Below are 115,343 nucleotides of genomic sequence, written 5' to 3' on the forward strand. Positions count from 1 at the left end.
CCGAAGGCCAGGCCTGGTTTGGGGAAACCCTGGACCTGCGGCAAATGAGCGAAGTGCAGATTGCCCAGGCCGGGATTGGCCGCAAGTTCCAAAAGCCCACGGTGTTTGAAGCCTTGAGCGTGTTCGAAAACCTCGAACTGGCGCAGAAAACCGACAAATCGGTGTGGGCCAGCCTGCGCGCCACCCTCAGCGGCGAGCAGAAAGACCGCATTGCCGAGGTGCTCGAGACCATTCGCTTGAGCAGCTCGGCGCAGCGTCAGGCCGGGTTGCTGTCCCACGGCCAGAAGCAGTTCCTGGAGATCGGCATGCTGCTGATGCAAGACCCGCAGTTGTTGCTGCTGGACGAGCCAGTGGCGGGCATGACCGACGCCGAAACCGAGTTCACCGCCGAACTGTTCAAAAGCCTCGCGGGCAAACACTCGCTGATGGTGGTAGAGCACGACATGGGCTTTGTCGGCGCCATTGCCGACCACGTCACCGTTTTGCACCAGGGCAGCGTACTGGCCGAAGGCTCGCTGGAGCAGGTGCAGGCGGATGAACGGGTGATTGAGGTGTATCTGGGTCGTTAGATCAAATCCCCCTGTAGGAGCGAGCTTGTCTCGCGATCTTTTAGAAGATCAAAAGATCGCGAGACAAGCTCGCTCCTACAAAGGAATGAAGGAATCTGAACATGCTTCAAGTCGAAAAGCTGCACCAGTACTACGGCGGCAGCCACATCCTGCGCGGCCTGTCGTTTGAGGTCAAAGTGGGCGAAGTCACCTGCCTGCTGGGGCGCAATGGCGTGGGCAAAACCACGCTGCTCAAGTGCCTGATGGGCTTGCTACCGGTCAAAGAAGGCAGCGTGCAATGGGAAGGCAAGACCATTACCACGCTCAAACCCCACCAGCGGGTGCACGCCGGTATTGCCTACGTGCCCCAGGGGCGCGAGATTTTCGGGCGCCTCACCGTTGAAGAAAACCTGCTGATGGGCCTGTCGCGCTTTCCCGGCTCAGAAGCCCGCGAAGTGCCTGCGTTTATCTACGAACTGTTCCCGGTGTTGCTGCAAATGAAGCACCGGCGTGGCGGGGATTTGTCCGGTGGCCAACAGCAACAACTGGCGATTGGCCGGGCGTTGGCCAGCCGCCCACGGCTACTGATCCTCGACGAGCCCACCGAAGGCATTCAGCCCTCGGTGATCAAGGAGATCGGCGCAGTGATCAAAATGCTCGCGGCACGCGGCGACATGGCGATTTTGCTGGTGGAGCAGTTCTACGACTTTGCCGAAGAACTGGCCGACCAGTACCTGGTGATGTCGCGGGGCGAAATCGTTCAGCAAGGCCGAGGTGAAAATATGCAAACAGAAGGTGTGCGCGGGCTGGTGACGATTTAATCTGTCACTCTTTCCGGGTAAAAAGTCCTACATATGAACGTGCCTGCCAACACCGCGCTGTTCACCCCCAGCTGGCACGCCGAGCTGGCGCTGGGCTATGGGCGTTTTGGCGACAGTACGCGCCCGACCCTGCGCCGCCACCTCGGCCCGCTGCGGGTGCAAAAGCACCTGTACGCCGAAGGCCCCGAAGTGTGCCAGCACATCATCGTCCACCCGCCCGGCGGGATTGCGGGCGGTGACCGGCTGGACATCCGCGCCAGCGTCGGGCCCGATGCCTGGACGCAACTCACCAGCCCCGGCGCAGCCAAGTGGTACCGCGCGGCGGGCCCGGCCTTCCAGAGCGTCGAACTCAACGTGGCCGCAGGCGCGACCCTCGAATGGCTGCCACAAGAAACCATCGTGTTCAGCGCGGCCCAAGCCGAAATCAGCACACGCATTGAGCTTGAGGGCGATGCCCGGCTGTTTTACTGGGACATGGTGGCGTTGGGCCGCATGGCCAGTGGCGAACGGTTTGAGCGCGGGCATTTTCAATCGCACCTGGATATCCGTCGCGACGGCCAATTGCTCTGGCATGAGCGCCAGCGCATCGTCGGCGATGACGGGCTGCTGGACTCCCCCATCGGCCTGGACGGCAACCCGGTATTTGCCACGTTATTGGTGACGGGTGAAATCAGCGCTGAACTGCTGGAAACCTGCCGCAGCCTGCCGAACCCGGTACGCGGGGATTTGACCCAGTTGCCGGGGTTGCTGGTTGCCCGCTGCCTGGCCACCGAAGCCTTGCAGGCGCGGGGCTGGCTAATTGAATTATGGCGCTTGCTGCGCCCGGCACTGCTGGGCCGCGAGGCGCTTGCACCCCGAATTTGGAGCACTTGATGCACTCTCTGTAGGAGCGAGCTTGCCTCGCGATGTTTTGAGCGTTTAAAAGATCGCGAGGCAAGCTCGCTCCTACAGTCCCTATTTTTCTGATTTAAACACGGACTCCACCATGGACCTGACCCCACGCGAAAAAGACAAGATGCTGATCTTCACCGCCGGCCTGTTGGCTGAGCGTCGACTGGCCCGGGGGGTGAAACTCAATTACCCGGAAACCATCGCCTATATCTCTGCCGCCCTGCTCGAAGGCGCCCGCGATGGCCGGACCGTGGCCGAACTGATGCACTACGGCACCACCCTGCTGTCGCGTGAGCAGGTGATGGAAGGCATCCCGGAAATGATCCCCGACATTCAGGTTGAAGCCACCTTCCCTGACGGCACCAAGCTGGTCACCGTCCACCAACCCATCGCCTGAGGCTGCGCCATGTCTTACGTTATTCGTGATGCCGTCGCGGGCGACTTGCCTGCCATTCTCGACATTTACAACGATGCCGTGCTCAACACCCTGGCGATCTGGAACGAGCAAACCGTCGACCTCGACAACCGCCAGCAGTGGTTCGACGCCCGCCAGGCCCAGGGGTATCCGATTTTGGTGATCGTTGACGATGCCGATGTTGCCTTGGGCTACGCCTCGTTTGGTGACTGGCGGCCCTTTGAAGGCTTTCGCCACACCGTCGAGCATTCGGTGTACGTGCACCCCGACCAGCGCGGCAAAAAACTGGGACCCAAGCTGCTTGCTGCACTGATTGAACGCGCCCGAGGCTGCGGCAAGCACGTGATGGTGGCGGCCATCGAAGGCGGCAATGCGGCCTCGATTCATGTGCATAAACAACTGGGTTTCGTCACCAGCGGGCGCATGCCGCAGGTCGGGATCAAATTCGGCAACTGGCTCGACCTGACCTTTATGCAACTGATGCTCTACCCCGGCGCACTACCACCACAGGAGCGTGGGCAATGACCACTGAACAACCGACTCAAGTCACCGCGTCCACGTTCGCGCAGTACCGCGAAGGCTTGATCGAGCTGCTGGTCGACGCCGTAAAGCACGGGGCCTCGGTCGGCTTTATGGGCGACTTTGACCTGGCCCAGGCCAATCGCTACTTCGACGATGTGCACACGCAACTGGCACAGGGCAACCTGCTGCTATGGGTGCTGGTCGAGGATCAGCGCGTGCTGGCCAGCGTTCAATTGGCGCTGTGCCAACGGGCCAACGGCCTCAACCGCGCCGAAGTGCAAAAGCTGCTGGTGCTCAACGAAGCCCGCCGCCGTGGTCTGGGCCAAGTGCTGATCCATGCGCTGGAGCAAGGCGCACGCGAGCAAAAACGCGGCCTGCTGCACCTGGATACCGAGGCCGGTTCACCCGCCGAAAACTTCTACAGCGCGCTGGGCTACACCCGTGTCGGCGAACTGCCCAACTATTGCCAAAACCCTAACGGCACCTACGCGCCGACAGCCATCTACTACAAAACCTTGAGTGAACCGCAATGATTCCAGGCGAATACCGGATTGAAGCGGGCGAGATCGAACTCAACGTCGGTCGCCGCACCCACACCCTCAGCGTGTCCAACCGTGGCGACCGGCCGATTCAGGTGGGCTCGCACTATCACTTTTTCGAGACCAACGACGCGCTGATGTTTGATCGCGGCGACAGCCGTGGCATGCGCCTCAACATTCCGGCGGGCACAGCGGTGCGCTTTGAGCCCGGGCAAACCCGCGAAGTGGAACTGGTGGAACTGGCCGGGCTGCGTCGCGTGTTCGGCTTTGCCGGGCGTGTGATGGGAAATCTGGATTAACCGCTCTTCCCCTGTGTAGGAGCGAGCTTGCCTCGCGATCTTTTGATCTTCCAAAAGATCGCGAGGCAAGCTCGCTCCTACAGGTCCGGTCTAACTGTCTTAGGAACGTGCAATGAAAATATCCCGCCAGGCTTATGCCGACATGTTCGGTCCTACTGTGGGTGACAAGGTTCGCTTGGCCGACACCGAGTTGTGGATCGAGGTCGAGCAGGATTTCACCACCTACGGTGAAGAAGTAAAGTTCGGCGGCGGCAAGGTGATTCGCGACGGCATGGGCCAGAGCCAGTTGCTCGCCGCCGAGGTAGTCGACACGCTGATCACCAACGCGCTGATCATCGATCACTGGGGCATCGTCAAAGCCGATGTGGGCCTTAAAGACGGCCGTATCCACAGCATCGGCAAAGCCGGTAACCCGGACATCCAGCCCAACGTGACCATCGCCATCGGCGCCAGCACCGAAGTGATTGCCGGTGAAGGCATGATCCTCACCGCAGGCGGCATCGACACGCATATTCACTTCATCTGCCCCCAGCAAATCGATGAAGCGCTCAACAGCGGCGTGACCACCATGATCGGCGGTGGCACCGGCCCCGCTACGGGCTCCAATGCCACCACCTGCACCTCCGGGCCGTGGCACATGGCGCGCATGCTGCAAGCCGCCGATTCGTTCCCGATGAACATGGGCTTCACCGGCAAGGGCAACGCCAGCCTGCCGCAGCCGTTGATCGAGCAGGTCGAAGCCGGTGCCATCGGCCTCAAGCTGCATGAAGACTGGGGCACCACGCCCGCGTCCATCGATAATTGCCTGAGCGTGGCCGACCTGTACGACGTGCAGGTGGCGATTCACAGCGACACGCTGAACGAGTCCGGCTTTGTTGAAACCACTCTGGCCGCGTTCAAGGGCCGCACCATTCACACTTACCACACCGAAGGTGCAGGCGGCGGCCACGCCCCGGACATCATCAAGGCCTGCGGTTTCACCAACGTGCTGCCCAGTTCGACCAACCCGACCCGGCCGTTTACCCGCAACACCATCGACGAACACCTCGACATGCTCATGGTCTGCCATCACCTGGACCCGAGCATTGCCGAAGACGTGGCCTTCGCTGAAAGCCGTATCCGCCGCGAAACCATTGCCGCCGAAGACATCCTCCACGACCTTGGCGCGTTCTCGATGATCAGCTCCGACAGCCAGGCCATGGGCCGGGTGGGCGAGGTGATTACGCGCACCTGGCAAACCGCCGACAAAATGAAGAAACAACGCGGCCCGTTGCCGGAAGACACGCCCGGCAACGACAACTTCCGCGCCAAACGCTACATCGCCAAATACACCATCAACCCGGCCATCACCCACGGCATCAGCCATGAGGTGGGTTCGATTGAAGTGGGCAAATGGGCCGATCTGGTGCTGTGGCGCCCGGCGTTTTTCGGGGTCAAACCGACCTTGATTCTTAAAGGCGGAGCCATTGCCTCAAGCCTGATGGGCGACGCCAACGGCTCGATCCCAACGCCGCAGCCGGTTCACTACCGCCCCATGTTCGCCAGCTACGGCGGCTCGCGACATGCCACCAGCCTGACCTTTATCAGTCAGGCGGCGGCCGACGCCGGGGTCCCGGAAAAGCTCGGGCTGAAAAAGCAGATTGGCGTGGTCAAAGGCTGTCGCGATGTGCAAAAAACCGACCTGATCCACAACGGCTACCTACCACACATCGACGTTGACCCGCAGACCTATCAGGTCAAGGCTGACGGCGTGTTGTTGTGGTGCGAGCCCGCCGACGTGCTACCGATGGCGCAGCGGTACTTTTTGTTCTGACAACCAGCTGCACTGAACAAAGCTGCCCGCGACGGGATCATCGCGGGCAGCTCTCAGTGATGCCGTCGGGGGCTTGATTTTTTGCCGCTCGGGACCAAGCTGGATGAAGGACGTTGTATGAAGGCGTACTATGCGTCACCTTTTTATGACTACCGCTCTTGCAGCAAGGTGTACGGCCATGCGCCTATCCCAGTTCATCGTGGAAAATGTTGATCGTATCGTCGATGAATGGGAGCAGTTCGCCGCCACCATCACCCCGGCCGCCGAAACGATGGACAGCGCAGCCCTGCGCGACCACGCCAAAGCCATTTTGCTGGCGGCCTCACGCGACATGGTCACGGCACAAACCGCCAGCGAACAACAGGCCAAGGCTGAGGGCGAAGGCCCGGAAAAAACCCCAAGCCTGGACCGCGCGTCTGCCAGCCACGGTGAATTGCGCCACGCCGTAGGGTTTGACCTGGTGCAGATGACCTCAGAGTTTCGCCACCTGCGTGCTTGTGTCATTCGTCTGTGGGTAAAAAACGTCGAAAGCCCCGACCAGAATCACCTTCACGACATGATTCGCTTTAACGAGGCGATTGATGAAGCGTTGGCTGAATCCACGGCGGCCTATGCAGAACAAGTCAATCGCTCGCGGGACATCTTCCTGGCCATTTTGGGCCACGATCTGCGCGCCCCCTTGCAGGCAGTCAGCTTTTCCGCCGAAATGCTCCAACGCAAAGCCAAACTGGATGACCAGGCGCTGACTTACGTGGCTGCGATCAAAAATGGCACCCACTACATGGGGGCGATGATCAGTGATTTGTTGCAGTTTGTGCGCAGCCGGCTGGGCAGCGGAATGCCCATTGAAAGGCGCTTGATGAATTTGGCTGACGCTTGCCAGAGAGCCCTTGAAGAAGCCTGCGCAGGGCAGCCCAATTGCACACCGACCCTGCACATAGAGGGCGACGTTGAAGGCTTGTGGGACCCGAGCCGCATCGGGCAGCTGTTACAAAATCTGATTGGTAACGCCCTGCAACATGGTGCCAGGCAGGGCGAAATCAACTTGAGTGTCGTGGGGAGCAGTGACGCCGTCAGGCTGTGCGTACACAACCTGGGCATTCCGATTGCTAAAGATGCACTGGTCTCTTTATTTGACCCGCTGGTGCGCAGCCCAAGCGAAGACGCCACATTGCCCGGCGCGACCACCAGCCTGGGGCTGGGTTTGTTTATCGTCAAAGAAGTGGTCGACGCGCACCACGGCGAAATTACCGTGACCTCGACGCTAGACCAGGGCACGACATTTACCGTGGTGCTGCCGAAGGCCTGAACGCCCCCGGCTGCAAGGCTCAGGTGGCTTTACGGCCTGCGACCTGATCGGTCAGTGACTTCATTAAGGCGTCTTTCTGGTCCAGAAATGACTGGGGCATGGCGTCGTATTCAAGGTCGGTCATGGCACGACCATAAACAACATCAGCGGGTGGAATGCCCAAATGACGGGCCGCAGCATCGATGGATTTTCGCAACGCACGTTGTGCCAGCGCCGGCAATGGATCAGTGAGCCCCAGGGTCTTTTGATCACTTTGGTATTCAAACAGAGCCAAAGCCTTTTCATCCAGCGCCGCGAATCGGGCGCTGTTGGTACGCTCGATAAACTCGCGCCAGAACGGGATTTTAATTATCTGATTACGCAGCCCCTCCCCCTCTTCCAGCGCCAGCACTTGGCTGTACGCAGCGTCAAGCATGGCGGGGGTCACGTCGGGCTCGGCGAAGAACATTTCCAACTGCCAAGGCAGGTCCAGACGCTTGGCCAGCAAGGTGGTGTAGGCGAGATGGATCTCCACCTCGTCGATCGTTTTCAACCGATTGCCTTGAGCATCAAACTGGGGAATAACAAGGTCCTGCGCATCGTATTTTGGAAATGGGCGACCTTGCGCCACTAACTCACGCACTCGCGCCCGGGCAATCCGGCTCAGTTGATCCAGACGAGCCCGACCACGCGCCAGATTAAACAGTTCGAGCTTGCTCAGGGCCAGATCGATGGGTTCCAGGCGCAATGCCTCATACAGCAACACTTCGACCCCCATGGCGTTAAACACCTGCAGCCCGGCGTCCGTACAGGTAATAGGCGCATTGGCCATAGTGAACAGCTTTTCGCGCACGGCCACGCTTTCATCCATGACTTCGAGCATTTGCCAGACCCGGGTTTGCATGTTGAGCTTAAAGTCATCAGGCCTGTTGCGCAGGTCATCCCCTTGCCGGGCCAGCTCATTGAAAAACGGTTCCGAGCCGTGAGCCTGTTCTAAACGGTCCCAAAGCGCCTGCTTCTCAGCCTTGTCTTTGACACCCGGCCCGCGGGTCCATTGGCGTCGCCCCTGCACGCCTGAAGGTGGGTTGATGCGTTCGGGGTCTATGCCGACAGAGGTTTTGTAGGCGTTGTATTTCTCCAGCACGGCATCTGAAACTCGATGGCGGCTCAACCGGGTTCTGGCCAATGTTCTGGCCTGATCAGAACCCGGCTCAACATCGGGAATATCAGTCAGCTCGTTGGCGGTAAGGTTCAAGCTGAATGTCTCGGGCCGTGGCTGATCAAACAACCCGGTCGGCCAGTTGCGCTGCTCGCATTGAGAAAGCTCGAGAACCTCCAGGGCAGGCATGCGGCTGATGTCCGGAGCTAACCCTAACGGATTAAGCGAAAGCCCCAAACGTTCCAGCAGGGTCAATTCCCTCAAGGCGGCGATGCCGCTCTCTGTCAGGTGTACAGTGCCTTCAGTCAGGACCAGAAACGCCAGGTTGCGCATGGAGCCCAACGCCTCAGGTAGACGCGTCAGTCGATTTTTATCAGCTTGCAACGAGCGTATGCGCTCAAAATTTGACAGAAAACCATCGATCGAATCGGTCACACCGGTCCCATTGAGATTGATATCCCGGACATGATCAAAGTTGGCCTCCAGCGGTGGCAGCGTGCCGAGTACCTCACCCAGCCCTGGCACGTCTTCAAAATTGATGCTGAACCCCAACTCGCGGCCCGCTTCACGTACCGCCAGATGAGTGGCCTTCTGCCAAACAGCAGTGAGTGTCTTGTGGATGTGCTGACGGAGACGAATTACCTGACCCTGTTCCCGTGTCAACCGTGGCGGCAGTGGCTGATCGTTGATCGGTGAACGGATCCATTGATTCAGGCTGGCATCCATCTGCCGGAACTCCTGCTCAAGCAGGCTGATTTTCTCTTCGGTGGCCTCCCCGTGCACACGCTGGAACTCCAGGAAGTCGGTGTAAATGTCAGGGCTGGCCGGGTCCCAGCGGTGCTGCACGGTCTTCTCCGGGTACAGCGCCCTGAAGCGCTCTTTAAGCGCCTGAAGCTTGAGGTGGGCCGCTGCCTCGCCAACACCCCGACCACTCAACGGGTAGCCTGAACGCTTGGGCGACAGACGAACCGGCGACTTGAAAAACGGTAACTCGTCGGGCGGTATTTTCAGCAATTGGCGCAAGCGCGATCGTGTAATGGCATGTTCGCGCAATAACACTTTTAGCGCTTCGCCCTGACCGGTATGCGGCAAACCAATTGAGGTGCGGTGCGCATCCGGCAACGCGTACTGCAAGCTGGCAATAAAATCATCCTGCCCGTGCAAAGACTGCCCCTGTGAGTCGAATGTCTCGTAACGGCCATCGGCATCCCTGACCAACACTTTTCGCTGGCTGGCGTTTTCGGCGCCGTACTGGCTTCGCAACGTGCCGTCGCGGTTGCCATCACGCACCTCAAGGCGCAAGTCATCTTTCCAGCCGGGCAGTGCCTCCAAAGAGTTCATCACCAAAATCTCAGTATCGGCGCTGACCATCTCATCCAGGTAAAGCCCCAGATACGCCTGCTCAATGCGCATCGCGCGCTGAACATGCAAGGCATTGAGTCCGAGCTTCATCGGGATTTTGCCTTGCTGTAACACCGCTTTTTCAGCCGGTGACGCGTCAGCCAGCAAGCCGCGAATGCGCGTCGTGGTCAACCGCGGGTAAGCCCTCTGAATCAACCCCAGCGCTGCGGCATCGGGGTCATTCACAGGGATAACATCATTGAAGATGCTCTCAAACAAACGCCCGGCGTTATCTGAGGCGTGCGTGGCCAGTTTTTCCCTGAGCATCTGAACACGCTCCTGCTCCTCAAAAGGCACCGATTCGCCCAGCAACTGCTCAAGTTCGGAGCGCGAGAAGCGGTCGACCACGCGTTCGGGCAACTTTCCGCTCATCAGCTCAACGTCGCTGATTTTTATGACGTCTGCCCCGGTGGCCTGAGCATTGCCAAACCGTTTGGCGGTCGTGAGCGGGCTCGCGGCCTCATACACCTCAAACGCGACGTTCTGTGGCCAGCGTGGTAATTCGAGGGTAAAGGTCACGGCAAAGGTGCACGTCTCGCGCGGCATTCGCCCGGCCAGGATGTGCGGGCCGACACCGCGAGCCTTGGAGTTGGCGGCATAGCGTTTGAGCGTGTCTTTGAGCGCGGCGGGAATGGGCTCGTTGTCGACGTACATACGCCGCAGATCATCAAAGGACACATCGCTAATGCGCAGCGCCTGCCTGAATTCAGCGTCGCTGAACCCCTCTGTCACAGTGCCCAGGCGCTGCCTGAGGGTCTCGTCACTCCAGGTCAGGGGCTGCTCGGTTTCATGTACCCAGACACCCTCGCCGTTGTGCCGGAACACCGGTTGATACGCGTCGCTGCGCGTGGGGTGCTGAGTCCGGTACTCACCGGTGACGGGGTCCGTGTTGAGTTCATAGTGTTTGCCTTCGTGGGGCAGGACCTCTTGCTCCCCGACCACGTGCAGACCTGCTTCATTGGCCCGCGAACTCGACGGGACACCTTGTGAGCGCTCATAGGGTGCAAGCTCGGGTTTCCACAGGCGCGTCTTGCCGTTGAGCAACGTGATGGTTTTGAGTTTCTGAATGACCGGGCTCACCGTGAAATGGGCAACCACAGCTCCCGCAGCAGCAATAGCGAGATTTTCAATGACATCCGAGAAGTGCGCCCAGGCGGACCGTACATCCCCCGCAGACCAATCAACGATGCCCTCTATGGTTTCGTGCAACAGTTGAACGGCCATGGCCGACAGCATGACCAGCCCCAGCTCCGGCACGACGAATGACACCGTATTGAGCACCAGCGTAAACAAGTTGAAGTAGTGCGACGTGCGCCGAATCAGGTAGGCGGTATCCGCATCTTCAGTGGAAATCGCCAGGCATCGCCCATCCGCGAGGCTTTTCTTGATCATGACCTCCAATAAGTGTTGCCACAGATCCGGCTGGTACCACTCATCGCGAGGGTTCAGCGGTACCACGCCGACGTAAACCGGGGGCACAGCCAACAGTACCCGTGCCGTGTAGTCAGGCAGATCCACTGGCGACTTGTCCCTGATACTCGACCCCGTCCCCGCGCCGCCTGGCGGCATGTGCGACGTGTATGTATGCAGGTCCACTGGCGAGTTGGCCCAATGGGGCCAGCGACCGTCCTCCGTCACCCTGCCGCCAGGCAGCGCCAAGGGCTGCACGGGTGCGTGGGTCAACGGCCCGGTCAGGCGGTTGTAATACTCCGGATGCTTGTTCTGGTCGATGAACTGGCTCAGAAACCGCTGATAAGCCGTGAGTTCAGAGCTTCTGGGTACTGTCAGGCGTTCGGGCGTCAGTTTTTTCGTCAAGTCGGCCTGAAAGGCATCATGTGAGGAGTAGTACTTGAGCGGATGATACGGGTCACCAGGGATCCAGACGATGATCCACGACGCGGGAAAGAATTTGATCCGCGGCTCAAACACCACACAGCCCCTGAGGGTCATATCCCACAAACGGACAGATCGGTACCAGACCTGCTTCCCTTCGATCCTCGCCGGCTGAGGTCCCGATATGACCACCAACAGCATCTTGAAATGCTCAACGGTGATATCGCCCTTGAGCATGGCCACATAGGCATCGGCCATCAGCGCCGATTTATGGTGATCCATAAAGTGCGATTGCAGCAGGGACTGATAAATCTCGCTTTTTGAATCAAGAAAAGTCTTCAAGTAGGTCTGGTACAACGTGCCCAGATCCAGGGATCGGCACAGCTGAACAAACGCCTGAATCGAGAGGAGCGTGACATACGGTTTGAAATGCCCTTGCTCATCGGGTCGCGAGATGAAGCCGGAGTCATCGGTGAAATGCCCGTCGCCGGTTTCGATCTCTTCGAAGTTGTGCAGCGCGGCCTGCAGCAATGACATCGTGCGAACGCCAAAGGCCTCGGAAACGCCGAAATCGTCATTCTCAACAGTGCTGTAAAGCCGTAGATACACCTCGTTAACGTCCATCGTATGACCGATGTCTTTCAACGCGGCCTCAAGCAGCGGCCTGGCAAAATCTGTGAGGGGCAGGATCTTGCCCATGGTTTTGTCGAGCTTGCCCTGCGCCTTGATCCGGGCCACGACCAATTTTTGCAGCTCGACTCGCTGTTCGGCAGTCACCGTCGAGTACCACTGCACCGCTTCGGGATTGGCACCTTTGAGCGCCTTGCGTCGAGCGGGTGAGAGGGTAATCAGGTGGTCTGGGATAGATTTTTTGATGAACTCATCGTGCTTGCCTTTGACAGCGACAGGCGGATTACCAGAAGGCTGGGGTATTGGAGAATCGGGCATCGGGATTACCTGGATGAATGGAATGAGTCATCAGGTTATCCAGTGGCAGCGGCGTTCAAGGGCTATCTATATATGGACTGGCGAGTAAAAAACCAAAAGCGCGGGTCAGTGCGCGCCTTGGGTTCGAGACACGTGTTACGCGTTAAAACGGATGGTCTGCCATTTCCTGGCGGGTCAGTTCTTTGAGCAACTCTCTTTGTGCCGCGTTATGGGCTGACCTGATCACTTCCTGGCTGCTTTGGAAGAGCTCATCGGAGAGTGCGCGCTCGCCAAATTCCAATTGATCGCACTGGCTGATGTACGTATTGCGCACTTGGGTAAACCGGTCGCGGTATTTGCTTTTCAAGAACGTCACCCAGAAGTCCCGACTGGCGATGAAGTCCAGTAATTGGCTACCCGAGGCTTCGTCGCGCAACACTGCCCGGCGTATGCTCTCCAGCCCCGATGCCGGGACAGAAGGCAAGCTCTCAAACGCCTCGGCACTGGGTTGCGCCGGTAATTGCAGGAGCTTGGCCAGCGCGATGCGCAATACCAGACGCAGGTCTTGCAATTGCACGACATCTTGGGCCCCCATGCCGTCCAAAAAGCGGTAAGCCAACCGTTCATTTTGCAAATGCTGGGCCCAGCCTTCCACCTGATCCAGGCGAAATACACTGCGCGCCAAGCGCAACAGCGCATGCTCATTGCCCGACTGATCGGCCGCAGCCTTCGCCTGCGCAACCGATGTCAATAGCTCAAAGTCACTGAAGGTCAACGCACTCGACTCCGCACTGGTTGACCCTATGCGGATACGCGCGATCAGCGTCTCTCGCAACTCGTTGCTCTCCCCCAGTGCTTGCAAGACAGCACAGGCGCGTTTGGCAAATGCCGCGCGCGTACGCTCATTGACGTATTCGGAACTGTCGCGCAGCCCGCCCAAAAACCCGCGCAAGTCTTCAGCGAACGGGTCCTGCTCAAGGTTCTTCCAGATCGCTGTACGCCTGGCAGCGCTGTCATCAACACCGCTTAATAACCAGGCATGCTGGGGTTGATCGGTCACGCTGTGGGGGACGCGCGCCGAGGTGTCGCCCATGCTGATACCGGTGCGTCTGACATACAGATCCAGTCGCTCTTGCGATGCGGGGACCAGCGGGTTGCCATGCAGGTAGGTCACCTCGCCCAGGTGTGACGGGCTGCTGAGCGCCGCATCGGGGATCACGCCGATAGCGTTATCGCGCAAATCCAGGCTCCTGAGGGTGAGCACTGTCTCAACCCCCACCGGCCACTCTGTCGCGTGTGTACGGCGTAGGTTGAGGTATCGCAACTGCTCAAGGCCGCTGACATCCAACGGCAAGCCCAATGGGTTGTCGGACAGGTCCAGCTCCTTGATGTTCACCCGCTCAGCCAATGTCTTGACCCCCTCGGCGGTCAACTCGATGGCGTTATGGCTCAGGTCGAGCTTTTGCAGGCGTTTCATTTCAGTGAGCGCCAACGGCACGCTTTTAAGCTGGTTGTGTTGCATCGACAGCCAGCGCACCTGAGGGAAACTCTGCAAAAATTGCTCAGGCACGCGGGTCAAGGCCATGTCATCCATGACCAGCACCGAGATATGGCTGAAGTCACCGACAAGCTTGGGCAAGTCACCGGCAGGCATACCGCTCAGGTCAAGCATGTAGCCGCGCATGTCAGGTAAATCTGCAGGCGACAGTCGCCCGGCCTCAAGGTAGCCCGGCATGCCGCCCGAACCTTCCTGCACGTAGCTTTCCCGGCGCCAGGCACGTCGAATTGCATGGCTGACGGCGCGCTTGATGGTGCCCGGCAAGACATCCCGGCGCGCGGCAACAGAATGCTCGGGCAGCGGCACGCTGCACCATGTGCGCAAAGCATCATCCAGGGCTTCCTGCTCCAGTTGAAGCCGCGCCAGTTCGGCCTCTGGCCACACCTTGCGGGTTTCCAGGGCGCTGACCAGTTCCAGGCATTGCTCACGGGTGTATGTCGGATAAAGGTCTTGTACGCGACGAACCAGTAGCCCCGTGCGCGCTGTGCCGCGCTCCCCGCTCAACGGATAACCCAGCCGCCCATTGGCAAGGCGCATGGGTGACTTGAACCAGGGTTTGATTGGCTGTAAGCCCAACGCAGTGCGCGTTTGCTCAGGGTGGTTGTGTACATGCTGCGCGAAATCATTGCGCAAGCCCCGGTCCCCCTTCATCAAGCCCAAGGCATGCTGTGCCTGCAAAGCAGTCAACGTCGGGTCGGTTCGCCGCCGATACAGTACGGGGTCTTTGTCCAGATAGTGTCTGCCCCGCTCCGTCTGCGCAAAAAACGCCGTGATCAGCTTAAGACTGAGTGTCGGGTCTGCTACGTCCAGAAAACAGCCTTCCAGCGCCCGGGCGGTTTTCACCTCATGGGCATACAAACGCAGCTCTTCGGCCAGGCGCAGGGGCACTTTTCGCAGAGCGTCAAAGCTCTTGATTTCGCTAACGCTCGCCCGCTCAATCACTTCACTGACCACACGGGTGGGCAAGCTCGGGTATTGCTGGTGAATAGTCGCCATCAAGCCATCAGAAAAATGTTCGCTGCGCGCATAACGCAGGTTGAACAAGGCCTGTTTCTGCGTTTTCGCGAAGGATGCGACGCGCTCGGTCAACGCAGTGGTGCGCTGTTCGGGCGTGACCGCTGCGGCCCCGAGCAACGCCGTGGCATCGGCCTGGGGGATCAGGGAGGCGATGGTTTTGAACAGGCCGTCACGCGCAAGGTCTGCGCTGACGATGCGCAAGTCCTGGGCACTACGCCCGTTCAGCGATACATAGGACAGCACCTTGCCCTCGGCGTCCAGTAATTGAACGCCGCGCCCTGCTGGCCAGCCGGGCAGTTTAAGCATCAGGTGCAGAATGTCCGGGCTGTCTTCCCAGCGCACTGTTTGCGGGGCTTGCAGCCGGGCGATCAATTGCTCGGTTTCCTCTGCCATCTTGAAGCGCTTGAGGGTATCGAGTACCAGACCTGGCGGGCGTTCTCGCTGGACGTGGCTCCAGCGAAGCGCACGCTCATGGGGACTAACGATGCGGCTGACCTGCTCGATTTTTGCTTCGCTTAGCGGGTATTTATAAGGCCATGCCCTGTGCAACGCCTGCGCAGTGTTCCACTCGGCCGGTCGCTCCAGCGCCAACTGCCAGGCTCCGTGTTCGTTATGTTCGAGGGTCGGGGTGTAAGTGTCGGCGCGAAAGGGGTGCTGCACCTGCCAGCGCTGCTTGCCAACGTCGAAACGAACTTCATACGCATGCCCCTGGATGTACACGTACTGACGCTCATCAACGCGGTAAATGCCTCGGGCATCAGGCTCCAGATGCGGGTCAATCATGACCTTGCTGCGGTAGGGCGTGAGGTCGACCTTGAACAGCTTTTTATCTCCGTTCGCCTCGAGAACTGGCGCCATCTTGTTCAACAGCGCGGGATGGTTCAGTGGCGGCTTGAGCGAAGCCCATGCCGAACTGGCACGTGCCCCAACGCCCATCACCAACAGGTTTTGCGCCACGGAACCAAAGTGCGCAATCGCCTCTTTGATCTCACCATGGCTCCAGTCCTCCACCCCGGTATAGAGCTCGGACAGTAATTGCACCGCCGTGGCCAGCATCAGCATTTCACCCAGCCCCGGCACAAAAAAAGCCGCCAGGTTGAACACGGGTTGACCGCTTTCAAACAAAGAGGCGACGCGCTGGGCAAAGGACTCTGCAGCTTCATGATCGGTGGGCACAACCAGAGCGCGGGCGTTGTTCAGGGTCAAGGTCGAATACTGGCGGTACAAGGCAAACCAGGGCGGCTCACCGGTATCGCGCAGGGCAATGTTCAATTGAGGCGCACGATGCCATTCATTAACCGGCACGCCGGATGTCGTGAGCCCTTTGAAACGCAACGCACGCTGCAACTGCGTCATCAATGCCGACTGATAACGCAACTCCACCGTCTTTTTAAGCGCCATGCGCGGGCCTGTTTCACGCAGGCGAAGGGCCAACTGCTTATTGAAGTGCTCCAGTGAAGGGTATTCAAACAGTGGCCGCTCTTTGTCGTGAGGCATGTACACCATGCAGGGCAGCGCAGTTTCGCCCGCCCTGGCCTTGCCGATAAACAGCAAGGCACCGTACAACGGGCACGGGCCGTAGCTGCCACTGGCGAGTTTGATCGACAACAGGCTGAGGCTGCACACCCGCACCTCCCTCACGCCCCAACGCAGTTGGGCCTCGCCCCCCAGCCACTGCTGCAACAGGGTGTGACCCGCCCGACTGATAGCGTTGCCCAGGAACGCCTTGTAGCTCAGCCATGCGAGGCGGCTTTTTTCATGGGCAATAAACTCGGGGGCAATACTGCCGGGGAGCAAATCAGCCCCCGTGGTTTCCACAGCAGGGAACACGGTTTTCAGATAACGCTGGTACTGCTCGCCCAGGTTCAGGGACCGGCACAGGTTGGCAAATTGCAACGGGTTCAATGGCGAGCGCGCCTGGCTGTCGCTGCGCTCCAGAATAAACGCCTCACCGCCCGGCTCAGCACTCAGTTCGGCACTCGACACGTTCTGCAACGCCGCTTCAAGCAACGTCATATGCGTTGTGTTGACGATCGGAATCAATGACCTGGGCAACAAGAACTGCACAGGGTCTTTAATCGCATCGCCCAAGGGGTTAAGCGACAGGCGCTTGATGCGCACCAAAACGTTGCGATCGACATCAAACCCGGTAAGCCGCAAAGCTGTGAGTGCCTTGATCAGCAGAGGCCGGGCAAACGCCACAGGGGACGTGATGGCCTTGATCCGCGTGGCCAGCGCTGCTTCATCACGGTGATGATTGAGCAGGGCCTGAATGACCTTGGGCTTGAGTTCGTTGTCGGCTGACAACAACCAGCCCGGCATGCGCTCTTTGGCCAGCGCCGAAAACTCATCAACAGCCGTCAGCGCCTGATCGTGGTCGGGCAGCGTGCCGCCGGCAGGCGGCGTGGAGGGAACTATCATCGTGATGACCTGAAAGAGGGGACAGGTCATCACGTTAACGAGCCGCTTGCCGGTGCTAGCGGTACTTATCTATTCCCGGCGACAGAGCGTGGAGCCCGGTGCGATCAATCCACCGCAAAACGCGCCAGCCGATGCTTGAGCCGCTGGTTCTCGACGCGCAACTGCTGCACTTCATCAATGAGTTCCAGCGCCAGCGCCACCCCTTCCCACTCAATCTCCAGGTCCTGGTGCAGCTTGGCCGCACGCCTTGCAATAGACAGCTCATAGTCGGCAAAACGCCACACGTCCGGCGTGCGGCCCTGAGGTTCGATAATTCCGTGTTCGACAATCTCTATCACGTAAGTGGCCGGGATATTGGCCTCTTCGCAGAACCTTTCCATGTCCAGCTGAACGATCAGGGTGCTGCTCATGATCAATTACTCCATTGGGCTCTCGGGTCGAATGCTGCTTTTTCAGCGAGTTCTTGCCACAGGGCTTTGGCCGCCTCATCACTTTCTTTAGGCATGACCACTTTCAATTGGGCGTACAAATCGCCGCGCAGGCCTTTTTTGTCTGCCAGGCCGTGGCCCTTGATGCGCAAACGTTGACCGCACTGGCTGTCCGGACGAACGGTCAGGTTCAGCTTGCTGGTCAAGGTCGGCACTTGCACCTTGGTGCCCAACGCGGCTTCCCACGGTGCCACCGGCACGGTGATGACCAGGTCGTGGCCTTCTACGTCGAACTTGGGGTGCGGCGCAAAACGAATGATCAGGTATAGATCACCATTGGCCCCGCCGCCCACACCCGGGCCGCCCTGGCCTTTAAGGCGAATGCGCTCGCCGTCGGTCACACCGGCCGGGATTTTAACGTTGAGGGTCTTGCTCACGCCGCCGATCTGGAAGCTGATGGGCTTCGATTCGCCGGACAGGGTTTCTTCAAGGAAAATCGGCAATTCCATTTCAACATCCTGCCCACGACGGCCCGCACTGCGGCCAGATTGCCCACCAAAGCCGCCGCCGCGCGATCCGAAGATCGAGCTGAAGAAGTCTGAAAAATCGCCTTGATCCTCGAAGCCACCGCCCGCGTGGCCTTGCCAGCCCGGCGGCCCCTGGAACGGTTGGCCATGCTGGCCGTATTTACGCATTTCATCGTATTCGGCGCGTTTATCGGCGCTTTTCAGCGCTTCATACGCCTCATTGACGTCCTTGAATTTCTCCTCGGCGTCTTTTTCCTTGCTCACATCCGGGTGATATTTGCGCGCCAGCTTGCGATAGGCGGTCTTGATCGCCTTGTCGTCAGCCGTGGGCTCGACACCCAGGATCTTGTAATAGTCTTTGAAGTCCATGTAAGGCTCACCATCCGTTATCAAAATCGCGCCGCACAATGCCCCAGAATGCTCTGGTCGACCGGTCTGTCTATTGACCGGTCTCAATCTTGTGACTGGACAGCGCAGCAAAAGTTTATCGGCAGCCCAATGGCTACCACGCCAATGTCTGAGAGTTTGGGGGTGAAGGATAGTCTTTCAAGTGGATTAAAACCTGCGAATTAACGATTCGTCGCGCTTCGATTCTTTGAGCGACTGGCATACACTGCGCGGCCGTTTTTTAACCGGAACTTGAAAGACATGAAAAGCGCCTCTCCAGCCCGTGCCTGCGGCATCGACTTCGGCACCTCCAACTCCACTGTCGGCTGGCTGCGCCCCGGCGTGGAAACCCTCATTGCGCTGGAGGACGACAAGATCACCCTGCCCTCAGTGGTGTTCTTCAATATTGAAGAACGCCGCCCGGTGTATGGCCGTCTGGCGCTGCATGAGTACCTGGAAGGCTACGAAGGCCGCCTGATGCGCTCGCTCAAAAGCCTGCTGGGTTCCAAGCTGATCAAGCACGACACCAGCGTGCTGGGCACGGCCATGCCGTTCAAGGACCTGCTGGGGCTGTTTATCGGCCAGCTTAAAAAGCGCGCCGAAACTGCCGCCGGTCGGGAGTTTGAAGAGGTGGTGCTGGGTCGCCCGGTGTACTTCGTCGATGAAGACCCGCTGGCCGACCAGGAAGCCGAAAACACCCTGGCCGACGTCGCCCGGGCCATCGGTTTCAAGGAAGTCTCGTTCCAGTACGAACCGATTGCGGCCGCTTTCGACTACGAGTCGACCATCGAGCGCGAAGAGCTGGTGCTCATCGTCGACATCGGCGGCGGTACTTCTGACTTCTCGCTGGTGCGCCTGTCACCCGAGCGTCGCGGCCTGGACAACCGCCACGACGACATTCTGGCCACCGGCGGTGTGCACGTGGGCGGTACCGACTTTGATAAACAGCTGAGCCTGCAAGGCGTGATGCCGTTGTTCGGCTACGGCAGCCGCATGAAAAGCGGCGCCTACATGCCCACCAGCCACCACATGAACCTGGCGACCTGGCACACCATCAACACGGTGTACTCGCAAAAATCCCAGCTGGCGCTGGGCAGCATGCGTTACGACATCGAAGACACCGGCGGCATCGACCGCCTGTTCAAGTTGATCGAACAGCGCGCGGGCCACTGGTTGGCGATGGAAATCGAAGAAACCAAAATCGAACTGACCCACAGCGACAGCCGCCATGTGCCGCTGGACCGCGTCGAAGCCGGTCTGAGCGTAGACCTGAGCCGGGCGCTGTTCGAAGCCGCCATCGACAACCAGCTCGAACGCATCCGCAACAGCGTGACGCAATTGCTGAGCAATGCCGGTGTGGGAGTTGAGCAAGTGAACACCGTGTTCTTCACCGGTGGTTCGAGCGGCATTCCGGCCTTGCGCCAGAGCGTCTCGGCCATGCTGCCCAATGCACGCCATGTAGAAGGCAACATCTTCGGCAGCATCGGCAGCGGTTTGGCGATTGAGGCTAAAAAGCGTTACGGCTAATTGAGCCTTCAAAACTGTAGGAGCGAGCTTGCCTCGCGATCTGTTCAAAGATCAAAAGATCGCGAGACAAGCTCGCTCCTACACAGATTCAGACAAGCTCCATCTGCTTGAGCTCGCTCTTCAAATACGCGTAGTAGATCGGCCCGGCCACCACGCCGGGCAGGCCGAAGGCGGCTTCAAACACCAGCATCGCCAGCAACAGCTCCCACGATTTGGCACTGATCTGCCCGCCGACGATTTTGGCGTTCAAAAAGTATTCCAGCTTGTGGATAACAATCAGGTACGCCAACGCGCCCACCGCCACCCAGATCGACAGCGACAAGCCGACGATGGTGATCAGGGTATTGGAGATCAGGTTGCCGATCACAGGCAACAAGCCCAGCAAAAAGGTCAGCACGATCAGGGTTTTGGTCAGCGGCAGGTGGACGCCAAACATCGGCAATACCAGCGCCAAGAAAATCCCGGTAAACACCGTGTTGAGCAAGGCGATTTTGATCTGTGCAAAAACGATATTGCGAAACGCTTGCACCAGCAGGTGCAGACGGTCGAACAGTGCGGCTGCCAGTGGCTTGCGGCGGCTGACATCGGGGATGCGCTGCAACGCCATGATCGCCCCCAGCACCATACCGATCAGCAAGGTCACAAACATGTGCGCCGCGTCTTTGCCCACCAGTTGCAGTTCGCTCAGGTGTTTGTTCATCCAGTCGCCAATGGCGACCCGAAATTCTGCCGCGCTGGCAGGTAGATAACCGTCCAGAAACGGCGGCAATTGCCCGCGTGCCCGGTCGACCACCACCATGAATTTGTTCAGCGAGGCGCCGGGGTTTTCCGCTTCATGCAGCAAAAAGCTGATGGCACCGGCAAAGATCAACGCCAAAAAGCTGACCACCAGCGTGCCCAGCAAGGCCACCGCCAGCCAGCGCGCACGGCGCCCGGCGATCAGGCGTTGCAGTTGCGGGGTGAGCATGTTGACCAACTCGAACACCAGCAAACCCGCGAGCAGGCTGGGCAACAGGCGCAACGGAAAGACCAGTAACAGACTGCCAGCGATGATGATGTAACTGGCGAACAAAATGTGACGCTGAGAAAACGATGGCATACAGCCTCAAAACAAGCAGCGCAAAAAGGATGGGCAGTCTGCCAGCCTTCAGCGGGGATCACTACAAAATGTGACTGACGGAAACTTGCTGTTGTTCCCTGTGGGAGCGGGCTTGCTCGCGATACAAACGCTACGTTCTTTCAGTAACACTGCGCCGTCCCAATCGCGAGCAAGCCCGCTCCCACAAGATGCCAATTATTTTTTCTTCAGACAGTCACTCATAAAGGCTTTGCGCGCATCGCCCTTGAGGGCTTGGGTGGTGGCGGTGGCGTTGCAGTTTTTCATGCGCTCTTGCGGGGTAGTGGCCGCCGGAGTGGCCTTGAGGCAGTTGCTCATAAACGCTTTGCGCTCATCGCCCTTGAGGGCTTTGGCGCTGGCGTCAGCGTTGCAGGTGGTCATTTTGTTTTGTTGAGCGGTGTCAGCAAAACTGTGCGAACACAGCAGTAAACCCATCAGCAGCAGAGGAACACGCAGCATCTTCATGGAGTTTTCTCCTTATGGCCGCACCGGGTGGCAGCGACGTTCATCACAGTGTAGACAAACTCTGTTACAGCTACCGACGACGTGTTTAACGCGGTCGTAACTGCCGTCGATACTGCTCTGGCGAGCACCCGGCCTGGCGCTGAAACATCGCGATAAACGCCGAAGACGTGCTGTAACCCAGGTCAAATCCGACGTCTTGCACGCTGCGGGTAGATTCCAGCGCCTCAATCGCGGCCAGAAAACGCAGGCGCTGGCGCCACTCCCCAAAGCTCATGGCCAGTTCACGCACAAACAAGCGCGCCAGGGTGCGTTCGCTAACATGCGCCTGCTCTGCCCATTCGCCCAGCGGCCGATTATCGCCGGGCTGGGCCTGCAAGGCTTCGAGCACCCGTTGTAACCCCGGATGGCTGGCATAGGGCAGATAACACTGGTGCACCGGGGCTTGTTGCAGTTGGTCGACCAACACCTGGGCCAGGCGGATATCCGCTTCGGTCTGCGGGATGTGAATGTCGCGGCGGGCAAAGTCGCTAAGGATGCTTTTGAGGATATCGCTGATGGCCAGCGTCACCGGCTCGCGCGGCAATTGTTCGCACAGCACGGCATCCAGATACACCGAGCGGTAAACAATCGCATGGGAGTTGTAGGAACTATGCTCGGTATTGGGCGGCACCCACAGTGCGTATTGGGGCGGCGACATAAAGCGTCGCCCGCCGACCTCATAGCGCATGACGCCGTTGGACACATAACCCAGCGACCCCCAACTGTGCAGGTGGGGTGTGGAATGGCTGTCGGCATCAAACTCGGCATACCGAAAGTACACCGGCGCGGGCAGTTGCTCGAACTCGGGAACACAAATCAATTTTTTGCGCATGCTGTCTGGATTCAAGCGGAGGTTGGCTGAATCGCAGTATAGGCGTGCAGACAGACAAGCGGATAATTGCCGCTTACTCACCCTGTGGTTGTTTCTGATGCAATACGCTTTCCCGCTGCTGGCCATTTTGATCTGGGCTGGCAATACCGTCGTCAACAAATTGGCCGTCGGGGCGATCTTCCCGTCCGAGATCGGCTTTTACCGCTGGTTGCTGGCCGGGCTGCTCTTTACCCCGTTCATGCTCAAGCCGGTAATCGCCAACTGGTCGGTGATCCGCCCCAACCTGGGCAAGATTTTTATCCTCGGCGTGCTCGGCATGGCGGTTTACCAGAGCCTGGCGTACTTCGCCGCCGCACTCACCTCGGCCACCAACATGGGCATCATCCTCTCGTTGATGCCGCTGATGGTGCTGACCATGTCGATCATCAGCCTGGGCCAGCGCCTGACCCGTGGCGCGCTGGTGGGTGCCGTCCTGTCGTTTGTCGGGGTGTTGGTGGTGGTGTCGAGCGGCAGTTTGAGCGTGTTGCTCGCCCACGGCCTGAACCTGGGCGACGCGATGATGCTGGTCGCCACCCTGGCGTATGCGATTTACAGCACCCTGCTGAAAAAGTGGCAGTTGCGCCTGCCGCCGTTGCAGATGCTCTACCTGCAAGTGCTGGTGGCCATTGTGGTGTTGTTTCCGATGTACCTGCTGTCGCCCAAAATGGGCCCCAGCGTGCACAACATCGGCCTGGTGATGTACGCCTGCATCCTCGCCTCGATGCTCGCGCCGTTGGCCTGGATGAAGGCCGTGGCTACCCTCGGCCCGAGCCGCACGTCGCTGTTTTTCAACTTGCTGCCTCTGATTACGGCGCTGATTGCGGCGGTCGTGCTCAAGGAGCAACTGCATATCTTCCACCTGATCGGCGGCGCGTTGACCCTGGGCGGGGTGATTTTGTCTGAGCGCTGGACGACACCGCTGGGTAAATCCAGACCGGTCGAAAATAGATAAAACTTTCTCGGCGCGCTGAACTCACAACTAACGAACCGACCTCGCCAACAGAGCGAAGCGGCCACCGGATTAGTGAGGAGATAGAAATGACCGAGATCCATCTGACCGATAAAAACACCCTGCGCGACCGCGCTCGCAAAAATGTCGAAGACGGTGCCGTCACCGAGGGCTACCACGCCAACCGCGAAGAAATCCTGCGGCTGCTCAACGAATCCCTGGCCACTGAACTGGTGTGCGTGCTGCGTTACAAACGCCACTACTTCATGGCCAACGGGCTCAAGGCCAGCGTGGCTGCCGACGAGTTTCTGGAGCACGCCAACCAGGAAATGGAACACGCCGACAAACTGGCCGAGCGCATTGTGCAACTGGGCGGCGAGCCGGAGTTCAACCCGGACCTGCTATCCAAAAACGCACATGCGCAGTACGTGGCGGGCAAGACCCTGAAAGAAATGGTCTACGAGGACTTGGTCGCTGAACGGATTGCGGTCGACAGCTACCGTGAAATCATCCAGTACATCGGCGACAAAGACCCGACCACACGCCGGATCTTTGAAGACATCCTGGCGCAAGAGGAAGAACACGCCGACGACATGGCGGATATTCTGCAAGACCTGTAAGCATCACCCAACTGGTGGGAGCGGGCTTGCTCGCGATGGCATCGACACGGTGATTAAGTGACACCGCATCGACCCCATCGCGAGCAAGCCCGCTCCCACAGTGCTGTCTGAGGGTCGCTTACTTCACCGTTTTCGGCACTTTGCCCTGCTGCATTTGTTGCAGCAGCGGCGCGCATTGGTTAGGGACGTCACCGCTCGGGGCGACCAGCGCCAGCAGCCCCGCCGCCGGGCCGGCAATCACGCCCAACGCCACCATCCCCGCACCGCGCAACAGCAAAGGCACTGCCTCTACCCCGGCATCCGGGTGTGCAAAGGTGCCGCGCACGTACAACGGTGAGCGCAACGAGAACACCCGGAAGCCCTTGGATTCCGGGGTGATCTTGAGGTCCAGCCGTTCGGTGGCGAAGTTGGCCGTGCCGTCGATGTAGATGATTGCGTTCTGGGTGTCGAACACGAACAACCGGGACGTGGCCAGGCCATCCTTGATCCCGAAATCAGCCGCCGCGCAATTGATCTTCACGTCCTTGTCGCCAAAGATTTTGCCCACCACGTAATTGCCGACGTTCAATCCGGCGATTTCCATGAGGCTGCGACTGATGGCGCCGTCATTGATCAGCATTTTCAAATTGCCATTGGCCGTACCCAGCAAGCGAGCGACCGAGTTGCCGGTGCCGGAAATCGAGGCATCGCCGTTCAGTTCACCAAAACTGGTTTTCATCGGCTCAAAGGTCGGGAACAGCTGTTTGAGCTTGAAGTTGCGCGCCGTCAGCTTGGCCCGGCCTTGCAACGGGGTGTCGCGGCCGTTGAGGTTGATTTGCGCATCCAGCTTGCCGCCGGCCACGCCGAAACGCAGCGGCTCCAGCTTCAGCACACCGTCAGTGAGCACCACGTGGGTGTACAGGTCGGTGAACGGCAGGTCGGCACTCTGGACAATCCGCTTGCCGGTGAATTCGACATCGGCGTCCATGTCGCGCCAGCGCTCGGTGCGGAACTCTTCGACCGGCAGCACTTTGTCCGCAGGCTGCTTGCTCTCGCCGCCGCGGGCCTTTTGTTTGTCGTTGGAGTCCGCACCGATCAGCGGCGCCAGGTCGACCATCAGCAGTTGGTTGGAGACCAGTTTGCCGGTGAGTTTGGGCCGTGGCTTGCTCGCCACAAAGCTCAGGTCACCATGAATGTCGCTGCTGCCGATCTTGCCGTTGAAGTTGTCGTACGCGAACGTCGCGCCATTGGCCTCACGCAGCTTGGCGGTGAGATGGCCGTCGGTGGAGTACGGCGGCGAGTCGGGCAAGGTCACGCCGGTAAGCGGGTACAAGTTGCTCAGGCTGCTGCCTGCCAGCTTCAGGCGCAGGTCCAGCGCCCCCAGATCCAGCGGGTCGGTCAGGGTGCCTGCCAGGGCAACTTTGGTGTCGGCAATGCTCACTTGCGCTTGCAGCGGGAACGGCTGGTTGGTGTCACGCAACGCCAACAGGCCACCGATTTTGCCGGTGCCGTGGAGTTTCTGGCCGTGGTACTCGCCGTTGACCTTCAGGGCAAAGGCGTAGTCTTGCGGCACGGCGCCCTTGTCTTGACTCTTTTTCGCTTCTTTTTCGCCGACGATCTCGCTAAACGGGATCGGTTTGCCCAGCGAGTCGATCAGCACGTCGAGCCGGGTTTTCAGGGTTTGGTCGTTCAGCGACACCTGGCCTTTATCAAAGCCGATTGCGCCAATGTCCACTTTCCAGTTGGAGGGCTCGGCGTCGGGGTCGGCGGCGTCGAACGTGAAGGTCCAGTTTGCCCGGCCATCGGCCAGGCGTTCGAGTTTGGCTTTGGGCTCCTTCAGGTCAATACGCGGGATGGCCACGGTCTGGCTCAACAGTGCCAGCGGTGACAGGCGCAGTTCAACCCGCTTGAGGCTGGCCATTTCGGGGGTTTTTGACCAGTCGGGGTTGCCCAGGGTCAGGTCTTCGGCAATCACATGCGGCCACGGCACCCAGGCACGCCAGCCGCCCTGGCCGTCTTCGCGCAGCCAGCGCACGGCCAGGTTGCCGTTAATGGCAAACGGGCGATGCAGCACCTCGGACACTTTGGCGTTAATGGTCGGCTTGAGGCGGTTCCAGTCGAAGGTAGAAATGATCACCACCAATACGACCACCAGCAGGACAACAATACCGCCTATCCAGGCAAGGGTTTTACGGGTGCGCGTCATGGTGCGGCTCCTTTATGACGACTCAACGTCCTGGTGACTATGAAGGTACGACTGGCAAAGACGGCCCAAGGTTTAATCCAAGGGGTATTTTCGCGGAAAAAAACCCCGACATCGCCTGCACAGGCAGTGTGAGCGTGCATCTGTGTGCCCTCAACTGCGCAGGCTAGAGGCCTTCTCGCGGGAATATCAATTGTGTCGATTATCACCATTGGCCGTATGAACTTTGATATCGAGCCTGCAAGCGTAGCATTGCCTCCATCAACCCTGAGTTGCACTGCTACGGAGCACACACCATGAAACGCCCTGTCTTGTTTAGCCTTTCTCTTTCACTGCTGGCCTTTAATGCGTTCGCCATGCCCGCTGACGAAGAGCCAACCCCAATGGCCCAACCGGCCTCCAGCAGCGTCAGCCAGCCGCTCAATCAGCTTGCTGAAGATGGCGCACAACGCACCCTGGACCAACAAAAACGCGTGGCCGAAGATGGCTACGATCGCACCAAAGGCAGCACCTTTGTCGCTGAAGGCGGCGCGGACCGTCTGGCCGAGCGCAATCAGCGTGCGAGCTGAGCATGACCGTGTGGGAGCGGGCTTGCTCGCGATAGCGTCAACGTCGATGCCCCGATAAACCGCAACGCCGCCCTCGCGAGCAAGCCCGCTCCCACTGGGTTTGTGCATGTCATCACTACTGCCTTCAAAGCCGATTTGCTAGAGTGCCCGGCTGTACTTGTCTGGAACATCCGCCCCAATGCTGCCTCGCGCCGAACAGAAGCAACAAACCCGCCTCGCGCTGATGGATGCTGCCCGCCACTTGATGGAATCGGGTCGCGGCTTTGGTAGCTTGAGCCTGCGCGAAGTCGCTAAAACTGCGGGCATCGTGCCTACCGGCTTTTATCGCCACTTCAGCGACATGGACCAACTGGGCCTGGCGCTGGTCAGTGAAGTGGGCCAGACCTTTCGTGAAACAATCCGCCTGGTGCGCCATAACGAGCTGTTTATGGGCGGCGTGATCAACGCTTCGGTGCGCATCTTTCTGGATGTCGTAGAGGCCAACCGCTCACAGTTTTTGTTCCTGGCCCGCGAGCAGTACGGCGGCTCACAGCCGGTTCGCCAGGCCATTGGCGCGCTGCGTGAAGACATCACGTCGGACCTGGCGACCGACCTCGGTTCCAAGCCCAAGTTACAGCACTTGAACCACGCGGCGCTGACGGTGATTGCCGATCTGGTGGTGAAAAGCGTGTTCGCCGCCTTGCCAGACATCATCGACCCTCCGGCCGAGGCGCTGCCCGATTACTTGCAGCCGCAAGCCAAAATCAGCCAGCAACTGCGCTTTATCTTTATCGGGCTCAAGCATTGGCAAGGGCTGGGCAGCACCGAATAACCGCGCGCACTCAATTGGTGCGCACCGCCTGCTTATCCGCACTTTTTTAGCACATCTTCATCTTTCTGCACTGTGTTTGGGCCTACAGTTTGCCGCCTGCCCCAGGTTGGCAAGCACCTTGCTGTGCCTGTTCTATTGTTAATTGCAGGAAGCCTTCCAATGTTGGTGATTCATCGCAAAGTCGAAACCCACCCCGTGTGGAGCGCCGAGCTTCATTTGAATTTCGAAGCCCGCAGCAAAAGTCGCCTGCGCTGCTTTAGCCATGAAGGCGAAGACGTTGGCCTGTTCCTTGAGCGCGGCCAGCCGCCGCTGCGTGACGGTGACTTTCTGCAAGCGCAGGACGGGCGCATCGTGCGCGTGTGCGCCAGCCCCGAAAAACTGCTGCACGTCACCTGCCCCAACGCCTTTGAACTGACCCGCGCCGCGTATCACCTGGGCAACCGCCACGTGGCCTTGCAAGTGGGTGATGGCTGGCTGCGCCTGCTCGACGATTACGTGCTCAAGGCCATGCTCGATCAACTGGGCGCGACCACCGAATCTATTGAAGCACCGTTCCAGCCAGAACATGGCGCCTACGGCGGCGGGCATCACCATTCACGGGCGGGCGAAGAAGACTTCAACTACGCGCCGCGCCTGCATCAGTTTGGTGTGCGTTTGTGAATCCGGCATGGGCGCTATTGCGCCTGGCCAGCCCGCAGTTGCCGATTGGCGGCTACAGCTATTCCCAAGGGCTGGAAATGGCCGTAGACGATGGCCGCGTCAACGACCCGATCACGGCGGCACGGTGGATCCGCGATCAGTTGCTGCTCAACCTTGCGCGCTTTGAAGCGCCGCTGTTGCTGGCCCATTGTCAGGCCGCCGCCGACCAGGACTGGAGCGCCTTGCAGCGTTTTTGCGACGAGCACCGCGCCAGCCGTGAAACCCGCGAGCTGCACCAGGAAAGCCGGCAAATGGGCTACTCGTTGCAGCAATTGCTCAACGGTTTGCCCGAACTGGACGACCCAGCCCGGCTGTTTCTCGCACAACAACACGAGCCGCATCTGGCCCTTGGCTGGGCATTGGCCGCGCGCGCCTGGGGCATCAGCCCACAAGACGCCCTCGCCGCCTGGCTGTGGAGCTGGCTGGAAAACCAATTGGCGGTGCTGATGAAAACCTTGCCGCTGGGCCAGCAAGCGGCTCAGCGCATGACCAGCGAGCTGTCGCCGACATTGCAGCAAGCCCAGCAGCACGCCAGCTCTCTCGATTTATCCCACTTGGGCAGCGCCGCTTTCGGCCTGTCTTTGGCAAGCATGGCCCACGAGCGCCAGTACAGCCGCCTGTTTCGTTCCTAGGAGAATGTAATGAACACACACCCTTTGCGTGTCGGCATCGGTGGCCCGGTGGGCTCCGGCAAAACGGCGCTGACCCTGGCCCTGTGCCTGGCCCTGCGCGACAAATACAACCTGGCGGTGGTCACCAACGACATTTACACCCGCGAAGACGCTGATTTTCTGGTACGCAACGAGGCGTTGGCGCCTGAGCGCATCATCGGTGTCGAAACCGGCGGTTGCCCGCACACGGCCATCCGCGAAGACGCCTCGATCAACCTCGAAGCGGTAGACCAGTTGAACCGGCGTTTTCCGGGGCTGGATCTGATTCTGGTGGAATCGGGTGGGGATAACTTGTCTGCCACCTTCAGCCCGGAGCTGTCGGACCTGACCATCTACGTGATCGACGTGTCGGCCGGGGACAAGTTACCGCGCAAGGGCGGGCCGGGGATCTGCAAGTCTGACTTGCTGGTGATCAACAAAATCGACCTCGCGCCGTTGGTGGGTGCGTCGCTGGAGCTGATGAACAGCGACACCACGCGCATGCGTAACGGCAAGCCGTTTGTGTTCAGCAACCAGAAGACCGGGCACGGCCTGGACACCATCGTGGCGTTTATCGAGAAACAGGGCCTGCTGGTGCCTTAAACCCTGTGTAGGAGCGAGCTTGCCTCGCGATCTTTTGATCGTTGAAAAGATCGCGAGGCAAGCTCGCTCCTACAGAGTTCAGAATCACGGTGTATCATGTCGCGCAAACGCCCCAGCCGTGACGACGTCCGCCGATGCCTGATGTAGCCAACTCCGCCTTTTCGCCAGAACTGACCGCAACCTTTGCGGCCGTGCAAGCACATTTCCGTCAGGTCATCGTGCCGCTGTGGCAAGGCCCCGGCTGGAACGCCGAACTGGCACTGCCTTACGAGGCGCTCAGCCCCGCCCATCAACCGCTGCCTCCCCAGCGCTATCGCGCCATGGCCTGTGCACGCCAGTTGTATGTGTTTGCCAGCCTGATCGACGACCCGGCGTTTCCGGCCGCCGCCGAGCGCGCGGCGGCGCTGTTCCGTTCATTGCAGAGCCACTTTCACGATGCCGAACACGGCGGCTGGTTCTACAGCATCGACCCCCACGGCGCGCCGCTGGATCAACGCAAAGACCTGTACACCCACGCCTTCATCATCTTCGCCTGCGCCCATTACTGGGCCAAAGTGCGCGAGCCGCTGGTGGAGTCGGTGCTCAATGCCGCCCTGCAAGTGGTGCTTGAGCAGTTCAGTACGGGCAACGGTTTGTACGAAGCCAGCCTTGAGCAAGACTGGTCGTCACTGGGCAGCGGGCCGTTGCAGAACCCGTTGATGCACCTGGCCGAAGCCTTTTTGGCGACGCTGTCGGTGCGCGAAGACCCTACGGTACAGAGCGCACTGCTGGCACTGACCGACGGCATGCAACAGCACTTTATCGAGCCTGTGCATAACGTGATGCTGGAGAAGCCACGCGGTGCTGTGGATAACTGGTTTGAGCCGGGGCATCAGTTTGAATGGTTGTTCTTGCTGGCCTCGTCGCCGCTGCTGCGCGGCACCGCCCTGCATGGCTCGCTGGACCGCGCGTTTGGCTTTGCCGAGCAGGTCGGCGTAGACCCGCAGACCGGCGCGGTGTGCGGCATGCTGGCACCGGACGGAACCCTGCGTGATGGCACCCAGCGCATCTGGGCTCAGGCCGAGTACTTGCGCGCCCTGACCTTGCGCCCAGAGGGCGCCGAGCGTGTGCAGCGCCAATTGCTGGCATTGCAGCAGCGCTTTTTATACACAGGCGGCTGGTACGAGTGCCGCGACGGCCAGGGCAACGTCAGCCGCGAAGACATGCCGTCGACCACGCCGTATCACCTGGCCACCTGCTACAGCGGGTTGGCGCAGTACATAAGCTGACACTTCACCCTGTGGGAGCGGGCTTGCTCGCGATGCGAACGACGCGGTTTGTCAGACAGACCACGCTGATTTCATCGCGAGCAAGCCCGCTCCCACATTAAAAGATCATCAAACCCAGGTTACGCAATCCACTTGCGATCCCCGGTAAAGCTGATGGTCAGCCAGCGTGCACTGTCAGCCGTGCCCAGCATGCCCGAGATTTCTTCACGCAGTGCATCCAGGGTCTGCACACCGGCAAGTGGATAACCCGCCGGCAACACAATGTGGATCTCGATAAAACGCGCCCGCCCGTGCTTTTGCACATAGGTTTTGTAGCCTTCAAAACCATGCCGCGCCGAGACGGCTTCGAGCACATCACGCACCTTGTCATCCAGCGCGTCCGGGGCGATGCCCAGTACGTCGCGCAAGGCAGGCCGGAGGATTTTGAACGCCGGTGCGAGCATGCTGAGCGCCAGCAAGATCAAGATCGCCGGGTCCACGTACGCCGCCCACTGTGCATAACCTTGCTGCTTGAGCACCAAAGCGGTGACGAAACTTATCAACAGCCCCGCCGACAACATGGCGTCGACCAGCCAACTGATGTTGTCGAACTGGATCAAGGTTGATTTGAGGGTGCGGTTTTTGTGGCGGATCCAGAAGTAGTAGCCGAATTCGACGACGGTAAATACCGCGGCGTAGACGATCACCAGCCCCAACTCGATATCGCGCCCGCCATTGATGATGCCGAACACGCCGTTGAGAAAGGCGTAGATCGCGATCAACAGCAAAAAGCTGCCTTCGATCAACAACACCATGGGTTCAAGGTGCCAGAAGCCGAACTGGAAACGCTGGTTACTTTCTTTGGCGATCAGCTGCGCGGTTATCAGCATCAGCACTTTGATGAAGGTCGCGATCAGCGAGAAAAAGCCATCGAACAAGATGGATTGCGACCCCGAAACGAAGCCGGTCACGATGCCGGCAATGGCCACCGCGAACATTAGAACGGTTGATTGTTTGAGCAGTTGCTGCTCACCACGGTTACTCACACAAACTCCTTTCAGCCCGGTTGAATGCGACCTCTTGGGGAGGTCGCGGGTAGGCTGGCAGGCGCCAGTTTACTCCTTGGCGCGGCGCTCGATGGCAAAACCGCTCCACGACTGGGTGACCGGCATCAGTTCCAGACGGTTGATATTGATGTGCGCCGGGGTGTTGAGCACCCAGAAAATCGTCTCGGCAATGTCTTGCGGCTGGATCGGCTCGGCCCCTTGGTAGGTCGCGTCGTAACGCGCCTGGTCACCGGCAAAACGCACCAGCGAGAACTCGCTTTCACACAGGCCTGGCTCAACGTTGCTGACGCGAACGCCGGTGCCCTGCAAATCGCAGCGCAGGTTCAGCGAGAACTGTTTCACGAACGCTTTGGTGCCGCCGTACACGTGGCTGCCCGGGTACGGGTAGCTGCCCGCCACGGAACCCAGGTTGACGATACCGGCACCCCGGCCGTAGGCGATCAGGCGCGGCAGCAGCAGGCGGGTGGTGTAGATCAGGCCCTTGATGTTGGTGTCGACCATGGTTTCCCAATCGTCGAGGTCGCACTTGGGCGCCGGGTCTGTGCCCAGGGCCAGACCTGCGTTGTTGATAAGTCCGCGCAGCTTGCTGAACGAAGGCGGCAGGTTGGCAATGGCATCCTCCATGGCGGCACGATCACGCACATCCACCACCAGGCCATGCACTTCGGTGTACTGGGACAGTTCTTCGCACAACGCGTTCAGGCGCTCTTCGCGGCGGCCAGTCAGGACCAGCTTCCAGCCGGCTTGGGCAAATTTGCGCGCACACGCCTCACCAAATCCGGAGGTAGCGCCGGTAATAAACAACGTGGAAGTCATCGTGTTCTCCTTGGCTGGCGGGCTCGGGCCGCCGTTGAAATAAGATCCACAGCAGAATGCCCGGCTCAAGAGTCAGCAGCAAGGCCGAGAATTTGTACAAAAAACAACCAAACCTTTGCAGGCCACGGTCTGTATGGTCTAGCGCTGTTTACACTCATCTTATCCACAGGCCCGCCCACAGTCTTTGGGGGCAACTCGAATGGCGCAAAAGCCTTTGTGCACAAGGCCTGTAGCGCAGCTTGAAGTGTTTTTAACTTGACCTGCACACACCCGGCATGCAAATGCCCCAAAAGAGTGCAGAACCGTTACAGCACAACGATAGCCACAAGCCAGTCATTACGCCGTCTGCCGCGTTCTTTCCAGAGTTTAATCACAGACTTATCCACAGGTTGGTGACAGCATTTTAAAACACCGCATATGCCAATAAACCTGTTGACAAATAACGCAGCACATCCAGCAAAAACCGCTGATCAAAAAACAACCACAGCGCTGAAAGCCTTGTATAACGTGGTCTTCAGCCAACTACTCCCACGTTACCCACAGCCGCCTCCACAGCAAACGGGGACAAGTCAAAATGATGACAAAACAGGGATTTATCGCGTCTATATGTCGCGCTTTAGTAGGGTTGCAATATTGTTTTCCACAATTTGCAGCAACCCTGTAGGAGCGAGCTTGCCTCGCGATCTTTTAAAAGATCAAAAGATCGCGAGGCAAGCTCGCTCCTACAGTGAGGTAGGGTTGCTTAATGCCCGCCCAGATAAGCGTTGCGCACTTCTTCGTTGCTCAGCAGGTCCTTGCCGGTGCCGGTCAGGCGAATTTCGCCGTTGACCATCACGTAGGCGCGGTCGGATAAACGCAAGGCGTGGTTGGCGTTTTGCTCCACCAGAAAGATGGTCATGCCGGTCTTGGCCAGTTCTCGCAGGGTGGCAAAGATCTGTTTCACCACAATCGGCGCCAGCCCCAGGCTCGGTTCATCCAGCAACAGCAACTTGGGCCGGCTCATCAACGCCCGGGCGATGGCGAGCATTTGCTGCTCGCCGCCCGACATGGTCATGGCCCGCTGGGTGCGCCGCTCCTTGAGCCGCGGAAACAGCTCGAACATGCGCTGCATGTCTTCGCTGGCGTGCTTGTCACCAATGGGGATGGTGCCCATCAGCAGGTTTTCTTCCACGGTCATGTCCGGAAACACGCGCCGCCCTTCTGGCGATTGGGCAATGCCGTTGGAGGCGATGTAGTGCGAGGACTTCTGGGTTATGTCCACGCCCCGGTACAGAATCTGCCCGCCGCTGGCGCGGGGCTGACCAAAGATCGACATCAGCAGCGTCGACTTGCCCGCGCCGTTGGAGCCGATCAGGCTCACGGTTTCGCCCTCTTCGATGTGCAGCGAGACTTTTTTCAGGGCCTGAATCGGCCCGTAATGCACATCCAGCTCCTTGAGTTCGAGGATCGTGCTCGTCATATCAGCTCCTCTTCGTCAGCACCCAGATAGGCTGCAATCACTTTGGGGTCGTTGCGGATCGCTTCCGGCCCGCCCTCGGCGATCACGTTGCCGTGGTCGAGCACCACGATGTGATCAGAAATACTCATGACCATGCCCATGTCGTGCTCAATCAGGACCACCGTCAGGTCGTGTTCATCGCGCAGCAGGCGAATCATCGCACTCAAGGCTTCGGTTTCCTGGGGGTTGAGCCCGGCAGCAGGCTCGTCGAGGCAAATGATCTGCGGCCGCGTGCACATGGCCCGGGCGATTTCCAGGCGCCGCTGCTGACCGTACGACAATTCACCGGCCAGCCGGTTGGCGCAGTCGACCAGATCAACCACTTCCAGCCAGTAAAACGCATGGTCGAGGGCATCGCTTTCGGATTTACGATACCCCTTGGTGTTGAGGATGCCCGCCAGCAGGTTGCGGTTGACCCACATGTGCTGCGCCACCAGCAGGTTTTCCAGCACGGACATTTCCTTGAACAGGCGAATGTTCTGGAAGGTACGGGCCAGCCCTGCGCGGTTAACCAAATGGGTGCCGCCGAACATTTTGTAGAACAGGCGGCTGGAAAAGGTTTTCGGTGAAACAAAGTCGCTGAGCTTGAACGGCTCGCCCAACAGTTTGATCACGTTGGTATGGGCGCCACGGGCGGTGATTTCGATCTTGCCGCCGGTGGCTTTGTAAAACCCGGTCAGGCAGTTAAACACCGTGGTTTTGCCCGCGCCGTTCGGGCCGATCAAGGCAAAGATCGAGTTACGTTTGACCTTGAGGCTGACGTCACTCAAGGCTTTGATACCACCAAAATGCATCATCAGTTTGTCGACCGAGAGCACCACGTCTTTGTCCATCAAAGGCTTGCTCATGGCGCCACTCCTTTACGCGGTGTTACCCCGACACGGCTGATACGGATCAGGCCACGCGGGCGCCAGATCATCATCAGCACCATCAACACGCCGAACAGCAACACGCGGTATTCGGCAAAGCTGCGCAACAGCTCCGGGGCCACGGTCAGGACGAACGCGGCAATCACCACGCCCACCGTCGAGCCCATGCCGCCGAGCACCACAATCGCGAGAATCAGCGCCGACTCAAAGAAGGTAAACGAGGACGGGTTGACGAAGCCTTGGTAACTGGCGAAAAACACCCCGGCCAGGCCTGCGGTCGATGCCCCCAGGGTGAACGCAGAGAGCTTGACCAGCACGTGGTTCAGGCCCATGGCGCGGCAGGCGATTTCGTCTTCGCGCAGTGCTTCCCACGCCCGGCCAATCGGCATGCGGGTCAGGCGGTGCTTGATGTAGAGCACCAGCAGCACCACCAAAAACAGCACGATGTAGATAAACAGGAATTTGACGTTGGGGTTGTAGTCCAGCCCGAAGAACTGGTGAAACGGTATCCCGCCCTCTTTGGCCACCCGGCCAAACTCAAGGCCCATAAAGGTCGGCGATGGCACCGGCATGCCGTTGGGCCCGCCGGTAAACGACAGCCAGTTGTTGAGCACCAGGCGAATGATTTCACCGAAGCCCAGGGTCACGATGGCCAGGTAGTCGCCGTGCATGCGCAGCACCGGAAACCCGAGAATGCACCCCGCCAGCGCCGCCGCAATCGCCGCCAGCGGCAGAACCGACCAAAAACCCAGCCCCAAGTACTGATACCCCAGCGCCAGGCCGTAGGCACCAATGGCGTAGAACGCCACGTAACCGAGGTCGAGCAACCCCGCCAGGCCCACCACGATGTTCAGCCCAAGGCCCAGCAACACGTAGATCAGCCCCAGAATTACCACGGTCAAAATGTATTTATTGGCGAAGAACGGGAACACGATGGCAATCACGATGAGCAGCGGGATGATCCAGCGCAGCCGCGATTTGTAGTCTGGCGGCAACACGTGCACGCCTGAACCAGTGGATTCAAACCCGTGAAGAATCTTCAGGCCACGGGAGGTTTGCAGGAACAGGCTCAGGGCAAAGCGCCCGACCATCACAATTGCCACCAGCCAGCCAACGCGCGCCGGTTGCAGGTTAAAGCTGTAGCCGTCGAGCACGACCCCAACGATCGGCCCGAACACAATCAGTGAGATCAACCCCGCGAGGATCGAATCGACGACGCTCTTTTTGATATCAATCGGTTTATTAATGGCTGCAGACATACTTACACCTTCGCCACGAGAGGACGACCCAGCAGGCCTTGGGGACGGAAAATCAGAATCACCACCAGCAGTGAGAAGCTGAACACGTCCTTGTAGTCCGAGTTAATCAACCCGGCAAAAAGTGACTCGGATACCCCCAGGATGATCCCGCCGAGCATGGCGCCGGGCAGTGATCCGATCCCGCCGAGTACCGCAGCGGTAAACGCTTTGATGCCAATGATGAAGCCGGCATAAAAGTCGAACGTGCCGTAGTTCATGGTGATCAGTACACCGGCCAGCGCGGCCATGGCGGCGCCGATGACGAACACGTAGGAAATGACCCGGTCGGTGTTGATCCCCAGAATCGAGGCCATTTTGCGGTCTTGTTGCGTGGCCCGGCACATGCGGCCCAGCTTGGTGTACTTGATGATGTAGGTCAGCAAGCCCATGCCGACAAACGCGGCGATCAGGATGAAGACTTTGGTGTAGGTGAGTTGCACAAAGCCGGTGCCGATATCGACGCGCCAGGCGCCGCTCAGCAGCGTCGGTACGCCCTGTTGGCGCGAGCCTTGGGCGATTTGCACGTAGTTTTGCAGGATCAGCGAAATGCCGATGGCGCTGATCAGCGGCGCCAGCCGGGTCGAGTTGCGCAGCGGTTTGTAGGCCACGCGTTCGATCACCCAGCCATACACGCCGGTGACCACCACGGTGAAGATCAGGGTGCCCAACATCAGTAATGGGAAGGATTCGATACCGAAGTACGCCAGCAGAGCCAGACTGATTGCCGCGAGGTAAGCGGAAATCATGTACACCTCGCCGTGGGCGAAGTTGATCATGCCGATGATGCCGTAGACCATTGTGTAGCCGATGGCGATCAGGCCGTAGACAGACCCGAGGGTCAGGCCGTTCAGCAGTTGCTGCAGGAAAATACCGTCCATAACGCAATCTCACGCAGTTGAGCGATTGCGCAAACTCGCGCCCGCCACACCGCCAAAAGCGGCCTGGATGGTTGATGCCGGCCCGTTAACGCGTATCACCTGTGGGAGCGGGCTTGCCCGCGATGGTATCGACGCGGTTCAACACAAAGACCGCATCGCCTGTATCGCTGGCAAGCCAGGCTCCCACAGGTTTTTTGCTGCATTTAAAACAGCGTTCGCTTAACTGACAGGTATTAACCTGGGTGGTGCGGTTTACGCAGCTCCTGGAAAAAAGGCAGGTTGTGCAGACTCATTCCCGCCTGAACGGACGCAAAGCGCCGTTCAAGCGAGCAGCTCATCTCACTTCTGCTGTTCCAGTTGGTGGTACTTGCCGTCTTTGTCCCACTGGTAAACCACGTAGTCAGAGACTTTGAGGTCGCCTTTGGCGTCCCACTCTTTCTTGCCCATGACGGTGGCAACAGGGTTGGCCTTGAGCCACTTGGCGGCGTCTTCACCTTTGTTGGATTTGGCGCCATTGAAGGCATCCGCCAGGGCCTGGAGGGAAGCGTAGGCGTACAGGGTGTAGCCTTCTGGCTCTTTGCCGGCTTTACGGAACTCTTCGACCACGGCCTTGCTGTCCGGCAGCAGGCGCGGGTCGGCGCCGAAGGTCATGTACACGCCGTCAACGTACTGTTTGCCGCCTGCGGTGGAGACCAGTTCGTCGGTGACCACGCCATCGTCAGACATGAACTTCACGTCCTTGAGGCCCGCTTCACGCAGTTGACGCACCAGCGGGCCGGCTTCCGGGTGCAGACCGCCGAAATAAACGACGTCGGCGCCGGACGCGCGGATTTTGGTGACCAGGGCGCTGAAGTCTTTCTCGCCACGGGTCAGGCCCTCTTCAAGCACCGGCTTGACGCCGCGCTTGGTCAACTGCGCGCTAGTGGCGTCAGCCAGGCCTTTACCGTAGGTGTCCTTGTCGTTGATGACCGCGACCTTCTTGCCCTTGAGCACATCGACAATGTAGTCCCCGGCCACAATGCCTTGCTGGTCATCACGCCCGCACATGCGGAACACCGCGTCCAGGCCACGCTCAGTCACCTGCGGGTTGGTGGAGCCCGGCGTGATCATGATCACGCCCGCGTCGGCATACACCTCAGACGCCGGAATGGTGTTGGAGGAGCAGAAATGGCCGATCACCCCGGCGACCTTGTCCTGATCGACCAACCGGTTGGCCACCGCCACTGCCTGTTTGGGCTCGCAAGCATCGTCACCGGCCACCAGGACGATTTTCTCGCCGTTGATCCCGCCCTTGGCGTTTATAACCTCAGCCGCCGCCTTCGCCCCGGTCATGTATTGCTCGCCAAATGCCGCGTTGGCGCCGGTCATCGGCCCCGCTACACCGATTTTCACATCGGCCTGAACAAACGAAGAAACGCCCAACGCGGCCGCTACCGCGAGAGCCAGAAAACCTTTCTTGTAGAACGTCTGCGACATGAGGTGGTGCTCCTGAGTTTTTTTAGTTGGCACTGCGACTTCACATAAAGCGCTGAGCAAGGCGCGTGCCATTGGTTTTTTATTCTGGGAAAAGCCGTTGTTTTATTGTTATGTCGACTGTTTCGGGCCCTTTTTCATTGGGCGTGCAACCGTCTAAACCGAGGAAGGTAAAACCGTTTATGTGTTTAAAGCGCCACCAGGCTCAACACACGTTGCAACCGGGTTGCGCCAGCCTTGGCATTCTCCTTGTAACCCATCGCGTCACCGATCTGCACACTCGCGGTGCATCACTGCTACATGGCGCACCACCTGAGGCTAGTCGCTGTTCGCGCAAACGTCGTGCTGGCGATTAAATATCACGCTTAGATAACAATTCTCAGGCATTGGCCAGCGTGATAAAGCGAGAATCCCGCCTCATACAAACAGCTGCGCAAGCCCGCATGCGGCACTGATTGCATGGCCGAAAAAGGAATTGGCAGCGCGTTGGCATCGCCGTGACACAGGTAGTCTGCGAACGCTTTGCCCACCACAGTGCCGGTGGTCACGCCGCGACCGTTATAGCCTGTGACCGCCACTAAACCGGGCGCGGGCTCGAATAAACGCATCAAGTGATCAGGGGTGAAGGCGATGCAGCCGGTCCAGGTGCACTCCCACTCCACGCCTTTCAACGACGGGAAGTAATGCTGTTGCACGCGGTCAGCCCAGGCCTTCAAGAACCAGGCGGGTTTTTGATTGCCGTTGCCCAGGCTGCCGAGCAATAAACGGCCCTCGGCGTCGCGGCGAATGCTGCTGAGCACCTGGCGCGTGTCCCACGACCCTTGGCCGCCGGGCAAGATGCTTTTGGCGCTGTCATCGGTCAGGGGTTTAGAAGCCACCTGGTAGTAATAACCGGGGAAAAAGTTACGCCGCAGGTCAGTCCATTCGCCTTCGGTGTAGGCGTTGGAGGCTAGCACCACCTGTTCAGCGCTGACCGCTCCGCGTGCCGTTTGCACCGACCAGCGCGCGCCCTGGCGCTCCAGCCCGGTAACGGGCGAATGATCAAACAAGCGACCGCCCAGATCACTGGCGGCTTTCGCCAGCCCCGAGGTGTAGGCCATGGGATTGAGCGTACCGGCGCGGCGGTCGAGCAAGGCGGCGGCAATTTTTTGGGTGCCGGTGGCGGCTGCACAGGCAGAGCCGGTGAGCAGCTCGACCGGCGCGCCGCGGCGCTTCCATTGTTGCTCGCGGCTGCGCAAGTCTGCTTCGCCGCGGGCGTTGTGAGCCATGTGCAACGTGCCTTCGCGACGTAACTGGCAGTCGATGCGGTACCTGTCGACAAGGCTGAACACCAGCGACGGTGCGGCGCCGAGCATGCGATTGAGCTGGCTGCCGACGGCCTCACCGAAACCGGCCTCGATGTCGTCCGGCGGGATCCACATCCCCGCGTTGACCAGCCCGACGTTGCGCCCGGACCCACCGTGCCCGGTACGGTGGGCCTCAAGCACGCACACGCTTTTACCTTGTTCGAGCAAATGGATGGCGGCGGACAAACCGGTGATCCCGGCGCCAATGACGCACACATCAACGCTCAATTCGCCCTTGAACGCGGGCGCTTGCGGACGTTGAGGCGTCAGGGTTTCCCATAAGCATTGTTCTTGTAGTGGCATGGGGGGCTCCAGCAATGAAACCGGGTGATGATCTGACCTCATTCGTAGGAGTTGCCGCAGGCTGCGATCTTTTGATCTTGAAAGATCGCAGCCTGCGGCAGCTCCTACGGTGTGCTCGTCAGTTAGTCAAACGTAATACCCTGCGCCAACGGCAGCTCCAGCGAGTAGTTCACGGTGTTGGTCTGGCGGCGCATGTAGCCGCGCCAGGCGTCGGAGCCAGATTCACGACCGCCGCCGGTTTCTTTTTCGCCACCAAAGGCACCGCCGATCTCTGCACCGCTCGGGCCAATGTTGACGTTGGCGATGCCGCAATCACTGCCGGTGGCTGACATGAATTGCTCGGCCTCACGCACGTCGGTGGTGAACACGCACGATGACAAGCCTTGCGGCACGGCGTTGTTCAGGCGCAAGGCCTCGGCAAAGTCGCTGTAACCGATCACGTACAGGATCGGTGCAAAGGTTTCGCTGCACACCACTTCGCTTTGTTCTGGCATTTCCACAATGGCCGGGGCCACGTAGTACGCATCCGGGTATTGGCTGGCCAGTTGGCGCTCGCCGCCAAACACCCGCCCGCCTTCGCTCAGGGCTTGTTCCAGGGCGTTTTGCATGTTTTCAAAGCTGTGTTGGTCGATCAGCGGGCCGACCAGGTTGCCTTCCAGCGGGTGGCCGATGCGCACTTTGGAATACGCCGCTTTGAGCCGGGTGACGATGTCTGCTTTGACCGATTCGTGTGCGATCAACCGGCGCAGGCTGGTGCAACGCTGCCCGGCGGTGCCGACGGCGCTGAACAGGATGGCGCGCACGGCCATGTCCAGATCGGCGCTGGGGCCGAGGATCATCGCGTTGTTGCCGCCCAGTTCGAGAATGCTGCGGGCAAAACGCGCGGCGATTTTAGGCGCCACTTCGCGGCCCATGCGGGTGCTGCCGGTGGCGCTGATCAGCGCGACACGCGGGTCATCGACCAGAGCCTCACCGGCGTCGCGACCACCGATCACCACTTGGCTCAGGTACTGGGGCGCATCGCTGAAGTTGCTGAGCACGCGATCGAATAGCGCCTGGCAGGCCAGCGCGGTCAGCGGGGTTTTCTCGGACGGCTTCCAGATCACCGCGTTGCCGCACACCAGCGCCAGCGTGGTGTTCCACGCCCACACGGCAACCGGGAAGTTAAAGGCACTGATCACCCCGACCACGCCCAGCGGGTGCCAAGTTTCGCGCATGTGGTGGCCGGGACGTTCCGAGGCGATGGTCAGGCCGTAGAGCTGACGCGACAGGCCGACGGCGAAGTCGCAGATGTCGATCATCTCCTGCACTTCGCCCAGGCCTTCCTGAGTGATTTTGCCCGCTTCCCACGACACCAGTTCGCCCAGGTCCGCCTTGTATTCACGCAACAGGTCACCGAACTGGCGCACCAGTTCACCCCGGCGCGGCGCCGGGACTTTGCGCCAGGCCTCAAATGCATGTTCAGCGCGGGTCACGTGCTGTTCAACCTCGGCCGCCCCTTCCCACTGCACGGTGCCAATCTGGCTGCCATCAATCGGCGTGTAAACCGGCTGCTTGCCGCGTTGATACAGCGCCGGGTTCACGCCAAGACGATCCAGTAATGCAGCAACCATGGGGCACTCCTTAGATTCAATAATCAGGTTCTTAGGCCTTTAGTTGTAGCTGGCTCATCCGGCGGTAACAAACGACCTTTAAGCGAGATATCATTCCGAAAATTCATGCTGCACGGGTAAAGTCGGCGAACAACCAGCACTGGAGGGTCTTTATGCTGAACAAGCGTTATCTGCCATCGATCACGGCGTTGCAGTGTTTTGAGGCGGTGACCCGGCACCTGAGCTTTACCCGCGCCGCCGAAGAGCTGAACCTGACCCAAAGTGCGGTCAGCAAGCAGGTTGCACAGCTGGAAGAACTGCTTCAGCACTTGTTGTTCCGCCGCGTGCGGCGCCGCCTGCAACTGACGCCCGCTGGCGACTTGTACCTGGTAGAAGTCCGAAAAATCCTGACCCAAGTCGAGATGTCGACCCACACCCTGCGCTCGTATGGCGGCGAAACCGAGGTGTTGCGCGTGTCGACGCCGTCGACCTTTGGCGCCCGCTGGCTGATGCCGCGCCTCAAGGGCTGGCGACTGCGGCACCCACATATTCATCTGGACGTGTGCAACGAACAGCCCGCCGATGACTTGCTGCAAGGGCGCAGTGATCTGGCGTTCTACTTTGGCCAGGGGTCGCGGCCCGGCACCGAGTCGGTGAGGTTGTTCGGTGAAGAACTGGTCGCAGTGTGTGCGCCGTCGAGCTTGCCCGACCATCCCTTCGACGACCCCACGCAACTCACCGACCTGGTGCTGCTGCAAAACGCCTCACGCCCGCAGGCCTGGCACGAATGGTTTGAAAGCCAGGGTTATCACACCGATCACAGCTATCACGGGCCACGGTTCGACACGTTTTATATGTGCATCCGCGCGGCGCAGGTGGGCTGCGGCGTGGCCTTGCTGCCGAGGTTTCTGGTGGAAGAAGAACTGAGCGAAGGCAAGCTGGTCATTGCCTGGCAGCACCCGATGCCGAGCCGCGATGCGTATTACCTGGCCTATCCCGAACACTCGGCGGGCGTGCCGAAGGTCAAGGCGTTTGTGAACTGGATGATGGAACATCTGGATGACCTGTAGGAGCGAGCTTGCCTCGCGATCTTTTAAACGATCAAAAGATCGCGAGACAAGCTCGCTCCTACAGATGAGAGAAAAAACCGCTGGCAATACGGTCTGCGAATATGCGCCACTATCGCCATTCATTGAAAAAGCTGAACGCCGTGGCTATCAGGCACGGGCAGCATGGAGATTGCCGCTATGAGCGAGAGTGTGTTTGCCGACCGCATCGTGCAGAACTTGCTCGACACCGATTTCTACAAACTGACCATGATGCAGGCGGTGCTGCACAACTACCCCAACGTTGAAGTCGAATGGGAGTTCCGCTGCCGTAACAGCGAGGACCTGCGCCCGTACTTGAGCGAGATTCGCCACCAGATCGAACGCCTCGCTGAGCTGAGCATGACCCCGGACCAGCTCGGCTTTCTGGAACGCATCACGTTTATGAAGCCCGACTTCATCCGCTTTCTGGGCCTGTTCCGCTTCAACCTGCGCTACGGGCACACCGGCATCGAAAATGGCGAGCTGTTTATCCGCCTGCGCGGCCCGTGGCTGCATGTGATTCTGTTTGAAGTGCCGCTGCTGGCGATTGTCAGTGAAGTGCGCAACCGCTCACGCTATGCCGGCACGCTGCTGCGAGAGGCCCGCGAGCAGTTGTATCGCAAGTTTGACTGGCTGCAAGCCAACGCCAATGCCGACGAACTGGCTGAGTTGCAAGTCGCCGATTTCGGCACGCGTCGCCGGTTTTCTTACCGGGTGCAGGAAGAAGTCGTCACGGTGCTCAAGCATGACTTCCCCGGGCGCTTTGTCGGCACCAGCAACGTCAACCTGTCCCGCGAGCTGGACATGAAGCCGCTGGGCACCATGGCCCACGAATGGATCATGGCGCACCAACAACTGGGCCCGCGCCTGATCGACAGCCAAAGCGCCGCGCTCGATTGCTGGGTGCGTGAGTACCGGGGCCTGCTGGGCATCGCCCTGACCGACTGCATCACCACCGACGCCTTTTTGGCCGACTTTGATCTGTACTTCGCCAAACTGTTCGACGGTTTGCGCCACGACTCGGGTGACCCGGTGGTGTGGGCCGAAAAATGCATTGCGCATTACCATCACCTGGGCATCGACCCGATGAGCAAGACCCTGGTGTTTTCCGACAGCCTGACGTTACCCCGCGCACTGGAGATTTTCCGGGCGTTGCGTGGCCGTATCAACGTCAGCTTCGGCATCGGGACTAACCTGACCTGCGACATTCCGGGTGTTGAGCCGATGAGCATCGTGCTTAAAATGACCGCCTGTAATGGCTCACCCGTCGCCAAGATTTCGGATGAGCCGGGCAAGACCCATTGCTCTGATCCAAACTTCGCCGCCTATTTGCGCCACGTTTTCAATGTTCCTGAACAATCCTCCAAGGAGTGAATCATGCAGGCCGTACAGCGTCAGATTGCTGAAGATCTCAATGTCCAACCGCCGTTTAAAGACACTGCCGCGCTTGAGTCCGAGATTGCACGGCGCATCACCTTTATTCAGTGCTGCCTGCACAACGCCAGGCTCAAGACCCTGGTGCTGGGCATCAGCGGCGGCGTCGACTCGTTGACCGCAGGCTTGCTGGCTCAGAAGGCCGTGCAGCAGCTGCGCGAACAGACCGGCGATCAGGCATACCGCTTTATTGCCGTGCGCCTGCCCTACGGCGTGCAGCAAGACGAAGCCGATGCCACCGCGGCCGTCGACTTTATCAACCCCGATGAGCGCCAGACCGTGAACATCGGCCCGGCAGTCAAAGCCCTGGCCGCTGAGGTCAGCGCGTTTGAAGGCAAAAAGCCAGAAACCGTGGACTTTGTGCTGGGCAACACCAAGGCGCGGATGCGCATGGTGGCGCAATACACCATCGCTGGCGCCACGGGCGGGCTGGTGATCGGCACCGACCACGCCGCCGAAGCCGTGATGGGCTTTTTCACCAAGTTTGGCGATGGCTCGTGCGACCTTGCCCCGCTCAGCGGGCTGGTAAAGCACCAGGTCCGGGCCATTGCCCGTCACTTGGGTGCACCAGAGTTTCTGGTCGAGAAAGTCCCTACCGCTGACCTGGAAGACCTCGCGCCGGGCAAACCCGACGAAGTCTCCCATGGCGTGACCTATGCCGAGATTGACGCGTTCCTGCACGGCGAGCCGGTGCGCGAAGAGGCGTTCAATATCATCTGCAGCACCTATGAGAAGACCCACCACAAGCGCGAGATGCCGTTCGCGCCGTGAGGCCTGGCTGCGCAGGCGGCGATGCATTCATCGCCACCTGCGCGTCTCAGAAACAACTTGTAACTTGCACGTTATAAAGTAACAACAATGCTGTAGCATGGGGGCGTTTCCGCACTTTAGAACCCCCATAGGTCAGCCTTGATGAGCCAAGCCCCTTCCTCACCGCCAGCCAACGAACCGTTTGCCGATACCGAACTGGCATGCCTCGTAGGTGCCAAAGCCGCCCTCTTTCGCTGGGCTGCAACCATTGCCACCCGTGACGTCGAACAAATCCTCGCGCTGTATGCCCCCGACGCCATCCTGGTGCCGACCTTGTCCAATCAGGTGCGTGATTGCGACGACAGCCGCCGTAACTATTTCGAGAACTTTTTGGCCAATGAGGGGCTGGTGTGTGACATCCAGGTGTTCAAAAAGCGCGTCAGCCGCAAACTCGGCACCGTGGTCGTGGGCGGCCTTTACACCTTTGCCTACCGGGCAAACAACGAACAGCGCCTGGTACCGGCGCGGTTCCTGTTCACCTTCGAACGCATCAATGACGTGTGGCTGATTACGGGCCATCACTCCTCTATCGAAGCGTGACCCGTTTGCGGGCTCAGGCAGACTCGTTTCTGACCTTGGCCGCGATCAGGCTGTCAGCGGGCGGGCGCTGACGGAAGTACTGGTCTACCCCGGCAAAGATCGCCTCGGCAATTTTGCGTTGGTGGCGGGTGTCATGCAGCCGCTGGCAATCGTTGACGTTGGAAATGAACCCGGTCTCCACCAGAATCGACGGCACCGCCGCCGACTTGAGCACGGCAAACCCGGCCTGCTCAACCCTGGACTGATGCAGCCGCGCAACGCCGCCCAGTTGCGACAGCACCTGATGCCCCAGGTCCAGGCTGGTGGAGATGGTCGCGTTCATCGACATGTCCAGCAGCACGCCCGCCACCATCGGGTCGTCCTTGTGCAGCTTGACGTTTAAGCCGCCGCCCACCGAATCGGCGTCGTTTTCACGATCCGCCATCCAGCGCGCCATCGAAGACGTCGCCCCGTTTTGCGAGAGCGCAAAGACCGACGCGCCTGACGCCGTTAACCTCGGCGCTGCATCGGCATGCACAGAAATAAACAGATCGGCATCGAGCTTTTGCGCCACTTCGGCGCGTTTGCGCAGCGGAATAAAGATGTCATCGGTACGCACCAGCTTGGCCTTGTAGCCTTTTTGCGCGTCGATACGCTTGGCCAGCAGCTTGGCGATTTGCAGCGCAACGATTTTTTCTTGTTCGCCCTTGGAGCCCACCGCGCCGGGGTCTTTGCCACCGTGGCCAGCATCAATGACCACCAGTAGGTCTCGGTTGCGCTTGGCTACCGGGCGTTCGGGCGCAGTTGGCGTGACGACCGATGAGGCAACCGCTTTCGCCGGCTGGCCCACCAGTTGTAGCTCCAGGCGGTGGCCATTGGCCGACAGGGGCCTGAGCGCAGCGCGCACACCGGCATCTGCCAGGTCCAGTACGATGCGCAGATCACCCGCCGGGGTTTTGCCGCTGCGGATGGCGGTGACAGGCGTGCCGTCCAGCACCAGCCCTTCCAAGGGTGCTGCCAACACCGCGCGTTTGAGGTCAATCACCACGCGGGGCGGCGACTCAAGGGTAAAGCTGTTGGCGATGACCGGCCCGCTGAGGTCAAACAGCAGCGTGGTCGAACCTTGCACTCGACTGACACTCACACGCCGCACTGCTTGTGAGGCATACGCTATAAGTGGCGTCGGCAATGCCAACCCGGCCAAGAGAAATTTCACCACGCTACGTCTGTCCATACACCTTCCACGCACAAGAATACTCCGGTCGCGTCATCTTACTCGTTACGTTATAACGGCTAGATGAAGATTTTGACGGGCAGGTTTTATCATCAAAAGGCTGCGTAGAGCTGTCTGCACCACAGCCAGAAAAAACGGAATGAACCCCGCATTTTTTTTCGCTTGTCCGCACGGGGCTCAGCGGCTTTGATAGACCTCTATTTGGTCGTCAGAGCCCTGCCCCATGTCTTCTTTCGATGGTTTGTTCTCTTTGGTTGAATCGGCACTCGATCAGCCAACGGCTCACTGGTTGCGCGAGCATGTCGAGGTGCCCCCTGCCTTGCAGCGCTTTAACTGGAGCGAACAGTCGCTGCACCGCGTATGGCTCGCGCAAGCGCTGAACCTGTGTTTGTTCCACACCTTGGTCAACGCCGTGCCAGATGGCCGACGGTATGTCGAAGAACAAGCCCGGCAAGGGCGCAAGGTGGTGTTTGATCACGGCGCCATTCGCACGGTGGACTGGCCCATTAACGGTCAGTTGCCACGCGGCCGTCAGGCGTTTGCACGTTTGCTGGAGCCGCTGGGCTTTACCGATGTGCGCAACTACCCGCTGACCAAACTGAACATGACCGGCTGGGGCTATCGCCAAATGGACCTGCCTGAAGACATTGCCCAGTTTTTTGTCTCGGAGCTGCACCCCGGGCGCTTCAGCGAGGCCTTTCAGCACGCCGTCAGCCGCGTTGTCGGCTCAAGCCTCGACCCGCTGCAGCCTGAACACTTGAGCCTGCTCAACCGCCTGAGCCTGACCCGCCATTGCAGCCTGAGCGAGGCCCGCACGCTGTTGCCCGCCTTGCACCGCGCCTTTGGCCGCCAACACGGCGTGGTCCACACAACGGACTACCAGTGCTTGCTCAACGAAAGCGCAGAAATGGCCTGGATCGCCACCGAGGGCAACAGCTTCAACCACTTGACCGACCGCGTGCAGGACCTGAACGCCTGCGTCGCCCGGCAGCGCGAGTTGCAGCGGCCAATGAAAGACAGCATTGAGGTGTCAGCTTCGGGGCGGGTCATGCAGACGGCCTACCGCGCCTGCACCGTCACCCGCGAGCTGATCGACGCCCAAGGCCAGTGCCGCGAGCATCAAGTGCCGGGCTCGTTTGTCGAGTTTATTCAGCGCAAGGTCGACCCGGACAACGGCCGCATCGACCTGAACTTCGACAGTAGCAACGCCCAGGGCATTTTCAAGATGACCGACTCAAAAGCCTGAGCCTGAATGCAAACAGCCCCGACGGCGCAACGCACGTCAGGGCTGTTAGAGGCACCTGCGCTTATTTCAGCGTGACGGTGCCTTTCATCATCGAGATATGGCCCGGGAACGAGCAGAAGAACCCGTACTTCTCGTCCGCTTTGAGCTTGGAGACATCAAAGGTCACGGAGTCGGTTTCGCCAGCGCCAATCACCTTGGTGTGCGCGATGATGCGCGTGTCGCCATCCTTCAGATAGTCTTTGTCGATACCCGCGCTCAGGCCATCAGTCGAGATAGGCTGCATATCGGCTTCTTTACTCAGTACCCAGTTATGGCCCATGACTGCTTTTGGCAAGCTACCGGAGTGTGTCAGCTCTACGGTGAAGGTTTTGCAGGACTTGTCGATCTCGATAGCTTTGGTGTTGAACGACATTTGGTCGGTCGAATCAACGGTGACCTTGCACTCAGCTGCTAACAATTGGCCGCTGGCCAAGGTCAAAAGAGATACCGCAACAACTTTTGCAAACATGGTTTTTCTCCAAGGTAGGGTACAAAAAATCCATTATTTGTATACAGGATGCACGAAAACGGGCGTTGTTCCAATGACCCACGTCACGTCCTGACGTTTTTTGTCATGACCTTCTATCAGGCAAACGAACGTAAGACCAGCATCCTTAAGCCATTTTGGGCTTTTTCGGGGTTTAATCGGCATCTGGGTGTAGAGTCGTGTTTTGCGCGCAAACAGCCTGATGGCAAAAACCCAGCTAACGGCAAGGCACTAATACAGGGCAGAATACGCGCCGCTCAACCTCACCTTCGACCCCAAGAGGATCGCTCATGGCCAAACCCAACTATAACTTCGCCAAACGTCAACGAGACCTGGCTAAAGAGCAGAAGAAAGAGGAAAAGCTCGCGCGCAAAAAAGCCGCAGCAGAAGGCACTCCTGTAGAGAACGATCAAGACGTTGATGCAGAACACGACGTCGCGCAAGAAGACGCAGACGCCACACAAACCCCAGCCCCCCACGCATAACCCCACACCCCAGAATGCACAACGCCAGCCCGAAGGCTGGCGTTGGTGTAGGCCGTACACTTATCTGTAGGAGCGAGCTTGCCTCGCGATCTTTTAAAGCTCAAAAGATCGCGAGACAAGCTCGCTCCTACACAGGCCTTTAGCGCGGAACTACGGGCTTGCGCACAGGCTTCTTGCCTTTACCGCCCTTGGCGGCTTCCTGACGCTCTTTGGCCACTTGTTTATTACGGGCAAACGCCGCAGCCTTGGCCTCTTCACGTTTGTCCCACGGGTTGCCACCATCGCTGGCACGCGGCGGCAAGCCGGTGTGTTGCGTCAGGATCTTGGTGGTCTTGCCACCGGCAACCTTGTGACTGCCAGCGGGCGTCGAGTTTTTACGGCGCGCGCTCTGGTAGCTGTCGGTCGCTGGCTGATGCAGCGGGATCAGTTGATCCTTGCCCGAGCCGATCAAGTCAGCACGGCCCATGCGGGTCAGCGCCTCACGCAGCATCGGCCAGCCTTTAGGGTCGTGATAACGCAAGAACGCCTTGTGCAGACGACGCTGCTCTTCGCTCTTGACGATGGTCACGCCGTCACTCTTGTAAGTGACCTTGCGCAGCGGGTTCTTGCCCGAGTGGTACATCGCCGTGGCCGTGGCCATGGGCGACGGATAGAATGCCTGCACTTGGTCCGCCCGGAAACCGTTGCCCTTGAGCCACAGCGCCAGGTTCATCATGTCTTCGTCGGTGGTGCCAGGGTGCGCCGCAATGAAGTACGGGATCAGGTACTGCTCTTTGCCTGCTTCCTTGGTGTACTTCTCGAACATGCGCTTGAAGCGGTCATAGGTGCCAATGCCCGGCTTCATCATCTGGTTGAGCGGACCTTCCTCGGTGTGTTCCGGGGCGATCTTCAGGTAACCGCCCACGTGGTGGGTTACCAGCTCTTTAACGTATTCCGGCGACTCGACCGCGAGGTCATAACGCAGGCCGGAAGCAATCAGGATCTTCTTCACACCCGGCAGTGCACGGGCGCTGCGATACAGCTGGATCAGCGACGAGTGGTCGGTGTTCAGGTTCGGGCAGATGCCCGGGAACACGCACGACGGCTTGCGGCACGCGGATTCGATTTCCGGGCTCTTGCAGGCGATGCGGTACATGTTCGCGGTCGGGCCGCCGAGATCGGAAATGACGCCGGTGAAACCCGGCACCTTGTCGCGGATCTCTTCGATTTCGCGAATGATCGACTCTTCGGAGCGGTTCTGGATGATCCGGCCTTCGTGCTCGGTAATCGAGCAGAAGGTGCAGCCACCAAAGCAGCCACGCATGATGTTCACCGAGAAACGGATCATGTCGTAGGCCGGGATTTTTTCCTTGCCGTAGGCCGGGTGCGGAATACGCGCGTAAGGCATGCCAAACACGTAGTCCATCTCTTCGGTGGTCATCGGAATCGGAGGCGGGTTGAACCACACGTCCACTTCGCCATGCTTCTGCACCAGCGCACGGGCGTTGCCCGGGTTGGTTTCAAGGTGAAGCACGCGGTTGGCGTGAGCGTACAGCACCGCGTCAGCACGGACCTTTTCAACAGACGGCAAGCGAATCACCGTCTTGTCACGGGTCATGCGCGGGCTGGCCAGGATCTGCACGACCTTGGCTTCGTTCGGGTCTTCAACCGGGCCTTTTTCTTGCTCGATGGCGCAGGCCTGAGTGTCCTGGGTGTTCACGTACGGGTTGATGATCTTGTCGATCTTGCCCGGACGGTCGATACGCGTGGAGTCCACTTCGTACCAGTCTTTAGGCGTGTCACGGCGAATGAACGCAGTACCGCGCACATCAGTGATGTCTTCGATCTTGTGGCCATAGGACAGGCGCTGGGCGACTTCGACAATGGCCCGCTCGGCGTTGCCGTACAGCAGGATGTCGGCGCAGGCGTCGATCAGGATCGAGTTGCGTACGCGGTCTTGCCAGTAGTCGTAATGGGCAATGCGGCGCAGGGAGGCCTCGATGCCACCGAGCACAATCGGGACATTTTTGTAGGCTTCTTTACAACGCTGGCTGTACACCAGGCTCGCGCGGTCCGGACGTTTGCCAGCCATGCCACCGGGGGTGTAGGCGTCATCGGAGCGGACTTTTTTGTCGGCGGTGTAGCGGTTGATCATCGAGTCCATGTTGCCGGCCGCGACACCGAAAAACAGGTTCGGCTCGCCCAGCTTCATGAAATCGTCTTTGGACTGCCAGTTCGGCTGGGCAATGATGCCCACACGAAAGCCCTGGGACTCCAGCAAGCGGCCGATGATGGCCATGCCAAACGACGGGTGATCGACATACGCATCACCGGTCACGATGATGATGTCGCATGAATCCCAGCCAAGCTGATCCATCTCCTCCCTGCTCATGGGCAGGAATGGCGCTGGCCCGAAACATTCGGCCCAGTACTTCGGATAGTCAAAAATTGGCTTCGCTGCTTGCATGTCGATGACCGGTGTTGAGTGCAAAAAAAGGGCGCGACATTTACTGAGAAATTCGCGGGCGCGGAATATAGCACAAAAAATGACCAATTCCGACTGTAACGCTGGGCTTTCTTGGCAAGTCGAACGCCAGACAGCTTGGCCTCAAATACCCGAATTTGACGGAGGATCCGCGAGGAAATCAATAGAACTGCGCGGCCACTGATGAATGGCGTAGGCAGCCTCTTGCCACTGCGCATCCAGCGGGGTGAGCGGCAACCGACGGGCGGCGACTTTAAACAACAGGCGTAAGCCGGTATTGGACCGCTGCGAGGCGCGGGTCAGGCGCATCATCAGGGCAACTTGCGAGCGCGCGAGATCAACTTGATGGCCGGAAGAAAAACCCTTCACCCTCGAAAGCCTCTCCAGGGTCAAGAATGCCATCCCTCCCGTCCACAAAACAAAACGGCGGATACCGGCTTGCCTGGACGGTATGAGCAAGGCGTACTGGAGCGCGAGCTGCAAGTGCGCATGAGCAGTCCCAATCAACGCTGAAAGTGCTCGCTCATAGTTGGCGTCTGTTTGATCTGGCTGCAAGCCCAACAAATGGATTGAGTGCTCAGCGAAAAGGTCGCGCGGCAGCCAACAAATACCTCGCTGCCGATCCTCCCATTGGTCTTTAAGAATATTGGTGAGCTGCAAACCCGCCCCGAAGGAGACCGACAAGCGCCGCAGCGTATCGCGATACACGGCTAGCGTCGGGTCGTAGTCGATAAACAATTCCGTCATCATCTCCCCGACAACACCAGAAACGCAGTAACAGTAACGATCCAGGTCTTGACGGGTTTGCATACCCTGAAGGCCCAACGCCTGCCGGAACTCCGACATGCCTCGGGTAATGACCTGCAAGCAGCTAACAATCACTTCGCGCTGAGCAGCTGTCAGTTGGTTATGCACCTGCATCAGCAAAGGCAAATGCGCTAATAGTTCGTGCTCAGCCTCAACCGTCTGTTCTGTCAGCAGAGCAGCCACTTCGTCACTAAAACACTGTGCATTCAGACGCCCTGCTACAACCTCAACCAATGCCTGCTCGAAATGCGTGATTTGCACTGGTGTGAGTGCAGGCTCATCCTCGATCGTGTCCGCAAGACGCAGGAGCAAATAGGCATGAGTCACCACTTGGCTAAGTTCAGGGGGTAACTGAGGAATGGTCAGTGCGAAATTACGCGACACGCGAAAGAGCAGTTCTTTCTGGTAGGCAACCAACTCTTGCATCGGCACGTCACTTTCCGCGCCTCGAATCTGCTGGCTCCACTGCTTCAGTTTGTTGCCGCTGCTGACGAGGATTGTCTTGAACCAGACGGTAAACAGGTCGGGCTCGGCATCCATCCAGCTCAATAGTTGGCATGGTGCAATCCACATCCAGTCAGACGCTTCAGCAGGGTTCGGCGCAGGCTCGCCGTCATGGCGACCTATATAGACGTGGTCAAATTCATGCTCGGTAAGCCCGCCCGGCACCTGCGCTTCATAGGTAAAGGCAGTGACTTCTTGCAACGCGCAATCAAAGCCCATTTCTTCGCCAAGTCGGCGATGAGCCGCGTCTTCAGTTCGCTCGCCATCGCGCGGATGCCCGCAACAGGTATTGGTCCACAAACCTCCGGAGTGGTACTTCTCCAGCGCCCGACGCTGGAGCAACAGCCGACCATTGGAGTCAAACACGAAGAGGGAGAAAGCGCGGTGAAGCAAGCCCTCTCGGTGTGCCTGAAGTTTATTCGCCACACCGACTTGCTGATCATTGGCATCAACCAAAATGAGAAGCTCATCCATTACCGGCACCCCTGAATGACTCACACCATCGCGCAGTCATTAGGGACACAGGCAAATACCCGCCGGAACTGTCAAACATGACAGTGCCGATGAGCGGTAGCGATCAGAAACGGACGACGGGTTACTCGTCGTCGAAGTTGTAACTGCCCGGCGCGAGGTTTTCGAAGCGTGTGTATTTGCCGATAAAGGCCAAACGCGCCGTACCGATCGGGCCGTTACGCTGCTTGCCGATGATGATTTCAGCAACGCCCTTGTGCTCGGTTTCGGGGTGGTACACCTCGTCCCGGTACACGAACATGATGACGTCGGCGTCCTGCTCGATGGCTCCGGATTCACGCAAGTCGGAGTTAATCGGGCGTTTGTTGGGCCGTTGTTCCAAGGAACGGTTGAGCTGCGACAGGGCAATCACCGGGCAGTTGAATTCCTTGGCCAGCGCTTTCAGGGACCGCGAAATTTCAGAAATCTCGTTGGTCCGGTTATCGCCGCCCGAACCCGGGATCTGCATCAACTGCAGGTAGTCGATCATGATCATGCCAATCTCGCCGTGCTCACGCACCAGGCGCCGGGTACGGGCACGCATCTCGGATGGGCTGATACCCGCCGTGTCATCGATGAACAGCTTGCGATCGTTGAGCAGGTTGACCGCCGAGGTCAGGCGTGGCCAGTCGTCATCTTCGAGGCGACCCGCACGCACCTTGCTCTGATCGATACGCCCAAGCGACGAGAGCATACGCATGATCAGCGATTCACCTGGCATCTCAAGCGAGTAAACCAGTACCGCCTTGTCGCTGCGCAACACGGCGTTCTCAACCAGGTTCATGGCGAAGGTGGTTTTACCCATCGAGGGACGGCCCGCGACGATGATCAAGTCGGCTGGCTGCAAGCCGCTAGTCATGTTGTCGAGGTCGGTGTAGCCGGTGGACAAGCCGGTAATGGCTTCGTCGGTATTAAACAGGGTGTCGATACGGTCGATGGCTTTGGTCAACAGGTCGTTGACGCTCACCGGGCCGCCGGTTTTAGGCCGGGCCTCGGCAATCGCAAAGATCTGCCGCTCAGCTTCGTCGAGGATCTCTTCTGCGGTGCGGCCTTCCGGGTTGAAGGCGCTGTCGGCAATTTCAGTGCTGATGCCGATCAGTTGGCGCAACGTCGCACGCTGACGAACGATCTGGGCGTAGGCCTTGATGTTCGCCACTGACGGGGTGTTCTTCGCCAGTTCGCCCAAGTAGCCCAGACCACCGACTTGCGAGGTCTGACCTTCTTTGTCCAATTGCTCGGCAAGGGTCACGACGTCAATGGGTGAGTTCTGGTCGGCCAGTTTGGCGATGGCACGGAAAATCAGGCGATGGTCATGCCGATAAAAATCGCCGTCCGAGACCTGATCCAACACGCGTTCCCAGGCGTTGTTGTCCAGCATCAGACCACCGAGCACAGCCTGTTCGGCCTCGATGGAGTGCGGCGGCACCTTCAGGGCTGCGGTTTGCAGGTCGTATTGCTCAGGAGCGGAAATATCGTTCATGGCCACGTGTCAGTTTGGGGTGAAAATCAGGATCAGCAGAAAGACAAAGGGCACGACCTGTAAACAGGATCGTGCCCGATGTTAACCGTCCAGCACACAGGGTGCCAGTCAGTTAAGACTGCTTAAGCAGCTACCACAACAACGCGTACGGTTGCTTCAACTTCGGCGTGCAGGTGCACAGCCACGTCGAATTCGCCAACGTTACGGATAGTGCCGTTCGGCAGACGAACTTCGCTTTTTGCAACTTCAACGCCAGAGGCGGTCAGTGCATCAGCGATGTCGTGAGTACCGATCGAACCGAACAGCTTGCCTTCGTCACCGGCGGTGGCAGTGATAGTCACTTCCAGCTCGCCCAGTTGAGCAGCACGAGTTTCGGCCGAAGCTTTCTTGTCAGCTGCTGCTTTTTCCAGCTCAGCGCGACGCTCTTCAAACGCAGCCAGGTTGGCAGCGGTTGCAGCGGTAGCTTTGCCGTACGGCAGCAGGTAGTTACGACCGTAGCCGGCCTTAACATTTACTTTGTCGCCCAGGTTGCCCAGGTTTGCGACTTTTTCCAGAAGGATCAGTTGCATGTGAAAATCCTCTTAACTTTTAACCTTCACCGTCCGCAGAGCCTTTATCAGCGTCTTTCGGCGCCAGACGTCCGCGAAAATCAATCAGGCTGTCGACAATGGCCAAGACCACGAGCAACGGATAGATCAGCTGCATAAACAGCAGCAGCGTGACGTACAACCCCACCAGCCAAAACTTGGCCAGTCGCTTTTTCGCTACCAGCCCGTGTATCAGGGCCAGGCCGGCGAAGAACAACGCTACGCTGCACAACGGCGTTAGCATGGCCATTTGCGGACCGAAGTTCGGCCCTACAAGCATGCACGCCAGCAACAATAGCGCTGGTCCCAGCGGTAGGCGGATGCTGCGAAATTCGCTGGCAAAACCGCCCGGGTTGTACAACAGCGCTTGCCAGTAACGCCCAAGAATCAGGCTCAGCACGCTGACGACCTGCATCAAAGCTGCAATCAAACCGGTGAGGACGGGTGCAATCAGTGCTCCGAGGCGCGCTCGCTCTACGTCAGATAACTTGTCGTAGAGACCACTGAGGATCTGCGGCAGAAGTTTTTCCAACTCCTGCGCCATCGCACCAATGGGTTCGCGGAAAACCGTGCCCAGAACCACGCCATACACCACACCCAACGCTACGCTGACCAGCAGCACGCGGTACCAGGGCTGACCGGCGCGCAAGAGCATCGCCAATCCCAGGGTTCCCAACAGCACCATCAAGGTGCGGGGTTCGCCCATAAACCACCAGGCCAAGGCCGGCAGTAAAGCCCATGAGAGGATGCTCAAGGCATCTCTCGGACCGCGCCGCAGGAGCACAAGGCAACCTGCAGCAGCACTCAACCAGAACAAAAACGGCAATGCCGCACATCCGGCCACGATTAACGTGGCCTGCACACGGCCTCGCATGATGAACTCAGCTAGGGCACGCATGCATTCAATCCTTTACTACCTGTCGACTGCCCGGTCTCAGCGGCCGTGGCTGTCGGTGTAGGCCAGCAGGGCCAGGAAGCGGGCGCGCTTGATAGCGGTGGCCAGCTGACGCTGATAACGAGCTTTAGTACCGGTGATGCGGCTTGGAACAATTTTGCCGGTCTCGGATACGTAAGCTTTCAGAGTGTTGAGATCTTTGTAATCGATCTCTTTCACTTCTTCTGCGGTGAAGCGGCAGAATTTACGACGACGGAAGAAACGTGCCATGTAATTGGCTCCTCAAAAGGTCCGTGGATTACTCGTCAGCGTTATCGCTGGCGTCGCTGTTATCGCTGTCATCGCCATCGGCGCTGTCAGAATGCTCAGGACGGTCACGACGCTCACGGCGCTCACTGCGGTTCTCTTCAGCCTTGAGCATCTCGGACTGGCCAGTTACGGCTTCGTCGCGACGGATGACCAGGTTACGGATCACAGCATCGTTGTAACGGAAGTTGTCTTCCAGCTCAGCCAGGGCTTTGCCAGTGCACTCAACGTTCAGCATCACGTAGTGAGCCTTGTGAACATTGTTGATTGCGTAGGCCAGTTGACGACGGCCCCAATCTTCCAGACGGTGGATTTTGCCGCCGTCTTCTTCGATCAGCTTGGTGTAACGCTCTACCATGCCGCCGACTTGTTCGCTTTGATCCGGGTGGACCAAAAAGATGATTTCGTAATGACGCATGAATGCTCCTTACGGGTTGTAGCCTGCCGCTAACTTAAAGCGGTCAGACAAGGAGTGAATGACACTTGTGTGTCTTGCCTAGAGAGGCACATATGCGCCCGCCATGATGGCAAGGGGCGCAATTGTAGAGAAGGGACAAGAGCGACGCAAGGTGATTGGTGATTATTTGAACAATTCAAACGCCCCACAACTGTAGGAGCTGCCGAGGAACGAAGGCTGCGATCTTTTTAAAATCAAAAGATCGCGAGCAAGCTCGCTCCTACAGTTGAGGGCGGGTGTGGCTTATTTCTTTTTGGCAGGGGCCTTGGCTTTGACGCTGCGCTGACGCAGGGCTTCAAACAGGCAAACGCCGGTCGCTACCGAGACGTTCAGGCTGCTGACGCTGCCCGCCATCGGCAGGCGCACCAGGTAGTCGCAATGCTCGCGGGTCAGGCGGCGCATGCCTTTGCCTTCAGCACCCATGATCATGATGGTCGGGCCGGTCAGGTCTTGCTCGTACAGCTCCTGCTCGGCTTCGCCCGCCGTACCGACGATCCACAAGCCACGTTGTTGCAGCTTTTTAAGCGTCGCGGCCAGGTTGGTCACAGCTACCAGTGGAATCACTTCCGCCGCACCGCAGGCTACTTTTCGTACCGTTGGGGTCAGCGTTGCCGACTTGTCTTTAGGCACGATAACCGCCAGCGCACCGGCCGCATCAGCCGTACGCAGGCAAGCACCCAGGTTGTGCGGGTCTGTCACGCCATCCAGCACCAGAATCAACGGAGCACCTTCGGTGCGATCCAGCAATTCGTTGAGCATGGCCTCGCCCCACACCTGGCTCGGGCTCACATCCGCCACAACGCCCTGGTGCACGCCTTCAACCCAGGCGTCCATTTCACGGCGCTCGGCCTGACCGACGTCGATCCGGTTTTCAGCAGCCAGCGCGACCAGGGTCTGGACGCGAGGATCGTTGCGGCTTTCAGCCAACCAGATGTGCTTGACGCGTTTTGGGTGGTGACGAAGCAACGCTTCTACGGCGTGAATGCCGTAGATTTTTTCCAACTGACTCATGACTTGGCCTTAGGTTTGCGCGACCCGCCGCTTTTGCTGGCAGGCGCAGCGCCCGATTTTGGCGGGCCTTTACGATGTTTGCTGGGTTTGGAAGGCTTGCCCGCGTCTTTAGCGGGTGCTGCCCTCCCCGACTTTCCCGACTCCGACGCTCGACCGCCGCTTTTCGCATCGGCCAACAGCGCCTTTTTCACTTCGCGGCTTTTACGCACTTCGGCGTTATTGGCCGCCGCGTCGCTGGAGCGATAAGCGCCGTCAGACGCTTTCACGGTTTTGGCTGGCGCGCTGCGGCGAGCGGGTTTAGCCGCTTCAACCGGTGGCGGCTCAGTCGGCTTGGTCCCGGACTTACCCGCGTTTTTGCGCACAGGCTTTTCGTCGGTGCGGTTTTTACGACCGATCGGCGCGCTGAGGGTTTTCTCAGCCATTTCGAAGTCGATTTTGCGCTCGTCCAGATCAACCCGCATGACGCGCACTTCAACCGTGTCACCCAAGCGGAAGCTGCGACCGGTGCGCTCGCCCGCCAGGCGGTGATGCACAGGGTCAAAGTGGTAGTAGTCGCCCGGCAAGGCGGTCACGTGGACCAGACCTTCAACATAAATGTCGGTCAGTTCAACGAACAGGCCAAAACCGGTAACTGCCGTCACCACACCCGGGAACGTCTCGCCTACGCGGTCCTTCATGAACTCGCACTTGAGCCAGTTGGTCACGTCACGCGTGGCTTCATCGGCACGGCGCTCGCTCATCGAGCATTGCTCGCCGAGCTGCTCCAGAATCGCTTCGTCGTACGGGTAAATGCGCGCTTTCGGGATGGTCATCGCGCCAGCACGCAGAACGTGCGGGGTATCCTGCTTGGAGTGGATAACGCTGCGAATCGCCCGATGCGTGAGCAAGTCCGGGTAACGACGAATCGGCGAAGTGAAGTGAGTATAGGCCTCGTAGTTCAGGCCGAAGTGGCCCTGGTTATCAGCGCTGTACACCGCCTGGCTCAACGAGCGCAGCATCACGGTCTGGATCAGGTGGTAATCGGGGCGGTCCTTGATGTGCTCAAGCAACGCCTGATAGTCCTTCGGCGAAGGACCATCCTTGCCTTTGTGCAGGCTCAGACCCAACTCACCGAGGAACGCGCGGAGTTTTTCCAGACGCTCAGGCGGCGGACCGTCGTGCACACGGTACAGGGCCGGAATTTCGTGCTTCTTGAGGAACTCAGCAGTGGCCACGTTGGCCGCCAGCATGCATTCTTCGATCAGCTTGTGCGCATCGTTACGCGTGGTTGGGCGAATTTCAGCGATTTTGCGCTCGGAACCGAAGATGATCCGGGTTTCCTGGGTTTCAAAGTCAATCGCGCCACGGGTATGACGAGCGCCCAGGAGCACTTTGTACAGTGCGTACAGTTGCTTGAGGTGCGGCACCACATCAGCGAATTCGCTGCGCAGTTGCTTGGCGTCGTTGGTTTTCGGGTGCTCAAGGATGGTGCTGACCTTGTTGTAGGTCAGACGCGCCTGCGAGTGAATCACCGCCTCGTAGAACTGATAGTCGCTCATTTCGCCGGTTTTGGAGATGGTCATCTCGCACACCATGGCCAAACGGTCGACTTTCGGGTTCAGGGAGCACAGGCCGTTGGACAACTCCTCGGGCAGCATGGGAATCACGCGCTCCGGAAAGTACACCGAGTTGCCACGCACTTGAGCTTCAGCGTCCAGCGCCGAACCAATTTTCACGTAGCTGGATACGTCGGCAATGGCCACGTAGAGCTTCCAGCCGCCACCGAACAAGCGCAGCTTGCCGGACTTGGCTTCGCAATACACGGCGTCATCGAAGTCGCGGGCATCTTCGCCGTCAATGGTGACGAACGGCAGATGACGCAGATCGATGCGCTTCTCTTTGTCTTTCTCTTCAACTTCTGGCTTGAGCTTGGCGGCTTCTTTAAGCACAGCCTCTGGCCAGACGTGAGGAATGTCGTAGGTGCGCAGCGCGATGTCGATTTCCATGCCGGGCGCCATGTAGTTGCCCACCACTTCAAGCACATCACCCTGCGGCTGGAAGCGCGGGGTCGGCCAGTGAGTGATCTTCACTTCAACGAACTGCCCGATCTTCGCGCCCGCATTGCGGCCCGGAGTCACCAGCACTTCCTGCTGGATTTTCGGGTTATCGGCCACTACAAAGCCGATGCCGCCTTCTTCGAAGTAACGACCCACGATGGTTTCGTGAGCACGCGAGACCACTTCAACGATCACGCCTTCACGACGACCACGGCGGTCCAGACCCGAAACACGGGCCAGCGCACGGTCGCCATCGAACACCAGACGCATTTGCGCCGGGCTCAGGAACAGGTCGTCGCTGCCATCGTCCGGCACCAAAAAGCCGAAGCCATCACGGTGACCGCTGATGCGACCCAGGATCAGGTCGAGCTTGTCTACCGGCGCGTACGTGCCACGGCGGGTGTAAATCAGTTGAGCATCGCGCTCCATCGCACGCAGGCGACGACGCAGGGCTTCAATTTGGTCTTCGGTCGTGAGTCCAAACTCTGCGACCAACTGCTCACGAGCAGCAGGCGAACCGCGTTCAGCCAGATGCTGAAGGATCAGTTCGCGACTTGGGATAGGGTTTTCGTATTTTTCCGCTTCACGTGCGGCCTCGGGATCGAGGGTCTGCCAATCGGCCATTAGATAGTTTTCACCTTGTCTATATGCGGTTAGTTTGGCATACGCGTATTGAAACGGGAAATTTCGGACTCTAGCAGTGCCTTATTAGCCGGTTCTGACGCGCCTGGCGGGCTCAAACACATCGCCCGCGAAATATTTCGAATATTTTTAATCACAACGCTTTACAGGTCAAAGGGGCATCCGTATAGTGCGCGCCATCGACAACGGCGACGTTGCAGATACTGCCCAGATGGTGAAATTGGTAGACACGCCAGCTTCAGGTGCTGGTGGCCGCAAGGCCGTGGAAGTTCGAGTCTTCTTCTGGGCACCAATTTAGAGAGTGAGATTAGTACAATCTTGCATCTCACACAAAACCCGCGAAAGCGGGTTTTTTGCATTTGGGGGTTTCACAAAGATTTTTGATTTATAAACCAAAACAGGGGTTTACAGATCAAATAGCTCTCCGTATAGTGCGCCACATCAACAGCGGCAACGTTGCTGATACTGCCCAGATGGTGAAATTGGTAGACACGCCAGCTTCAGGTGCTGGTGGCCGCAAGGCCGTGGAAGTTCGAGTCTTCTTCTGGGCACCAATTCAGGTTTACAGCCTACGGTTGTGAAACCACTCAAAAAGCCCGCGAAAGCGGGCTTTTTAGTTTCCGGCATTCCCCCCCTCCCTTGGTCTGACACCTTCTATCCAGTCCACCAACGTTGTATTTGATAATCCATCTCACTCGCACTAATATCCGGCCACCTTCAGATCGCCTGTGCGACTTCCTGGATTCGAGTGTCCGACAACAACGAAAGACTTCAGCTCTACCTCACGCATCGACATGCGCTTGTGGACTATGCCGCCCCCATCGTGGGTTGCCGCGCCAAGGCCGAAGATGTGGTTCAGGATGCGTGGTTACGCTTTAGCCAAGGGGCCGACAGCTTGGTCCCGCTCACTCAGCCGGTGGGCTACCTGTACCGGATCGTGCGCAACCTGGCCTTTGACCTGAACCGCCGGGTCACCCTGGAGAACCGCCACACCTTGCGCGACGAACTGCTCGACGAGCACGTTTCCAACGCGCCCTCCCCTGAACAAGAAGCCCTGCATCTGGACGAGCTGCGTAAATTGCAACATGCTCTGTCCCGCCTGCCTGAACGTACTCGACAGGCCTTTGTCCTGCATCGGCTGCAAGGCCTGACGTTCCAACAAATTGGTACCCAGCTGGGTATCTCTGTGAGCCTGGCCCATCAATTGGTCCGCGATGCCCTGACCTACTGCGCGGAACAACTGAGCGATGACTGACACGCCCCCTCCAAATCTGGTCTGGGAAACCGCGCTGGACTGGCTGCTGCTGATCCAGCAAAACCCCGACGACCCCGAACTCAACCGCCGCCTGAATGACTGGCGGGCCAGCGCCCCTGAACACGACGCTGCGTGGCGCAAAGCGCAGAAAGTCTGGCAACTGAGCGGCGCCGCCCTGAGCTTGCCGAACCCGCCCGCCGCCGCTGCGCCACAGGTTGCAGCGGCCACGCCTGCGCCGCGCCGCTTCAGCCGCCACCACTGCTCATGGATCGGCGCAGCCGCTGCGGCCTGCGCAGTGTTTATGCTGCTGCCCGACTGGCAAGCCCTGCGGGCCGATTACAGTAGTCCCACCGCCGAACATCGTGACATCCCCCTGAGCGACGGCAGCCACATGCTGCTCGACAGCAACAGCGTGGCCGATGTGCACTTCGACCCCGAGCAGCGCCAGGTCACGCTGTTGCGGGGCCAGGCGTTTTTCTCGGTCAAGTCCGAGCCAGATCGCGCGTTTTTCGTAAATGCCGGGCAGGTGCGCGTTCGTGTCACCGGCACCGCCTTTGCCGTCAGCGTGGAAAACGGCGAGGTACAGGTCAGCGTTGAAAGCGGCACCGTCGCAGTAAAAACCCCGACGGCGCCTGAGCCCGCCAGCCTTCATCACGGCGATCATCTGAGCTACAGCGCGATAGACAACCAGACCCGGCGGGCACAATGGCCTAATGAGTCCATCGCGCCTTGGCGCCGCTGGCAACTGGTTGCGGTCGATCAATCGGTAGAAGACGTCATCAAACAACTGCGTCGCTATCAGCCCGGTCTGATCCTGCTGACAGACAAAGCACTGGGCCAACGGCGCATCACCGCCGCCCTGAACTTGCGCGATCCAAAACGCGCCTTGCAGGCTGCCATCGCCCCGCTGGGCGGCGCCGTGCAAGACGGCCTGCCGTATACCTTGATCGTTACCGACGCGCCGTAAATCTTTTTTCAACTATTTCTGGAAATCTCCTGCAGCCGAGAGTCTTTACCTACGAACGTCACTGATAAAGATTCGCATTAGTGACCAAGGCGTTTCATTTCGTAGGTCCTCTCATGCTTTCTCTGCGTTTGCGTTACGTGCGCTCACTGTCTCTGGGCCTGCTTCTGGGTTTACCGGCGCTGCCCCTTGCCGCCCAGGCTGAACCCGACCGTCAGCATTACCAGATAGCCGCCCAGCCGCTGGCTAACGCGCTGATTGCGTTTTCGCAGCAATCGGGCTGGCAAATCAGCGCCGAAAGCGCCCTGCTCACAGGTTTAAGCAGCTCGCCGGTAGACGGCAACCTGGACCCGGAACACGCCCTGGCTAGCCTGTTGCGCTCAAGCGGCCTGCAATGGGAAGTCACCTCACCAGACAGCGCATCGATCTTGCCACCCACCGACAGCGACGTCTTGCTGATCAAAAGCACACCGATTACCGCCATGGACGCCGTTTTCCAGGGTGAACAAGTGATAGATCGGCAAATGATCGAGAACTTGCCTTCAGGCAATGGCGACATAACCAGCCTGCTACGCACCAACCCCAACGTACAGTTCGACAACAATCAGCTCAGCAGCAAGACGCCCGGCGAAATTGCCCCGGCCGATATCAGCATCAACGGCGCGCGCCCATGGCAAAACCTGTTTGTGGTTGACGGCATGAACATGAACAACGACCTCGACCCCGGTAACAGCAACGACGACTTCGACGAGTTGCCAGGGCGCAGCCAGGGCATGGCCCTGGACACCGACCTGCTGGAAAACATCAAGGTCTATGACAGCAACGTGCCAGTGGAATTTGGCGGCTTTAACGGCGGCGTGGTCGAAGCCAATACCCGCGACCCCAAGAAAGACTTTCACGGCAAACTGTCGGTGCAGATGTCGCGCTCCGAGTGGACCCGCTACCACCTCAATGAAGACGACCCCGACCTTGAAAGCTTCAAGGCGGGCTTTGGTAACAGCAGCCAGCCCGAGTTTAAAAAAGTCATTACCCGCGCCACCCTCGAAGGGCACCTCACGGACAACTTCGGCTTGCTGGGCAGTTTCTCGCGTAAAGACTCGACCATTCCGACCCGGGTCTTTGCCATTTCCAACCAGACCGAAACCGCCAACGCCGCCGAGACCCAGACTCGACGCATCGACAATTACTTCCTCAAGGCCGCCTGGCAGATCAACGACGACTGGAAGCTCGACGTCAGCCTGACCCATGCCCCGGAAACCGCGAAAACCTTTGGTCCCAATTCAGTGCTCTCTGCCCGCGAGATGGAGGCCGGCGGCGACAGCCTCAGCGCACGGCTGGTGTGGAATGCACCACTGGCCCGAGTCGAACAAAACCTCAGTTGGAGTGAGCTGAACACCTCGCGCTATTCCGACAGCGACTACATGGTGCTGTGGCGCACCTCCACGAGCAAAGACTGGAGCACCTCGGCTTTCGCCACCGAGGGCGGCTTTGGCGACATCGAAGAAACCCAAAAGACCCTGGCCTATAAACTCAAGGCCGACTGGAACAGCGTCCAGTGGCTGGGCATCGACCACGCGCTGCAAACCGGCCTGGAACTGTCGCAAAGCTCGGCCAGCTATGAACGCAATAAACCTTACAGCAGCTACAGCGTCGCCAGCACCGACACCTGCATGGGCAACGACCCGTATTGCTCCATCGGCCAGACCGCCAATGGCTGGGCCGGGCAATACGCCAACAAGATGACCCTGACCCAGGGCAAAGTCGCCTTCGACACCCGCTCATGGGCGTTATACCTGCAAGATGAAATGCGCTACAAACGCCTCACCGTGCGGCCCGGGGTGCGCATCGACGGCGACAACTACATGAACCAGACCACGGTAGCCCCGCGCCTGGCCATTGAACTGGACGTATTCGGTGACAACAAAACCCGCATCACCGGCGGCGCAAACCGTTACTACGGGCGCAACCTGTACGCCTACCGTCTGCGCGACGGCATCGCCGCCATGGGCACTGAATACAGCCGGGCCAGCCAGACCTCTGACTGGGTGATGGGCAAGCAAAACGCCAACGACAGCAAGTTCAACCAGTTGAAAGTGCCCTATGACGATGAGCTGACACTGGGCCTGAGCCACGTGCAGTGGGACACCGAGTTCGCCGTCAAATACGTCAAGCGCATGGGCCGCGAGCAAGTCAGCCGCGCCTGGGGCGCGCAAATCGGCCAGCCCTCCGAAGACACCGGCGCCCTGGCGGCCAACTACTACACCTACTACAACGGCGGCAAAAGCGACGCCGACATCTACACCCTCACCATCACCCCGCTGCAAGCCTTTACCCTGGGCAGCACCCGCACCTCGGGCCAGTTCGCCATGGACTGGAGCAAGATCAACAACACCGGCCTGTCGAACTACAACGCCAGCATCGGCGCCATTTACGTTGAAGACCCGACGATCCAGTACGACGGTAAGTTCATGAAGTATTCCGACATGCCCGCGACCAACTACAACCGGCCATGGACAGCACGCCTGACGACCATCACCGAAATCGACCCCTTGAACCTCACTTGGAGCAACTTCCTGCGTTATCGCGATGGCTATCGCCGCATTGCCGCCACGGGCAAAAAAGTCGTGCATGAAGGCTCCGAAGCTTACGTGTGGGCCGAAACACCGTATTCCGGCGCACTGACCTGGGACACCCGGCTGGCCTGGAAAATGCCCACTGCCAAAGACCAGGCCGTGTTCGTCAACCTCGACGTCACCAACCTGCTGGACAAAAAAATCGTCGGTGCCACCGAGACAAGCGGCCTGCCCACCTTTGAAGTCGGGCGCCAATTCATGCTGGAAGTGGGGTACACCTTTTGAACCGCCTGACCGCCTGGTTCAGCGCTGCACTGGCGTTAAGCTGCCTCGACGCCCACGCAGCTAGCGCTTGCGATGAGAAGTCCGCCCAGTACACGGCCTGCGTCGCCCAACTGTATCGCCAGCCCGTCGCCCAATGGCCTGCCCCGCAGGTAGACCCTGATGTGCACTGGCAAGAGATGGCCGCCCTGCCCGACCACGCCCCGGCACCGCCCGAAAACCCCTTCAGCGAGGCCAAGGCCGAACTGGGTAAAAAGCTGTTTAACGACCCCAAACTGTCGCGTTCCGGGCAAATTGCCTGCGCGTCCTGCCATGAAGCCGACATGGCTTTTGCCGATGGTCGTCGGGTGTCGTTTGGGCATGACCGCCAGAGCGGCCGCCGCAATGCGTCCAGCCTGGTGATGAGCGGTTACAGCACCCACCTGTTTTGGGACGGCCGGGGCGGCAGCCTCGAGCAACAAGCCCTGCACCCCATCGTCGACCCCGTGGAAATGGCCTTTGATATCCCGTCGTTGCTCGAACGGCTCAACGCCGACGCGACTTATCGGCAACAATTTGCCCAGGTCTTCGGCCCCGGCCCGATCACCCCCGAACTCACCGGGCAAGCCCTGGCCACCTTCCAGCGCACATTGGTCAAAGCCACGCGCAACACCGCCTTCGAGCAACTATTGCGCGGGCGCCCACAACGCATGAGCGATGAGCAGCTCTACGGCCTGCACCTGTTTCGCACCAAAGCGCGCTGCATGAACTGCCACTTTGGCCCGGCCCTCAGCGACGAACAGTTCCATAACGTGGGGCTGAGTTATTACGGGCGCAAATACGAAGACCTGGGGCGCTATGAAGTGACACGCCAGCCACAGGATGTGGGCGCCTTCCGCACCCCGTCCTTGCGACTGGTGATGAAGACCGCGCCATGGATGCACAACGGCCTGTTCGTCAACATGGAAGGCACGCTGGCCTTCTACAACATGGGCATGCCGCGCCCGCGACCCACCGCGCAACAGGCCAATGACCCGTTGTTTCCGAGCACCAGCGAACGCCTGAAAGCACTGAACCTGGACAAGGACGAACTGCGAGCCTTGCGCAGTTTTCTCGACACGCTCTAGCGCCAGCAACATCACAACTCGTCGCACAAGCGCAATTGGACGCTGGGTCAAGCGCACTTGAGAAACAATATCGTTTATTATTGTTACAAGTTTTGTAGTACCAAAGTGAGGAACCCAGCGAATGATGCTCCGAAATACCCGGCTTGCGACATCTCTACTGCGCGGCCTGACGCTCTCCATCCTCGGTCTTGCACTGACCTCTCCCGCCTACGCAGCCGACCCCGTCACCCTGACGCTGTACAACGGCCAGCACAAAGAAGTGGGCGATAACCTGGCCGCCGCCTTTGAGGCCAAAACCGGCATTCACGTCAACGTGCGCAAAGGCAGCAGCAACCAGCTGGCCAGCCAGATCATGGAAGAAGGCGACCGCTCCCCGGCTGACGTGTTTTACGCCGAAGAATCGCCGCCCCTGAACAACCTGGGCGAGCAAGGCTTTCTGGCCAAGGCCGACGACAGCACCCTGCAAGCGCTGCCCAAAGAATACGTGGCCGCCAATGGCACCTGGATCGGCGTGACCGCCCGCACCCGCGTCGTGGCGTTCAACCCCAAGTTGATCAAGGAAGAAGACCTGCCCAAATCGGTACTCGATTTCGCCAACCCTGAATGGCAAGGCAAAGTCGGCTTCGTCCCCACTAGCGGCGCCTTTCAGGAACAGGCTGTGGCCATCATTAAACTGCACGGCCGCGACGCCGCAGAAGAATGGCTGACCGGGCTGCGCGCCTTCGGCAAAACCTACACCAACAACATGGTTGCACTTAAAGCGGTGGAAAACGGCGAAGTCGCCACCGTGCTGGTGAACAACTACTACTGGTTCGCCCTGGAAAAAGAGAAAGGCAAACTGGACTCCAAACTGCACTACTTCACCGACGGTGATGCGGGCGGCTTGATCACCGTGTCCAGCGCAGGCGTGATCAAAGCCAGCAAGCACCCCAAAGAAGCCCAGCAATTGCTCGCCTACATGGCCAGCGAAGAGGGCCAGCGGGTGATCACCAACACCACCGCCGAATACCCGATGCGCAAAGGCATGGTGTCGGACCGTGGTCTTAAGCCATTCGAAGAGCTGCAAGCGCCGAAAATCACCCCGGCTGACCTGGGCAACGCCGAAGAAGCGCTGGACCTCGAACGCGAAACCGGCCTGCTCTGATGCTCGCCACTGCCCACCCTGTGCGCCACACCCTGAAGCGCAAAAGGCCGTCGATCTGGCTGCTGCTACCCGTCCTGCTGCTGGTCGGGCTCAGCCTGTTGCCGCTGCTGTATGTCGCCACCAAAGCCTGGCAAGCCGGCTGGACGCAGGCGTTGAGCCTGTTGTGGCGGCCGTATGTATTCGGCCTGATGCGCAACACGCTGCTGCTGATGGTGGGTGTGACCGTGACATGCGCCGTGGTCGGCCTGTCGCTGGCCTGGTTGCTGGAACGCAGCAACTTGCCGGGGCGGCGCCTGTGGGGCGTGATCCTGTGCTTGCCGTTTGCCGTCCCGGCGTTCGTCAGCAGCTTCACCTGGGTATCCCTCAGCGCCAGCTTTGAAGGCCTGGGTGGGGCCATTCTGGTGATGAGCCTGTCCAAATACCCGCTGATCTTTCTGCCAGTCGCCGCCACCCTGCGCAACCTTGACCCGGCCCTGGAAGAATCGGCGCGTACCCTGGGGCAGAACCGTTGGGGCGTGTTTTTCAAGATCACCCTGCCATTGCTGTGGCCTTCGCTCCTGGCCGGCTCGCTGCTGATTGCCTTGCACATGCTGGTGGAGTTTGGCGCGCTGTCGATCATCGGCCTGCAAACCTTCACCACCGCGATCTACCAGCAATTTGAACTGGAATTCAGCAACGCCAATGCGGCGATGCTGTCGGCGGTGCTGCTGGTGATGTGCCTGAGCCTGTTGTGGCTGGAGCTGAAAGTGCGCGGCAAAGGCCGCCACATTCGCATCGGCCAGGGCGCAGCACGGCGCGCCGAGCAGGTACGGTTGGGCAAGTGGTCGCTGGTGGGGCAAGTGTATTGCCTGCTGCTGGCGGTGATTGGCAGCGGCATCCCGCTGGGCATGCTGGCGTACTGGCTGATCAAGGGCAGCTCGGCAGCCTTCCCGATGGCGGCGATTGGCGAGGCGCTGTTCTCGTCGCTGGCCTTGTCGTTGGGCGGTGCAGCCTTGTGTCTGGTGCTGGCGGTGCCGGTGGGATTGCTGGTGGTGCGCTACAAAGGCCAACTGGCGATCTGGGCCGAACGCCTGCCGTACCTGCTGCACGCCCTGCCGGGCCTGGTCATTGCCCTGGCGCTGGTGTACTTCTCGCTGCATTACGTGCCGGTGCTGTATCAGACCTCGGCGTTGCTGCTGGTGGCGTATGCGCTGCTGTTTTTGCCCTTGGCACAAGCACCGATCCGCACCGCGCTGAACAAGGCCGCCCCGCAACTGGAAGAAGCCGCCCGCACCTTGGGCGCCTCATCGTTCTCGGCGTTTTGCCGGGTGACCTTGCCGATTATCTTCCCGGCGCTGGGCGCGGCATTTGCACTGGTATTTCTCGACGCCATGAAAGAACTGACCGCCACCTTGCTGCTGAGCCCGACCGGGCTTAACACCCTGGCCACCCAAGTGTGGGCGCACACCTCAAATGTCGAGTTTGCGGCCGCGGCGCCTTATGCCGCGCTGTTGATCGTGGTGTCGGGCTTGCCGGTGTATTTGCTGACCACGCGGATGTATTTGAGCCGCTGAAGCCGCCCTCACCCTAGCCCTCTCCCGGAGGGAGAAGGAACCGATTGGGGGATGTTGTAGATGTGCGGCGGCCTGCAAGCCATGCACTGAACCCGAGAACACCTCGGTAAAGCTCCCTCTCCCGCCGGGAGAGGGGCTTTTTCCCACACAATTCGCAACGCCTGCACCAGCTTCGTCCCTTTCATTCGCAGGACCTTTCCTAGAGAATCCTCACCGCCTTGTGGCGCTGGAACTGCGCGGATAGTCTCGACGGGTCACTGATTTCAGTGGCCGGTTTTGACAGACCGAATGGAATAACCAAAATCAGCGCGTACACAGTTCATGTGTCATGGCAGCTGTGTGCGGGAGCACCTTCGGGTGCATCGAGCTTTGGTATTTCCCTCGATCTGTCAGCCCGCACGCAGCTGCCACCCTCCGTCTGACAGCGGGCAGTGGCGGTCATCCAGACTCAATTGGAAATTACCGCTATGGACAAAATCGTCCCAGACCCACCCCTCGATGCCTTCCACACCAGCGCCCATCGCGGCACGCTGCTGTTCGCCACCCACCCCGGTATTCCCGCACGAGACGCGCTTGAACACGTTTCGCTGCTGCTTAAAGGCGCAGAGTTAAACGCCGACGACATCAGCGCCCACCTTTCAGGCCTTGAAGCCGAACAGCTGTGGAATGTTATCCACAGCATGGAAATGGCCCGAGCGCTGGTGGACTCGCTGCTGACTGATTAATGATCGCCATGAATGCGCTTGTGCTTAACCCGCCAACCCTCTCCCGGAGGGAGAAGGAGCTTTACCGAGGTGGTTTCGGATTCAACGCAGTACCGTCAGCGTGTTGAAAGCCTTCAATATCCCCCAATCAGTCCCCTCTCCCTCCGGGAGAGGGCTAGGGAGAGGGGCTTTTGATTTTAAGCCCTGAACTGCCCCAAACTGGCCTTCAACTGCCCTGCCAGGCTATCCAGCACCTTGCCGCTGGCCGTGGTCTGCGTGACGGCCTCGGCCGCGCGTTCGGCCTGGGCATGGATCACTTCGACCCGCCCACGCACTGCATGGGCGCCCTGGGCCTGATGCGCTGCGGCTTTGGTCGCATCGTCTATGGCTGTGTGCACTTGCTCAACCGAGGCCTGCACGGTCTTCTGCAATTTCACACTGCCGCGCAACACCGCCAGGCCTTCGTCCGCCTGACGCCCGGCCTGCGCAATCGCCGCGACCGCTTCTTTCGCGCCCTGCTGCAAGGCCACGATGTGCGCCTGAATATCGCCGGTAGAGCTTTGGGTTTTGCTCGCCAACGCACGGACTTCATCGGCCACTACCGCAAAGCCGCGCCCCGTCTCGCCTGCCCGCGCCGCTTCAATGGCGGCGTTCAACGCCAGCAGGTTGGTCTGCTCGGCAATGCCATGAATCACCGTCAGCACCACTTCGATCTGCTCGCTTTGCTGCGCCAGCCGCTCAATCACTTTGGCGCCCTCGCCCACTTGCCCTGCCAGCGCTTCAATCAAGCCGCCCACTTGCGCCGAGGTGCGGGTGTTTTCGTCAGTCGCCTGACGAATGTCCACCACTTGGCGCAGCGCCGCCTGCATCGCCTGGCTTTCAGACTGCGCCGCATCGGCCATGGTCGACAGCGCCTCAAGGCTTTGCGCCACTTCATCGCGCTGCAACTGCGCCGCCGCATCCGCCCCGGCATTGCGCATCGTCATCACGCCAATCTCGACCCCGGTGCGCTGGGCCACATCCCCCGCTTCACGCACGATGGGCTGCAACTTGTCGACAAAACGGTCAACCGCTGCCGCCATGTCGCCAATCTCGTCTTTGCTGTTCAGGCCCACGCGTTTGGTCAGGTCACCTTCGCCCGCCGCCAGGTCATTCAGGGCGGCGTTAAGCAGCAGTAACTTGCTCACCACGCGCCGTCCCAACACCACCGCCAGCACCAGCAACACCCCAAGCCCCACCAGCGCCAGGCTCAAGCCGATGCGCCAGCGCAGCGCTTCTGCCGCCTCGCGTACGGTATGCGCGGTATTGACCTGCATTTGTGCGGCCGCTGCCTGCGCCGACTGCAAACGCGCGCCCAGGGCTTTGGAGCTTTCGCTGGCCGCGCCTTGCAGGCTGTCGTCGACCAACTGATCACTGTTCACAATCAACGACGCAAAACGCTGATCCAGCGCCGCCAGAGACTGTTCGATCGACGCAGTAGAAACGCCCATCAACACTTTGCCGATCACAACGCCGTTGGGGCTGATGGGCGCTTCGAGGTAATACACCGCCGGATCGTTGCGCGCAGCATCGAGGACTTTATCCAGCGCGCGCTCGCCCTTGCCCTTTTCCAGCAGGGCTTTATTGATCGGGTTATCACGGTTGAGGTAGCGCGTCAGATGCTGCCCCGAGGCATCGTCATACACCACGAACAGCACATTGGGATTGCGCTGGGCACGCCGAGCGAAGTCCGACAGTGTCGGCACATCGTTGTCCCAAATGGCCCTGGACGAAACGGCCGCCAGCAACTGCGCCATGTCGTTCGCGGAGTCTTTGAGGCTCTGCTCGAGCATTTCCCAGAGCTGCATCTGTTCGTCTTTTAGGCGCGGCTCCAGGCCTGCGGTCAGGCGTTGGCGGGTGCTGACCGACAACCCGTCCAGGTTGCTCTTGACCTCACGCCCGGCCAACTCCAGTTCGGCCGCCAACTGTTTGCTGTCTGCACTCAGCCCCGCATCCAGATCAGACTCCAGGGCCGTGACCGTGCTCCGCGTCAGTGCGACAGCCACCAGCACTTGCACCAAAAGAGCGATACCGAGGGTAACGAATACCGGCCGCAATAAACGGCTTTGTAACAATGAGAGTACGGCAGACACAGAAAACCCCTCCACAACGGTGCCATTATTTTGATGGCACGCTTATGAGGTTTTTGAAGCAAGGGTCATGCCGTGGATCTGGCTAAAACAACAAAGGGCCCCGAAGGGCCCTTTGTTTTGCATCGCGACGTGTTACGCGAACGGGTGACGCAGAACGATGGTTTCGTTGCGGTCCGGACCTGTCGAGACGATGTCGATCGGCGCGCCGATCAGTGCTTCTACGCGCTTGATGTAAGCACGGGCGTTTTCTGGCAGCTCTTCCAGGGTTTTGGCACCCACGGTCGATTCAGTCCAGCCCGGTACTTCTTCGTACACAGGCTGCAGGCCTACGTAGCTGTCAGCGTCGGTTGGCGCCACTTCGTTGCCGTCTGCATCTTTGTAGCCAACGCAGATGTTGATGGTTTCCAGACCGTCGAGTACGTCCAGCTTGGTCAGGCAGATACCCGAGATGCTGTTCACATCGATAGCGCGACGCAGGATAACGGCGTCGAACCAGCCGCAACGACGGGCACGGCCGGTGGTTGCACCGAACTCGTGACCTTGTTTGGCCAGGTGAGCGCCGACGTCGTCGAACAGCTCAGTCGGGAACGGGCCCGAACCTACGCGAGTGGTGTAAGCCTTGGTGATGCCCAGGATGTAGTCCAGGAACATCGGGCCAACGCCCGAACCGGTCGCAACGCCACCGGCGGTGGTGTTGGAGCTGGTCACGTACGGGTAGGTACCGTGGTCGATGTCCAGCAGCGAACCTTGAGCGCCTTCGAACATGATGTCTTTGCCAGCGCGACGCAGGTCGTGCAGCTCAGCGGTCACGTCCAGCATCAGCGGCTTGAGCAGCTCAGCGTATTCTTTGCACTCGGCCAGCGTCTTGTCGAAGTCGATGGCGGTGTCTTTGTAGTAACCCACCAGCATGAAGTTGTGGTAATCCACCAGCTCACGCAGTTTGGCTTCGAAACGCGGCATGTTCAGCAGATCGCCAACGCGCAGACCGCGACGGGCAACCTTGTCTTCGTATGCCGGGCCAATGCCGCGACCGGTGGTACCGATCTTCAGCTCGCCACGGGCTTTTTCACGGGCCTGGTCCAGTGCAACGTGGAACGACAGGATCAGCGGGCAGGACGGGCTGATACGCAGGCGCTCACGCACCGGTACGCCTTTCTCTTCCAGCTTGATGATTTCACGCAACAGAGCGTCTGGAGCAACCACCACACCGTTGCCGATCAGGCACTGCACGCCTTCGCGCAATACGCCCGACGGAATCAGGTGCAGAACGGTTTTTTCGCCGTCGATCACCAAGGTGTGGCCAGCGTTGTGGCCACCTTGGTAGCGCACTACAGCGGCAGCATGTTCGGTCAGCAGATCAACGATCTTGCCTTTGCCCTCATCACCCCACTGGGTGCCCAGGACTACGACATTCTTACCCATAACACTTGTCCTCATTCGCGCAAACTTGGTGCCGGCAACCGCCGGCAGGAAAACTCAAGAAGCCAGCGGCACGACGTGCCACAAGCCGTTCTGCTGAATCAATTGGCGGTCGCAGTCCGCATCACGGGCGGCGGTCTGTGGCTGGCCAGGCAATGCCTGAACCACACGCTGACCTTCACTGCGAAGCTGGCAAACCTGCTGCCAGAGTGCCGCATCTGTGCTGTCAGGCATCCAGATACCGCCAGACGGTAGCTGAGCCTCAGCACGCCCCAGGGTTACCAGGGTTTTCAAATCGGTCGAAAAACCGGTCGCCGGACGGGCACGCCCAAACACAGCACCGATATCGTCATAACGACCGCCCTGGGCGATGGAATCCCCAACGCCCGGAACAAACACCGCAAACACCACACCTGTGTGGTAGTGATACCCACGCAACTCACCCAGGTCAAAATACAGCGGCAACTGCGGGAAACGCACCGACAACCGCTCGGCAATTGCCTGCAAGTCGTCCAGAGCGGCCATCACCTCGGCCGGAGCCTTGGCCAGACGCTCACGCGCAGCAACCAGCACTTCACGGCCGCCACACAAACCCACCAATGCCTGAAGCATGTCGGCCAGATCGGCCGGCAAACCTTCGGTCAAGGCTGTTACTTCGTCGATCGCCTTGCGTTGCAGGGCGTCGAACAATTGTTGTTCCACTTCAACCGACAGGTTGGCCGCACGGGCCAGCCCACGGTAAATGCCGACATGCCCCAGGTCCATGTGCACATCCGGCACATCGGCCAGTTGCAGCATGGCCAGCATCAAGCTGATGACTTCTACGTCGCTGCTCGGGCTGGCATCGCCATACAACTCGGCACCCAACTGGATCGGGCTGCGCGAGGACGACAATGCACGCGGTTGAGCATGCAGCACGCTGCCGGCGTAGCACAGACGGCTCGGGCCTTCATGACGCAAGGTATGCGCATCAATGCGCGCCACTTGCGGCGTGATGTCGGCACGAAAACCCATCTGGCGACCCGTCTTGGGGTCAATAACCTTAAAGGTCCGCAGATCGAGATCCTGGCCAGCCCCTGTCAACAGGGACTCCAGGTATTCGATATGCGGGGTGACGACGAACTCATAGCCCCAGCTCTGGAACAGATCCAACACCTGACGCCGCGCGACTTCAATGCGCGCAGCCTCTGGTGGAAGTACTTCTTCGATGCCATCTGGCAGAAGCCAGCGGTCTACCGTTGCCATTACGCCATTCCCCTATGATCCGGGTGGCCAGCCAGCAGGCAAGCCTTGAGTAAAGCAGAACGTGGCTGCGTCTTTAGCGCGCACAGCAAAAAAGCCTGAATGACAGGCTCAGCACATTCCTCGAAAAATCTACCGATGCTGTCATAGCCATTCGGTCAATCAAACATGCAGACGCAAAAAAGCCGGGAATTTCCCGGCTGCCGCATCATACACACGTTTTCTAAAAGGATCACCCCGCGAGGCAATTTGCCCGCCCGGCGGAGTGCGTGTACAGGATGCTTTTTTGCTGCAGGAGCGAGCTTTTGGAGATCAAAAGATCGCGAGGCAAGCTCGCTCCTACAGGTTTACTGCGGCTTGGACTTGTCCAGGTAGCGGAAGAACTCGCTGCTTGGGTCCAGAACCAGTACGTCGCTCTTGTTCGCAAAGCTTTCGCGGTAAGCGCGCAGGCTGCGATAGAACTTGTAGAACTCCTGGTCCTGACCGTAAGCCTTGGAGTAAATCGCAGCAGCCTGGGCATCGCCATCACCGCGTGCTTCTTCGGACTGGCGATAAGCCTCGGCCAGCAGAACACGACGTTGACGGTCGGCGTCAGCACGAATGCCTTCTGCCAGCTCGTTACCCTTGGCCCGATGCTCACGTGCTTCACGCTCACGCTCGGTGCTCATACGTTCGAAAACGCTGCGATTTACTTCTTTAGGCAGGTCAATGGCCTTGACGCGAACGTCGACCACTTCAATACCCAGCTCTTTCTCAGCCATTTTGTTCAGCGATGCAGTGATGTCAGCCATCAATGCATCACGCTCACCCGACACCACTTCGTGCAGGGTACGCTTACCGAACTGGTCACGCAGGCCCGATTCCAGACGACGCGACAGGCGCTCGTCAGCAATCTGCTTCATGCCCGAGGTCGCGGTGTAGAAGCGCTCGGCATCTTTCACACGCCACTTGGCGAAAGCATCGACCATGACCGCTTTCTTTTCCAGCGTCAGGAAACGCTGCGTCGGCGCATCCAGCGTCATCAGGCGGGCGTCAAACTTGCGCACCTGGTTAACGTAAGGGATCTTCACGTGCAGGCCTGGCTGAACATCGGCCTGAACCACACGGCCGAAGCGCAACAGCACGGCACGTTCGGTTTGCGAGACGATGTAAAAGCTGTTCCAGGCAACGATCGCCACAACAACGGCAACAATAAGGGCGACCAGCGATTTATTGCTCATCAGCGACTCTCCCTGGTACGCGGTGGTGTCGGCAGATCCGTGTTGATGTGCGTGCCAGCATCAGAACTGCTCGCCGCAGCTGCCGAACCCGTTACCGAGTTGCTGCCGCCAGTACGGCCTTCAATCATTTTGTCCAACGGCAAGTACAGCAGATTGCTCTGGCCGTTTTTGTTGCCGGTCACGAGTACTTTGCTGGTGTTGCTGAAGACATCCTGCATGGTGTCCAGGTACAGACGGTCACGGGTCACGTCAGGATTTTTGCGGTACTCGGCCACCAGCTTGGTAAAGCGGTCAGCTTCACCCTTGGCGCGAGACACCACTTCATCACGGTAACCGTTGGCATCTTCGATGATGCGCTGTGCCTGACCACGGGCTTCCGGAACCACGCCATTGGCGTAGCTTTCGGCCTGGTTGCGGGCACGCTGCTCGTCTTCACGGGCACGGATCACGTCGTCAAAGGCTTCTTGTACTTCACGCGGTGCAGCAGCGTTTTGTACGTTGACCTGAGTCACCGTAATACCGGTTTTGTAGGTATCGAGGAAACGCTGCAGGCGCTCCTTGATCTCTACGGCCATTTGTTCACGGCCATCGGTCAACACCTGGTCCATCGACGTGGAACCCACGACGTGACGCAAGGCACTGTCTGTGGCTTGCTGCAGACTGACTTCCGGTTGATCAACGTTCAGCACGTAGTCGCGCAGGTTGCTGATCTTGTACTGCACGGTCAGCGGCACTTCGACGATGTTTTCGTCTTCAGTGAGCATCTGGCCCTGCTTGGTGTACGCACGCTCACGCGTTACGTTTTCCATGTACTTTTTATCGAACGGCGGCAAGTAGATGTTCAGACCCGGACCAACCGTGTCGTAGTACTTGCCCAGGCGCAGCACGACGGCTTGCTCCTGCTCGTCGACCACATAAACCGCGCTGTACAGCCAGACGGCTGCCATAACGACCAGTACCAGGCCAAGCACACCGAAGCCGGCGCTCTTACCGCCTGAGCCACCTTCGTTGCCACCGCCACCGGTACGTTTTTTTCCACCACCGAACAACCCATTCAGGCTTTCCTGCAGCTTTCGGAAGGCCTCGTCGAGATCCGGTGGTCCCTTGCGGTCGCCATTTTTAGGGCGTTTGCTACCCCAGGGATCTTGATTGTTCGAGTTGCCACCCGGCTCATTCCAAGCCATAGCGCTCTCCATCTGATAAAGCAAAGACGCGCCCACGGCGCGCCGACCAATGCTACAGAATGCCTACCACAGCGGCACGGCCGCTTTAGGAGGCTTTTATTGCAAAGTGTGTTCTTCGATGAATTCCAGCGGTTGCATCCCTTCACGGCTGACCAAGCGATTGAGCTCGGAACGCGGCAGGCGTACGTCCAACAAACTGGAGCCCTCATCGTCATGCGCTTCTTTTTGCACAACCCCCAGTTCGAAGAACTGTGCACGCAGTCGAGCAAAACGTTGCGGCAAGCGCAAGGTGCCAACGAACAAATCACTGCCCAGCAACTCGGCAATGGCCTGTTCAAGCAGCTCCAGACCTTGGTTTTCACGGGCCGACAACCAGACCCGCTGCGGTTTGCCATCGGCATCACGCTGGATCTGCGGCTCTACACCTTCAAGCAAATCGATTTTGTTGTAGACCTCAAGGATCGGCAAGTCCTGCGCGCCAATCTCGTTGAGGACGATCATCACCTGTTCGATCTGCTGCATACGCTCAGGCTCATGCGCGTCGATCACGTGCAGCAGCAAATCCGAATTGCTCGACTCTTCGAGCGTAGACCGGAATGCTTCAACAAGCTTGTGCGGCAAGTGACGAATAAAGCCCACGGTATCGGCCAGTACGATCGGCCCCAGGTCGTCCAGGTCAACGCGGCGCAAGGTCGGGTCGAGCGTGGCGAACAATTGGTCTGCGGCAAATACGTCTGACTGCGTGACCGCATTGAACAACGTGGACTTACCGGCGTTGGTATACCCCACCAGCGACACCGTAGGAATATCGGCGCGTTGGCGCCCTCTACGGGACTGTTCACGTTGGCTGCGGACTTTTTTCAGACGCGACTTGATCTGGCTGATGCGGATACGCAACAGACGGCGGTCGGTTTCGAGCTGGGTTTCACCCGGCCCGCGCATACCAATGCCGCCACCTTGACGCTCAAGGTGGGTCCAGCCGCGCACAAGACGCGTGCTCATGTGATCAAGCTGGGCCAGTTCGACCTGTAGCTTGCCTTCATGGGTACGGGCGCGTTGAGCGAAGATGTCGAGAATCAGCCCGGTGCGGTCAAGCACGCGACACTCGAACACACGTTCGAGGTTACGCTCCTGACTGGGCGTGAGGACGTGATTGAAAATCACAATGTCGACCTTCTCGGCCTTGACCAGGTCGCGCAACTCCTCGACCTTGCCACTGCCAATCAGGTACTTGGCCGAAGGCCGATGACGCGGCACGTTGAAAAACGCGACGGTCTCGGCGCCAGCCGATACTGCTAACTCCTGGAACTCCTGCGGATCTTCGTGCGCCTCAGGGTCCTGAACTTCCAAGTGAACGAGGATCGCCCGCTCACCACCACCGTGGCGCTCAAAGAACAAAGGAGACTCCTATCAAGCGTTACCTGGCTCAGCGTCTGCCAGATCAGATTCGCTCGCGCTAGGCAGACGGATCGGACGTACTGGGACGACTGTCGAGATAGCGTGTTTGTAAACCATTTGGCTCACGGTGTTTTTCAGCAGGATCACGAACTGGTCGAACGACTCGATAGTCCCCTGCAGCTTGATACCGTTGACCAGGTAGATGGAAACGCCAACCTTCTCTTTACGCAAAGTATTCAAGTAAGGGTCTTGTAGCGAATGCCCTTTTGACATGTGCCGCACTCCTGTAAGGATAAAAAAATAGATACAAAAATTAGATGGCGATGTCGCCATACCCATAGGATAGACGGCAATTTCCGGGACTCAGCTCAATATGGAGACCGATCCCAAGTATTTCAAGGCGCGCGGCAGATTGTCGCAGTCCAGGCTGTCCAGCCAATGTAGATCATCCCAACCGCGCAACCAGGTGAACTGACGTTTGGCCAATTGGCGCGTAGCAATGATGCCGCGCTCCTGCATCTCGGTCGCTGTCAGCTTGCCGTCCAGATAATCCCAGACTTGGCGGTAGCCCACTGCACGTATAGACGGCAACCCGGCGTGCAGGTCACTTCTATCTCGCAGGGCTAAGACCTCGTCGATGAATCCCTGTTCCAGCATTTGCATGAATCTTTGCGCGATTCTTTCATGCAGCACCTGCCGGTTCGCCGGAGCGATGGCCAGTTGGGCGACAGTATAGGGCAATTGGCCGCCGCCAGAAGCTGCTGCTTTAGTAGATTCTTCAGATTGTTTGTGCCGGTGGGCCGTCATGCTCAGGCCGCTCACCCGATACACCTCTAACGCCCGGGTCAGACGCTGCGGGTCATTGGGGTGAATGCGCGCCGCCGACTCCGGGTCGACCGCTGCCAACTGATCATGCAGCGCCTGCCAGCCAAGGCGTTGGGCTTCTTCTTCAAGTTGCGCCCGCACCTGCGGGTCGGCGGCCGGCATGTCGGCCAGGCCTTCAAGCAACGCTTTGTAATACAACATTGTGCCACCCACCAACAGCGGGATATTGCCCCGTGCGGTGATCTCGGCCATGGACTGCAGCGCATCGCGGCGAAAATCAGCCGCCGAATAGCTCTCGGCCGGGTCAATGATGTCGATCAACCGGTGCGGGTGCGCCGCCAGAATTTCTTTGGACGGCTTGGCCGTGCCGATGTCCATGCCGCGATACACCAGCGCCGAATCCACGCTGACCAGCTCGCACGGCAATACTTTGCTCAGCTCGATCGCCAGATCCGTTTTGCCTGCGGCGGTGGGGCCCATCAAAAATATGGCCGGGGGTAAAGCCTTGGAACCTGTCATCAGCGACCGCGCAAAAAGAGTTTGTCCAAGTCGTCCAGGCCCATTTGGGTCCAGGTGGGACGACCATGATTGCACTGACCGCTGCGCTCGGTGTTTTCCATGTCACGCAACAAGCCGTTCATTTCCGGGATGGCCAAGCGCCGATTGGCGCGGATCGCGCCGTGGCACGCCATGGTGCCGAGCAATTCGTTGAGGTGCGCCTGGATCCGGTCACTGGTGCCGTACTCCATCAAGTCGGCCAGCACGTCATGCACCAGGCGCTGCGCCTCGGCCTGCTTGAGCAAGGCCGGGATCTGGCGAATGGCCAGAGTCTCCGGGCCCAAGCGCTGCAACTCGAAACCCAGGCGGCGGAACCACTCGCCGTGCTCTTCGGCGCAATCGGCTTCACGCTGGCTGACCGCAATCGACTCAGGCACCAGCAGCGGCTGACCGCTCAGGCCTTCGCTGGCCATGGCGATTTTGAGGCGCTCGTACATGATCCGCTCGTGGGCCGCGTGCATGTCCACCAGCACCAGGCCGTGGGCGTTTTCCGCAAGGATATAGATACCCTTGAGCTGCGCCAGGGCAAAGCCCAATGGCGGAATATCACCCTGCCCCTCGGGCATCGGCGCCGCCGTGGCCTCGGGCAATGGCGCGAAAAACTCGCGGTAGGCATTTTTGGCTTCGGCGGTCGCCATGGACGGCCCGGAAGTCGGCGGCCGGTAGTAAGACTGATAACCCGCACCCGCACCCGCACCGGAACCCGGCACGTGCGCAGCCGGTGCCGCCTGAGGCTGCTCAAGCAGGTGCGCGGCCAGGCGCATCTCGCCTTGCGGGCCGAACTCACCGGCGTCGATCCCGGTCGGGCGCTCAGCCCCCGGCACCGGCGCAGGCGCGGCCAGTTGGTCTTCGGGGCGTACGTCGCCCAGCGCGCGGTGCAGCGTGCCGTACAAAAAGTCGTGCACCATGCGCCCGTCACGGAAACGCACTTCGTGTTTGGTCGGGTGCACGTTGACGTCGACCACCGACGGATCGACTTCAAAAAACAGCACAAAGGTCGGGTGCCGACCATTGAACAGCACATCGCGGTACGCCTGACGCACCGCGTGCGCCACCAGCTTGTCGCGCACCGCACGGCCATTCACATAGAAGTACTGCAAGTCGGCCTGGCTGCGGGAAAACGTCGGCAAGCCTACCCAGCCCCATAAATGCAGGCCGTTGCGCTCTACCTCGATGGGCAGCGCCTGCTCCAGGAACGCCGGGCCACACACCGCCGCCACCCGCCGGGCGCGGGCCGTGGCATCGCGGGCTTCGTGCAGATTGAGGATGCTTTTGCCGTTGTGGCGCAAGTTGAACGCCACATCAAAACGCGCCAAAGCCAGACGCTTGATCACTTCTTGCAGGTGATCGAATTCGGTTTTTTCGGTCTTGAGGAATTTGCGCCGCGCCGGGGTGTTGAAAAACAGGTCGCGCACTTCAACCGAAGTGCCCACCGGGTGCGCCGCTGGCTGAACCCGCGGGGCCATGTCGCGGCCTTCGGTTTCGACCTGCCACGCCTGCTCGGCGCCACGGGTGCGCGAGGTCAGGGTCAGACGGGCCACCGAACTGATCGAAGCCAGCGCCTCGCCCCGAAAGCCCAGGCTCATCACCCGCTCAAGGTCTTCGAGGTCGCGGATCTTGCTGGTGGCGTGTCGCGCCAGCGCCAGCGGCAAGTCGTCACTGGAAATACCGCTGCCGTCATCACGCACCCGCAGCAGCTTGATCCCGGCCTGCTCGACGTCCACATCAATGCGCTTGGCACCCGAGTCGAGGCTGTTTTCCAGCAACTCTTTAATCACCGAGGCCGGGCGTTCAACCACTTCACCCGCCGCAATCTGGTTAGCCAGCCGCGGGCTAAGCAGTTCAATGCGGGCACTGTTCATCACCTCATCACTCATTGCTTGGTCACCAGCTCGGTGGCCGGAATGCTCAAGTTTTGACCGATTTTCAGTTCATCGCTTTTCAAGCCGTTGGTGGAGCGCAGCGTCGCCACGCCCACTTGGTAACGCACCGCAATCATCGCCAGGGTTTCGCCTGGGCGAACCGTGTGTTCACGGGCCCCTTGGGCGATTTTGCCGGTGTCACGCAGCCATGCGATGTACGTGCCCGGCGGCGGGTTTTGCTGGAAGAACTGGCGCACGCCACTGCTGATCGAACGCGCCAGCGCTTGCTGATGGCTGGTCGAGGACAGTTTCGAGGCTTCGTTGGCGTTCGAGATAAAGCCGGTTTCCACGAGGATCGACGGGATATCCGGCGACTTGAGCACCATAAACCCGGCTTGCTCCACGCGCTGCTTGTGCAACGGCGTGACCCGGCCGATGTTGCTCAGAACCTTCTGGCCGACGTTAAGGCTGGAGGTCAGCGAGGCGGTCATCGACAGGTCGAGCAGCACGCCTGCGAGCATTTTGTCTTTGTCATCGAGGCTCACGTTGCCCGCGCCGCCGATCAAGTCAGAACGGTTTTCGCTGTCAGCCAGCCAGCGCGCCGTCTCGGACGTGGCGCCGCGTTCAGACAAGGCAAACACCGACGCACCAAACGCCGCCTTGGACGGCGCAGCGTCAGCGTGAATCGACACAAACAGGTCGGCACCCTTTTTACGGGCGATTTCGGTACGGCCACGCAACGGGATGAAATAGTCGCCGGTACGGGTCAGCTCAGCCCGGAAGCCGCGCATGCCGTTGATCTGGCGCTGCAACTCTTTGGCAATCGCCAGCACCACGTTCTTCTCGTGTTGGCCTGCAGAACCCGAAGCACCCGGGTCTTCGCCGCCGTGGCCGGGGTCGATCACCACGACAATTTCGCGTTTGCCGCTCGGCACCGGCGGCAGCTTGATATCAGGCTGGGCAGGCGTGACCGGAACAGGGACAGGTACCGGCACCACAGGCACCTTGGCCACTGTCGTGGCGGGCAGGCTTGGCGTCAGGTCTGCGCCCTGATCGAACAAATCGACCACCAGGCGGTTGCCGTACTGGGCGTTAGGGGCCAGCACAAAGCTTTTGGGGGTCACCGGTTTTTTCAGGTCGATGACCACCCGCAGGTCGGTCGGCGTGCGCTGCGCCGAGCGCATGCTGGTGATCGGCGTATTGGCCGTGGCCACATTCAGCGGCCCGGCCAGGGTGGCGCCGTTGATATCAATCACCAGACGGTCTGGCGCCGTCAGCGTAAACACGCTGTGCTGCACCGGGCCGGTCAGGTCAAACACCAGCCGCGTATTGTCCGGGGCACGCCACAAACGCACGCTTTTCACTTGTGTCGCTGCTATGGCATTAACCGCCATGACACTCAGCAACAGACCCACGACACTCACTAACGCGCGAAAGCGCATACCAAACCCCATCATTATTTGTATTCCAGCGCCACTGCAGCGCACCAAGCCTCGCCACGCGAACCTTGGGGCGACAACGTCAGCGCGCGCCCGGTGTTATGCGGCCTAATGGTAATGGTCAGGTCGGCCTTTGGCAAAAAGCCCGCACCTTTCTGGGGCCACTCAATCAAGCATAGGGCGTCTTCGTCGAAATAGTCGCGAATCCCCATAAATTCCAGCTCTTCCGGGTCAACCAGGCGATACAGGTCGAAGTGGTAAGCGCGGATGTCGCCAATTTCGTAAGGTTCAACCAGGGTAAACGTCGGGCTTTTAACCGCGCCGGTGTGGCCCAGGCCGCGAATAATGCCGCGTGACAGGGTGGTTTTACCCGCCCCCAAGTCCCCTTCCAGAAAAATCAGCCCATGCCCCTGGGTGATGTTAGCCAACTGCCCGCCAAAGGCGACCATGGCCTCTTCATCCGCCAGATGCAGTGTTAATTCAGACACGGTGTTTGCTCCTCCAACAACTGACGAATGGCTGGTATCAAATCACTGGCCGCCAGCCCACGGCCCAATTGTCCTTGTTGTTCGCCGGCACGGGCATGCAGCCACACCGCCAGGCACGCGGCATCAAAGGCGCTCATGCCCTGCGCCAGCAGCGCACCGACCACACCGGCCAGCACGTCGCCCAAACCCGCCGTGGCCATGGCCGGATGGCCGTGCGTGCACAGCGCCAATTGGCCTTCCAGCCCGGCAATCAGCGTGCCCGCCCCCTTAAGAACGCACACAGCTGAGTATTTTTTAACCAGCGCACGGGCCGCCGCAGGGCGGTCCGCCTGCACCTGCTCGGTGCTCAACCCCAGCAAACGCGCGGCTTCGCCGGGGTGCGGGGTGAGCACGCAGCCTGCTGGCAGCGCACAGTCAGCGTTGGACAACAGATTGAGCGCATCGGCATCCCAGACTTGTGGCTTTTTTGCCTGAGCCGCCGCAGACAGCAAGCTGCGCCCCCACGCGGCCTGCCCCAAGCCCGGCCCCACCACAACCACGCTGGCTTGCGCCAACACGCCCATTAACTGGTTGGCCGACGACACGCCGAGGGTCATCACCTCGGGCAAGCGGGTCAAGGCCGCGGGCACATGCTCCGGGCGGGTGGCCAGTGACACCAGCCCGGCACCACAGCGCAAGGCGCTCTGGGCGCTGAGGGTAATGGAGCCGCCAAAACCCCGGTCACCGCCAATCAGCAGCACATGGCCGAACTGGCCTTTGTGGGCGTCGGGCGCACGTGCAGGCAGCCGTGGCAGGGTGTCTGCCAGCAGCGGTTGGGGGTCAGCAAAGAGGTGTTTGGTCTGCGGCATGCGTGTCGGGCTCCGATGTCTGGCAGAATTATACGCATCTCAGCTCTGGTTTCTCTTGCCTCATGCCTGCTATTACTGCCGACCTCCCCGCTCTCGCCCAGTCCATCAAGGAATGGGGCCGTGAGTTGGGCTTTCAACAAGTCGCCATTGCCGGCCTTGATCTGGGGGAACACGAGCAACACCTTGAACGCTGGCTGGCCGCGGGCTACCACGGCGACATGGAATACATGGGCGCCCACGGCAGCAAACGTTCGCACCCCGAAGAGCTGGTGCCTGGCACCTTGCGCGTGGTGTCGTTGCGCATGGACTACCTGCCCGGCGACACGCACATGGCGCAATTGCTGGCCCAACCCGAAAAAGCCTACGTGTCGCGCTACGCCCTGGGCCGCGACTACCACAAGCTGATCCGCAAACGCGTGCAACAGTTGGCCGATCGCATTCAGGCCGAAATAGGCCCGTTCGGCTTTCGCGCCTTCGTTGACAGCGCCCCGGTGCTGGAAAAAGCCATCGCGCAAAAAGCCGGGCTGGGCTGGATCGGCAAAAACACCCTGGTGCTCAACCGCAAAGCGGGCAGTTATTTCTTTTTAAGTGAACTGTTTGTCGACATACCGCTGCCCGAGGACGAACCCCACACCACCGAACACTGCGGGCGCTGCAGCGCATGCCTGGACATTTGCCCGACCAAGGCGTTTGTCGGGCCGTATGTACTGGATGCGCGGCGGTGCATTTCGTACCTGACCATCGAGCTTAAAACCGCGATCCCGGAAGAACTGCGCTCAATGATGGGCAACCGGGTGTTTGGCTGCGACGACTGCCAGATCGTCTGCCCCTGGAACCGCTTCGCCCGCAGCACCCTTGAGGGCGACTTCAAGCCCCGGCACAACCTGGACAACGCCGAACTGGCCGAATTGTTCATGTGGGACGAAGACAAGTTTTTGAGCAGCACCGAAGGCTCGCCCCTGCGCCGGGCCGGTTACGAGCGCTGGCTGCGCAACTTGGCGGTGGGGCTGGGCAACGCGCCATCGACCATTCCGGTGCTGGAAGCGCTGAAAGCGCGGCGTGAGTACCCGTCGGAGCTGGTGCAAGAGCATGTGGAATGGGCGCTAAAGCAACATGCTGAGCGAGTATGAAGCAGAACTCTGTGGGAGCGGGCTTGCTCGCGATGGCATCGACGCATAACACCTGACTTACCGCGTCGCCTGCATCGCGAGCAAGCCCGCTCCCACAAGGGAATGCCTGCAATTCCCACATAATCCCCAACACCCACCTGTCAGGCATTGAGGCCGAGTAACTCTGGCAGGTCATTCACAACATGGAGACGGCCCGCGCGCTGGCGGATTCGCTGCTGGCCGATTAATGCTCGTCGTTGTACACGAACTTGGGCATTTCCCAGTTAAAGCGAATCGCCAACAAGCGCAGCAAGAGCCCGCCGAATAAGGTGACGAAGATCGCCTGTTCGTTGGGCATGTTCAGGTAGGTGCACAGCAAAAAGCACCACGCGGCCGCGAAGGACACGCTGGCGTAGAGTTCGCGACGGAAGATCAACGGGATGTCGTTGCAGAAGATGTCACGCAGGATGCCGCCAAACACGCCGGTAATCACCCCGCTCACCGACGCCACCAGCATGCCCTGGCCCATTTCCAGGGCGGTCATGCAGCCGATCAGGGTAAACGCCACCAGCCCCAGCGCATCGAGCACCAAAAACAGTGAACGCAAATGGCGCATCAGCGGTGCGATAAAGATCGTCACCAACGCGGCAAAGGTGGTGAGCACCAGGTATTCCGGGTGTTTAACCCACGTCAGCGGGTAATGCCCCAGCAGCACATCACGGACCGAGCCGCCGCCCAGCGCGGTGACGCAGGCAATCAGCACCACACCAAACCAGTCCATGCCCCGACGCCCGGCAGACAGCGCGCCGGTCATGGCTTCAGCAGTAATGGCGACTAAATAGAGCATCAGCAACATGGCGGCGATCCTTGCAATGAGGCGCGCAGTCTACTCAGTTGCTGAGAGCACCAAAAGGGGGCAAAAAACACACCCCCTGTAGGAGCGAGCTTGCCTCGCGATCTTTTGATCTTTAAAGCAAACAGGCGTCTTTAGAACTTGATGAAGTGCTTGCGGTAATGCTGCAGCTCGGCAATCGACTCGCGGATATCGTCCAGCGCCAGGTGCGTGCCTTTTTTTACCAGGGTATCGCGCACTTCCGGCGCCCAACGGGCGACCAGTTCCTTGAGGGTCGAGACGTCCAGGTTGCGGTAGTGGAAGTAGCTTTCGAGGGCCTTCATGTGGGTGTACAGAAAACGCCGGTCCTGGCAGATGCTGTTGCCGCAGATCGGCGATTTGCCTTTAGGTACCCACTGTTCAAGGAAGGCCAGGGTCTGCGCTTCGGCTTGTGCCATGCTCACGGTGCTGTCCTTGACCCGCTGGGTCAGGCCGCTGGCGCCGTGGGTGCGGGTGTTCCATTCGTCCATGCGGGCGAGCACTTCGTCGCTGTGGTGGATGGCAATCACCGGGCCTTCAGCCAAGGTGTTGAGGTTGCTGTCGGTGACGATGGTGGCCATTTCGATAATGACGTCGTTGTCCGGATCAAGGCCGGTCATTTCCAGGTCGATCCAGATCAGGTTCTGCGCGTTGTTCATAAAGGCCTCCAGTGCTTAGTCGCGCAGTTTAGCTTAGGCGCCCGGCCCACGTGCTAAACTCGCCAGCGTTTTACCCTTCTTATCGTTATCTACACGGAACACCCATGGCCAAACGCCAGCTCAATCGTCGCCAAAACTGGCGCATCGAAAAGATCCAGGGCGAGCGCGCTGCCCGCGCCGCCAAACGCGAATCCAGCGCCCTTGAAGCGCTTGAGGGCGGCGACTTAGGCCCCGAGCAACTCGGCCTGGTGATCGCGCACTTCGGTGTGCAGGTCGAAGTCGAGGCTCAAGAAGGCGAGCTGAAAGGCCAGACGTTCCGTTGCCACTTGCGCGCCAACCTGCCCGCACTGGTAACCGGTGACACCGTGGTGTGGCGCGCAGGTAATCAGGGCATCGGCGTGATCGTCGCCCAGTTGCCGCGCAAAACCGAACTGTGCCGCCCCGACAACCGTGGCCAGCTCAAGCCGGTCGCGGCCAACGTCGACATGATCGTGATCGTCTTCGCGCCAATGCCCGAGCCTCACGCCAACCTGATCGACCGTTACCTGGTGGCTGCCGAGCACGCCGGGATCCGCCCGTTCCTGCTGCTGAACAAGGCAGACTTGATCGACGATCAAAACGCACCCGCTCTGAATGCACTGCTGGGGGTTTATCGCCAGTTGGGCTACCCGGTGCTGGAAGTATCAGCGCACCACGGTGACGGCATGCAGCAGTTGCAAGAGCAACTCAACGGCCGTATCAGCGTGTTTGTGGGGCAGTCGGGCGTGGGTAAATCCTCGCTGGTCAACAGCTTGCTGCCGGAGGTCAACCTGCGGGTCGGGCCGCTGTCGGAGCTGTCCGGTCAGGGCACGCACACCACCACCACCGCGCGGTTGTTCCACTTCCCGGGCGGCGGTCAGTTGATCGACTCACCGGGTATTCGTGAATTTGGCCTGGGCCACGTCAGCCGTGCTGACGTTGAGGCGGGCTTTATCGAGTTCAACGACTTGATCGGCCGCTGCCGCTTCCGCGACTGCAAGCACGACCGCGAGCCGGGCTGCGCGTTGTTGATGGCCCTGGAAGACGGCCGTGTGCAGCAACAGCGCATGAACAGCTATCGCTCGATCATTGCGAGCTTGCCGGAAAGCAGTTACTAAGCCTGCGCTTGCCTCGCGATCGTTTAAAAGATCGCGAGGCAAGCTCGCTCCTACACAGGTTTAGGGGTTGGCCGGGGGCTTGTCATCAAACAAGTTCAGCTTCTGGCGCTCTTCATGCATCGGCTTTGGCTGCTGGTCGGGCGGCAAGGTGATCGGGTCGTCCAGGGCTTTGGGCAACTGCTCAGCCTTGACCGGGTCCGGCCCTTGTTCACCCTCAATCGCTTGCTGGGCCTTTTTGGTCAGCACCACGATGTCGATCCGGCGGTTGACCGGGTTGTTCGGGTGGGCTTTGTCGAACAGCACTGACGAGGCATACCCCACCACCCGCGCCACCTGGCTGTCTGGGTAGCTGCCCGCCACCAGCGTGCGCCGCGCCGCGTTGGCGCGGTTGGCCGACAATTCCCAGTTACCGTAATCGCCCGTGCCCGCATAGGGCATGGCGTCGGTGTGACCACTGATGCTGATCTTGTTCGGCACCGCCGCAATGGTGTCGGCCATGGCCAGCAAAATGTCTTCGAAATACGGCTTGAGGCGCGCACTGCCCACGTCAAACATCGGGCGGTTTTCAGCGTCCATCACCTGGATACGCAAGCCATCAGGGGTGATTTCGAACAACAGTTGGTCTTTGAATTTCTTCAGTTGCGGGTTTTCTTCGACCTTGTTTTGCAACTCCTGAAGCAGCAACTCAAGGCGCTCCTTCTCAACCTGCTCGGCCATGCCCTGGATCTGGTCCGCGTCGATTTTGATCTTGTCCGGCACGGGCTCCTTTTTCTCTTCCGGATTGAGGGTGTTTTCCGGCGCCAGTGCGGGCGTGCCGCCCAGGTCGATGGTGTATGGCGTGCCGCTTTCAGAGAAACCGATCGGGTCTTTAAAGTAGCCACCAATGGCGATTTTCTGCTCTGGCGTGGCGGCGGTCATGAGCCACAACACCAGAAAGAACGCCATCATCGCGGTGGCAAAGTCCGCAAAGGCGATCTTCCAGGCGCCGCCGTGGTGGCCTGCGCCATAGCGCTTGACGCGCTTGATGATAATCGGCTGATTGTTTTCCATAACTCAGCGACCGCGAACCACTTGTTCCAGCTCGGAAAAGCTCGGCCGGTGCTTGGGGTACAGCACTTTGCGGCCAAATTCGACGGCCAGCGAAGGCGGCATGCCCGAGGCCGAGGCCACCAGCGAGGCTTTGATCGACTCGTAAACGTTGATCTCTTCTTTGGCGTCATGGGCCAGTGACGTCGCCAGCGGGCCAAAGAAGCCGTAGGCCGCGAGGATACCGAAGAACGTCCCCACCAGTGCCGCCCCCACGTGCATGCCGATGGCCGCCTGATCGCCCTCACCCAGCGACGCCATTGTCACAACAATGCCAAGAACCGCTGCCACAATGCCGAAGCCCGGCATCCCGTCGGCGATGCCGGTGATGGCGTGGGACGGGTGCTCGAGTTCTTCCTTGAGGTTGAACAGTTCCATGTCGAACAGCCCTTCCAGCTCGTGGGGCGCCATGTTGCCCGACGACATGATGCGCAGGTAATCGCAGATAAACGCGGTCATGCGCTCGTCTTTCAATACGGTCGGGTACTTGGCAAAAATCGGGCTGGCCGCAGGGTCTTCAACATCAGCCTCAATGGCCATCATGCCTTCGCGGCGGCTTTTATTGAGGATCTCGTACACCAGGCCCAGCACTTCCAAATAGAAGGTGTGGGTAAAGCGTGTGCCGAACATGCTGAGTGATTTTTTGATCACGTGCATGGTCATGTAGCCGGGGTTGGCCTGCAGGAATGCACCAAAGGCAGCCCCGCCGATGATCATGACTTCGAAAGGCTGAATCAGCGCTCCGATCTTGCCGTGAGAGAGTACGTAGCCGCCGAGCACGCTCGCAAACACGACGATGATGCCGATAATTTTAGCCATAGGTCATTAAGGTACTTTTTGAGTCCGGTTCAAGGTCATATTCCAGCGTCGCTAAAACTCTTCTTATCCTTATCGGCTAATCTGCGCCAGACTATAGTCGTTCAAGCCGAAAAGCCATTTGGCCCTATAGGGCCTTTAAACAATAGATGATGACCGCGCGACCATCATGGCGAATGAAACCGTTCCATCGACAGTCATACCTGCTTCTCTGGACGCGTGGGTCAGCCACCTCGACGCGGTGCGTTTGCCGATCCCGCAGCGCAGCCATGTGTTAGTCGGCAAGACCCTCAGCGACAGTCGCCGCTCATTGCGCGAGATCGCCGAAGTCATGCAAGACAGCCCGGCGCTAGCCTTGAGCCTGATCCGCGAAGCCAATCAACACGCGCAAAGCAGCCTGACCGAACCCGCCGAAAGCCTTGAAGTGGCGCTCAATCGGCTGGGGCTAAAACGCACCCAAGAGTTGCTCGAAAGCATGCCGGTGCTGCCGGCCGAAGACATCCCCGTTGCCCTGCGCCAAGTGCTGCTCATCAGCCAGCACGCGGCCCAGCAAGGGATTGGCCTGTTCGGCAACCGCCTGGCCAGATTGTGGCAAGAAGTGTATTGGGGCAGTTTGTTGTTCTTCTCGCCGTTGTGGGCCATGGCGATGACGCACCCCAAACAGCTGGAAGAATGGGAAGCGCGGGTGATTCATAAAGGCGAATGCGCTGACAAGGTTGAACGGGCGCTGTTCGGCGTGCGCCTGTTCGAGATCTGCCGGGCATTGGCCCAGCTGTGGCGGCTGCCCGAGTGGATCATGCAGGGCTACGCGGTGATCACCGACGATAAACGCACGTTGATCCGCGTGCTGCATATTGCCCGCGACACCCATCGCCCGCTGCACCAGCAGCAACAACTGGATGCCGACCCGGCCCTGCGCCGCTGGCTGAGCCATCCCGCCAACAGCCTGTTGCTGGCTAACGGTTTGGCGCTGTCCGCGCAACAGGGCTGGGACTCGCCACACAACCTGCGCTGGCAGTACCTGACCAGCCTGTACCTGCAACTGCCGCTGCATGAAGTGCAGCAGCAAGTGCACCAGAACGCCGCGAGCAGCGCCCGCTACCACTCAACCCCGGACCTCTGGCACCCGGCGCTGGCCTTGCTTATGCCGTGGGAGGCGCGCCGCGTAAACACCCACGGGCAACCGGCCCCGCCACCGTCCGCGCAAGCCTTGCAGGCCTGGCGCAAATACTGCGGGCAACTGCTGGAAGAACCGACGGCCTTCGCCAACCCGATGCACCTGACCTTGTGCGCGCGTGAAGCCCTGCAAGCGTGCGGCATGCGCCGGATCATCCTGCTGATGGCCGATAAAACCTCGAGCCTGTTGCGCGCGTTTCAAGTGCTCGGGCTGCCCAAAACTGCGTTCGACATGACCTTGAATGTGAGCGACAGCCCTGCCCTGCAACGCTTGATGGCGCAACCGGCGCAAGTGCGCCTCACGCCCGAAAACAACGCGGTGATATCGGCAGCCATGCCCGCTAACCTGCGCAGTCTGTTCCCCGGCGAGCATCTGCTGTTACGCTCGCTCAGCAATAACGGGCGCGTGGTCATGCTGATACTGGCCGACCAGGACGGCGGGCCGTTTTCGGAAACCAGCGTGCAAGCGTTTGGTAAAACCGCGCAATGTATCGAGAAAGCGCTGCACACCTTTACTGCTCGCGGGCGCTAACGCTTGCGCTACAATTCACCCCTTTTTTTGCTCTGGAGAACACATGCCTGACTTCTCTGGCTTGCCGTTAGTCATTGAACCCCGCGACCTCAAAGCCCGGCTCGATGCGCCCCATGTGATCGTGGTCGATCTGAGCAGCGCTGCACGCTACGAAGCCGGGCATATCCCGGGCGCCCGCTTTGTCGAGCCCAAACGCACGCAACTGGGTTTGCCACCGGCACCGGGCCTGCTGCCGACCCAGGCCGCGCTCGAAGCGCTGTTTGGCGAATTGGGGCACACCCCAGACGCGGTGTACGTGGTCTATGACGACGAAGGCGGCGGCTGGGCCGGGCGTTTTATTTGGTTACTGGATGTTATCGGGCACCGGGCTTATCACTATCTGGACGGCGGCATTCACGCCTGGATTGCTGAAGGCTACGACGTTACCCAAGACGTACCACCAGCGGTCGGCAGCCCGGTTGCCTTGACCTTGCACGACGAACCCACCGCCACCCGCGAGTACCTGCAAAGCCGCCTGGGCGCTGCGGACCTGGCCATTTGGGACGCCCGCAGCGCCGCCGAATACCGTGGTGAGAAAGTGCTGGCAGCCAAGGGCGGGCACATCCCGGGCGCCGCGAATTTTGAATGGACCGCAGGCATGGACAAAGAACGCAACCTGCGCATCCGCACCGACATGCCCGAGATTCTCAAGGACCTCGGGATCACGCCGGACAAAGAAGTGATTACCCACTGCCAGACCCACCACCGCTCTGGCTTTACTTATCTGGTCGCCAAAGCGCTCGGTTATCCGCGCGTCAAAGCCTATGCCGGTTCTTGGGGCGAATGGGGCAACCACCCTGACACGCCCGTCGAGCCGCCTGTAAAACACTAAGGATTTTGCATGAAAAAGCGTTTGTTCCTTCTGAGTCAGTACCTGTTGCCGCACCATCTGTTGTCGCGCCTGGCGGGTTGTATTGCCGAATGCCGTGTGCGCTGGTTTAAAAATGCGTTCACCACCTGGTTCGCCAAGCGCTACCAAGTGGACATGTCCCAGGCGCTGATTGAAGACGTCACCGCCTACGAGCACTTCAACGCCTTCTTCACCCGTGCCCTGAAAGACGGCGCCCGCCCGCTGGACCCGACGCCCGGCGCCATCCTCTGCCCGGCAGACGGCGCAATCAGCCAGCTCGGCCCGATTGAACACGGTCGCGTGTTCCAGGCCAAAGGCCACAGCTACAGCGTGCAAGAACTGGTGGGCGGCGATGCCGCTGTGGCAGCACAGTTTATGGGCGGTGAGTTCGCCACTATTTATCTGTCGCCAAAAGACTACCACCGCGTGCACATGCCACTGGCGGGCACCCTGCGCGAGATGATCTACGTGCCGGGCCGTCTGTTCTCGGTGAACCAGACCACTGCTGAAAACGTGCCGGAGCTGTTTGCCCGCAACGAACGTGCGGTGTGCATTTTTGATACCGAACGCGGCCCGATGGCGGTGGTATTGGTGGGCGCCATGATCGTGGCTTCGATTGAAACAGTATTTGCCGGTCTGGTGACGCCGCCTAAACGCGAGCTGAAAACCTTCCGTTACGACGAAGCGGCCCGTGCGCCGATCCACCTGGAAAAAGGTGCAGAGCTGGGTCGTTTCAAACTGGGCTCGACGGCCATCGTGTTGTTTGGCCCGGAGCAAGTGAAGTGGGCTGAAACCCTGGCGGCCGGTACGCCGGTGATGATGGGCGAGAAAATCGGCGAATAACGCCTTTACCTCTGTAGGAGCGAGCTTGCCTCGCGATCTTTTAAATCCTCAAAAGATCGCGAGACGAGCTCGCTCCTACAGGGGATGCGTCGGGCGTTAACCCTGGCCGTTACGGTCACGCTGGCCCAGCAGGTACAGCACACCATCCAGACCCAGGGTCGTGATCGCGTATTTAGCCGATTTTTTAACCAGCGGCTTGGCGCGGAACGCCACACCCAACCCGGCAATGGCCAGCATCGGCAAGTCATTGGCGCCGTCACCGACCGCAATGGTCTGCTCCAGGCTCAAGCCTTCATTGCGCGCCAGCTCTGTCAGTAAATCGGCTTTGCGCTGTGCGTCCACAATCGGCTCGACTGCCACGCCAGTCACTTTGCCATCCACCACTTCCAGCTCGTTGGCGAACACATAGTCGATGCCCAGCTTGGCCTGCAATTGCTTGGCGAAGTAGGTAAAGCCACCCGACAAAATGGCGGTTTTGTAGCCCAGACGCTTGAGCTCGGCAAACAGCACCTCAGCCCCTTCGGTCAGTCGCAGCGACGCGCCGATCGAGTCCAGCACGCTCACGTCCAGCCCTTGCAGCAGCGCCAAACGCTCTTTGAAGCTGGCCTTGAAGTCCAGCTCACCGGCCATGGAACGCTCGGTGATGGCCGACACTTTGTCGCCCACGCCTGCGGCCTTGGCCAACTCGTCGATCACTTCGGCTTCGATCAGCGTGGAGTCCATGTCGAACACCGCCAGGCGGCGATTGCGACGGAACAGGGTGTCTTCCTGCAAAGCGATATCAACCTGGAGTTCTTGCGCCAGGTTAAAGAAGGCAGTGCGCAAGGCGTCGATGTCAGCCAGCTCGCCGACCACGCGCAGTTCAATGCAGCTTTTGCTCAGTTCGGTGGGGGCGTCCAGCGGGACACGGCCCGACAAACGATCGGTCTGTTCGATGTTCAGCCCGTGCTGGCTGATCACCGACGTCACACGTTGTAACTCATGGGCCGTTACTTGGCGGCTCATCAGTGTAACCACATGGCGTTTTTGGCTTTGCTCGCTGACCCAGCGCTGGTAGTGATCTTCAGTGATCGGGTCAAAACGCAGTTGCAGGCCCTCATCGGCAATCAAGGGCTGGAGGTCTTTAAGCACTGCGGAGACTTGCTCGGCTTCGGGAATATTCACCAGAAAACCCAACGACAAAACGCCATGGATGACGGCCTGACCGATGTCGAGAATATTCACCCCATTGCTGGCCAATACGCCGGTAATGGCCGCAGTGAGACCCGGACGGTCTTCACCGGTGATGTTTATCAGGACGATTTCGCGCAAGGCACACCCCCATTCGCTAAAAAAAACGCATTCTACCCACTTTCAGTGACCATCGGGCATCGCCAAGGCTTTGCCGCCTCAGGGCTGCTCGCTATACTGCGCACCAACTTAACGGACTAAGAGCCGCGCTCAGTGAACCGGCCATCGCCTGTCAAAACCGATAACTTCTTCCTGCTGATCTTCCGGGCCCTTCGCGATAGACGCGTTCCGATAGCTCTGCGTATTGCCAGCCACAACGTGATTCTGGTCGCGTTGGCGTTGGTCATTTATGCAGTCGTCATGGGTTTGCAGTTCAAACAGGCCATGCACGAGCAAGCCGATGCGCTGGGTCAGAGCCTGACCACACAAACAGCCACATCGGCCACTGAACTGCTGGTGTCCAACGACATCCTCAGCCTCAACGTGCTGCTCAATAACCTGACGAAAAACCCGCTGGTGGCCCACGCCGCTATTTATAGCGTCGACAACCGCATCCTCGCTGAAGCCGGGCAACGCCCGAAAAGTGGCCTGCTGGGCGAAACCGAAGGCGTGTATCAAACCAAGATCACCTTTCAGGATGTAACCGCCGGGCATTTGCGCATCAGCCTGGACATGCGCCAGTTCGAACAGCCGATGACCATCAGCTTGCAGAGCATGGGCATCCTGAGTGCCATTTTGCTGGCACTGGCCTTGGCCTTGAGCTTGCGTTTGGGCAGGAACATTACGACACCTTTGTTGCAACTGCGTGTCTGGCTGCGTGAGCCGGACCCTTACACCCCGGCCATCAACCGCCAGGATGAAATCGGCGACCTCGCCCGCCAGTTGCACACACGCCTGGCCCCGCCAGCGCCTGAGCCGGAACCCGAGCCAGAACCCGAATACGACGACGAAGAAGCCGAAGAAGACGAGCCGGCGTTCGAAGTGCGTAACCTGCGTGATCCGGGCTTTGATGAAACCCCGCCTGCACCGGCACCAAAAGCTGCGCCGCGCCAGGTCATCAGTGCCGAAGAAGACGAAAACTACGACGAAGACCCGTTTGCCGACCTGCGCGACACGGCGTCCGAGGCGCCAGCGCCGGTGGTCAAGGCCCAACCGGCCAAGCCTGCCGCACCGCAACCGAGTGCTGTACTGGCCGTGCAACTGGGCGCCCAGGAGCAACTGCGTCGCCTGCCACGTGCCCGCTTGATGGAACTGCTGGAGCGTTATCGCGACTGCCTCAACCAGGCGGCGTCGCTGTACCAGAGCGAGCTGCACACGCTGAACGATGGCAGCACGCTGATGCTGTTCCACAGCGACGACAGCGGCGAAGACTACCTGACCAACGCCATTTGCTGCGGTGAATTGCTGCGTGCGTTGGGCCATGCCTTGCAGATCGAAGTCGCGGACAGCGGCATCACCCTGCAACTGCAATTGGGCCTGGTACTGGGCGAAGGCCTGAGCGGCATGAGCCAGATCGACCTGCTGCTGACCGAAACCGCCCAGGACGCCCTGGCCCTGTCGCAACACAGCCGCAACCTGCTGCTGGTAGAGCGCAAGATCAGCGACGACGCGCTGATTCGCCCACGCGCGCGCATCCGCCCGATTGCCAGCCCCGAAGGCGCCTGCTGTGTTGAGCGCCTGATGGAGCCCTACCCGTCCATGCTCGAACGCCAACTGGCGCGGATGCACGAAAACCGCGGGTAAGTCACTCGGAACATTTGTGGGATCGGGCTTGCTCGCGATTGCCACGCCTCGGTGGGTCAGACGTACCGAGTCGACTGAATCGCGAGCAAGCCCGCTCCCACATAGAGGTTGACGCACCGATTACAAATCAAAAAAAATCCCGCACACGTGCGGGATTTTTTGTATCTGGCCATCACCTCAGAAGCGGAACACTTCCATGTCGGTGCGAATCGGTGAGGCGGTCGGGATCTTGGGCCTGTTCACTTCCTGCTTGGGCGCAGGCTTGGGCTCGGGCTTGTGCGGTTCGATCAAGGGCGGCTGGTTGGCCAATGGCTTGAGTGCCACGGTCAGTTGTTCGCTCAGTTGTTGCAACAACTCACCTTGGGCGCGGACCTGATCGGCCGTGCTGCCATCGTGCTTCTGCTCAAGGTGCACCATACGGCTGTCACGCACCTGACCACGGCGGTCGAGCAAACGCCATTGGGCATCAAGGATCGCTGGCTGGTTTTTACCCGAGTCCAACCGGGTGATCGACAGCAGCACTTGCACGTCCGGAGCAAACCCCGCAGTGGCCGGGGCCAGTACCACGCGCTGGCTGTCCAGACGCCAGGCCAGCTGGCGCACCAGCAACTGGTCAATGTCAGACGACAAACTGCCCGCCCAACGACCATCGGTCGCCGCGCTCAGGCTGCCATCGGTTTGGCGCTGCAACAGGGTTTCACGTTGCAGGTAGTCAGCCACGGTTACCGGGCCAAGGAGTACGGCCATGCCAGCGCTTTGCTTGGGCTGGCCGGGGTTGCCGCTGTCCAGTTGGTACAGGGACGCTGGCTGGTGCACGCTGCACCCCGCCAGGCCAAGCACACCGGCCAGCAACGCAATTAAAGGAAGGCGCAGAACGTTCATCATTCCATCCAGGTGGCCGCCACACGGCACGCCACAGTGTCATTCTCAGAAAATATCGGGCACATCGCTATCGGCTGTGCGAAAGAGCGCCATATCATCCGTGAATATGCGGCCTTACTCCAGCGCCGCAGCGCCGATCTGCGCGAAAAAACCCAGATCGGCGCACCGCGCTTAGTTAGGCGTCTCTACCAACAGGGCGTCTACGCGCTGGAAGCCACGCGGCAGCTTGTTGCCGCGGCGCCCGCGCTCACCTTTGTAGTGCTCAAGGTCATCGGCCTTGAGCGACAAGGTGCGCTTGCCCGCCTGCAACACCAGCGTGGCGTTGTCGGGCAGCACGGCGAGGTCGGTCACGTACTCTTCGCGACTGGCTACGCGCTCGCCCGGAATGCCGATGATCTTGTTGCCTTTGCCCTTGCCCAGTTGCGGCAGGTCACTGACTTTGAAAATCAACAGTCGGCCTTCGGTGGTCACCGCCGCCAGCCAGTTGTTTTCGCGATCTGCCACAGGCCGCGGAACCATCACTTGCGCGCCTTTTGGCAGGGTCAGCAAGGCTTTACCGGCTTTGTTCTTGGCTTGCAGGTCTTCACCTTTCACCACAAACCCATAACCGGCGTCCGAGGCGATCACGTACAACGCGTCGTCGTCAGGCAGCAGCACGCATTCAAAGGTGGCGCCCGGTGGCGGGGCCAACCGCCCGGTCAGCGGCTCGCCCTGGCCACGGGCCGACGGCAAGGTGTGCGCCGCCACCGAGTAGCTGCGCCCGGTGGAGTCAATAAACACGGCAAATTGGTTGGAGCGCCCGGCCGCCGCGGTTTTATAACCGTCGCCAGCTTTATAGGACAATCCGGTCGCGTCCAGGTCATGGCCTTTACCGCAACGTACCCAGCCTTTTTCAGACAGCACCACGGTGACAGCTTCAGTCGGGATCAGCTCGTTTTCCGACAGGGCCTTGGCTTCTGCACGGGCCACGATCGGTGAACGACGGTCGTCGCCGTAGGTTTCGGCGTCGGCCAGCAACTCGCTGCGCACCAGCTTTTTCAGCTTGGCTTCGCTGCCCAGCAAGGTTTGCAGCTTGGCTTGTTCTTTACGCAGGGCGTCTTGCTCGTCGCGCAGCTTCATCTCTTCAAGGCGGGCCAATTGGCGCAAGCGCGTGTCGAGGATGTAGTCGGCCTGGATTTCGCTCAGCTCAAAACGGGCAATCAGTTCAGCCTTGGGATGTTCCTCGGTCCGAATGATGTGAATCACTTCGTCAAGGTTTAGATAAGCGATCAGCAAACCGTCCAACAGATGCAGGCGGCGCTCGACTTTATCCAGACGGAACTGCAAGCGGCGGCGCACGGTTTGTACGCGGAATTCCAGCCACTCCACCAGCAAGGCACGCAGGTTTTTCAGTTGCGGCTTGCCGTCCAGACCGATGATGTTGATGTTGACCCGGAAGGTCGACTCCAGCTCGGTCACGGCGAACAAGTGCTGCATCAGCTCGTCGAGATCCACCTTGTTGTTGCGCGGGATGATCACGATACGGCACGGGTTTTCGTGGTCGGACTCGTCACGCAGGTCGGTGACCATCGCCAGCTTGGTCGGCTTGGCCTGCATCAGCGCCGCGATCTGCTCCAGTACCTTGGCGCCCGACACCTGGTGCGGCAACGCCGTGACCACGATGTCGCCGTCTTCTACGTGGTACACCGCACGCATGCGCACCGAGCCACGGCCGGTCTGGTAGATCTTCAGCAGGTCGGCGCGCGGGGTGATGATTTCGGCTTCGGTCGGGTAGTCCGGGCCCTGAATGTGCTCGCACAGTTGCTCGACGGTGGCTTTAGGTTCATCGAGCAAACGCACGCAGGCGCTGGCGACTTCGCGCAGGTTGTGCGGCGGTACGTCGGTGGCCATGCCCACGGCGATACCGGTGGTGCCATTGAGCAGGATGTTCGGCAAACGTGCCGGCAACACCGCAGGCTCATCAAGGGTGCCGTCAAAGTTTGGCACCCAGTCTGCCGTGCCCTGGCCCAGCTCGCTGAGCAGCACTTCGGAGTAGCGCGACAGGCGCGCTTCGGTGTAACGCATGGCCGCGAAGGATTTGGGATCATCCGGCGCACCCCAGTTACCCTGGCCGTCGACCAAGGTGTAGCGGTAGCTGAACGGCTGGGCCATCAGCACCATGGCTTCGTAGCAGGCCGAGTCGCCGTGCGGGTGGAACTTGCCGAGCACGTCACCGACGGTACGCGCCGATTTCTTGTGCTTGGCGTCGGCGTCCAGCCCCAGCTCGCTCATGGCGTAGACAATACGCCGCTGTACCGGCTTGAGGCCGTCGCCGATGTGCGGCAAGGCCCGGTCCATGATCACGTACATGGAGTAGTTGAGGTAGGCCTGTTCTGTGAAGTCGGCCAGTGACCGGCGTTCTACGCCGTCCAGGCTGAGATCAAGGGAGTCGCTCATGCGGACCTCATTCAGTTCGTTGTCTGGCGCAACAGCATGGTGCCGTCGCGCTGGGTAAATTCAAGTTTGTTCAAAGCGCTCATGCCCAGCAGCACTTGTTCGCCTTCAAGCCCCGGCGCCGCCACCGCTCGCACGTCGCGCAACACGATGGCGCCCAGTTGCAGGCGGTCGATTTGCGTGCGGTAGCCCTGAACCCGGCCATTGGCGGTGTTCAGGGTCACGGCGGCGCCCCTGGGCAATGCCAGTTGCCTGGCGAGTTCCTGCGGGACCGCCACATCGGTGGCCCCGGTATCGAGTAAAAATTCCACCGGCACGTTGTTGATCCGGCCGCTGGCGACAAAGTGGCCCTGCACGTTGCCGCGCAGGGTCACTTCGATATAGCCCTTGCCTTGCTGCGAGGCTACCTCGGTATTGGGGTTTTGCTGACGCTGTTCTACACGCCCGAAAAACTGCGTGGCCAGGTACAAACCGGCGCACCAGGCCACGATCATGAAGATGCGCCCCATCCCTTTACCCGGCGCCTGCTGGCTCATGACTTGGCGCTCCAGCCACCTTGCGGGGCAGCAAAGCGCCAGACAATCGGGCGTTTCTCGCCATCGGCGCGCACGTGGCTGCCGTTATCCACGCCGATCCACGCGCCTTTGGCGTCGATGACCAGCGCTTCGGCGTTGCCGTACGGGCTTTTGTACAAACGTTCTTTGGTCAAGGCGTCGTTGGCAAATGACCAGCAGCGCTCGACTTCACCGGTGTCCAGAGTGCGACGGCACACGCGGTAGGCCATGCGTTCAAGGGTAAACAGCTTGCCCTCGAACAGCGCCAGATCAGAAAAGTCTTTCTGCTGGGGCTTGCCCTTGAGTTGCGACGGTGGCTGTTCAAGGCCGCCTTCGCTCATCAACACGCAACCGTTTTCACAGTCCCACACGCTCTGCTGCTTGCGGATGGTCAGCAAACCCCGGCGCTCGCGCTCGGCCGCCAACCAGAGCTGCGTGCCCTGCGGGTTGACCACAATGCCTTCAAACAGCGCATTAAAGTGCAGCAACATGCCGCTGGCACGGGCCTGACGCACCAGCGCCGGGTCGATTTTCAGCCAGGCCGGGGCGCCAATCGGCGGCACCCGCAGCACGGCAGCATGGGCTTCACTGACCACGTAACGGTTACCGGCGTCGTCGCAGGTAATGCCTTCGAAATCCAGATCGCCCCCGCGCAGCGGGCTGATGGCTTTACCCATCATGCGCACGCCCCACGGCAAGCCGCTTTCGGGCACAGGCGGCACTTCAATGGTCACCGCCTCGGCCTGCCACAGCGGGTCGCGGGTATCCAGACGGTACAGCTGATCATCATCGCGATCAGACACGGCCCACATCTCGCCCTGGCACATCGCCAGGCCAGACAAGTTACCCCCGCGCATGCCTGCCACCGGATGCTCGGACTGCAGCGCCAGCTCTGGCCAGGTATCCGCCAGAACCGGGGCCGCACTCACACACAGCAGCGCCAGCAAGGCACTGCGCATCAGGCCAGCACCTGCGCCAGATCGCCTTTGGATTCAAGCCAGGACTTGCGGTCACCGGCGCGTTTTTTCGCCAGCAGCATGTCCATCATTTCTGACGTCGCGGCGTAGTCTTCGAGGGTGAGTTGCACCAGACGCCGGGTGTTCGGGTCCATGGTGGTTTCACGCAGTTGCGGCGGGTTCATTTCGCCCAGGCCTTTGAATCGCGTGACCTGCGGCTTGCCGCGTTTTTTCTCGGCCACCAGACGGTCGAGAATACCGTCGCGTTCGGCCTCGTCGAGGGCGTAGTAAATCTCTTTGCCCAGGTCGATCCGGTACAGCGGCGGCATGGCCACGTACACGTGACCGGCGTCGACCAGCGGCCGAAAATGCTGCACGAACAACGCGCAGAGCAAGGTGGCGATGTGCAGACCGTCGGAGTCGGCGTCGGCCAGGATGCAGATTTTGCCGTAGCGCAGCTGACTCATGTCCGCCGCGCCCGGATCAACACCAATGGCCACAGCGATGTTGTGTACTTCCTGGCTGGCGAGGACTTCGCTGCCGTCGACTTCCCAGGTGTTGAGGATCTTGCCGCGCAACGGCAGGATGGCCTGGAATTCTTTGTCCCGCGCTTGTTTGGCAGAACCGCCTGCGGAATCACCCTCTACCAGAAACAGCTCGGAGCGCATCGGGTCCTGCCCGGCGCAATCAGCCAGTTTGCCGGGCAAGGCCGGACCTTGGGTGATGCGTTTGCGTTCAACCTTTTTGCTGGCCTTGAGGCGACGACCGGCGTTATTGATCGCCAGCTCTGCCAGTTGCATGCCCAGTTCAGGGTTGGCGTTGAGCCACAGGCTGAACGCGTCCTTGACCACACCCGAGACAAACGCCGCCGCTTCACGGGACGACAAACGCTCTTTGGTCTGGCCGGAGAACTGCGGCTCCTGCATTTTCATCGACAAGACGAATGCAATGCGTTCCCAGACGTCTTCGGGCGCCAGCTTCACACCACGCGGCAGCAGGCTGCGGAACTCGCAAAACTCACGCATGGCGTCGAGCAGGCCTTGGCGCAGGCCGTTGACGTGCGTGCCGCCCTGGGCGGTCGGGATCAAGTTGACGTAGCTTTCCTGCACGCTGTCGCCGCCCTCTGGCAGCCACAGCAGCGCCCAGTCGACGGCTTCTTTATTACCCGCCAGGCTGCCGCAGAACGGCTCGTCCGGCAGGCGTTCGAATTCGCTGACCGCGTCGACCAGGTACGAGCGCAGGCCGTCTTCGTAGTGCCACTCGACTTTTTCGCCGGTGCCTTTGTCTTCAAAGCTCACCAACAGGCCCGGGCACAACACAGCCTTGGCCTTGAGCACGTGCTTGAGACGGCTGACCGAGAACTTGGGCGAATCGAAGTATTTAGGGTCCGGGGCGAAGTACACGCTGGTCCCGGTGTTGCGCTTGCCGACCGTACCGACGACTTCGAGGTCGGTGGCCTTGAAGCCATCGGCGAAGGTCATCTGGTATTCGTTGCCGTCGCGCTTGACCTTGACCCGCACTTGGGTCGACAAGGCGTTCACCACCGAGATCCCCACGCCGTGCAGGCCGCCGGAGAACTGGTAGTTTTTGTTCGAAAACTTGCCGCCCGCGTGGAGCTTGGTCAGGATCAGTTCGACGCCTGACACACCCTCTTCGGGGTGAATGTCGACCGGCATGCCACGCCCGTCGTCGCTGACTTCCAGCGAGTGGTCGGCGTGCAGGATGACTTGCACCGATTTGGCGTGACCGGCCAGGGCTTCGTCGACGCTGTTGTCGATGACTTCCTGGGCCAGGTGGTTTGGCCGACTGGTGTCGGTGTACATGCCGGGGCGTTTGCGCACCGGGTCGAGGCCCGAGAGGACTTCGATGGCGTCTGCGTTATAAGAGCTAGCGCTGGGAGTGGCCATAGGGTCTCGTCGTTAGTCGTAAGTGAAAAATAAGGGCCATTCGACTCGCGCTTAAAGCGCCGCGAAGTCGATGGTTTGATACTGATGTGCCGCTATGCCGGCGAAACTCAACAGCCCCGGCAGTTGTTCGGCAAACCCTTGGTAGCTGTGATCGCCGCCGCCCTGAATCCGTAACGCGCACGCGGCGTAGTACTGTTCGGCATGGCGGTAATCCAGGGTTTCGTCGCCGGTTTGCAACCACACCTGATAACGCTGCGGGTCTTGCGGGGCTGGAACTTCCAGCGCTGCCAGGGCCAGCACGTGATCGTGGGTCAGCTCCCAGGTTTCGCCGCTGTAAAAGTTGGTTTGCGTGCCCAGGTAGCCGTCGAAGTGACGATGCGGGCTGACGGCCGGGTTGACCAGCAAGGCCTTGAGCCCATGCTGTTCGGCCAGATAGGTCGCATAGTAGCCGCCGAGCGAGCTCCCGACCAGCAGAGGACGGTCCAGTTCGCTGATTGCCGCCTGCAATTGCGCCATCGCCTCACGCGGATGGTGGTGCAAGGCCGGAACGCGCAACTGCTCACTCAGCCCGATGCGCTGCATCACGGAGGCCAGCTGGACGGCCTTTTTCGACTCGGGGGCGCTGTTGAACCCATGGATATACAAGATGGAACCCGACATGCAATAACCCCCGAGTACAGATTTAGCCGAACGCTGTTTCAAGAAAGACGCGCAGTTTAGCCTGACTCAAGGGGCCATGGCCGTTTCAAGATAATTCAGGCCCGCCCACTCAGTAATTGTTCGCGCTGTAATCGGGCGTGAACACAAAGTTATCCAGCCGCGACACGCCGGTGTCCAGCGCGCCATCGGGGTGCAGGCGGAGCCAGCGATAGCCGGGCGCCTCGCCGCTGACATCAAAGTCTGTGCTGCCCGGCGTGAACTGCACGCAGGTAGAAGGCGTTGCCAGCAAGCGCACACTGTTGCGCACATGGTCGAACGGCTGATGGATATGCCCCCAGAGCACGGCGCGCACCTGCGGGAAGCGATCCAGCACGGCCCAGAACTCGTTAGCGTTGCGCAGACCGATCGGCTCGATCCATTCACTGCCCACCGGCACCGGGTGGTGGTGCAGGCAAACCAGATGATGACGCTGCGGCGCTTCGCTCACAGCCCGGGCGAGCAACTGTAATTGCTCATCCTCCAGATAACCCGGCGTGGCGCCCGGCACCTGCGAGTTGAGCAAAATGATGCGCCAGTTGCCAATGTCCAGAACCGGGTCGAGCAGACGGGTCTGCACCGTGGCTTCGCGCATCTGCGCCAATCGGTCGTGATTGCCGGGCAGCCAGCGGGCATTGGCGCACAACGGCTCGCTCACTTGCCGAAACCGCTGATACGCCGCAACGCTGCCGTCCTGAGCCAAATCGCCGGTGGCCAGCAGCAGATCGACCTGCTCCTGCTCGGCCCGCGCCTTGTCGACCACCTGTTGCAGGCTCTGCGCCGTGTTCAGCCCCAGCAGGGTACTGTCTGCGTCGGCAAACAAATGGCTATCGGTCAGTTGCACCAGCAGCACCGAGTGTTCGGTGGTCGGCGTGGAAGCGTTGGGCAAGGCGTTCTCCCGGTGGGTAGATAAATGGCGCGATTATGCCACTCCAGAACCCTCTGTAGGAGCGAGCTTGTCTCGCGATCTTTGATCGTTAAAAGATCGCGAGGCAAGCTCGCTCCTACAGCAGCAAAGCCTAGCGGACTTCGGCGTACTCGTGCCCGCAGGCCAGGCAATGGCTCAGCCACTCACCTAAAAACACATTGAGCTGGGCCTTTTCGTCGGGCTGGTGCATCGCATCATTGGGGTAAGGATAGATGCTGCGAAAGCGCCGCGCATGTTCAGCCCCAATCACCTCGGCCATGCGCGCATCGTGGTACACCTGCACTTGCAGTTCCGGCACCGGCAGCCACGGCAGGCTGTGTTCCTGGCGCACGCGCAAGGTGCTGGTGTACGGGCAGTCAAGCATCACTTCAAGGGTTAGCACGCCGAGCATCTGCTCACCCTGAGTGACCGCGATCTGTCGCGCGCTCGGTTGCTCGCGCATGTCAGGCAATAAACGCATCAGCCGCGCATAGTTGGCTTCGCAGGCAGCCTGCAAGCCAATCAAATCAACCCGGTAGCGATCACGGACGCCATTTACTGCCATAACCCCCTCACTTCAGCGCGGTTAAGCGCCAGCCACTGCAGGGCAATAATGCTCGCCGCGTTAGAAATACGTCCATCACGCACCGCTTGCAGCGCATCTTCATACGCCCATTTAGTCACGCGAATGTCTTCGGCTTCTTCGTCCAGACCATGCAGGCCGCCCGCATTAGAGCTGTCGCAACGCCCCAGAAACACGTGCACAAATTCAGTGCTGCCGCCCGGTGACGGGAAATAACGGGTAATGGGCCATAACGCCGAGAACGTCAGCCCCGCTTCTTCTTGGCCTTCGCGGTGGGCGATGTCTTCGGGGTCATTTTCACCCTCTTTGTCGATCAGGCCGGCCACCAGCTCGATCAGCCACGGGTTGTCGATTTTGCCCAGGGCGCCAACGCGAAACTGCTCGATCAACACCACTTCGTCGCGCACCGGGTCATAAGGCAGCACACACACCGCGTCATGACGCACAAACACCTCACGACTGATCTCACGGCTCATGCCACCGGCAAACAGCTCATGGCGCAGGAAAACCCGGTCCAGTTGGTAAAACCCCTGGTAGCCGTTTTCGCGTTTTACGATCTCGACGGCGCTGGGCTTGGCCTTGGTGATGTCAGTCATGGAAAACCTCTTGCTGGCAAATTCACACCGGGGGTGACCCCACGGCATCGCGCATCCTAACGCGCCTGTGCTTCTGGATGCAGCCCCTTTTATAACGTGGGGATAGACGGATTGCCTGCAAACCAACTCTAATTGACACCTTCAAGCTTAGCGGCGAACTGACGCCCTTGTTGGCAGTCGAACGAGCCTGCGTTCACCTTTCTTTCGTTGATGAAGGACGACCATGTCACTTTTAAAACTGGCTTCCCTGACTTGCATCGCCCTCGCGCTGGGTGCTTGCCAGAGTGCTTTTCAACCCAAACCGCTGGCGTTCACCCCCGATGCCTCCGAGCAGGTCAAAGCGGGCTGCAAGGGCGATGACTGCCCGCTGGTCAACATTGAGACCGTGCACTTCGCCGCCGATCCGAAGCTGGACGCCCTGATCGAACAGCGCCTGCTGAAAATGACCGTCAACTCGCCGGACGACAAATTGGCGCCGTCGCTGAACGCTTACCGCGAGCAGTTCCTGCGCACTGCCGACACCCGCAACAGCATGTATTTGCAGGCCAAGGTACGTGAGCAGCATGACGACTTGGTGATCATCGAGCTGATCAGCTACCTGGACACCGGCGGCGCGCATGGCATGCCGGGCCGTGGCTTTATCAACTGGTCGCGTAAAGACCATAAAGAAGTGACCTTGCAGGACATGCTCCTGCCGGGTCAGGAAAGAGCCTTCTGGGGCGCGGCCAAAGTGGCGCACAACAACTGGCTGATCAACTCGCACCGCAGCAACGATGCAGAGTTCGTCAAAACCTGGCCGTTCCAGCAAACCCCGAACGTGGCGCTGCTTAAAGACAGCGTCTTGCTCAAGTACGACGTGTACAGCATTGCCCCGTACTCCGATGGCAACGTTGAGCTGAGCATTCCGTATTCGCGCTTGAACGGGATTATCAAGCCGGAGTGGTTGCCGGGTCGCGGCTAACCCAAAACGCCCAAAACGTCTGTAGGAGCGAGCTTGCCTCGCGATCTTTTAAAAAGATCCAAAGATCGCGAGGCAAGCTCGCTCCTACAGTGGGTTTTGGGTTGTGGTTGTGGGTTAGTGTTTGCGGCCCAGCACCCACATCAGCAGCCCGGCCAGCAGCAACGCCGGCAAGGTTGCGCCGACATCCGGGTAGAAGTTGGCCAGCAGGTGATAGGTCAGCACCCCGCCCGACCAGGCCAGCAACGTCGGCCAGCGCAGCAGGCCCGGTGTCACGTCGACGCTGCGTTTACGCACAATGAAGTGATCCACCAGCACCACGCCAAACAACGGCGCAAACACCGAGCCAATCAGCAGCAAGAAGTTCTGGTACTGCGCCAGCGGCGCCAGCAGGGCGATCAAGGTGCAGATAACGCCAATGGCCAACGCCAGGTGCTCAACTTTCAAGCGCAGCAAGAATCCGCTGGAGACGGCCGCCGAGTGAATGTCAGCGAAGGCGTTTTCAGATTCATCGAGCAAAATCAGCAGCAACGCAATCCCCAGGCCAGCCCCCGCCAGCGCCAACAGCAGCGCATTGACTTCACCGCTCGGCGCGAACGCCAGGGTGTAGGCCACACCCAGACTCATCAGCCAGAAGTTGCCGATCAAAAAGCCCAGCGCGGTGCCGCCAAACACGCTTTTGGCGCGTTTGCCGAAGCGCGAATAGTCGGCGATCAGTGGCAGCCACGACAGTGGCATGGCAATCGCAATGTCGAAACCCACCGCGAACGGCATCGAACCGTCGCCCTTCTGCGCCCATAAAGCAGCCAGATCGGCCTTGGCGAAGAGGTTCCAGGTGAGCCACAGGCACGCGGCCAGCAACAGCCAGATGCCCCACTTACGCAAGATCTTGCGCACAAACGCCAACGGCCCGCTGACCGCGAGCAGCGTGGCCAGGGCGCCGAAGAATAATGTCCAGAGCAGCGGATTGCTCAGCCAACTGCCCTCACTGAAGGCCCGCGCGCCAAGCAGGCTGGCGGCATCGCGCATCACAATGATTTCAAACGAGCCCCAGCCAATCAGTTGCAGAACGTTCAACACGGCAGGGAGCATGGCACCGCGGCTGCCCAGGCTGAGTTTTAGCGCGGCCATGGAGGACAGCCCCGTGTCGCTGCCGATCACCCCCACCGACGCCAATAGCGCCACGCCGACCAGCGTGCCGAGAAAAATTGCCAGCAGCGAACCCGACAGGCCCAGCCCCGGCGCCAACAAGGCCCCGGTCTGCAACACCATCAGCCCGACGCCGAGGGAGAACCACAAGGAAAACAGATCGCGAGCGCCGAAGACGCGCTTGTCCAACGGGACGGCGGTATCCGGCGAGTAAGTGCTGGGTGTGTTCAAGGAAAGAGTCTCTTGAAGAGAAAGAAGGTGCCGGATAATCAAACCCGTGGGAGCGGGCTTGCTCGCGATGGGGTCGACACGGTTTCACATGCAGACCGCGTCGTTCGCATCGCGAGCAAGCCCGCTCCCACAAGGGGAACTGCTTACATCACACCTTCTTGTACAACTGGCTGCCTTCCTGCTTGAAGCGCTCGGCCTGTTCCGCCAGGCCTTTGGCCACGTCGACGTCGACCGCTTCAATGCGTTGGTTGGCGGCGTAGATGCGCACTTCCTGGGTGATTTTCATCGAGCAGAATTTCGGCCCGCACATGGAGCAGAAATGCGCGACTTTGGCCGAGTCTTTCGGCAGGGTTTCGTCGTGGTACGAGCGCGCCGTGTCCGGGTCCAGGCCAAGGTTGAACTGGTCTTCCCAACGGAACTCGAAACGTGCCTTGCTCAGCGCGTTGTCGCGGATTTGCGCACCGGGGTGGCCTTTGGCCAAGTCCGCGGCGTGGGCAGCGATTTTGTAAGTGATGATGCCGGTCTTCACGTCATCCTTGTTCGGCAAGCCCAAGTGCTCTTTGGGCGTGACGTAGCAGAGCATGGCGCACCCGAACCAGCCGATCATCGCCGCGCCAATGCCCGAGGTGATGTGGTCGTAGCCCGGCGCGATGTCGGTGGTCAGCGGGCCGAGGGTGTAAAACGGCGCCTCGTCGCAGCACTCCAGCTGCTTGTCCATGTTCTCTTTGATCAACTGCATCGGCACGTGGCCCGGGCCTTCGATCATGCACTGCACGTCGTGCTTCCAGGCGATTTTGGTCAGCTCGCCGAGGGTTTCCAGCTCACCGAACTGCGCGGCGTCGTTGGCGTCGGCAATCGAGCCCGGACGCAGGCCGTCGCCCAGCGAGAAGCTGACGTCGTAGGCCTTCATGATTTCGCAGATTTCGTCGAAATGGGTGTAGAGGAAGTTCTCTTTGTGGTGCGCCAGGCACCACTTGGCCATGATCGAACCGCCCCGCGACACAATGCCGGTCACGCGTTTGGCGGTCAGCGGCACATAGCGCAGCAACACCCCGGCGTGGATGGTGAAGTAGTCCACGCCCTGCTCTGCCTGCTCGATCAGGGTGTCGCGGAACAGCTCCCAGGTCAGGTCTTCGGCCACGCCGTTGACCTTTTCCAGCGCCTGGTAAATCGGCACCGTACCGATCGGCACCGGCGAGTTGCGGATGATCCACTCACGGGTTTCGTGAATGTGCTTGCCGGTGGACAAGTCCATGACCGTGTCCGACCCCCAGCGAATGCCCCAGGTCAGCTTGGCCACTTCTTCTTCGATGGAGGAGCCCAGCGCGCTGTTGCCGATGTTGCCGTTGATCTTCACCAGGAAGTTACGGCCGATGATCATCGGCTCCAGCTCAACGTGGTTGATGTTGGCCGGGATGATGGCGCGGCCACGGGCGATTTCGTCGCGCACGAATTCCGGGGTGATTTCTTTCGGGATGTTGGCGCCGAAGCTGTGGCCGGCGTGCTGCTGGTCCAGCAGGCCCGCCGCACGGGCTTCTTGCAGCTTCATGTTTTCGCGGATGGCGACGTATTCCATCTCGGCGGTGATGATGCCCTGACGCGCGTAGTGCATCTGGGTGACGTTGGCCCCGGCCTTGGCCCGGCGCGGGTTTTTCACGTGGGCGAAACGCAGTTTGGTCAGTTCGGCGTCTTCAAGGCGCATTTGCCCGAAGTTCGAACTCAGGCCCGGCAGGCGTTCGGTGTCATCGCGGTCATTGATCCAGGCCGAACGCACGTCGCCCAAGCCTTTGCGCACGTCAATCTGTACTGAAGGGTCGGTATACGGGCCTGAAGTGTCGTAGATCAATACCGGCGCATTGATTTCACCGCCAAAATCGGTCGGCGTGACATCAAGGCTGACTTCACGCATCGGCACCAGAATGTCCGGGCGCGAACCCTGTACGTAAACTTTTTGCGAGCGGGTAAACGGCTTGACCGACTGCTCATCGACCTTGGCCGAATCACTGAGATTGATCGCGTTTTTTAGTGTTGTACTCATCACGGCTCTCCAGACTGCATCCAGGTGGATTGTCGGAGGGAGAACCTGAAAAAAGCACGGACGCGCCCAAGGACTGGGTGCTGAGTGACGACCTCGAACGATTGATCATTTTTTGAACAATCGATCCCGGACGGCACTCAAGAGGACTCGCCGGGAGACGAGAAATCTTGTTCCCTACGCAGGCGCTAACCTGATCAGGTTCAACGGGATCCGAAATTATTCGATCTCAGCCTCATAGCAAGGCACCCCGACAAGAACACGGCCAATATAAAGAAGTGTGTGGCAGAACGCCAACCCTGAAATAAACAGCATGACGAAAGAGACAACAACGGCATTGTTGCAAGGTGTCACGGCAACTACACTCGCTACGTCTTGTAACTCCGAGTGCCAGAACACGGCCTCGACAATCAATTTCGCATTATTGAACTAGGGATCGCTCATGCTGCGCAAACTCTCGCTGGCTATCGCCGTGTCCTGGGCGACCAACGCTATGGCTGTGGATTCACCCGCGCCCGTGTCCAACCAAAACGGTTTGGTCAGCGTTTACCAGGAAGCTGTCGACAATAACGCCGACCTCGCGGCAGCCCGTGCCAGCTACTCGGCACAAAAGGAAGTCGTCCCCCAGGCCCGCGCCGGTTTGCTGCCTAATCTGTCGGGTGGCGCCGAGTCGAGCAGTGTGCGCACCTCCATCGACAGGCCGTCGATGACCACCAACCGCAGCCTGATGGTTTACCAGGCCACACTGGCCCAGCCGCTGTTTCGCATTGACCGCTGGTTCCAGCTCAAGGCGGCCGAGTCGATCAATGAACAAGCCGCGCTGCAACTCTCGGCCACTGAGCAAAATCTGATTCTGCAAAGCGCCAATGCTTACTTCTCGGTGTTGCGTGCCCAAGACACCCTGGCCGCTACCAAGGCCGAAGAAGCGGCGTTCAAGCGCCAACTGGACCAGTCCCGCGAGCGCTTTGATGTGGGCCTGTCGGACAAGACCGACGTGCTGCAATCCCAAGCCAGCTACGACACCGCGCGAGCCAACCGCATGCTCGCCAAGCGCCAGGTCGAAGACGCCTTTGAAGCGTTGGTGACGCTGACCAACCGCCAGTACAACGCCATTGAGGGCATGCGCCACAGCCTGCCGATTTTGCCGCCCACGCCGAACGACGCCAAAGCTTGGGTCGACACCGCCGCGCAGCAGAACCTCAACTTGCTGGCCAGTAACTACGCGGTAGACGCCGCGCAAGACACCCTCAAGCAACGCAAGGCCGGCCACGCACCGACCGTGGACGCGGTGGCGCAATACAAATCCGGTGACAACGATGCCTTCGGCCTGACCAACCCGAACGCCCTGAACCAGCGCTACGGTGGGCCGGTCAACCAGACCAGCATCGGTATTCAGTTGAACATCCCGATTTACAGCGGCGGCCTGACCAGCTCGCAAGTGCGCGAGTCGTACTCACGTCTGGACCAGACCGAGCAGCAGCGTGAGCAACTGCGCCGCCAGGTGGTGGAAAACACCCGCAACCTGCACCGCGCGGTGAATACCGATGTCGAGCAGGTGAAAGCGCGCAAACAGTCGATCATCTCGAACCAGAGCGCCCTGGAAGCCACGGAAATCGGTTACCAGGTGGGCACGCGCAACATCGTTGACGTGCTCGACGCCCAGCGTCAGTTGTACAACTCGGTGCGTGACTACAACAACAGCCGCTACGACTACATCCTCGACAACCTGCGCCTTAAACAGGCGGCAGGCACGTTGAACCCGGGCGATCTGGATGCGTTGTCGCGTTACCTGAAAGCCGATTACAACCCGGACAAAGACTTCCTGCCGCCAGACCTGGCCCAGGAAGCGGCTGCCAACATTCGTAACGCCGGCCAGTAAAAACTCTGTAGGAGCGAGCTTGCCTCGCGATCTTTTGATCTTTAAAAGCTCGCGAGGCAAGCTCGCTCCTACAGGGCCGTCATCGATTTAGTAACCGACCCAACCCGTCCAGCAAGCGCTGCAAGGCGCCCTGATTTGCGAGCATCACGTTCAAACCGGCCTGGCCCATGTGCCGGGCGTCTTGCGGCAGTTCAAACAAGCGCCGTACCGCCACCGCCAAAGCGTTCGCATCGTCCACTTCTTCCAGCGCCCCGGCGTCACGCAACAGCGCGGCGATTTCGAGGAAGTTGAACAGGTGCGGACCGCTCAGCACCGGCTTGGACAGCGCCGCAGGCTCCAGCAGGTTGTGCCCGCCATTGGCCACCAGGCTGCCGCCTACAAACGCGCTGTCGGCCAGGGCGTACAAAAACAGCAACTCGCCCATGGTGTCGCCCAACAGCACCTGTGTTTGCGCGCTGACCGGCGTTGCGGCCGAGCGCCGTACCGTGTCGAACCCTTCGCTTTGGCACAACGCGAACACCGCGTTGAAGCGCTCCGGGTGGCGCGGCACCAGGATCAACAAGGCATTCGGGTAGCTGGCGAGCAACTGCCGATGCGCCGCCAGCACGATGGCGTCTTCACCTTCGTGGGTGCTGGCGGCGATCCACACCGGGCGCTCCAGCGCCTGCCATTGCTCACGCAGTGCGCGGGCCTTGATCAGCAACTGGGGGTCAATCGTCAGGTCGAATTTGATCGAGCCGGTCACTTGCACGCACTCGGAGCGGGCGCCCAACTGGCGGAAACGCTCGGCTTCGGTTTCGGTCTGCGCGGCAATCAGGCTCATCTCTTCGAGCATTGGCCGGGTGAGCTTGGCAAACCGCGCATAGCCTTTGGCCGAACGTGCCGAGAGGCGCGCATTGGCCAGCGCCACCGGGATGCCGCGCTTGGCGCATTGGTGGATATGGTTAGGCCACAGTTCGGTTTCCATGATCACCGCCAACTTGGGCTGCACACGCTCCAGAAAACGTGCAGCGGCCCATGGCAGGTCGTAAGGCAAATAACAGTGCTGAATGCGCGGTTCGTCGGCGAACAGGGCTTGAATGCGCTCCGATCCGGTCGGGGTCATGCAGGTCACGGTAATCGGCAACTGTGGATAACGTTGCAGCAACGCCCGGATCATCGGGGCGGCGGCAATACTCTCGCCCACGGACACGGCGTGTACCCAGATCCCGCCCGGCTGCATGGCGGGCATATTCAGCGCGAAACGTTCGCCAATGCGATTGGCATACGCCGGGGCCTTGCGTGCCCGCAGCCATAAGCGAATCGCCACCAACGGCAGCCCCAGATGAAACAGCAAGGTGTAGAGAGTTCTATTCATGGGCCCGGAGTTTACTTGAAAACGACCTCCACGATGATGGCACCGAACACGCCCATTTCAAGGCGCGACAAAAAGCCCCCTACACACTTTTACAACCACTAGAATGCCGTGCTGTTAAATTGCTTCGCCACACACTCAGGATTGCACCATGACCGCTTACTACTACCTGGCTATCGCTATCTGCGCTGAAGTCATTGCCACTGTTTCGATGAAAGCGGTCAAAGGGTTCAGTACGCCATTGCCACTCATTCTGGTGATTGTGGGCTACGCCACCGCGTTCTGGATGTTGACCCTGGTGGTGCGCACCATCCCCGTGGGCGTTGCTTATGCCGTGTGGGCGGGCATGGGCATTGTGATGGTGAGCGTTGCCGCCTTGTTTATCTACGGGCAAAAACTCGACCTGCCGGCCATGCTCGGCATGGGCCTGATTGTGCTGGGCGTGGTGGTGATTCAACTGTTTTCCAAAACGGCAGGGCATTAAAGCTTTGCCACTGTAGCCCCTCTTTTCTGGGCACCTCAAAGGCAGAGTCGGGATCAGGCTGTATACTCCCAGCCTTGTCTTTCAACGCTGAGGTCGCCCATGGCATCTGTAATTTCCACCGACGTGCTG

Annotated in this window: 98 protein-coding genes, 2 tRNA genes, 1 pseudogene and 1 riboswitch (2 of these 102 cut by a window edge); of the genes and pseudogenes, 43 read left to right on the plus strand and 58 right to left on the minus strand. The window is 59.7% G+C overall.

Annotated elements, in window-relative coordinates:
• The 9 genes from urtD to TU84_RS00525 all read left to right on the plus strand — a co-directional run.
• A protein-coding gene (gene urtD / locus TU84_RS00485; protein WP_048366539.1) for an urea ABC transporter ATP-binding protein UrtD crosses the window boundary here: on the plus strand, window positions 1-569 show its 3' portion. The gene continues 277 nt to the left of window position 1, outside the view; only the last 569 of its 846 coding nucleotides appear in the window; its start codon lies beyond the left edge, outside the window; it ends in the stop codon at window positions 567-569.
• Window positions 570-670: 101 nt separating this feature from the next.
• Entirely contained in the window at window positions 671-1,369 is a 699-nt protein-coding gene (urtE, locus tag TU84_RS00490) for an urea ABC transporter ATP-binding subunit UrtE (RefSeq protein WP_048366540.1), read from the plus strand.
• Between the two features lie 33 nt (window positions 1,370-1,402).
• Window positions 1,403-2,242, plus strand: coding sequence for an urease accessory protein UreD (locus TU84_RS00495; protein WP_048366541.1), 840 nt, complete (start codon window positions 1,403-1,405; stop codon window positions 2,240-2,242).
• A gap of 112 nt (window positions 2,243-2,354) precedes the next feature.
• Window positions 2,355-2,657 (plus strand): urease subunit gamma, encoded by a 303-nt coding sequence (gene ureA, locus TU84_RS00500; RefSeq protein ID WP_048366542.1) that lies wholly within the window; start codon window positions 2,355-2,357, stop codon window positions 2,655-2,657.
• A gap of 9 nt (window positions 2,658-2,666) precedes the next feature.
• The gene (locus tag TU84_RS00505; protein WP_048366543.1) at window positions 2,667-3,200 is read left to right on the plus strand and encodes a GNAT family N-acetyltransferase; all 534 of its coding nucleotides are present in this window, start codon (window positions 2,667-2,669) and stop codon (window positions 3,198-3,200) included.
• Window positions 3,197-3,730, plus strand: a complete 534-nt coding sequence (locus TU84_RS00510) for a GNAT family N-acetyltransferase (protein WP_048366544.1) — start codon at window positions 3,197-3,199, stop codon at window positions 3,728-3,730. The genes TU84_RS00505 and TU84_RS00510 overlap by 4 nt, the downstream gene beginning before the upstream one ends.
• Complete coding sequence (locus TU84_RS00515; RefSeq protein WP_048366545.1) at window positions 3,727-4,035, plus strand: urease subunit beta; 309 nt, start codon at window positions 3,727-3,729, stop codon at window positions 4,033-4,035. Before TU84_RS00510 ends, TU84_RS00515 begins: the two co-directional genes overlap by 4 nt.
• A 112-nt stretch (window positions 4,036-4,147) precedes the next feature.
• Window positions 4,148-5,848 carry an urease subunit alpha gene (gene ureC / locus TU84_RS00520; protein ID WP_048366546.1) on the plus strand — a complete coding sequence of 567 codons (1,701 nt, stop codon included), beginning with the start codon at window positions 4,148-4,150 and terminating at the stop codon, window positions 5,846-5,848.
• 178 nt (window positions 5,849-6,026) lie between these two features.
• Window positions 6,027-7,157, plus strand: a complete 1,131-nt coding sequence (locus TU84_RS00525; protein WP_048366547.1) for a sensor histidine kinase — start codon at window positions 6,027-6,029, stop codon at window positions 7,155-7,157.
• Between the two features lie 19 nt (window positions 7,158-7,176).
• Here the strand turns inward: TU84_RS00525 and TU84_RS00530 are convergent, their stop codons facing one another.
• From TU84_RS00530 to cbpA, 4 genes are all read right to left on the minus strand, one after another.
• On the minus strand, window positions 7,177-12,477 hold the full coding sequence (locus TU84_RS00530; protein ID WP_048366548.1) for a dermonecrotic toxin domain-containing protein: 5,301 nt from the start codon (window positions 12,475-12,477) through the stop codon (window positions 7,177-7,179).
• A 142-nt stretch (window positions 12,478-12,619) separates the two neighbouring features.
• On the minus strand, window positions 12,620-17,452 hold the full coding sequence (locus tag TU84_RS00535) for an NEL-type E3 ubiquitin ligase domain-containing protein (protein ID WP_048366549.1): 4,833 nt from the start codon (window positions 17,450-17,452) through the stop codon (window positions 12,620-12,622).
• 104 nt (window positions 17,453-17,556) lie between these two features.
• Window positions 17,557-17,862 (minus strand): chaperone modulator CbpM, encoded by a 306-nt coding sequence (locus TU84_RS00540; RefSeq protein ID WP_048366550.1) that lies wholly within the window; start codon window positions 17,860-17,862, stop codon window positions 17,557-17,559.
• Between the two features lie 2 nt (window positions 17,863-17,864).
• Complete coding sequence (cbpA, locus tag TU84_RS00545) at window positions 17,865-18,776, minus strand: curved DNA-binding protein (protein ID WP_048366551.1); 912 nt, start codon at window positions 18,774-18,776, stop codon at window positions 17,865-17,867.
• Window positions 18,777-19,055: 279 nt separating this feature from the next.
• On the opposite strand from cbpA, the gene TU84_RS00550 reads away from it, so the two are divergent.
• The gene (locus TU84_RS00550) at window positions 19,056-20,321 is read left to right on the plus strand and encodes an Hsp70 family protein (RefSeq protein WP_048366552.1); all 1,266 of its coding nucleotides are present in this window, start codon (window positions 19,056-19,058) and stop codon (window positions 20,319-20,321) included.
• Window positions 20,322-20,409: 88 nt separating this feature from the next.
• Here TU84_RS00550 and TU84_RS00555 read toward each other — a convergent pair whose 3' ends face one another.
• The 3 genes from TU84_RS00555 to TU84_RS00565 form a co-directional block, all read right to left on the minus strand.
• Window positions 20,410-21,420, minus strand: a complete 1,011-nt coding sequence (locus TU84_RS00555; protein WP_048366553.1) for an AI-2E family transporter — start codon at window positions 21,418-21,420, stop codon at window positions 20,410-20,412.
• A gap of 195 nt (window positions 21,421-21,615) precedes the next feature.
• The gene (locus tag TU84_RS00560) at window positions 21,616-21,903 is read right to left on the minus strand and encodes a PsiF family protein (RefSeq protein ID WP_048366554.1); all 288 of its coding nucleotides are present in this window, start codon (window positions 21,901-21,903) and stop codon (window positions 21,616-21,618) included.
• Window positions 21,904-21,988: 85 nt separating this feature from the next.
• Window positions 21,989-22,774 carry an AraC family transcriptional regulator gene (locus TU84_RS00565; RefSeq protein ID WP_048366555.1) on the minus strand — a complete coding sequence of 262 codons (786 nt, stop codon included), beginning with the start codon at window positions 22,772-22,774 and terminating at the stop codon, window positions 21,989-21,991.
• Window positions 22,775-22,871: 97 nt separating this feature from the next.
• On the opposite strand from TU84_RS00565, the gene TU84_RS00570 reads away from it, so the two are divergent.
• Window positions 22,872-23,765 carry a DMT family transporter gene (locus TU84_RS00570; protein WP_048366556.1) on the plus strand — a complete coding sequence of 298 codons (894 nt, stop codon included), beginning with the start codon at window positions 22,872-22,874 and terminating at the stop codon, window positions 23,763-23,765.
• A gap of 86 nt (window positions 23,766-23,851) precedes the next feature.
• Complete coding sequence (locus tag TU84_RS00575) at window positions 23,852-24,382, plus strand: ferritin-like domain-containing protein (RefSeq protein WP_048366557.1); 531 nt, start codon at window positions 23,852-23,854, stop codon at window positions 24,380-24,382.
• Between the two features lie 118 nt (window positions 24,383-24,500).
• Here the strand turns inward: TU84_RS00575 and TU84_RS00580 are convergent, their stop codons facing one another.
• Complete coding sequence (locus TU84_RS00580; RefSeq protein WP_048366558.1) at window positions 24,501-26,567, minus strand: AsmA family protein; 2,067 nt, start codon at window positions 26,565-26,567, stop codon at window positions 24,501-24,503.
• Between the two features lie 293 nt (window positions 26,568-26,860).
• On the opposite strand from TU84_RS00580, the gene TU84_RS00585 reads away from it, so the two are divergent.
• From TU84_RS00585 to TU84_RS00610, 6 genes are all read left to right on the plus strand, one after another.
• Window positions 26,861-27,133 (plus strand): hypothetical protein, encoded by a 273-nt coding sequence (locus TU84_RS00585; RefSeq protein ID WP_048366559.1) that lies wholly within the window; start codon window positions 26,861-26,863, stop codon window positions 27,131-27,133.
• A gap of 178 nt (window positions 27,134-27,311) precedes the next feature.
• On the plus strand, window positions 27,312-27,944 hold the full coding sequence (locus tag TU84_RS00590) for a TetR family transcriptional regulator (RefSeq protein ID WP_048366560.1): 633 nt from the start codon (window positions 27,312-27,314) through the stop codon (window positions 27,942-27,944).
• Window positions 27,945-28,103: 159 nt separating this feature from the next.
• Window positions 28,104-28,604 (plus strand): urease accessory protein UreE, encoded by a 501-nt coding sequence (gene ureE, locus TU84_RS00595; protein ID WP_048366561.1) that lies wholly within the window; start codon window positions 28,104-28,106, stop codon window positions 28,602-28,604.
• The gene (locus TU84_RS00600) at window positions 28,601-29,275 is read left to right on the plus strand and encodes an urease accessory protein UreF (RefSeq protein WP_048366562.1); all 675 of its coding nucleotides are present in this window, start codon (window positions 28,601-28,603) and stop codon (window positions 29,273-29,275) included. Before ureE ends, TU84_RS00600 begins: the two co-directional genes overlap by 4 nt.
• A gap of 9 nt (window positions 29,276-29,284) precedes the next feature.
• The gene (ureG, locus tag TU84_RS00605) at window positions 29,285-29,896 is read left to right on the plus strand and encodes an urease accessory protein UreG (RefSeq protein WP_048366563.1); all 612 of its coding nucleotides are present in this window, start codon (window positions 29,285-29,287) and stop codon (window positions 29,894-29,896) included.
• Between the two features lie 134 nt (window positions 29,897-30,030).
• Complete coding sequence (locus TU84_RS00610) at window positions 30,031-31,164, plus strand: AGE family epimerase/isomerase (RefSeq protein WP_048366564.1); 1,134 nt, start codon at window positions 30,031-30,033, stop codon at window positions 31,162-31,164.
• Window positions 31,165-31,283: 119 nt separating this feature from the next.
• On the opposite strand, the gene TU84_RS00615 is transcribed toward TU84_RS00610, so the two are convergent.
• The 9 genes from TU84_RS00615 to amaB form a co-directional block, all read right to left on the minus strand.
• The gene (locus TU84_RS00615; RefSeq protein WP_048366565.1) at window positions 31,284-32,189 is read right to left on the minus strand and encodes a cation diffusion facilitator family transporter; all 906 of its coding nucleotides are present in this window, start codon (window positions 32,187-32,189) and stop codon (window positions 31,284-31,286) included.
• Between the two features lie 69 nt (window positions 32,190-32,258).
• On the minus strand, window positions 32,259-33,026 hold the full coding sequence (locus tag TU84_RS00620; RefSeq protein ID WP_048366566.1) for an SDR family oxidoreductase: 768 nt from the start codon (window positions 33,024-33,026) through the stop codon (window positions 32,259-32,261).
• A gap of 742 nt (window positions 33,027-33,768) precedes the next feature.
• The gene (locus TU84_RS00625; RefSeq protein WP_048366567.1) at window positions 33,769-34,485 is read right to left on the minus strand and encodes an ABC transporter ATP-binding protein; all 717 of its coding nucleotides are present in this window, start codon (window positions 34,483-34,485) and stop codon (window positions 33,769-33,771) included.
• The gene (locus TU84_RS00630) at window positions 34,482-35,357 is read right to left on the minus strand and encodes an ATP-binding cassette domain-containing protein (protein ID WP_048366953.1); all 876 of its coding nucleotides are present in this window, start codon (window positions 35,355-35,357) and stop codon (window positions 34,482-34,484) included. The genes TU84_RS00625 and TU84_RS00630 overlap by 4 nt, the downstream gene beginning before the upstream one ends.
• An 11-nt stretch (window positions 35,358-35,368) precedes the next feature.
• Window positions 35,369-36,652: a high-affinity branched-chain amino acid ABC transporter permease LivM gene (gene livM, locus TU84_RS00635; RefSeq protein ID WP_048366568.1), complete on the minus strand. Its 1,284-nt coding sequence runs from the start codon at window positions 36,650-36,652 to the stop codon at window positions 35,369-35,371.
• Window positions 36,653-36,654: 2 nt separating this feature from the next.
• Window positions 36,655-37,569, minus strand: a complete 915-nt coding sequence (locus tag TU84_RS00640) for an ABC transporter permease subunit (RefSeq protein WP_048366569.1) — start codon at window positions 37,567-37,569, stop codon at window positions 36,655-36,657.
• Window positions 37,570-37,908: 339 nt separating this feature from the next.
• Window positions 37,909-39,045, minus strand: coding sequence for a branched-chain amino acid ABC transporter substrate-binding protein (locus TU84_RS00645; protein ID WP_048366570.1), 1,137 nt, complete (start codon window positions 39,043-39,045; stop codon window positions 37,909-37,911).
• Window positions 39,046-39,407: 362 nt separating this feature from the next.
• Window positions 39,408-40,691 carry an L-pipecolate oxidase gene (amaA, locus tag TU84_RS00650; RefSeq protein ID WP_048366571.1) on the minus strand — a complete coding sequence of 428 codons (1,284 nt, stop codon included), beginning with the start codon at window positions 40,689-40,691 and terminating at the stop codon, window positions 39,408-39,410.
• Between the two features lie 122 nt (window positions 40,692-40,813).
• Window positions 40,814-42,304, minus strand: a complete 1,491-nt coding sequence (gene amaB / locus TU84_RS00655; protein ID WP_048366572.1) for an L-piperidine-6-carboxylate dehydrogenase — start codon at window positions 42,302-42,304, stop codon at window positions 40,814-40,816.
• Window positions 42,305-42,456: 152 nt separating this feature from the next.
• On the opposite strand from amaB, the gene TU84_RS00660 reads away from it, so the two are divergent.
• The 4 genes from TU84_RS00660 to TU84_RS00675 all read left to right on the plus strand — a co-directional run bounded on the left by TU84_RS00660 (window position 42,457) and on the right by TU84_RS00675 (window position 46,155).
• Window positions 42,457-43,353, plus strand: coding sequence for a LysR family transcriptional regulator (locus TU84_RS00660; RefSeq protein WP_048366573.1), 897 nt, complete (start codon window positions 42,457-42,459; stop codon window positions 43,351-43,353).
• 177 nt (window positions 43,354-43,530) lie between these two features.
• Complete coding sequence (pncB, locus tag TU84_RS00665) at window positions 43,531-44,745, plus strand: nicotinate phosphoribosyltransferase (protein ID WP_048366574.1); 1,215 nt, start codon at window positions 43,531-43,533, stop codon at window positions 44,743-44,745.
• Window positions 44,746-44,748: 3 nt separating this feature from the next.
• Window positions 44,749-45,576: an ammonia-dependent NAD(+) synthetase gene (nadE, locus tag TU84_RS00670; RefSeq protein ID WP_048366575.1), complete on the plus strand. Its 828-nt coding sequence runs from the start codon at window positions 44,749-44,751 to the stop codon at window positions 45,574-45,576.
• A gap of 141 nt (window positions 45,577-45,717) precedes the next feature.
• Window positions 45,718-46,155, plus strand: coding sequence for a DUF4440 domain-containing protein (locus TU84_RS00675; protein WP_048366576.1), 438 nt, complete (start codon window positions 45,718-45,720; stop codon window positions 46,153-46,155).
• A gap of 13 nt (window positions 46,156-46,168) precedes the next feature.
• Here the strand turns inward: TU84_RS00675 and TU84_RS00680 are convergent, their stop codons facing one another.
• Window positions 46,169-47,368, minus strand: coding sequence for an N-acetylmuramoyl-L-alanine amidase (locus tag TU84_RS00680; protein ID WP_048366577.1), 1,200 nt, complete (start codon window positions 47,366-47,368; stop codon window positions 46,169-46,171).
• Window positions 47,369-47,591: 223 nt separating this feature from the next.
• On the opposite strand from TU84_RS00680, the gene TU84_RS00685 reads away from it, so the two are divergent.
• Window positions 47,592-48,614: a DUF1338 domain-containing protein gene (locus tag TU84_RS00685; RefSeq protein ID WP_048366578.1), complete on the plus strand. Its 1,023-nt coding sequence runs from the start codon at window positions 47,592-47,594 to the stop codon at window positions 48,612-48,614.
• Between the two features lie 61 nt (window positions 48,615-48,675).
• On the opposite strand, the gene azu is transcribed toward TU84_RS00685, so the two are convergent.
• Window positions 48,676-49,122, minus strand: a complete 447-nt coding sequence (gene azu / locus TU84_RS00690) for an azurin (RefSeq protein WP_048366579.1) — start codon at window positions 49,120-49,122, stop codon at window positions 48,676-48,678.
• Between the two features lie 308 nt (window positions 49,123-49,430).
• Here azu and TU84_RS00695 point away from each other — a divergent pair, with 308 nt between their 5' ends.
• A complete protein-coding gene (locus tag TU84_RS00695; protein ID WP_048366580.1) occupies window positions 49,431-49,625 on the plus strand; it encodes a hypothetical protein in 195 nt (64 codons plus the stop codon).
• Window positions 49,626-49,764: 139 nt separating this feature from the next.
• Here the strand turns inward: TU84_RS00695 and TU84_RS00700 are convergent, their stop codons facing one another.
• The 9 genes from TU84_RS00700 to rnr form a co-directional block, all read right to left on the minus strand.
• Window positions 49,765-52,071 (minus strand): YgiQ family radical SAM protein, encoded by a 2,307-nt coding sequence (locus TU84_RS00700; protein ID WP_048366581.1) that lies wholly within the window; start codon window positions 52,069-52,071, stop codon window positions 49,765-49,767.
• A 141-nt stretch (window positions 52,072-52,212) separates the two neighbouring features.
• Window positions 52,213-53,874, minus strand: a complete 1,662-nt coding sequence (gene idi, locus TU84_RS00705) for an isopentenyl-diphosphate Delta-isomerase (RefSeq protein ID WP_241486366.1) — start codon at window positions 53,872-53,874, stop codon at window positions 52,213-52,215.
• A gap of 121 nt (window positions 53,875-53,995) precedes the next feature.
• Complete coding sequence (gene dnaB, locus TU84_RS00715; RefSeq protein ID WP_048366583.1) at window positions 53,996-55,390, minus strand: replicative DNA helicase; 1,395 nt, start codon at window positions 55,388-55,390, stop codon at window positions 53,996-53,998.
• A gap of 122 nt (window positions 55,391-55,512) precedes the next feature.
• The gene (gene rplI, locus TU84_RS00720; protein WP_048366584.1) at window positions 55,513-55,959 is read right to left on the minus strand and encodes a 50S ribosomal protein L9; all 447 of its coding nucleotides are present in this window, start codon (window positions 55,957-55,959) and stop codon (window positions 55,513-55,515) included.
• Between the two features lie 19 nt (window positions 55,960-55,978).
• Window positions 55,979-56,875: a YybS family protein gene (locus TU84_RS00725; protein ID WP_048366585.1), complete on the minus strand. Its 897-nt coding sequence runs from the start codon at window positions 56,873-56,875 to the stop codon at window positions 55,979-55,981.
• 36 nt (window positions 56,876-56,911) lie between these two features.
• Complete coding sequence (rpsR, locus tag TU84_RS00730; protein WP_003171373.1) at window positions 56,912-57,142, minus strand: 30S ribosomal protein S18; 231 nt, start codon at window positions 57,140-57,142, stop codon at window positions 56,912-56,914.
• A gap of 28 nt (window positions 57,143-57,170) precedes the next feature.
• Complete coding sequence (gene rpsF, locus TU84_RS00735) at window positions 57,171-57,596, minus strand: 30S ribosomal protein S6 (RefSeq protein WP_003439045.1); 426 nt, start codon at window positions 57,594-57,596, stop codon at window positions 57,171-57,173.
• Between the two features lie 282 nt (window positions 57,597-57,878).
• Window positions 57,879-58,646, minus strand: a complete 768-nt coding sequence (gene rlmB / locus TU84_RS00740; protein ID WP_048366586.1) for a 23S rRNA (guanosine(2251)-2'-O)-methyltransferase RlmB — start codon at window positions 58,644-58,646, stop codon at window positions 57,879-57,881.
• On the minus strand, window positions 58,643-61,306 hold the full coding sequence (gene rnr / locus TU84_RS00745) for a ribonuclease R (RefSeq protein ID WP_048366587.1): 2,664 nt from the start codon (window positions 61,304-61,306) through the stop codon (window positions 58,643-58,645). Before rnr ends, rlmB begins: the two co-directional genes overlap by 4 nt.
• Before the next feature lie 223 nt (window positions 61,307-61,529).
• Between rnr and TU84_RS00750 the strand changes: the two genes are divergently transcribed.
• From TU84_RS00750 to TU84_RS00790, 9 genes are all read left to right on the plus strand, one after another.
• Window positions 61,530-61,616, plus strand: a tRNA-Leu gene (locus tag TU84_RS00750).
• Between the two features lie 175 nt (window positions 61,617-61,791).
• Window positions 61,792-61,878, plus strand: a tRNA-Leu gene (locus tag TU84_RS00755).
• 194 nt (window positions 61,879-62,072) lie between these two features.
• A complete protein-coding gene (locus TU84_RS00760) occupies window positions 62,073-62,579 on the plus strand; it encodes a sigma-70 family RNA polymerase sigma factor (RefSeq protein ID WP_082148598.1) in 507 nt (168 codons plus the stop codon).
• Window positions 62,572-63,546 (plus strand): FecR family protein, encoded by a 975-nt coding sequence (locus TU84_RS00765; RefSeq protein ID WP_048366589.1) that lies wholly within the window; start codon window positions 62,572-62,574, stop codon window positions 63,544-63,546. The genes TU84_RS00760 and TU84_RS00765 overlap by 8 nt, the downstream gene beginning before the upstream one ends.
• A 113-nt stretch (window positions 63,547-63,659) precedes the next feature.
• Window positions 63,660-66,401: a TonB-dependent receptor gene (locus TU84_RS00770; protein ID WP_082148599.1), complete on the plus strand. Its 2,742-nt coding sequence runs from the start codon at window positions 63,660-63,662 to the stop codon at window positions 66,399-66,401.
• Window positions 66,398-67,504 carry a cytochrome-c peroxidase gene (locus TU84_RS00775; RefSeq protein ID WP_048366590.1) on the plus strand — a complete coding sequence of 369 codons (1,107 nt, stop codon included), beginning with the start codon at window positions 66,398-66,400 and terminating at the stop codon, window positions 67,502-67,504. Before TU84_RS00770 ends, TU84_RS00775 begins: the two co-directional genes overlap by 4 nt.
• A gap of 121 nt (window positions 67,505-67,625) precedes the next feature.
• Window positions 67,626-68,648 carry an iron ABC transporter substrate-binding protein gene (locus TU84_RS00780; RefSeq protein ID WP_048366591.1) on the plus strand — a complete coding sequence of 341 codons (1,023 nt, stop codon included), beginning with the start codon at window positions 67,626-67,628 and terminating at the stop codon, window positions 68,646-68,648.
• Window positions 68,648-70,201, plus strand: coding sequence for an ABC transporter permease (locus tag TU84_RS00785; protein ID WP_048366592.1), 1,554 nt, complete (start codon window positions 68,648-68,650; stop codon window positions 70,199-70,201). The genes TU84_RS00780 and TU84_RS00785 overlap by 1 nt, the downstream gene beginning before the upstream one ends.
• A 467-nt stretch (window positions 70,202-70,668) precedes the next feature.
• Window positions 70,669-70,926 carry a DUF3077 domain-containing protein gene (locus TU84_RS00790; RefSeq protein WP_053225174.1) on the plus strand — a complete coding sequence of 86 codons (258 nt, stop codon included), beginning with the start codon at window positions 70,669-70,671 and terminating at the stop codon, window positions 70,924-70,926.
• A 176-nt stretch (window positions 70,927-71,102) separates the two neighbouring features.
• Here TU84_RS00790 and TU84_RS26695 read toward each other — a convergent pair whose 3' ends face one another.
• The 13 genes and pseudogenes from TU84_RS26695 to TU84_RS00850 all read right to left on the minus strand — a co-directional run bounded on the left by TU84_RS26695 (window position 71,103) and on the right by TU84_RS00850 (window position 85,520).
• A complete protein-coding gene (locus TU84_RS26695) occupies window positions 71,103-71,987 on the minus strand; it encodes a methyl-accepting chemotaxis protein (protein WP_371929038.1) in 885 nt (294 codons plus the stop codon).
• A gap of 21 nt (window positions 71,988-72,008) precedes the next feature.
• A pseudogene (locus tag TU84_RS26700) lies at window positions 72,009-72,752 on the minus strand (methyl-accepting chemotaxis protein); the annotation flags it as partial.
• A gap of 417 nt (window positions 72,753-73,169) precedes the next feature.
• A complete protein-coding gene (locus tag TU84_RS00800; RefSeq protein WP_048366595.1) occupies window positions 73,170-74,459 on the minus strand; it encodes an adenylosuccinate synthase in 1,290 nt (429 codons plus the stop codon).
• A 54-nt stretch (window positions 74,460-74,513) separates the two neighbouring features.
• On the minus strand, window positions 74,514-75,701 hold the full coding sequence (locus TU84_RS00805) for an ATP phosphoribosyltransferase regulatory subunit (RefSeq protein ID WP_048366596.1): 1,188 nt from the start codon (window positions 75,699-75,701) through the stop codon (window positions 74,514-74,516).
• Window positions 75,702-76,045: 344 nt separating this feature from the next.
• Window positions 76,046-76,918: a protease modulator HflC gene (gene hflC, locus TU84_RS00810; protein WP_048366597.1), complete on the minus strand. Its 873-nt coding sequence runs from the start codon at window positions 76,916-76,918 to the stop codon at window positions 76,046-76,048.
• Window positions 76,918-78,102, minus strand: a complete 1,185-nt coding sequence (gene hflK / locus TU84_RS00815) for an FtsH protease activity modulator HflK (RefSeq protein ID WP_048366598.1) — start codon at window positions 78,100-78,102, stop codon at window positions 76,918-76,920. Before hflK ends, hflC begins: the two co-directional genes overlap by 1 nt.
• A gap of 96 nt (window positions 78,103-78,198) precedes the next feature.
• Complete coding sequence (gene hflX / locus TU84_RS00820) at window positions 78,199-79,500, minus strand: ribosome rescue GTPase HflX (protein ID WP_048366599.1); 1,302 nt, start codon at window positions 79,498-79,500, stop codon at window positions 78,199-78,201.
• A 12-nt stretch (window positions 79,501-79,512) separates the two neighbouring features.
• Entirely contained in the window at window positions 79,513-79,773 is a 261-nt protein-coding gene (hfq, locus tag TU84_RS00825) for an RNA chaperone Hfq (protein ID WP_048366600.1), read from the minus strand.
• A gap of 90 nt (window positions 79,774-79,863) precedes the next feature.
• On the minus strand, window positions 79,864-80,844 hold the full coding sequence (gene miaA, locus TU84_RS00830) for a tRNA (adenosine(37)-N6)-dimethylallyltransferase MiaA (protein WP_048366601.1): 981 nt from the start codon (window positions 80,842-80,844) through the stop codon (window positions 79,864-79,866).
• Window positions 80,844-82,760 carry a DNA mismatch repair endonuclease MutL gene (gene mutL / locus TU84_RS00835; protein WP_048366602.1) on the minus strand — a complete coding sequence of 639 codons (1,917 nt, stop codon included), beginning with the start codon at window positions 82,758-82,760 and terminating at the stop codon, window positions 80,844-80,846. The genes miaA and mutL overlap by 1 nt, the downstream gene beginning before the upstream one ends.
• Window positions 82,757-84,199: an N-acetylmuramoyl-L-alanine amidase gene (locus TU84_RS00840; protein WP_206540839.1), complete on the minus strand. Its 1,443-nt coding sequence runs from the start codon at window positions 84,197-84,199 to the stop codon at window positions 82,757-82,759. The genes mutL and TU84_RS00840 overlap by 4 nt, the downstream gene beginning before the upstream one ends.
• Before the next feature lie 2 nt (window positions 84,200-84,201).
• Window positions 84,202-84,672: a tRNA (adenosine(37)-N6)-threonylcarbamoyltransferase complex ATPase subunit type 1 TsaE gene (gene tsaE, locus TU84_RS00845; protein ID WP_048366603.1), complete on the minus strand. Its 471-nt coding sequence runs from the start codon at window positions 84,670-84,672 to the stop codon at window positions 84,202-84,204.
• Window positions 84,660-85,520 carry an NAD(P)H-hydrate dehydratase gene (locus TU84_RS00850; protein WP_048366604.1) on the minus strand — a complete coding sequence of 287 codons (861 nt, stop codon included), beginning with the start codon at window positions 85,518-85,520 and terminating at the stop codon, window positions 84,660-84,662. The genes tsaE and TU84_RS00850 overlap by 13 nt, the downstream gene beginning before the upstream one ends.
• Window positions 85,521-85,582: 62 nt before the next feature.
• On the opposite strand from TU84_RS00850, the gene queG reads away from it, so the two are divergent.
• Window positions 85,583-86,650, plus strand: a complete 1,068-nt coding sequence (gene queG / locus TU84_RS00855; RefSeq protein ID WP_048366605.1) for a tRNA epoxyqueuosine(34) reductase QueG — start codon at window positions 85,583-85,585, stop codon at window positions 86,648-86,650.
• A gap of 223 nt (window positions 86,651-86,873) precedes the next feature.
• Here the strand turns inward: queG and TU84_RS00860 are convergent, their stop codons facing one another.
• Both TU84_RS00860 and orn read right to left on the minus strand, forming a co-directional pair.
• A complete protein-coding gene (locus tag TU84_RS00860; protein ID WP_048366606.1) occupies window positions 86,874-87,485 on the minus strand; it encodes a trimeric intracellular cation channel family protein in 612 nt (203 codons plus the stop codon).
• Between the two features lie 131 nt (window positions 87,486-87,616).
• Window positions 87,617-88,159, minus strand: a complete 543-nt coding sequence (gene orn / locus TU84_RS00865; protein WP_048366607.1) for an oligoribonuclease — start codon at window positions 88,157-88,159, stop codon at window positions 87,617-87,619.
• 104 nt (window positions 88,160-88,263) lie between these two features.
• Here orn and rsgA point away from each other — a divergent pair, with 104 nt between their 5' ends.
• Window positions 88,264-89,295 carry a small ribosomal subunit biogenesis GTPase RsgA gene (gene rsgA / locus TU84_RS00870; protein WP_048366608.1) on the plus strand — a complete coding sequence of 344 codons (1,032 nt, stop codon included), beginning with the start codon at window positions 88,264-88,266 and terminating at the stop codon, window positions 89,293-89,295.
• Window positions 89,296-89,355: 60 nt separating this feature from the next.
• Here the strand turns inward: rsgA and motB are convergent, their stop codons facing one another.
• Together motB and motA are read right to left on the minus strand one after the other, a co-directional pair.
• On the minus strand, window positions 89,356-90,345 hold the full coding sequence (gene motB, locus TU84_RS00875) for a flagellar motor protein MotB (protein WP_048366609.1): 990 nt from the start codon (window positions 90,343-90,345) through the stop codon (window positions 89,356-89,358).
• Window positions 90,346-90,348: 3 nt separating this feature from the next.
• The gene (gene motA / locus TU84_RS00880) at window positions 90,349-91,200 is read right to left on the minus strand and encodes a flagellar motor stator protein MotA (protein ID WP_048366610.1); all 852 of its coding nucleotides are present in this window, start codon (window positions 91,198-91,200) and stop codon (window positions 90,349-90,351) included.
• Window positions 91,201-91,366: 166 nt separating this feature from the next.
• Between motA and TU84_RS00885 the strand changes: the two genes are divergently transcribed.
• Genes TU84_RS00885 through asd form a run of 3 tightly spaced genes read left to right on the plus strand, consistent with a single transcriptional unit; the run spans window position 91,367 to window position 94,637 of the window.
• Complete coding sequence (locus TU84_RS00885; RefSeq protein WP_048366611.1) at window positions 91,367-92,905, plus strand: HDOD domain-containing protein; 1,539 nt, start codon at window positions 91,367-91,369, stop codon at window positions 92,903-92,905.
• Window positions 92,906-92,948: 43 nt separating this feature from the next.
• Window positions 92,949-93,776: a rhodanese-like domain-containing protein gene (locus TU84_RS00890; RefSeq protein ID WP_048366612.1), complete on the plus strand. Its 828-nt coding sequence runs from the start codon at window positions 92,949-92,951 to the stop codon at window positions 93,774-93,776.
• Between the two features lie 9 nt (window positions 93,777-93,785).
• Window positions 93,786-94,637, plus strand: a complete 852-nt coding sequence (asd, locus tag TU84_RS00895; protein WP_048366613.1) for an archaetidylserine decarboxylase — start codon at window positions 93,786-93,788, stop codon at window positions 94,635-94,637.
• 96 nt (window positions 94,638-94,733) lie between these two features.
• Here the strand turns inward: asd and serB are convergent, their stop codons facing one another.
• Window positions 94,734-95,948, minus strand: a complete 1,215-nt coding sequence (gene serB / locus TU84_RS00900) for a phosphoserine phosphatase SerB (protein WP_048366614.1) — start codon at window positions 95,946-95,948, stop codon at window positions 94,734-94,736.
• Window positions 95,949-96,080: 132 nt separating this feature from the next.
• Here serB and TU84_RS00905 point away from each other — a divergent pair, with 132 nt between their 5' ends.
• A complete protein-coding gene (locus tag TU84_RS00905) occupies window positions 96,081-97,610 on the plus strand; it encodes an AhpA/YtjB family protein (RefSeq protein WP_048366615.1) in 1,530 nt (509 codons plus the stop codon).
• Window positions 97,611-97,787: 177 nt separating this feature from the next.
• Here the strand turns inward: TU84_RS00905 and TU84_RS00910 are convergent, their stop codons facing one another.
• From TU84_RS00910 to TU84_RS00950, 9 genes are all read right to left on the minus strand, one after another.
• Window positions 97,788-98,492: a PqiC family protein gene (locus TU84_RS00910; protein ID WP_174479310.1), complete on the minus strand. Its 705-nt coding sequence runs from the start codon at window positions 98,490-98,492 to the stop codon at window positions 97,788-97,790.
• 171 nt (window positions 98,493-98,663) lie between these two features.
• On the minus strand, window positions 98,664-100,928 hold the full coding sequence (gene parC / locus TU84_RS00915) for a DNA topoisomerase IV subunit A (RefSeq protein WP_048366617.1): 2,265 nt from the start codon (window positions 100,926-100,928) through the stop codon (window positions 98,664-98,666).
• A gap of 11 nt (window positions 100,929-100,939) precedes the next feature.
• Window positions 100,940-101,461 carry a retropepsin-like aspartic protease family protein gene (locus tag TU84_RS00920; protein ID WP_048366618.1) on the minus strand — a complete coding sequence of 174 codons (522 nt, stop codon included), beginning with the start codon at window positions 101,459-101,461 and terminating at the stop codon, window positions 100,940-100,942.
• Window positions 101,458-102,438, minus strand: a complete 981-nt coding sequence (locus TU84_RS00925) for an esterase-like activity of phytase family protein (protein WP_048366619.1) — start codon at window positions 102,436-102,438, stop codon at window positions 101,458-101,460. Before TU84_RS00925 ends, TU84_RS00920 begins: the two co-directional genes overlap by 4 nt.
• The gene (gene parE, locus TU84_RS00930) at window positions 102,438-104,342 is read right to left on the minus strand and encodes a DNA topoisomerase IV subunit B (protein WP_048366620.1); all 1,905 of its coding nucleotides are present in this window, start codon (window positions 104,340-104,342) and stop codon (window positions 102,438-102,440) included. Before parE ends, TU84_RS00925 begins: the two co-directional genes overlap by 1 nt.
• A 51-nt stretch (window positions 104,343-104,393) precedes the next feature.
• Window positions 104,394-105,002, minus strand: a complete 609-nt coding sequence (locus TU84_RS00935) for a YqiA/YcfP family alpha/beta fold hydrolase (protein ID WP_048366621.1) — start codon at window positions 105,000-105,002, stop codon at window positions 104,394-104,396.
• A gap of 109 nt (window positions 105,003-105,111) precedes the next feature.
• On the minus strand, window positions 105,112-105,927 hold the full coding sequence (gene cpdA / locus TU84_RS00940) for a 3',5'-cyclic-AMP phosphodiesterase (RefSeq protein ID WP_048366622.1): 816 nt from the start codon (window positions 105,925-105,927) through the stop codon (window positions 105,112-105,114).
• Between the two features lie 130 nt (window positions 105,928-106,057).
• A complete protein-coding gene (locus TU84_RS00945) occupies window positions 106,058-106,510 on the minus strand; it encodes a DUF1249 domain-containing protein (RefSeq protein WP_048366623.1) in 453 nt (150 codons plus the stop codon).
• Entirely contained in the window at window positions 106,501-107,124 is a 624-nt protein-coding gene (locus TU84_RS00950) for an NUDIX domain-containing protein (RefSeq protein WP_048366624.1), read from the minus strand. Before TU84_RS00950 ends, TU84_RS00945 begins: the two co-directional genes overlap by 10 nt.
• Window positions 107,125-107,347: 223 nt before the next feature.
• On the opposite strand from TU84_RS00950, the gene TU84_RS00955 reads away from it, so the two are divergent.
• Window positions 107,348-108,085: an RsiV family protein gene (locus TU84_RS00955; RefSeq protein WP_048366625.1), complete on the plus strand. Its 738-nt coding sequence runs from the start codon at window positions 107,348-107,350 to the stop codon at window positions 108,083-108,085.
• 114 nt (window positions 108,086-108,199) lie between these two features.
• Here TU84_RS00955 and cytX read toward each other — a convergent pair whose 3' ends face one another.
• Together cytX and thiC are read right to left on the minus strand one after the other, a co-directional pair.
• Window positions 108,200-109,462, minus strand: a complete 1,263-nt coding sequence (gene cytX / locus TU84_RS00960; protein WP_048366626.1) for a putative hydroxymethylpyrimidine transporter CytX — start codon at window positions 109,460-109,462, stop codon at window positions 108,200-108,202.
• 148 nt (window positions 109,463-109,610) lie between these two features.
• Window positions 109,611-111,500 carry a phosphomethylpyrimidine synthase ThiC gene (gene thiC / locus TU84_RS00965; RefSeq protein WP_048366627.1) on the minus strand — a complete coding sequence of 630 codons (1,890 nt, stop codon included), beginning with the start codon at window positions 111,498-111,500 and terminating at the stop codon, window positions 109,611-109,613.
• A gap of 154 nt (window positions 111,501-111,654) precedes the next feature.
• A riboswitch (TPP riboswitch) is annotated at window positions 111,655-111,760 on the minus strand.
• Window positions 111,761-111,939: 179 nt separating this feature from the next.
• Between thiC and TU84_RS00970 the strand changes: the two genes are divergently transcribed.
• A complete protein-coding gene (locus tag TU84_RS00970; protein ID WP_048366628.1) occupies window positions 111,940-113,376 on the plus strand; it encodes a TolC family outer membrane protein in 1,437 nt (478 codons plus the stop codon).
• Window positions 113,377-113,455: 79 nt separating this feature from the next.
• On the opposite strand, the gene waaA is transcribed toward TU84_RS00970, so the two are convergent.
• A complete protein-coding gene (gene waaA, locus TU84_RS00975) occupies window positions 113,456-114,733 on the minus strand; it encodes a lipid IV(A) 3-deoxy-D-manno-octulosonic acid transferase (RefSeq protein ID WP_048366629.1) in 1,278 nt (425 codons plus the stop codon).
• Window positions 114,734-114,881: 148 nt separating this feature from the next.
• Between waaA and TU84_RS00980 the strand changes: the two genes are divergently transcribed.
• Together TU84_RS00980 and TU84_RS00985 are read left to right on the plus strand one after the other, a co-directional pair.
• Entirely contained in the window at window positions 114,882-115,214 is a 333-nt protein-coding gene (locus TU84_RS00980) for a DMT family transporter (RefSeq protein WP_048366630.1), read from the plus strand.
• 99 nt (window positions 115,215-115,313) lie between these two features.
• Window positions 115,314-115,343, plus strand: the 5' portion of a protein-coding gene (locus TU84_RS00985; protein WP_048366631.1) for an NAD(P)/FAD-dependent oxidoreductase. The gene runs 1,146 nt beyond the window's last position; only the first 30 of its 1,176 coding nucleotides appear in the window; the start codon lies at window positions 115,314-115,316; its stop codon lies off the right edge, out of view.

Source organism: Pseudomonas helleri (assembly GCF_001043025.1).
Taxonomy (GTDB): Bacteria; Pseudomonadota; Gammaproteobacteria; order Pseudomonadales; family Pseudomonadaceae; genus Aquipseudomonas; species Aquipseudomonas helleri.

Bases quoted from the DNA above. Each gene is read 5' to 3' on its own strand.
- rlmB (WP_048366586.1), bottom strand. From the start codon at position 58,646: ATGAGTCAGTTGGAAAAAATCTACGGCATTCACGCCGTAGAAGCGTTG.
- miaA (WP_048366601.1), bottom strand. From the start codon at position 80,844: ATGACAGGTTCCAAGGCTTTACCCCCGGCCATATTTTTGATGGGCCCC.
- TU84_RS00840 (WP_206540839.1), bottom strand. From the start codon at position 84,199: ATGGGGTTTGGTATGCGCTTTCGCGCGTTAGTGAGTGTCGTGGGTCTG.
- TU84_RS00555 (WP_048366553.1), bottom strand. From the start codon at position 21,420: ATGCCATCGTTTTCTCAGCGTCACATTTTGTTCGCCAGTTACATCATC.
- TU84_RS00920 (WP_048366618.1), bottom strand. From the start codon at position 101,461: ATGAGCCAGCAGGCGCCGGGTAAAGGGATGGGGCGCATCTTCATGATC.
- TU84_RS00685 (WP_048366578.1), top strand. From the start codon at position 47,592: ATGTCTTCTTTCGATGGTTTGTTCTCTTTGGTTGAATCGGCACTCGAT.
- TU84_RS00945 (WP_048366623.1), bottom strand. From the start codon at position 106,510: ATGGCAGTAAATGGCGTCCGTGATCGCTACCGGGTTGATTTGATTGGC.
- TU84_RS00950 (WP_048366624.1), bottom strand. From the start codon at position 107,124: ATGACTGACATCACCAAGGCCAAGCCCAGCGCCGTCGAGATCGTAAAA.
- ureC (WP_048366546.1), top strand. From the start codon at position 4,148: ATGAAAATATCCCGCCAGGCTTATGCCGACATGTTCGGTCCTACTGTG.
- TU84_RS00725 (WP_048366585.1), bottom strand. From the start codon at position 56,875: ATGCGTGCCCTAGCTGAGTTCATCATGCGAGGCCGTGTGCAGGCCACG.
- TU84_RS00805 (WP_048366596.1), bottom strand. From the start codon at position 75,701: ATGGCAACGGTAGACCGCTGGCTTCTGCCAGATGGCATCGAAGAAGTA.
- hflK (WP_048366598.1), bottom strand. From the start codon at position 78,102: ATGGCTTGGAATGAGCCGGGTGGCAACTCGAACAATCAAGATCCCTGG.
- hflC (WP_048366597.1), bottom strand. From the start codon at position 76,918: ATGAGCAATAAATCGCTGGTCGCCCTTATTGTTGCCGTTGTTGTGGCG.
- ureE (WP_048366561.1), top strand. From the start codon at position 28,104: ATGTTGGTGATTCATCGCAAAGTCGAAACCCACCCCGTGTGGAGCGCC.
- TU84_RS00695 (WP_048366580.1), top strand. From the start codon at position 49,431: ATGGCCAAACCCAACTATAACTTCGCCAAACGTCAACGAGACCTGGCT.
- TU84_RS00575 (WP_048366557.1), top strand. From the start codon at position 23,852: ATGACCGAGATCCATCTGACCGATAAAAACACCCTGCGCGACCGCGCT.
- rplI (WP_048366584.1), bottom strand. From the start codon at position 55,959: ATGCAACTGATCCTTCTGGAAAAAGTCGCAAACCTGGGCAACCTGGGC.
- TU84_RS00630 (WP_048366953.1), bottom strand. From the start codon at position 35,357: ATGGACAAAGACGTGGTGCTCTCGGTCGACAAACTGATGATGCATTTT.
- TU84_RS00510 (WP_048366544.1), top strand. From the start codon at position 3,197: ATGACCACTGAACAACCGACTCAAGTCACCGCGTCCACGTTCGCGCAG.
- pncB (WP_048366574.1), top strand. From the start codon at position 43,531: ATGAGCGAGAGTGTGTTTGCCGACCGCATCGTGCAGAACTTGCTCGAC.
- TU84_RS00565 (WP_048366555.1), bottom strand. From the start codon at position 22,774: ATGCGCAAAAAATTGATTTGTGTTCCCGAGTTCGAGCAACTGCCCGCG.
- TU84_RS00620 (WP_048366566.1), bottom strand. From the start codon at position 33,026: ATGACTTCCACGTTGTTTATTACCGGCGCTACCTCCGGATTTGGTGAG.
- rpsR (WP_003171373.1), bottom strand. From the start codon at position 57,142: ATGGCACGTTTCTTCCGTCGTCGTAAATTCTGCCGCTTCACCGCAGAA.
- TU84_RS00505 (WP_048366543.1), top strand. From the start codon at position 2,667: ATGTCTTACGTTATTCGTGATGCCGTCGCGGGCGACTTGCCTGCCATT.
- asd (WP_048366613.1), top strand. From the start codon at position 93,786: ATGAAAAAGCGTTTGTTCCTTCTGAGTCAGTACCTGTTGCCGCACCAT.
- TU84_RS00785 (WP_048366592.1), top strand. From the start codon at position 68,648: ATGCTCGCCACTGCCCACCCTGTGCGCCACACCCTGAAGCGCAAAAGG.
- ureG (WP_048366563.1), top strand. From the start codon at position 29,285: ATGAACACACACCCTTTGCGTGTCGGCATCGGTGGCCCGGTGGGCTCC.
- TU84_RS00970 (WP_048366628.1), top strand. From the start codon at position 111,940: ATGCTGCGCAAACTCTCGCTGGCTATCGCCGTGTCCTGGGCGACCAAC.
- amaB (WP_048366572.1), bottom strand. From the start codon at position 42,304: ATGGTTGCTGCATTACTGGATCGTCTTGGCGTGAACCCGGCGCTGTAT.
- TU84_RS00560 (WP_048366554.1), bottom strand. From the start codon at position 21,903: ATGAAGATGCTGCGTGTTCCTCTGCTGCTGATGGGTTTACTGCTGTGT.
- TU84_RS00585 (WP_048366559.1), top strand. From the start codon at position 26,861: ATGAAACGCCCTGTCTTGTTTAGCCTTTCTCTTTCACTGCTGGCCTTT.
- TU84_RS00935 (WP_048366621.1), bottom strand. From the start codon at position 105,002: ATGTCGGGTTCCATCTTGTATATCCATGGGTTCAACAGCGCCCCCGAG.
- TU84_RS00580 (WP_048366558.1), bottom strand. From the start codon at position 26,567: ATGACGCGCACCCGTAAAACCCTTGCCTGGATAGGCGGTATTGTTGTC.
- TU84_RS00980 (WP_048366630.1), top strand. From the start codon at position 114,882: ATGACCGCTTACTACTACCTGGCTATCGCTATCTGCGCTGAAGTCATT.
- idi (WP_241486366.1), bottom strand. From the start codon at position 53,874: ATGGATGAGCTTCTCATTTTGGTTGATGCCAATGATCAGCAAGTCGGT.
- thiC (WP_048366627.1), bottom strand. From the start codon at position 111,500: ATGAGTACAACACTAAAAAACGCGATCAATCTCAGTGATTCGGCCAAG.
- TU84_RS00680 (WP_048366577.1), bottom strand. From the start codon at position 47,368: ATGGACAGACGTAGCGTGGTGAAATTTCTCTTGGCCGGGTTGGCATTG.
- livM (WP_048366568.1), bottom strand. From the start codon at position 36,652: ATGTCTGCAGCCATTAATAAACCGATTGATATCAAAAAGAGCGTCGTC.
- TU84_RS00800 (WP_048366595.1), bottom strand. From the start codon at position 74,459: ATGGGTAAGAATGTCGTAGTCCTGGGCACCCAGTGGGGTGATGAGGGC.
- TU84_RS00570 (WP_048366556.1), top strand. From the start codon at position 22,872: ATGCAATACGCTTTCCCGCTGCTGGCCATTTTGATCTGGGCTGGCAAT.
- TU84_RS00625 (WP_048366567.1), bottom strand. From the start codon at position 34,485: ATGACGAGCACGATCCTCGAACTCAAGGAGCTGGATGTGCATTACGGG.
- amaA (WP_048366571.1), bottom strand. From the start codon at position 40,691: ATGCCACTACAAGAACAATGCTTATGGGAAACCCTGACGCCTCAACGT.
- TU84_RS00540 (WP_048366550.1), bottom strand. From the start codon at position 17,862: ATGAGCAGCACCCTGATCGTTCAGCTGGACATGGAAAGGTTCTGCGAA.
- TU84_RS00660 (WP_048366573.1), top strand. From the start codon at position 42,457: ATGCTGAACAAGCGTTATCTGCCATCGATCACGGCGTTGCAGTGTTTT.
- TU84_RS00790 (WP_053225174.1), top strand. From the start codon at position 70,669: ATGGACAAAATCGTCCCAGACCCACCCCTCGATGCCTTCCACACCAGC.
- TU84_RS00885 (WP_048366611.1), top strand. From the start codon at position 91,367: ATGGCGAATGAAACCGTTCCATCGACAGTCATACCTGCTTCTCTGGAC.
- TU84_RS26695 (WP_371929038.1), bottom strand. From the start codon at position 71,987: ATGGCGGCAGCGGTTGACCGTTTTGTCGACAAGTTGCAGCCCATCGTG.
- TU84_RS00530 (WP_048366548.1), bottom strand. From the start codon at position 12,477: ATGCCCGATTCTCCAATACCCCAGCCTTCTGGTAATCCGCCTGTCGCT.
- azu (WP_048366579.1), bottom strand. From the start codon at position 49,122: ATGTTTGCAAAAGTTGTTGCGGTATCTCTTTTGACCTTGGCCAGCGGC.
- TU84_RS00515 (WP_048366545.1), top strand. From the start codon at position 3,727: ATGATTCCAGGCGAATACCGGATTGAAGCGGGCGAGATCGAACTCAAC.
- rpsF (WP_003439045.1), bottom strand. From the start codon at position 57,596: ATGCGTCATTACGAAATCATCTTTTTGGTCCACCCGGATCAAAGCGAA.
- cbpA (WP_048366551.1), bottom strand. From the start codon at position 18,776: ATGGACTTCAAAGACTATTACAAGATCCTGGGTGTCGAGCCCACGGCT.
- TU84_RS00535 (WP_048366549.1), bottom strand. From the start codon at position 17,452: ATGATAGTTCCCTCCACGCCGCCTGCCGGCGGCACGCTGCCCGACCAC.
- parE (WP_048366620.1), bottom strand. From the start codon at position 104,342: ATGGCCACTCCCAGCGCTAGCTCTTATAACGCAGACGCCATCGAAGTC.
- TU84_RS00590 (WP_048366560.1), top strand. From the start codon at position 27,312: ATGCTGCCTCGCGCCGAACAGAAGCAACAAACCCGCCTCGCGCTGATG.
- TU84_RS00925 (WP_048366619.1), bottom strand. From the start codon at position 102,438: ATGCGCAGTGCCTTGCTGGCGCTGCTGTGTGTGAGTGCGGCCCCGGTT.
- TU84_RS00890 (WP_048366612.1), top strand. From the start codon at position 92,949: ATGCCTGACTTCTCTGGCTTGCCGTTAGTCATTGAACCCCGCGACCTC.
- TU84_RS00645 (WP_048366570.1), bottom strand. From the start codon at position 39,045: ATGTCGCAGACGTTCTACAAGAAAGGTTTTCTGGCTCTCGCGGTAGCG.
- ureA (WP_048366542.1), top strand. From the start codon at position 2,355: ATGGACCTGACCCCACGCGAAAAAGACAAGATGCTGATCTTCACCGCC.
- rsgA (WP_048366608.1), top strand. From the start codon at position 88,264: ATGGCCAAACGCCAGCTCAATCGTCGCCAAAACTGGCGCATCGAAAAG.
- TU84_RS00675 (WP_048366576.1), top strand. From the start codon at position 45,718: ATGAGCCAAGCCCCTTCCTCACCGCCAGCCAACGAACCGTTTGCCGAT.
- TU84_RS00780 (WP_048366591.1), top strand. From the start codon at position 67,626: ATGATGCTCCGAAATACCCGGCTTGCGACATCTCTACTGCGCGGCCTG.
- waaA (WP_048366629.1), bottom strand. From the start codon at position 114,733: ATGAATAGAACTCTCTACACCTTGCTGTTTCATCTGGGGCTGCCGTTG.
- dnaB (WP_048366583.1), bottom strand. From the start codon at position 55,390: ATGAACGATATTTCCGCTCCTGAGCAATACGACCTGCAAACCGCAGCC.
- orn (WP_048366607.1), bottom strand. From the start codon at position 88,159: ATGAACAACGCGCAGAACCTGATCTGGATCGACCTGGAAATGACCGGC.
- TU84_RS00850 (WP_048366604.1), bottom strand. From the start codon at position 85,520: ATGCCGCAGACCAAACACCTCTTTGCTGACCCCCAACCGCTGCTGGCA.
- TU84_RS00525 (WP_048366547.1), top strand. From the start codon at position 6,027: ATGCGCCTATCCCAGTTCATCGTGGAAAATGTTGATCGTATCGTCGAT.
- queG (WP_048366605.1), top strand. From the start codon at position 85,583: ATGCCTGCTATTACTGCCGACCTCCCCGCTCTCGCCCAGTCCATCAAG.
- TU84_RS00770 (WP_082148599.1), top strand. From the start codon at position 63,660: ATGCTTTCTCTGCGTTTGCGTTACGTGCGCTCACTGTCTCTGGGCCTG.
- TU84_RS00765 (WP_048366589.1), top strand. From the start codon at position 62,572: ATGACTGACACGCCCCCTCCAAATCTGGTCTGGGAAACCGCGCTGGAC.
- TU84_RS00910 (WP_174479310.1), bottom strand. From the start codon at position 98,492: ATGAACGTTCTGCGCCTTCCTTTAATTGCGTTGCTGGCCGGTGTGCTT.
- motB (WP_048366609.1), bottom strand. From the start codon at position 90,345: ATGGAAAACAATCAGCCGATTATCATCAAGCGCGTCAAGCGCTATGGC.
- hfq (WP_048366600.1), bottom strand. From the start codon at position 79,773: ATGTCAAAAGGGCATTCGCTACAAGACCCTTACTTGAATACTTTGCGT.
- TU84_RS00610 (WP_048366564.1), top strand. From the start codon at position 30,031: ATGCCTGATGTAGCCAACTCCGCCTTTTCGCCAGAACTGACCGCAACC.
- TU84_RS00550 (WP_048366552.1), top strand. From the start codon at position 19,056: ATGAAAAGCGCCTCTCCAGCCCGTGCCTGCGGCATCGACTTCGGCACC.
- mutL (WP_048366602.1), bottom strand. From the start codon at position 82,760: ATGAGTGATGAGGTGATGAACAGTGCCCGCATTGAACTGCTTAGCCCG.
- TU84_RS00955 (WP_048366625.1), top strand. From the start codon at position 107,348: ATGTCACTTTTAAAACTGGCTTCCCTGACTTGCATCGCCCTCGCGCTG.
- TU84_RS00700 (WP_048366581.1), bottom strand. From the start codon at position 52,071: ATGCAAGCAGCGAAGCCAATTTTTGACTATCCGAAGTACTGGGCCGAA.
- parC (WP_048366617.1), bottom strand. From the start codon at position 100,928: ATGAGCGACTCCCTTGATCTCAGCCTGGACGGCGTAGAACGCCGGTCA.
- TU84_RS00860 (WP_048366606.1), bottom strand. From the start codon at position 87,485: ATGTTGCTGATGCTCTATTTAGTCGCCATTACTGCTGAAGCCATGACC.
- TU84_RS00640 (WP_048366569.1), bottom strand. From the start codon at position 37,569: ATGGACGGTATTTTCCTGCAGCAACTGCTGAACGGCCTGACCCTCGGG.
- nadE (WP_048366575.1), top strand. From the start codon at position 44,749: ATGCAGGCCGTACAGCGTCAGATTGCTGAAGATCTCAATGTCCAACCG.
- rnr (WP_048366587.1), bottom strand. From the start codon at position 61,306: ATGGCCGATTGGCAGACCCTCGATCCCGAGGCCGCACGTGAAGCGGAA.
- urtE (WP_048366540.1), top strand. From the start codon at position 671: ATGCTTCAAGTCGAAAAGCTGCACCAGTACTACGGCGGCAGCCACATC.
- TU84_RS00495 (WP_048366541.1), top strand. From the start codon at position 1,403: ATGAACGTGCCTGCCAACACCGCGCTGTTCACCCCCAGCTGGCACGCC.
- motA (WP_048366610.1), bottom strand. From the start codon at position 91,200: ATGGCTAAAATTATCGGCATCATCGTCGTGTTTGCGAGCGTGCTCGGC.